The following is a 96,100-nucleotide window of genomic DNA, read 5'->3' as shown; positions in this document are numbered from 1 at the left end:
CAAGAAAATGTTTCCTAGAACAATACATGCAGTTACACTTGAAGGTTTTCTAATAAAGTTAACTCTGTTTGTGTTTGGACTCCAATTAAACAAATCAATTAACTAGCAACTTGAATTAATTAAGTCAAATTCTTCTCTATTATCGACAGATATTTATTTCGTATCGACGAATTAGTCCTTTTTCACAAAAACCAGACGAATCAATTCAAAAAATCAATTCCGGTTGCTATAAGATTTAAAATAGATAGTATAAATTTGCAACATCTTAAATAATTTGTTTTGAAGCTCTTTCATTCTATTAACGATTTCCACTCGACCAAGAAAACCATTTTAACTCTTGGCACTTTTGATGGCGTGCATATTGGTCATAAAAAAATTCTGGAAAGGATTACTCAAAACACTGAAAATGGAAAATATGAAAGTCTGGTACTTACTTTTTTTCCACATCCCAGAATGGTCCTTCAGGAAAAATCAGAAATAAAACTTTTAAACACTATTCCCGAAAAATCAAAACTTCTGGAAGCGACAGGGATTGAAAATCTTGTTATTCATCCGTTTAACGAAAGCTTTTCAAGACTGACCGCCGAAGAGTTTGTACACTCCATTTTAGTAGATCAGTTTCATATTCATAAAATAATTATTGGTCATGACCATCGTTTTGGAAGAAACAGAACTGCCAATATTGATAATTTAATCGCCTTTGGAGCAGAATACGGATTTGAAGTGGAACAAATTTCGGCTCAGGAAATCCAGGATGTTTCGGTAAGTTCAACCAAAATCAGGAAAGCACTGCAGGATGGCAATATGGCTTTGGCAAATGAATATTTGGGATATGCTTATTTTTTAAGCGGTGAAGTCGTAAAAGGAAAACAATTAGGAAGAACAATAGGTTTCCCTACGGCCAATATCCAGATTGAAGAAGACTACAAACTGATTCCAAAAAACGGTGTTTATGTTGTAAAAACTTTTGTCGGTCAAAAAGAAGTTTACGGAATGATGAATATCGGTTTCAATCCTACTGTAAACGGCGAAAAGCAAACCATCGAAGTAAATCTTTTTGACTTTGATGCAGATATTTATGGGCAAAAACTAGAGATTTCGCTGCTGAAATACCTTCGCGAAGAACAAAAATTTGGCTCGGTTGATTTACTTACAGCACAATTAAAACTGGACAAAAAAACAGCTTTAGAATTTGTGAATCAGTCATAAAAAACTCAAAACCAATACTTTTGGTTATTTTTAAATCATTGTATTTATTTTTTTAGTAAATTTAATATACTTTACTGAATACCAAATATTTACTATTAACTTCTTTAAAAATAACCATCATGAAATTACCAAAAGAAATTGTCAACGGATCTCTAATATTCCTTGGCATCGGCATTTATTTTTTATTGATGAATGTATTAGGTTTAGCCGATTTGTTTTATTTACGTACCCTGAACGTATTTTTTATCTTTTATGGCGTTAACAGAACCATGCACATGAACCTGCAGGAAGGCGAAAACAATTTTGTATCCAATGCCGTTTCGGCTATGGCAACCTCTGTAGTAGGAGTATCCATAAGCGTTTTCGGATTACTGGTTTACAGTTATGCCAGAGGCGGTGATGCTTACGTTCAGTCGTTATCAGAAACTTTTATGTTCGGAGGAAATCCTTCGGTACCAACTTATTGTATCTGTTTGTTGTTTGAAGGCCTGGCTTCTTCGGTAATTGTTACCTTAATGACAATGTTGTACTGGAATAACAAATATATCGCTGATTAAATTTTCAGACAAAAAACTATTATTTAAGCGCTTTAAAATCATAAAAAAATATAATTCTATGATTTTAAAGCGTTTCTTTTTGAAATTATCTGTAAAATATTCATTAAAGAAGTTCAACATTGGTTGATTAGAACAATTTAACTACTTTTGAAGCATCAAAAAAAATGTATCAATGAGCATTAAAAAACACAACTGGACCAAAGACGAAATAATCGCCATATATAACAAACCTATAATGGACCTGCTTTACGAAGCAGCCACCATTCACAGACAAAATCATGACCCAAATGTAGTTCAGGTATCTACATTATTATCAATCAAAACCGGCGGCTGTCCTGAAGATTGTGGTTATTGCCCACAAGCTGCACGTTACAATACAGGTGTTGAAGGAAATGATTTAATGAGTGTAAGTCAGGTAAAAGCTCAGGCTTTGCGTGCCAAATCAAGCGGATCATCCCGCGTTTGCATGGGAGCTGCCTGGAGAAACGTAAAAGATGGTGAAGAATTTGATCAGGTTTTAGAAATGGTTCGTACCATCAACAAACTGGATATGGAAGTTTGCTGTACACTGGGTATGATTACCGAAAATCAGGCACAGCGTTTGGCTGAAGCTGGATTATACGCTTACAACCACAACTTAGATACTTCTGAAGATTATTATAAAGATGTTATTTCGACACGTGCTTTTGAAGACCGTTTAAATACTATCGAAAATGTTCGTAAAACCAATGTTACGGTTTGCAGCGGTGGAATTATCGGAATGGGAGAAAGCATTGAAGACAGAGCCGGAATGCTTGTTGCACTTTCAACTTTAAACCCACAGCCTGAATCTGTGCCAATTAATGCTTTGGTTGCTGTAGAAGGAACTCCGATGGAAGATGAGAAACCGGTTGAAATCTGGGAGATGATTCGTATGGTAGCTACTACCCGAATCGTAATGCCGGACACGCAGGTACGTTTATCTGCAGGAAGAACCAATATGAGCCGTGAAGGTCAGGCAATGTGCTTTTTTGCCGGTGCAAATTCTATTTTTGCAGGAGATAAATTACTTACAACACCAAATCCTGATGTACACGAAGACATGAAAATGTTCGAAATGTTAGGATTGATTCCGCAAAAACCTTTTACAAAAGTATCTCAGCCTAAAACTGTCGAAGCTGAAGATTCTCAATTTGCTCCTCTAGGCGAAAAACCAAAATGGTCAAGACCCGGACATACTATTGAAAGAAACGTTGAAGCTTCTGGAAAACTAAAAGTTTAAGTTTTTTCTCAACACATAAATAAAAAATGCTTTTGATTCTTGTCAAAAGCATTTTTTTATTTTAATCATTTGAAATCGTTTCTCTTAATCTATCTCCGAGCTTTTCAAATTCTCTAACTGTATTTCCGGAACTTAATTCTTTGTCAACATTCATTTTTAAACTGCCTTTTTTAAAAGTGACGCTATAGACAATTTCATCTGCATCCATTTTTTTCCAAATCAAAACTTCTCCTTTAGCTATCAGGTATTTTTCATCAAGATAATCCATTAACATTCTTTTTACATTATCATTTTTATCAGAATCAAAGGAAGCTTTTAAACTGTAAGATGAATCTGAATTCTGAACCGAAACAGATGAACTGGAACTCGTAGTTTTTGTTTCTGATTTTTTAACTTTTGGAGGATTTGGCACTGCCGGTTTGCTTTGGCAATTCGCTAAAAAACTAATAGCCATAAAAATAAGTACTATAATAATTTTCATAATCTTTGATTTAATTGTTAATCTTAAACTCAAAACCCAATCCTCTCACACTCGAAATACTTATAGTTGAATCTTCTTTAAAATATTTCCGTAACCGGCTGATAAAAACATCCATGCTTCTGCCCGAAAAAAAATCTTCGTTTCCCCAGATTTCCCTTAAAATTTCTTCTCTTTTAATGAGTTTATTTCTGTTTGTGTGCAAAAAAACAATCAATTGTGCTTCTTTTTCAGTAATCCGGTGTGTGATTGTCTGGTGTTTGAGTAAGTAGTTTTCATAATCAAAAATGTAGCTCCCAATTGTAAAGTTCTGTTCTAAAACGACTTTTTCGTCACTTTTTTGGGAACGCTTTAAAATGTTACCAATTCTTAAAATTAATTCTTCTACTTCAAAAGGTTTTACGATATAATCATCTGCTCCCAATTTCAACCCTTTGATTTTGTCTTGCTGCAATGATTTTGCCGTTAAAAAAACAAACGGAATATCCGGAAATTGATCCACTATCTTTTCGGCTAAAGTAAAACCATCCATTTGCGGCATCATTACGTCCAAAATACAAATATCAGGTTTCGTAACGTGAAGAGATTCTAAAGCTTCTTTACCGTTCTTTTTCCAGGATACTTTAAAGCCTGAAAACTCCAGATATTGTTTTAAAACTGAAGCGTAATCAAAATCATCTTCTACTAATAAAATATGTTTCATCATAACGGAATTGATATTAAAAACAGAGCACCTTTATTTTCTTCACTGGTTACTTTTATGTCTCCATGATATGCTTCAACCAATTGTTTTACATAAAACAATCCCAAACCGAGACCTTTGGTATCATGAAGATTTCCTTTTTCTATTCTGTAAAACTTATCAAAAATAGCTATGTGTTCTTTTGGAGAAATCCCTTTTCCGTTGTCTTTTATACTGAGTAAAAATTTATTGTCAATACTGTTTAATTCAATATTTATTTCCGTAGCACCATATTTTACGGCATTATCCAAAAGATTGATTAAAATTGTATTGAGATGAAAACGATCTATTTTTAAAGTGATCATTTCTTTGATTTGCTGACAGGAAATTAAAATATCAGGTTTAGAAAGCCTGAAATCATCTATTATTTCTTTAATTTCCTTACAACTTATTTCGATGGAAGAACTTCTGTCAGCGACTGGATTAACTGAAACATTCGCAACCTGCTGAAACAATTTCTGAAGCCTGTTGTTCTGTCTTTCCAATAATGATAAAGTAGTTTTATATTCTTCTTTCGACATTTGATCTTCCTTTCGCTGTAATGTCTTGATTGCAATATCCATTGTTGCCAAAGGAGTCTGAAATTCATGTGTAATGTTGTTTACAAAATCTGTTTTTATATCGGCAATTCGTTTTTGGTTAATTAAATTTTTAATAGAGAGATAATAAAGATAGACTACAAAAAACATTAAGACCACAGAAAATAATAATAACCCTGCCATTTGACCCAAAATCGTTTTTTGCCAGCTTGCAAAACTGTAATATTGTTCTGTTTTTAACGATAGCACATATTTACTTTTTACAGAACCTGGGTTATCAGATTCTGATTCATTAGTGTTTTGCCACTTTCCGGTTGAAGAAGAAATTTCATTGTTACTTTTTACTTTGTTATCAAAAATCAACAATTTGCCATTGTAAACCGAATCCGTTTTATTGTTGTTTATAATGACCAGAGACGTTAAATAATCGCTGTAACCAATTTCAAAATCTCCCGGTTTTTTAGACTTTTCCATATATCGTTTCATAGCATCGGAAAGGGAATCCTGATTCTTCTGAATAAGTCTTAAATATTCTTTTTTTACTATTTTTTTATAAACATATCCTTCGGATAATTTCCCGGTTTGCTCCATCCAGCTGTCTTTTATGGCATCGAATTCAGGATGGTCTTCCAACTCGGTAATTTGCTTTCTGATTTTGGTGTTTACTTCCCTTTCGGTTAGTTTATAAGTATTGTATATAAAATAACCCTGAATAGCCGCCAATGCGATTACCGTAAAAATACATGCCCCGATTAAATACACAATTTTCTTTTTGTTTTGCATGATGTAACAATTAACAAAAACAAATTTACCTTAATAATTCTTTACGGCTTTTAATAAACAACCGATTAACCCTTTATTAACCGAATGCTGAAATGAATTTCTTAAAAATCTGGAGTTCAGCTTATTTCAGTTTTTTCGAAACTAAACTACACAAAACCCTTTAACCCATCATTAACCGTACATTAACCCAATACTCCAGAGAGGTTTCAGAGATTTGCTCCTAACAAATCATCACACCATGAAACATTATATTTTTTTAATCGTATTACTTCCACTCATCGGAATTGGACAGCACAAAATTTCAGGAACTATTTTGGACTCTAAGAATAATACGGTAGAATTTACCTCTGTTTCCTTATTAAAACAAAAAGATTCTGTATTTTATAAAAGTACTCAAACAGATGAAAAAGGTTTTTTTGAAATAATAAATGTTGAAAAAGAAAAATACATTTTGAAAATCAGCTCTTATGGATATTCTGAAAAATATCTCAATATTGATGTACAATCAGATCTCCAGCTATCACCTATTCTACTGGAACAAAATGCAGAAATACTAAATGATGTTACCATTACGACATCAAAACCAATTCTAAAAAGAAAAATTGATCGAATAGAATTTACTGTAGAAAACTCTTCACTTTCTACTAATAATGCCTGGGAAATTCTGGGCAAAACACCAGGCGTGACTACCATGAGCAGCGGTAATCTGACTGTTCGCGGAAGCAACAGTATTCTGGTCACTATTAATGACAAAAAAGTCTATTTAACAGGTGATGAATTAAAGCAATTTTTAGAAAACACAAACGGTGAAGATGTCAAATCAATTGAAGTGATTACAAATCCCCCTGCTAAATATGAAGCACAAGGAGCAGTCGTTTTAAATATCAAGTTGAAAAAAAATGTAAAATTAGGTTATAAAGGAACGGTGAGCGGTTCTTACACACAATCTATTTATGCAAAAGGAAATATTTCTACAAGCCATATTTACAAAGGAGAAAAACTTTCACTGTCGGGGCGTTATACTTTTGGATCGGGTACTTATGTGAGAGAAGGAGAAGATTTCATTCATTATTTGGACAATTCAGGCGAAACCAACTCGATTTGGGAAAGCATCATGAGAAGAAAAAACAAATCGGCATCACAAAATTCATATCGTCTGGATTCAGAATATGAAATAGACAATTCAAATACAATATCTTTTGGCGTCACTGGTTCTATGACTCCAAATGTTCATGGTTTTTATAATGTGCCCACTTATATTTATGATCGTAACAGAAATCTGGATTCCCTGTATGTCACACAAAACAACAGAAAAAAAACATCCCGAAATAATGATTACAATTTCTCTTATGATCATAAATTTAAGGAGAAAGAGAAACTTTCTTTATCTTCAGATTATACACATTACTATTACAATGAAAATCAGGATATTTTTTCTTCATTTTCATTACCAGACAATGCTCCTTACCGACAAACTCGATTTGTAAGCGACAACACGCAAAAAATTCAGCTTTTTTCAGCACAATCTGATTATGCGAATGAAAATAACGGAATTGAGATGGGAATGAAATTTGGAAAAGTAAAAGCAGACAGCCAGCTTATTTTTAAAGATGAAATTAATGGCGAATTAATTGAAAACACAGCCAGAACTAACCAGTTTTTATATGATGAATCTATTTTTGCAGGTTATGCAAGTTATAATAAAGAGATACAAAAATGGACACTGAAAGTCGGATTAAGAGGAGAATATACTCAGCTGAAAGGCAATTCGGTTACGGTAACTGAAATAAACCAACAAAAATACTTTAAACTTTTTCCAACTTTTTATACGCTTTACAAAGCAAATGAAAATCATCAAATTGGATTTTCGTACGGAAAACGAATCAGCCGCCCGCAATACAGCTGGCTCAATCCATTTAGATCTTACTACAATTCCTATTCGTATTTTGTTGGTGATCCAAAACTGCAGCCCACCATCATTCATAACCTGGATTTGACTTATACTTTAAAAGACAAATACAATTTTGATTTGTATTACAGACACGAAAAAAATCCTTCGATGGAAATCTCATATCAGGATTATGAAACGACTACGGTTGTCTATCATCTTACCAACATTGAAAAAAATACTGCTTTGGGATTAGAATTCAATGCCAATCTGGTTTTATTTGACTGGTGGGAATCTGGAATTCAAACCGGGGTCAATTATACTCAGGATACTTTTTTGGGAGTTGATGAAAAATTGTACCAAAACAAACGTTTGCAGTATAACGGAAGTACTAATAACCGATTTACATTCAACAAGAAAAAAGATTTTACTGCCGAAGCCAATTTTTATTACAACTCCCGATCTGTTCAGGGCACTTTTACGATTAGCCAATCTACGAGTTTAGACTTTGCATTTCGAAAAAAGGTATTTCATGACAAATGGGAGCTTTTTGCGATTTTTTCAGATGTTTATCGCGGAGAAAAACAAACGGTTACCACTAAATATGCAAATCAATATAATTATTTCACAGATTACAGCGATACCCAGAATTTTAAAATTGGTTTTAAATACAACTTTGGAAATCAAAAATTGAAGGAAAAAAACAGGATACAAACTGAAGAACAAAAAAGAATTTAGAGTAGAATTATTTATTCGATTATTCAAACATGTTGCTTCAATCGAATCAAAAGTTTAGTTAAAAGAGTTCATTTATTTCATCAAATATTTTTAAATTGCTTATAACACAGAGTTATAAGCAATTTTTTTATTTTAAAAGATGAAGTTAAAACAAATCAAAAGGGTAAAAAAAATCTCAAAATCTGATTTTATTTCCCAATATGTAAAAAATCAAATTCCATTAGTCATTGAAGAATTAACCGAAGACTGGCCCGCTTACCATAAATGGAAATTATCCTATATTAATGAGATTGCCGGTGACCTAATCGTTCCTTTATATGATGACAGACCTGTAAATCATGAAGATGGCTTTAATGAAGCCCATACTAAAATGAAAATGAGTGATTACATTGCGCTATTAGAATCCAAACCAACCAATTACCGCATCTTTCTTTATAATCTAATGAAAGAAGTTCCTGTTTTGAAAGATGATTTTTTATGGCCTGATATTGGTTTAAAGCTGGTCAAACAAATGCCCATGCTGTTTTTTGGAGGCGAAAATTCAAAAGTCTTCATGCATTTTGATATCGATTATTCGAATATCCTGCATTTTCATTTTCATGGAGAAAAACAGTGTATGATTTTTCCTCCTGACCAGTCAAAATACATGTATAAAGTACCGCACGCTTTGATTTCAAGAGAAGACATTGATTTTGACAATCCAGATTATGAAAAATTTCCTGCGCTTAAAAATGCCGAAGGTTATATCACCAATTTAAAACATGGCGAAATGCTGTATATGCCTGAAGGCTACTGGCATTACATGAAGTATCTGACTCCGGGTTTTTCTATGAGTTTGCGCTCTTTTCCTAAAAGCATTACCCATTTATCTAAAGCTGCTTATAATGTTTTTATCATGCGTCATTTTGATATTATGATGCGAAAATTCAAAGGGCAAAAATGGATTGATTATAAAAACGAAAAGGCCATTGAGAATACGCATCAAAATTTAATGCTTTAATTTTTAATAACCATTCGATAGACAAACATCATTTACAGTTTAAGGAATTCATGTCATCCTGAGCTGAGTCGAAGAATTATTTTCGAAAAAGCTTCGACTCCGCTCAGCCTGACACTTATTTTAATTTTACACAGGGTTTAAAAGATTATTTTTTTGATGTCCAGTGAATTTTCTGTTTTGACTTTAAATACCAGAACCTGATTCTTTGGCTTCAAACTAGAGATTACTATTGTATTTTGATTGTTATTTTGTTCTAAAACCAATTTACCGGCAAGATCATAAATTTGTAATTTTTGAATTCCCGATTTTTCAGATTCGATGACAATTTGCTCTTTCTTTTTGTAGATCAGAATTCCTTTTCTATCTGTCTCAATTTGGGCAAGATTCAGTTTTTCATTGGTAAATTTTAAAACAAAACGGTTGTTAAAAATTCCTTTTTGGGTTGAAAATTCATAAGGTTCTTTTTTTAAATCATGCTGTATTTTTAGTTCAGTATCTTCAAGGTAAACTTCTTGCTGGCGACTAAAAATTCCATCCAGATGATCAATACTTATACTAAAATTTCCATTAATCTGAGTTTTGTATCCCAGCGCCACTTCCTCTGAGTCCTGGAAAGGAAATTCCCTTCCCTGAATAACCCAATTCTTACCCTCATTAAAAGTATAAAAATCAACATACTTATTTCCGTCAAAAGATTCGCCATCAAAAGCTGTATCATAACCATTTGTTGCTCCTTCAACGTAACCCAGTAGAATTTGTTTAAATACATTTTCTTCATTGGTTAAATTAAGCCAGATTCGGTTTTTTTCTAAAACCTTCTTCTTTTCTGTAATTTTAGCCGGTTTAAAAAATAATGTGTTTTGTTCTAAAATCCTCATAGTATTTTCAAATTTAACTTCCCCTGCAGAAAGACTTTGTACAAAAAAAGACTGACAGGAAGCAATTGTACCATCGGGTTGAGTATTATTTTCACCTGATGCAAGTGCAGACCTTGTACCTACACCGCCTAATAAATTATAAACGGCATAATCATCAGAAACATATTTACCATCAGCAATGGGTGTGTTATGTGTCCAGAAATAAAGTGTCCCTTTTATATTCAATGAATTAGCTGTTAAAAAGGCATCTCCATCAAGAGCTGAAGGATATGGATTTCCAATTAAATTATAGGAATCTGCATTACCAATTGGGGTTTTTATTTTTCCGTTTACCGGAATTCCTTTAAAAACTGCTTCGTATTTTTCAGGAGTTGTAGCCGAAAAACCCTGAGGTCCCCTAATAATATATCCTTTTCCTGTTGCCATAGCATTTAAGGGCTCTTCATTCTTCCAATAATTCGCATCCGGATCAAAAGAAAAAAACTTATCTGATAATGTTGTTGGAGAAACATCAACCAATTTTTGATTTTCAACGGGAGAAGACCAATACGTATAATCAAATTTACGTACAGGTGCTGTTTTGCGTTTAAGATGAACGATTCCGGTATTCATCATTTCATCATCTGACTGATATAAAGATGCAGTGTCTTCTAAAACCAAAGTTCCCGAACCTGAATAATTGAAACTTAGCCCCAATGTTCTACCACTTGAAATGGTTACAATTTTACCTGAATCTATGCTGCAACAACAAGCATTTACAGAACCGGTAAACAAATAATCTTCTTTAAAAAACAATTCTTTTCCTACTGAAGGAAATCCATTAGACCAATTTGTACCATCCCATTTTGAACTATTGTAACACAATTTCAAACGTGCAACCCTATGTTTTGCAACTCCTGAAACCGAATTAAAATTACCTCCTATTATCAGTTTCGAGTCAGCGGTAAATCCCATGGTGAATAAAGTACTGTTCAGATTTGCGCTGAATGACGTATCTATACTTCCGCCTGATGCCAAACGTACTAATCGCAAAACTGCCGTACCGTTATAATTTCCCGAGAAACCTCCTCCAATTAAAATCCTGTCATCGGGCTGAATTAAAATACTTCGAACATCACTATTACTGAAACCGGTTCCTGAATCAAAAGTTGTATCTAAAGCTCCGTTAGGATGCAATCTTAAAATTCGTTTTTTGGAAATTCCATTATAATTTAAAAAAGAGCCGCCCACTATAATTTTGCCATCAGACTGTAATCCCAGAGCATATACATTTTTATCAAATCCTGTTCCTACAGAAAAACCAGTATCTATACTTCCGTCTGAGTTTAATCGGACTAACCGGGAATGTGCCATACCATTAAACGTATCAAATCTTCCTCCTAAAATCATTTTACCGTCTGGCTGGAGCATAATTACATCGATTGTTCCGTCTGCACCTAAAACGGTGTTAAAACTGCTATCAATTGTTCCGTCCTGCAATAGTCTTACCACATGACCTACGGTAACGCCATTATATTTTGTAAAACTTCCGGCGACTACTATTTTTTGATCTGTTTGAACGGCTACTGAATACACCTGACCATTACAGCCACTTCCAGAAAGAAAACTGCTGTCTAAACTGCCATCCGGAAGGATTCGGGCTATACGATTGCAGATTGTATTATTATAAGTCGTAAAACTTCCTCCAATAATCATTTTGCCGTCTAACTGCAGCGCAGCCGTTTTTATAGTATTATTGGCTCCTGCCTGAGAAGTATTAAACGTAACATCTAAATCTCCATTTTCTAAAAGCCGGGCGATTCATGAAGAAGGCGCTCCATTGAATTTAGAAAAATTACCAAAAACCATTGTTTTATTATCAACTAAAGGCAGCACTTTTAAAACCGAATTATCAAAACCAACTCCGGCTGACAGGTATCCAATATCATGAATTCCGTTCGAATCAATTTTTGCCAGTCTACCCTGATTTTGTGAATCAAAAACCGAGAAAGAACCTCCGACAAACCAGGAACCATCTGATGAATTACTTAACCCTAAAACTGAAGCTGAAGCCGGACCAGAACCAATATCAAAATCATTTTTTATAGTACCATCTGCATTTAAAAATAGTAATCGGTTTACGTCTGAACCGTTGTATAAATCTGTAAACGAACCGCCCAACATGATATTTCCTGCTGAATCCGTTTTTATAACATGAACAGCTCCGTTACTCAAACCTGTTCCTGACAAAAATCCTGAATCCGGTGTTCCGTCTGAATTCAACCGGATAATTCGGTTTGATGCTGTTCCGTTATAAGCTGTAAATTCACCTCCCAAAATAATTTTACCGTCTGGCTGCAAAACCATTGCGTTGATATCATTATCAAAACCAATTCCGCTACCAAATCCGGAATCGATACTTCCATCGGAATTAAGTCTTACAATTTTATTGGCATCGGCACCATTAAATTTGATAAAATTTCCAGCCAGAATAATTTTACCATCGGGCTGAATCTGTACTGCATTAATATTGGCAGGAGCACCAGATCCGGTAATAAAAGAAGTGTCTAAATTCCCGTCTGGTAAAATTCTGGCAATCCGGTTTACGGTGATTCCGTTATACTTTGTAAAACTACCGACAATTATAATTTTTCCGTCGGGCTGCAATACAATCTGATTTACAATTCCTGTGGTGGCTGCTACTAATGTATTGAATGCAATATCCTGCGAACCATCATTATTTAGACGAATTAAACGGCCGGCACTTACTCCATTAAAACTGGTAAAATTACCCCCCAGAATAATTTTACCGTCAGGCTGAATACATGAAGCATAAATTTTTCCGTTGAAACCTGATCCGTTGTCAAAATCTGTATCTACGGTTCCATCAGTTTTCAATCGGGTTAAGTAAGAAAGTGGTTTTCCGTTAAAACTCAAAAAATCGCCACCAACAATTAAATCTCCATCAGTTTGCATGCTTAATGTCCTGACTGTATTGTTAAAACCATCTCCGTTAAGACCATCGTCATAAGTATTAAAAGTGGTATCTAATTTTCCCTGCTGGGCATGATTATTTATGGATAAAAAACAAAAAAGAATAGCAGGCAGATATTGTAGTTTTGATTTCAAAATTAACAGATTTAGGTTAGTAATATCAATTAGTAAGAATTTACATGCAATATATATTTACAACCTGCTTCTAACAATACCAACATTTAGTGATTTTCAACCGACTATAAAACATCTTAAAACAAAAAATCCGACAACAAAAGTTATCGGATTCCTTATCATTAATGTTTTAGATAAAATTATTTAAAAATCACTTTCTTGGTGGTTTCATATCCATTTTCCAAAACTATTTTAATCAATAAAACCTGTTGGGCAAATGGTAAGTTTTGCAGAGTCAACTGAAGATTATTTACTTTTTCCTTCTTTGACAATTGTCTTCCGGAAAGATCAAAAATAAATATCTTATCAATATTTTCTTTAAGAGAATTAATTGTAATAGTTTTATTTTGGGCGATTACAGAAATCTGGTTTTCCTCCGTTTGAAATTCTCCTGTTCCTAACGTTTTGTTGCTATATTTCAAAACAAAACGATTATTAAAAGTCCCTGGTTTTGTGCTAAAAGTATAATTTCCTGCTGTTAACTCACTGATTGAACCAGTTTGCTTATCTTCCAGATAAACAGTCTGAGTAGCAAGCTTACCGTCTGCCTGATCTATAGCAATCGTAAAATCACCAGCAATTGTCGAACGATAGCCTAAAGAAACTGCATCAGTATCTGCAAATGGCAAGGCACGCCCCTGAATTACAAAATTATCTGCTGCATTAACACTGTAGAAATCAATAAAACTATTCCCGTCAAAACTCAAACCGTCAAAATCATTATCATAATAATTGGTTGCCCCTTCTACATAACCAACTAAAATTTGTTTAAAAGCCCCCCCAGAATTAGTCATATTCAGCCATAAACGATGTCTCTCTAAGTCTCCAGACGGTGATGTTTCAGATTGTTTAAAAAATTGTGCATTATTGTTTCCGCCAATACGCATTGAATTATTAAACTCCACATTTCCATTACTTTTTGCACTGGCAAAAAACGACTGCCCTGCGGCTATATTTCCAGATGGAATGGCACTATTGCCCCCATTTGTTGTTGCTGTTCCTCCTGTTCCGTTAAAAGAAGCATAATCATCAGAAACATATATAAATTTTGAACCACTTTGTGCTATAGCCGTATTATGAGTCCACAAATAAATAGTTCCGTTTAAAACATTATGATTATTAACATTTGTAAATAAAAAATCATTTGCCTTAAGTGCCGATGGATAGGGATTACCAATCAGGTAAAAATTTCCGACTGTCATGGACTGACTACTTGCAATATTGCCGTTATTTGGCACTCCTATAAACTGAACATTTTGTGAATAAGGAAAAACAACTGTTTCAGAATGTGGGGCGGGCCAGACTCCTGCTTTGGGTGTTCTGATAATATAACCAATTCCGGCAATCATTGTTCCTGCTCCGTTAGTTATTTGTTGCCAGCCAGTACCTGAATAAGAAAAATATTTATCCCAGAGTGTATTTGGCGACAAATTAAACAAGGTCTGTCCTGCGACAGGTGATGACCAATAGCTAAAATCGAAATTCTTCATGGGCTGAGAAATTCGTTTGTAAATAATTTTACCCGTATTGACAGCATTTGTGGTTTGCATCAGACTGGCATTATTTTCGAAAATTAAATTTCCATCTGTTGCTACATTTACCCAGTTCGTTACAGTCAAAGTTCTTCCTGACTTTATCGTTACTTTTGTAGTAGTTCCCGAAACCAGACAAGTACAGCCATTCAAATCAACATTAGGATCTACGGCAGGAGGATAATTTCCGGTAAAAACTATATTTTGATCTATAGTTGGTACAGAACCTGTTGACCAGGCACTTCCGTCCCATGTATTTGTAGTCTGACTTGTTATAGAAACATTTGGCGTCGAAGGAGATTTGCAACCTATACTGTTTGTTACCCTAAAACTGTAAGTACCGACCGGCAAACCTGATACCGTGGTCGTAGATCCCGTACCAGTTGAAGTGATTCCTCCCGGATTTCTCTCTAAAGTCCAGGTTCCTGTAGAAGGCAAATCACTCAAGTTAATTGTTCCTAATGAATTACAAGTAATATTTTTTACTGTTCCGACTGCAGGAGGTGTCAGTAAATTAGTAACTGTCTGGATATCATCTGCCACAGAATTACCTGAAATATCTTCGACAGTGTTTGATGAAGGATCAAGAGCTGTAACTTTAGCCGAATTGATAACTCTCCCTAAAGCTACATCAGAAGCAGTAATAGTATAATTTGCAGTTAAAGTCGTCGTAGCCCCAGCTGCTAAGGAAGCAATAGGAGAACCCGGTATTGCGCCAATCATAGGATCCGTCACCACAATATTTGTTAACGGAACCTCTCCTGTATTAGTAACTTCAAAAGTGTACTGTATTTGACTTCCTACGCCGCATCCCAGTAATGTTGCTTTTTTAACCAAAGCTAATTCGGCAGTTTTTAAGGAATTGGTATTAAAAGCAATAAAAGCACAATCAGAACTCCCTGAAAAATTAACTACAAACCGATCTACCTGTGAGGCAGTAGCATCTGTAAGCCCAAATGCACTCAAATCAAAGGCCAGCAAACGAATATCACGGGTGTCATTTGCACTGAAACCAGAGGCCGGAGCTCCATTATTAGTATTAAATAAATCCAGCCTGTAAGTCCCGACAGCCGGAATAGAATTAGAAGTAAAATCTACATTCACACTATTACCTATAACAACTCCTGCTGCATTAACAAAACTGAATTTGTCGACTATTGAATTAGGCTGAGCAACCTGACTGACTATAATATCAGGAATCCCATCTCCGATTATTCCCAATTGTATATTATTTGTTCCCACTTTAAACTCAGCTAGAGTATTTGCTTTTATATTTGCAATTCCCGTCCCCAAAGCCAGTCCATTAATACCATCTGTAAGCCTGAAAGCTAACTCTGCAGGAGTTGACAAAGCCCCTCCCAGAGCAGGGGTTAAAACCCTGTTAGTCAATGAACCGTCAATATTAGAACCTTGCAAATAGTAGCTGCCTGAATCATATGGCAAAGATTGAATTTTTAAAGCTCTAAAACGAGAATTTTCAAAAGCAACAGAATGTGCAGTTAATGCTGCATTATTAGCACCTGTTGCATACGTTTTGCCGCCCCAGTCAAAAGCAAGCAAATTATTTTCGGTGTTTGGCTGATTTGCCACAACAGAGGTCGCCGAATTTGATGTAAAATAGCCATTCCAATCGGTATAGATTCTCGTAACTGAAGTTTGACCGAAGGTTTTAGAAACGCTAAACAAAAAAAATAAAACAGCAGTCTTTAAAAAAAAGAGGGAGTCCTTCAAAAGTAATTTTTGAATCATGTAGCAGGTTATTTTAAATTGGTTTTTTGGGATAGTTTGTACCATTTTGCTTAAACGAAAAATAGTACTACTAAAACACCTCTTATAATCTTAAAAAGAAGCATTTAACGGGCGCAAAAATAACAGTAATGGTTTCGTAATAACAATAAAAAAGAGTAAACTCGATTAAAGACATATTTAATCGATATATAGCATTTCTCTGTTGTTTTTTTATCAAAGAAAAGAGAAAATAAAGCCCTTTTAATGGATTTCAGATCTCTTCAAACCAATCATTTTATACTATTTCAAAAAAAAATCCGATAACTTTCGCTATCAGATTTTCGGTTTATTGCTCTATTTTTTTTATTTAAAAACTATTTTTTTAGTTGTAACTGTACCATTATCAAAAATTATCTTTACTAATAAAACCTGTTGTGCAAATGGCAGGTTGTGCATTATAAGCTGAAGATTATTTATATTATCTTTTGAATATAATTGTTTACCGGCAAGATCATAAATCAAAACTTTTTCAAGATTATCTTTCGCAGAATTTATGGTAATCGTTTTGTTTTGTGCTACTACAGAAACCGAATTATCAACTGATTCGAAATCTCCGGCACCAAGTGTTCTGTTAGCATATTTTAATACAAAACGGTCATTGAAAGTCCCGGCTTTTGTGTTAAAAGTATAATTCCCTGCCGTCAACTCATTAAGCATCCCGGTTTGTTTGTCTTCCAGATAAACCCTTTGAGTCGCCAGATTACCATCGGCATGATCGATTGCAATGGTAAAATCACCTGCTACAGTAGATCGATAGCCCAAAGGCACAAGATCTGTATCTGTAAAAGGCAGCGCACGACCCTGAATAACGTAATTATCAGCTGCATTGACACTATAAAAATCAATATAACTGTTTCCGTCAAAACTTAATCCGTCAAAACTTAAGTCAAAACTGTTAGTTGCTCCTTCAACATAACCTATCAAAGCTTGTTTATAGGCCCCTCCCGCATTAATCATGTTAAGCCATAAACGATGTTTTTCTAATTTTGTTGATTTTGATGTTTTACCAGGTTTAAAAAAAGTATTATTATAGGCTCCAGCTCTCATCGAATTATTAAACTCTACATTTCCTGCTCCTTTTGCTGTTGCAAAAAACGACTGCCCCGCAGCAATATAACCGTCCGGTATTGTTTTATTCCCTGCACTGCCTGCAGATGTACCTGTCCCTCCGGTCAAATTATAACTTGCGTAATCATCTGAAGCATATTTGTACTGTGTTCCTGTTGGAGTAATAGCTGTATTATGCGTCCAAAAATAGATTGTCCCCTCTAAAATAGCCCTGTTATGCAAGTTTGTATACAAAAATTCATCAGCATCCATTGCGCATGGATATGGATTACCTATCAAATATAAATTCCCGGCTACCATTGTCTGACTACTGGTGATATTTCCATTATTAGGCACGCCAATAAATTCTACCGGCTGAACATAGTTGCTGGTCGTCCAGTAATCTTTTCCATTTGTGTATGTCGAATTTGGTTTAGGAACACGAATAATGTATCCTATTCCTGGTTGCATCGTTCCTGCTCCATTTGTAATCTGCACCCAGGCTGTACCTGAAAATGAAAAATACTTGTCCCAAAGAGTGTTTGGCGATAAATTGTATAATGTTTGCCCCGCAACAGGTGATGCCCAATAAGTAAAATCAAAATTTTTCATTGGGGCTGAATTACGTTTGTACACAATTGCCCCCGAATTCGAAATGTTATTAATTTGAACCAGACTGGCTGTATTTTCAAAAGTTAAGGAACCACTGCCACTAACTGTTACAGCATTTGTAATCGTTAATGTTACTCCAGACGGCACTGATGCAGTTATTCCATTATTAACAGTCAAGGCACAACCGGCTAAATCAGATGCAAAAGGAGCTCCTGAAGAGGAAGCGATAATAAGATTTTTAGTCGCATCCGGCAATCCATGGCTCCATCCTGAACCATTCCATGTAGTTGATGAAAAATCTGAGATTATAACCAAAGCTGATGCTGGTGAAGGGCATCCACTTGCATTAGTTACCGTAAAAGTATAACTACCTGATGTTAAACCTGAAATAGTTGTTGTGTTCCCTGAACCAGTCGTTGTAACTGTTACTGGTGTACTGGTTATCGACCAATTTCCAGAAGACGGTAAATCATTCAAAACAACGCTTCCGGTATTTGTTGTACAACTGATGTTTGTTATGGTTCCTACTGTTGGGGTTGTTGGAGTTGAGTTTATAGTAACAACTGCTGAGCCTGTTAAACTCGCTGAGCAAGTTGGTGCTGTCTGATACACTGCACTCACTAAATTATAAGTAAATGTTCCTGAAGTACCTGTAGGCGCAGCTACTGTAGCCGTAGTATTTGCAGCTACGTTTACTGTTGTATTTGTTCCTCCATTAATATTATAAGTAACAGTTATTGGCAAACTACGTGGATTGGTAAAAGTAACATTCGGTGCTGTTACACCCTGACAAACTGTGGTTGCACCACTAATCGTTGCTGTTGGTGTAGCACGAACTATTACCGTATAAGTTGCAGTAGCCGGTGTTACACAAGGTCCATTGGATACCGTCATCGTTAAAGTAACAGTATTGCCTGCATCTCCAGCTGCAGGTGTATAAGTTGGGGTTGATGTTGTTTCGTTACTTAGTGAACCCGCACCATTATGAGTCCATGCTATTGTTCCGTTTGATGCACTTATACCACTTACTGTTGCTGTTCCTGTTTGACATATTGTTTGACTGCCAGTTCCTGTTGCTGTTGGAGCAGCAATTGTAATTATTACTCTACCTGCTCCTCCTGCTCCTCCTGCTCTATTGGCACTTCCACCTCCAGATGTTCTACGTCCTCCAGCACCTCCTCCTCCGGGAGGGTTTCCAAATGCTCCAACACCTTCAGCAGCAACACCAATACCTCCAGTACCGCCATTCGCTCCTGTTCCTCCATTACCTGCAGCACGACTAGTAGCCGTCCCTGTTGCAGAAATACCAGGGGCTCCATATAAACTAGAAGTAGTACCTCCAGCGTTTCCTGTTGAAACAGCTGCTCCACCTGTACCATTACTATTATTACCAGAAGCTAATCCTCCTCCATTACCTCCTACGGCCAAAATTGTTCCTGTTGAACCAAACCAGGATGAACCTCCAGAACCTCCTGCACCAGTTGTAGAGACTGTACCTCCTGCACCAACTGTAACTGTATATGTATTATTAGCCAATACAGAAATCGATGTATTTCTAACATACGCTCCACCAGCTCCACCACCACCAGCTGAATTGGTCCCGTTAGTACCGCCGCCGCCGCCGCCACCACCCCAGCATTCAACTTGCAGACTGGTAACACCAGTAGGCACAGTAAAAGTATTTGATGCATTATAAGTAATGGATAAACCTGACGAAACATTTACTACTACTGAAGATTTGCAATTAGGTGCAGTACTACTCTCAAAAGTAAGTGTAGCACTTCCAATTGCAACTCCGGTAACAACTCCTGCAGGTGTTACGGTAGCAACAGAAGTATTACCGCTTGTCCATGTACCTCCTGTTGTGGGAGATAATGTAGTTGTAGATTGTGCACAAATATAGCTACTGCCCGTAATGCTTACAGCCGGGCTTTGATTAAAAGTGATTATTACATCATCTGATGAAGTTACACAAGGCGAATTAGAAACTGTCCATCTCAACGTATAGCTTATTCCAGCTGTTCCTGTAAATGTACTTGTTGGGCTTGAAGGATCTGAAACTGTACCTCCAGTACCACTAACAATAGACCACGTACCTGTTCCTACTGTAGGGGCAGTAGCCGCTAAGGTTGTTGTAGTCACACCACAGGTTAGTGCACCCGTTTGGTCTGCACCTGCTGATGGCTGTGCATTTATCGCCACACTACCATTCATGAGTTTACAATTCCGACCTCCAATTATAGATACTATCGTATAAATACCCGGTAAAGTTTGACCTCCTCCGAAAGCAGCGCTCGTGATAAGACTTCCTGTTCCCGCAACAATAGATCCTATATTTACACCATTACGCTGTAATTGATAACTAACTCCTAATTGAGAACCACTAAGCCCAATTGTAGCTGTTGTTCCCACACAGACATTAGACCCTGTTACATTATAGGTCGTGGGATCACTAGCTGTAAGACTAACATCATCTATTAACCAGTCATCACCACCCCATGTAGCAACACACGTGCCTGTCCCACTCCCATTAAGAAGACTAGATGCTGATGCAACAAACTCAATATCTGCTGTTACTCCTCCTGTCCATGATGGAATTGTTAGTATTATTGTTCCTTGAGTCAAAGCGTTTTCAGCTATACCTGGTTTAGTTCCTAATGGACCTGTACCATTACCTCCTACAGTTATAGGAAAGTTTGTTGGTGTGAACGTAGCTCCGTTATAAAGAGTAATATCACTTACATCAATAACATTATTAAATGTTGGATTTGTAATCCTCATATAAGTTGTTCCTCCAATTTTTATATCAAGAGTAGCACTTGTACCACAATTCATTCTATCGGCATTCTGCCCTTTAATTTTAAAAGTAAGTGTTAATGAATTACCTAATAAACCTGTCACATTTTGTCTTAATGATACATTATTTGCACCATCACGATCTATATAAGCTTCATCTCCATACCGAGACCAATATGTCGACAATGTCCAGTTAGCAAGGTCAGTATCACTATTAAATTGGCCACCTTTTACAACATTACAACCTGTCTGCCCATACCCAATTTGAAACATCAAAAAGGACAGACAAAACCATTTTGCTGTACTTGAAAATTTATTTTGAATTAATGTGGTAAACAGAGAAACAGAAAACAAAAGTAGTTTTTGTATCATATCAGTAGGTTTTTATGTTTTAGATTTGGGTGTGGGCTTGGGCTAGCCTAATTAACAGTTTTTAATTTTTTAAAATGACATTAAAAAACGCCATTTTATAATCAAAATCAAAGTGTTAATTAATCTTCAAAAATAACTTTTCTGTAATTTCTTTTTAACAAAATAAAAAGAAAATCGACAAAATGCATATTTTTTCGATATTTTGCTATTTTTGAAAGCAAAAATATATTTTAAAAAGTAAATTCTTTCAATTAATTTGATTTTAAAAAATTTATTCTAAAACAATACCTACATTAAAACATAATATACTCAAAATCAAAGCTGTAATTTCATAAAAAAAGCCCGAAAGTATGAACTAACGGACTTTTTAACTAAACTAAAACTAACTAACTATCTTAATATTTCTTCATAATCATTTTCAAAAATGACTTTACAGGTAAAAAATGCTTTTCAAAAGGCAACAATAGTATGGAAAAACAACTATTTTATTTTGTCTTTTATAAAACAGAACTAATATTATACCAAGAATTGATTATGATTAAACCTAATTTTCTTTTTTAAAATGAGATCGTTTAATAAAACTCTTTGATCTGCTTATTATTTTAATTTTATTTAAACAATGCCTTTTTAGTAGTTGAATGTCCATTTTCTAAAAATACTTTTACTAATAAAATCTCTCTGGGAGAAGATAAATCCTGAATTCTTAACTGTGTATCCCTAATATTTTCATTCTTTAATAATTGTTTACCCGAAATATCATAAATAAAAATCTTATCAATATTTCCCACAGTTGAATTTATATTAATTATTTCATTCTTAATACCAACTGAAACCTCATTATTTGAAGTTACAAAGTCATTAGTTGTCAATACTGTATCATTATATCTCAACTCGAACCTATTGTTGAAAATTCCGATTGCAGTATCAAACACATACCCTCCTTGCTTTAAATCATGGATCTTATTAGTGAGTTTGTCTACAATAAAAATGGACTGGTTGGCCAATACTCCGTCTACCTGACCAATCGAAATGGTGAATTCACCCGCTATGACGGTACGGAATCCTAAAGGCACTACGTCTGATCCCGAAAAAGGCAATGCACGCCCCTGAATAACGAGATTCCTTCCTGAATTAATACTGTAAAAATCAATAAATGCATTTGCATTCAGAGAGATTCCATCAAAATCACTGTCGTATCCATTGGTTGCACCTTCAATGTATCCGACCAATAATTGTTTAAAAGCGCCACCAGTATTGGTAAGGTTAAGCCATACTCGATGTCTTTCCAGTAAACTTGGTTTAGCCGAATTAATCAGCTCACTATTCTTTCCTGAAACGCTGACTGCATTATTTGCCAATTGCCCAAAAGAGGACATAAAAAGCATAAGCATGCCTAATGTAATAAATCTCTTTTTCATCGCTGTATGGTTTTAATTAGGTAAAAAAATTCCGTTTGAAAAAAAGGGGCAAATTGTAAGTCTTAATATTTTTTAACCTATTAAAAACTTCACAATTAAATTAGTATTTTTTTTTCAAAAAATCGATTAAAAACATAAAAAATCGATGAAATGCATAATCAGGTCTGTTTCAAAGCAAAACAATATTTTTAACTTTTTGAATAATAATGGATTAAATTCAAAGCTGACATCATTAGACAAAAATTTTAAATTCAATCAAAAGACTTATGAATGTTTATTTAAAACCAGTAACTATTTTTTTTGTCAGAATGTTATTATTGGCTAATACAACTTTGACCAATAAAACTTCATTTTTAAATTTGAGGTTACTGATTGTAACTTCTGAAGTCAAAATTCCTGTATCATTATAAACAAGTTTTCCGGAAAGATCATAGACAAATACCTTGTTAATATTTTCTTTTTCTGAACGAAGTTTTATGCTTTTATTTTCAACCCATACAGCAACATCGTTATCAGACTTCTCAAAATTGGCAGTATTTAATGTTTTATTAGTATATCTCAGTACAAATCTATTATTGAAAACTCCAGTTGTGGTATTAAAAGTATAATTGCCCTGTGTCAAATCATGGAGCGTATTAGTTAGTTTATCTTCTAAAAAAACAGACTGAAGACCAAGTAATCCATCTGCATGGTCTATCGAAATCGTAAAATCACCCGCTATAACTGTACGATAGCCTATAGACACAACATCAGAATCGTTAAAAGGCAGTGCCCGGCCCTGAATAACAAGATTACTCTGTGTCCCAATACTGTAAAAATCAATAAATGCATTGCCATCAAAAGACAATCCGTCAAAATCCCTGTCAAAACCGTTGGTTGCTCCTTCAACATAACCAATTAAAAGCTGTTTAAAAGCTCCGCCTGTATTGGTCATATTAAGCCATACACGATGCTTCTCTAATGACTGTATTTTTGATGTTTTGCCAGATTTAAAAAACTGATCATTGTTTCGTGAAACTCTCATTCCATTGTTGAAAACAATTGGTCCATTACCAATAGCTAAAGCAAAAAAAGACTGCCCTGAAGCAATTTTACCATTGGGCAATGCTCCACCTGTAGCTGAAGGTAAAGTTGCTATTCCTCCAACACCATTATAAGAGGCATAATCATTGGAATTATAGATATATTTTGATCCGCTTTGCGAAATAGCTGTATTATGAGTCCAGAAATAAATAGTTCCATCTAAAATAGCACTGTTATTTGGGTTTGGATTTGCAAATAAAAATTTATCCGCATCCAAAGCAGAAGGATATGGATTGCCTACCAAATAATAATTTCCTGCTGTAACTGTCTCGCCCGGAATGTTACCATTATTTGGTAAACCAATAAACTGGACTTTTTGTGAATACGGAAACTCTACATCTTCTCCATTTGGCCATTCCCCTTCTTTTGGAGTTCTTATTATATATCCTGTTCCGGGCTTCATAATAGTCGATACCGGATTCTCTATTTTCCATGCTGTCCCTGTATAGGAAAGATATTTATCGGCCAAGGTATTGGGTGATAAATTATAAAGTGTCTGCCCTGACACAGGCGATGCCCAGTAGGTAAAATCAAAATTCTTCATGGGACTTGAAATTCGTTTAAATATAATATTACCGCTATTCGTAGCATTCGCTATTTGCAGCAGACTGGCATGGTTTTCAAAAATCAGGGTTCCTCCATTATTTGTAACTGAATTATTAATAGTTAAAGTATCAAAACTGCTTATCACGACATTAATCCCTGAATTTATTGTACAGTTACATCCACTTAAATCCCCTAATCCTCCACCTGCTGAAATATGAGCTGATGCAAAAACTAAATTTTGATTAATAGTAGGAGTCCCATTAGACCATCCTCCACTATTATATGTATTTGTCACTAATGGATTTACGACCACATTAGAAGATAAAGCTGAAGTACAGCTACCCGTATATTCGACTGTAAATTGGTAAGTACCTACATCTAGACCAGAAATAGGATAAGTAGTTCCTGTCCCTGTATATGTTGTTGATGCGGTACCAATTTGCCTGATTGTCCAGGTAACTGCTGCCGGTAATCCTCCTAAAGTGACTCCCCCTGTCGCTAAAACACATGTGGGTTCTGTAACAGTTCCGGGCACTGGTGCAGTAGGCATTGGCTTGATGGTAAGTTGTATTGAATAAGCTGAAATACAGTTATTAGCATTTCTCAAAGTAAGTGTACCAGTGTACGTCCCTGCTGTCACTCCGGCTGGTATAACAATTGTATTTAAACTTCCTCCTCCTGAAGAAAAAGTAAATGACGTAACACCTTGGTTTGTTAATCCGGCATTATTTGCAGCGGTATCCCACACAATACTATAATTTATTGGGGTATTTGTAGTTGCTGAATAAGGTAAAACAGCCGTCTGAGCATTTGCACTAAAACAAATATCCGTAAGTGTTCCGCTCATTGTAATCGTAGGCAGAGGATTTACAGTAACAATACTGGAGGTAGAATACGTCTCATTACAAACACCATTTTTCACAACCGCTCTAAAATGAGTAGTTTGTGTTAATACACCTGATGTGTAAGTAGCTGTAGTAGCCGTTGGTATATCGGTCCATGTAGAAAAAGGACTTACAGCATATTGCCATTTCACGATAGATCCCGTATGCCCTGATAGTGTCAATAAACCACTTGTACTTCCACTACAAATGGCTGCTGGTGTATCAACTGTTCCTCCTGTATTCGCTGAGTAGACGTTAATAGTTACTGCATTCCCAGTTGAAATATTATTAAAACAAGCTTCTGAGGTAAGCCTTGTAACTGTAATAATACATTGCCCCGGTGAATTCAATCCGGTTGCTGTAAACTCCAAAGTACCTGCTATACTCACAGTAGCATTTGCGGTTAAGGTTGCACTTGGATTATTAGTATTATAGTTTACTACATAATCACCCACGGGTAAGTTTACGCCTGTTAACTTTACCAAAGAAGTAGTACCTGATCCAATACAAACATCTGGTGCAGAAATACCCGTAAAGCCATAAGTGGGACAAGTATAATTAACTTTTATCTGACCGTTTCCTCCGTTTCCACCCGGATAGCTGTTAGAGGCTAATAGTGCTAATGCGCCTCCGCCACCCCCTCCTGGTGCGTTGCCAGCATTTACAGTCCCACCTAAGGATAAGGTCATTCCATCTCCTCCTTTGCCTCCACCTGTTACTGCAGCCCCTCCGGCTATAACTAAAAGAGTTACAGAAGCGTTATTTCCACTTACTCCATTACCCGAAGGACCTGGTCCGGCACTACCACCACCACCACCCGAAGCCAACACTGGCACTAATGCTCCTACGGTACCTCCTGCAAGTCCATTCCCTCCGGCAAAACTCCCAACACCAGATACTGTTCCACCAGCTCCCCCTAAACCATTTGCTAAAGCACCACTTTTACCTCCGGTTCCTCCATTTGCAGTTACTGTAGAAAAGAATGTTGCTTCACCATTTTGCCCGTCCAATCCGCTAACTCCAGCACCACCAGCACCTACTTTATAATTTAATGTTGTTGCCGGTGTTACTCCAAATGTCGCTGCTCTGCTATACGCTCCTCCTCCTCCTCCTCCGCCACCATAAAGAAGGTTAGAAATTCCGCCACCAGCACCTCCAGCTCCCCAACATTCGACATTTAATGAAGTTACGCCAGCAGGTACTTTGAAAGTACCATTACCTAAGGTTGTAAACGTATGAGGTGGCTGAGCCCAAATAGAAGAATAGACAAAAAATGACAGAAAAAATAATTTTAGTCTCATAATAAAAAGAGTTTAAAAATTAAAAAATCAATTAATTCTTCGTAATATTTATGAGTGGTATTGAAAAAGTCGGTTTACAGAAGTAATTTTAATCTGAAAAAAGCAGCTTTTTCTCAAAAAAATTATGCTTTGTTAAACATTTGAAGTTAAGATGTTTAAATAAGCGTTATTCGAATATACAAAAATTAAATAGTGTTTTATGTTAAATTTATTAAACTTAACAGTATTTAATATGCATTTCGTAAAAATATTAATTTACAATGATTATTTTGAAATTAAAAATCGCCTTTAACCTCTTGTAAACATTAAACAAAATCCAATTATGACTATAAAAGAAGCCTTACAAAAGTTAGAACACTTTTGTGCTTATCAAGACAGATGTCATCAAGAAGTAGTAACAAAACTATATTCTTTAAAAATGTCACCAGATGAAGCTGACATCATTATTGTCAAACTCATTGCTGATAATTTTTTAAATGAAACACGCTTTGCCTGCAGTTTTGCTCGAGGCAAACATCGTATGAAAAGCTGGGGGAAAACCCGAATTATAAACGAACTTAAAATGAGACATATCTCTACTGTCAATATTAACCTAGCCTTAAAAGAAATCACCCCGGAAGAATATGAAACAACTTTTAACGAACTTTCCCAAAAATGCTGGGGAAGCCTGAATGAAACCAACTCATTAAAAAAACGAAAAAAATTTTGCGATTATATGCTGAGAAGAGGCTATGAGAGCAATCTGATTTATGATAAAGCAAAAGAGTTTGAACAGATTTAACCATTGTTTTTATCTGTAATCATAAAAAAATCCGATAACTTTCGCGATCGGATTTTTCAGTTTATTCTCTGTTTTTCTTATTTAAAAATTACCTTTTTAGTTGTAACTGTGCCATTTTCTAAAAAAATTTTTACCAATAATACCTGTTGAGCAAATGGCAGATTCTGCATGGCCAACTGAAGATTATTTACTTTCTCTTTTGTATACAATTGTTTTCCTGTAATATCATAAATAAATACTTTATCAATATTTTCTGTACTAGAGTCTATTGTAACCGTTTTATTCTGTACTAAAACTGATACAGCATCTTCTGCCACTTCAAAATCTCCAGTACCTAATGTTTTATTGGTATATCGCAATACAAAACGATTATTGAAAGTACCTGCTTTTGTGTTAAAAGTATAATTACCGGCAGTTAACTCAGTAATAACACCTGTCTGTTTATCCTCCAGATAAATTCTTTGACTTGCCAGATTACCATCGGCGTAATCAATTGCAATAGTAAAATCTCCCGCAATTGTTGAACGATATCCCAAAGGCACAACATCTGAATCTGTAAAAGGCAACGCACGGCCCTGAATTACATAGTTCTCAGATCCATTAACACTATAGAGATCAATATAACTGTTTCCGTCAAAACTCAATCCATCATAATTTTTGTCAAAATTATTAGTTGCCCCTTCCACATAACCAATCAAAGTTTGTTTATAAGCCCCTCCTGAATTAACCATTTTAAGCCACACACGGTGTCTCTCTAAAACCTCTGATTTTGATGTACGTGTAGATTTAAAAAACTTATTATTATTACCATCTACACGCATTGAATTGTTAAACATAACATTTCCGGCAGATTTTGCTGTGGCGAAAAAAGACTGGCCTGCAGCAATGTTACCATCTGGCGCAGTATTGTTTCCGGGACTATAAGTAGTCGCTGTGCCTCCTGTTTTGTTATAAGTTGCATAGTCATCTGAAACATAGATGTATTGTGACCCACTTTGAGCTATAGCAGTATTGTGTGTCCAAAAATATATTGTCCCTTCCAAAACACTTTCGTTATTACCTCCATCATATAGCAATTTATTGGCATCAAGAGCAGAAGGGTACGGATTTCCTACCAAATAGAAATTCCCTGCTACCATTGTCTGACTGCTTGTAAAACTTCCGTTATTAGGTACTCCTATAAATTCAACTGGCTGCGCATAGCTACTGCCCGTCCAATTATCCTGATTATTAGGATATATTGAATTTGGTTTAGGAACACGAATGATATAACCAATACCTCTGGCCATAGTACTGGAAGGAGATTCTGACTTCCAGCCTGTCCCTGTAAAAGACATATATTTATCATACAAAGTATTTGGTGATAAAGCAACAAAAGTTTGTCCTGCTACAGGTGATGACCAATAGGTGAAATCGAAATTTTTCATGGGCTGCGAAATACGTTTGTAGCTAATCGCCCCAACATTCGCAATATCATTAATCTGAACCAGACTAGCATTATTTTCGAAAATTAAACGACCGTTAGTAGTTACGGCATTTGTAACTGTTAAAGTTACACCTGATGGTACTGTAGCCACAACACCCGTATTTATTGTTAAAGCGCAAGCTGTAAAACCTGCCGGGAAGGTATAAGGAGTAGATGCAATTATAACGTTTTTAGTTGCATCCGGTAATCCATTGCTCCATCCCGAACCGTTCCAGGTTGTAGATGAATTATCCGAAATAGTTACAAGAGCCGTAGCTGACGAAGGACAACCACTGGCATTCCTAACTGTAAAAGTATAATTTCCTGCTCCAAGCCCAGAGATTATTGTATTACTGCCTGAACCCGATGTTGAAACTGTTGCTGGTGTTGTGGTTATAGTCCAGTTACCACTTGGCAAACCACTCAAAGCTACACTACCCGTACTGGTTGTACAACTAATATTTGTTATGGTGCCTATTGTTGGAGTAGATGGAACAACGCTTACAGTTACAACTACCGCATTTGATGTTGCCGGGCTACCAGTTAAACAAGGACTTGCATTTGATATCATTTCGACAGTCACAACATCATTATTTGCTAAAGTAGTCGTTGTAAAAGTTGAAGAATTTGTTCCTGCATTAGTTCCGTTTACTTTCCATTGGTAAACCGGTGTCGTTCCCGGATTTGTAGGTGTAGCGGTAAAAGTCACTGAAGTTCCTGAACATATTGCTCCTGTTGGAGAAGCTGCAATTGAAACACTTGCTGGTAAATTAGGGTTTACTGTAACCATTACTGCAGAAATTGCAAAACATCCTGAAGCATTAGTTCCTTTTATATAATATGTTCCTGCTGTTGCAGCAGTAGGAGTACCATAAGCAGTAGTCGCTGCAGGATCTGTCCAATACGTATAATTCAAACCAGCTGTTGAACCAGCTGTGATTGCTGCCGCAGTTAAATCAACAGTACTTGGTGAACAGACAGCTGCTGGATTGGTTATCGTTAGTGTTGGTCTTTGATTTACATTAATAATTCTATTTGAAGTAACTGCTGAACATCCCGTTCCTGCATTAGAAGTAAGAACTAAAGTTACTGTTCCCGTGTAATTCGCTGCCGGAGTATATGTTACAGTCCCTGGTGTAGTTGTCTGTAAAGTACTACTTAAAGTACCTCCCGCTCCACCTGATATTGACCAGGCACCTGTTGTAGCGCTTCCTCCAACACTCGCACCAGTTAAAGTGATAGCAGTCGGTGAAGCCGATTGACATACATTATCTGGACCTCCAGCAGTTGCCGTAGGTACTGCATTAACTATAATTCGTCCTGAAACTGCACTAGTAACTGTTGGCGAACAAGCCCCGCCAACAACACAATAATAATAGAATGTCCCAGCCGTAGTGGTTGATGGCGTATAACTTTGTGATGTTGCTCCAGCTATAAGGGTTCCGCCAGAATTACTTGCCGTTGTATTCCTATACCATTGATAAGTATAACTACTAGAACCAGAAGCCGTTACCGACAAAGCACTTGCAGTTCCATTCAGACAAGTTGTCTGGTTTGCAGTTGAAGGCTGACTTATTATAGTTGGTGCAGTATTTGACGGACCACTCAAAGTAATATAAATATATGACTGTCTTCCAAAGTCAGTACATCCATTTTTAGCATATACTTCAATATTGTTTTGATTTGCATTTGCTGGAAAAGTAACTACTGCCGACAATCCATCCGCTGAAGGCGTAATAATCCATGAAGAATCTCCTCTCCAAACGTAACCTGAAACATTTGGGATTCCAGTTATGCTAAAAGTTAAACTTGTAGATCCTTTACATAAAACCAAAGGAGGGCTAGGAGAATTTGGATAAGGAGTACCATTATATGATATTTGTCCTAAACTTGCTGCTTGTCCATTTGCAACATAAACAGTTCTAGTTGCAGTGTATTGTGTACAACCTCCTAAACCTCCTACAGTATAAGTTATCGTTACTGTTCCTGAACTATTATCAACACTTGTTATTAAACCTGTAGAAGCATTTACAGTCGCTACAGCTGTGTTACTACTTGACCAAGTTCCTCCAGAAACTGTAGAAGAAAAAGTTGTAGTTTTTGAATTATATGCACAAATATATTGATTACCTGATAATGTTCCCGCAGAAGTTGGACAATTTGCACCATAAATTACTTCATTCATTAAAGCTACTAATGTAGGATCTGTTGGTTTAGTCCCTGCCGGCTGAGCATTACTGGTTCCTGTTACTGAAACAGTGGCACCAGGATTTACCGGATAAACATATCCATTTCCTCCTCCACTAATGGTCGCTGTAACATTTCCTCCAACAATGATATCTCCATTATTTTGCAAAATTGTACTAGTTGTACTCAAATTACCTTTAATAACAACAATACTTTTCCAAAAATTAGCAGTTCCCTGATTCGTAAAATTTCCATAAACCTTAATTATAGCAGAATCACTGTTGCCTGTTCCTCCATTAAATTGCCCACCACTATTAACATTTACGCTTCCATAAACTGTAAACACTATATTATTGAGTATCGTTAATGTACCCCCGCTTTGAACAGTTACATTATTTACAAAAGAATTCGCAACTACAGTAACGGTTGCTCCGTTTACAATAACTACATCATCATATGCAGTTGGCACAACACCCCCAACCCATGAACTTCCTGAGTTCCAGTTTCCACCAGTTCCAGTACTGGTAATTGTGGCTCCAAAAATAAAATTTTGAAACAAACCCACTAACAGAATAAGTAAAATTTTCTTCATAAAAAAAACTTTAAATTGTTATAAAAGAAGTCTTTAATGACTATTTGTTGATTATTTTTCTAATATTACTCCTTTAAATTTCAAGAAGTATCAAAATCAGTTTTCTAAGATTTTGTGCTCTATTTTACCTACGTAAAAACCCCTGTTCAGTATTTCGGTTTTAAATGATTTTCGGCTTTGAATATGAGACAAAATTAGCTTGTAAAATCAGGTTTTTTATGGAATTTCTGACCTTTTAGATGAAAGACATGATTAGTCGATGAGCGACCTTTTTTGAACAAAAAAAACATACAATCAGTAGCTTTTTCTTACAATAAAAAACAATGTATTTCTTATTTTTTATAGGTATTTAACTATTAAAAAAAACACAAAACATCTGATTTTCAATAATCAGGAAATATCTGTAAAAAAAAGGCCTCAAAAAGCTAAACTTGGTAATTCTCTTTGTGAACATTTTTAAAACAAATCTTATACGTTTTTTAACTTTTGTAACTTTTTCAATTAACAAATACGATTGTATCTTTGAGAAAATTGAATACCACAAAATATATGAAATACACTACCCTGCCTAAAACTGACATACAAGTGAGTAAAATCTGTCTTGGTACCATGACTTTTGGACAACAGAATACAGAAGCAGAAGGACACCAGCAAATGGATTATGCCCTTGAGAGAGGAGTAAACTTTTTTGATACCGCCGAAATGTATTCTGTTCCGGCAAATGAAGCTACTTACGGAAGTACTGAAAAAATTATCGGAACCTGGTTTAAGAAATCAGGCAATAGAGATAAAGTTGTTTTAGCATCTAAAATTGCCGGACCAAACCCTAATTTTGGCTACATGCGTGAGAAACTGGATTTTTCTCCGGGGAGCATTAAATATGCTGTAGAAAACAGTTTAAAAAGACTTCAAACGGATTACATCGATTTGTACCAAATGCACTGGCCGGAAAGAAAAACAAATAATTTTGGACAACGCGCTTTTCACGGATACGATGATGCCTGGAAAGATAATTTCAGGGAAATCCTTGAAACTTTCGATGGATTAATTAAAGAAGGTAAAATCAGACATATCGGGGTTTCTAATGAAAATGCCTGGGGAATGATGCGTCTTCTGGAAGAAAGCAAATACAATAACCTGCCGGCAATTAAAACTGTTCAGAATCCATATTCTTTACTGAATCGTTTGTTTGAAGTGAATTCTGCCGAAGTTTCGAAATACGAAAACGTAGGCTTGCTAGGTTATTCTCCTTTAGCCTTTGGTGTTTTGACCGGCAAATTTTTGACTGGAGAAAGCCATCCAAAAGCAAGAATTAACCTTTTTCCGCAATACAAACGTTACAATAGCGAACAATGTACGCAAGCAACAAAATTATATCTGGAAATCGCTAAAAAACACGGTTTAACATTAACTCAATTGGCAATGGGATTTGTGTTGCAGCAGCCATTCTTAACTAGTGCGATTATTGGCGCAACAACTTTAGAGCAATTAAAAGAAAATATCGATACGATTGATGTTACACTTTCTAAACAAATCCTGGCTGAAATTGATGCGGTTCAGGCTATTATTCCAGATCCGGCACCTTAATCAAATATTTAATAAAAAACAAAATCCCGATAACTTAAAAACTGCTATCGGGATTTTGTTTATAAATCAAACTCATCATCCAAAGACAACGAATCATTTTTAACCGCAGTAGAATCAGGAACTTTGATGCGTATTAAAGAACGTGCGTTTCCAGAAATATAAACAGGCAATTGCCCAATGGTATCTTCCGGAACTAAAAGTCCTCGACGGAACATCAGGTTCTTTAAAAACTTCTGATTTTTTAACGCATAATCTTTCAGGTTTCCTTCATCATTAAACTGATACATGAATTTCCTCGGTTTCGGAATAATGGTCGCCAAATACAAACATTCGTCTACATTTAAGGCAGAAGGATTTTTTTGGAAATAAAACTGGCTCGCTTCTCCAATTCCGTACACATTAGGCCCCCATTCGATAATGTTGAAATACACTTCCAACATTCTTTCTTTGCTTACAATTCGGTTGTTTTCCAGAATATAAACCAGTAAAATTTCTTCCAGCTTTCGCGAAAGCGTTTTTTCACGGGTCAAAAAGACATTTTTAATCAACTGCATACTAATCGTACTTGCACCACGAGAGAACTTCTTGGTTCGAATGTTTTTCAGAATCGATTGTTTGAAAGCCTCATTTATAAATCCGCGATGCGAAAAGAAAGACGGGTCTTCGGTTGTCAATACACATTTTCTCAAATACGGCGAAATCTGATCCAAAGGTGTAAAATTCGGATTCCCAACTCCAACCAAAACAGGACGCTGCAACACATTCTGAATAATGGCACGATACACAAACTCTCCGTTTAGCTTATTAAGATTTGCTTCTCCGTACTTCGTAATTACAAGATTTTCTTTATTTAACTTACTGTCAAAAACTAAAGTATTCGGTTTGTTTTTATTGAATTTAAAATCCAGTTTATAATCAAAATTCCCTGTCGCTTCCATTCCCTGAAAATGAGTAAACAGCCCATCCGGCAATGAAACGATAAAATCCTGAGCTTTCATTTTCGGGATATCGACTTTCAAAGTATAAACTGTATCTGATTCTGTATTATAAGAAACATACGGTTTGACTTTTATTTTGTTCAGCTGCATTGTGGATGTACTGTCAATCGAAATAAAATCAGAACCCAATAAAAAGCGATAATCAAATCGGGCGTTTTTAATCACCACATCTTTGTTGGCTATTTTAGGATGGTTTATCTTCAGATTAGTAATCGAAGTATAACCGTCTATATGCAACTCGCTTCCGTCTTTATCAATATTGGCTACATTCAGACGTATCGAATCAAAACTTGCTTTTAAGTTATACCGTTCATCCAGATAAGGAACTCTGATTGCGCCTGTATCCAGATTAAAAAAACGAATATCAGCTTTTTTATTTCTAGGATCGGCAAAACCTTTAATATTCCATCTCTGGTCAAAGTTTTTACTCTGAACATGCAGATTGGTTGTGAGCTGCTTATTATCCAAAACCAGTTTATTAATGGCTATAGTTGCTTTTTTACCATTATCATCAATTTTGAAATCCAGATTTTCCAGCTTCATATCTGTCGGAACCAGATTCAGCAATTTTGAAATAATACGATAAGCATAATCTGCATATTTTCTTTTTTCCTCTGATTTTTCTTCGGAGTTATTTCTTTTCAAAAAAGCATCAAAATTTCTGATTTTTCCTTTTTTGACTAATTGAATATAGCCTTTATCTATTTTTAAAGTTCCAATCTGAACATCTCCAATTAACAAATTAGAAAGACTTACACTGGTTTCTATATTTTTTATACTGAAAAGAGTATCAGCATTTTTTGGGACCAGCACTACATCTGTCAGTTTAATACTCGACAATCCCTCAAAAGAAGCTTCTTTTATAGAAAAATCACTGTTGTAATCCACAGCCATTTTGTGCGTTACTTTGGCAACAGCCTGCTTCAAAAGTGAATTTCGAAAAGAATACAAACCAATGCAAAGCAAAATAAATAGCACTACCAGTACTTTTAAAACTTTGAATATTTTTTGTTTTGGAAATTTCATACGTAAGTTTTAACCCGTTGGGTAAAATTAAAAATAAGTGTCAGGCTGAGCGGAGTCGAAGCACTCTCCTATCCAAAATTCTTCGACTCCGCTCAGGATGACATCAATTCCTTAAATTATTAATGATGTATTCTCCCAATTTTATTTTATTTTTCAATCTCATACAGCAGTTAAATTTTATAAAAATTAACCAAACAGAAAACTCGCCACATCTTCAATTTTAGCCACGAGTTCGATTTTGATTCCTGTATTTTTTAAGGCAATTTTATTATATTTTGATACAAAGATAGTATTGAAACCTAACTTTTCTGCTTCCTGAATGCGCTGATCTACACGATTGACAGGGCGAATTTCACCGGAAAGGCCAACTTCACCGGCAAAACAGAATCCTTTTGTTACCGGAATATCTTCATTGGAGGATAAAATAGCAGCAACAACTGCCAAATCGATTGCAGGATCGTCAACAGAAATTCCTCCTGTTACGTTCAAAAAAACATCTTTTGCTCCAAGACGGAATCCGGCTCTTTTTTCTAAAACTGCCAAAATCATATTGAGCCTTTTGGCATTATATCCTGTCGTGCTTCTTTGTGGCGTTCCATAAACAGCTGTGCTTACCAGCGACTGAATCTCAATCATCAACGGTCGCATACCTTCCATAGTGGTGGCAATCGCTGTTCCTGACATTTCTTCGTCTTTATGTGAAATTAATATTTCTGAAGGGTTGCTTACTTCGCGCAGACCGCTTCCTAACATTTCATAAATACCCAGTTCGGCAGTTGATCCAAAACGGTTTTTTAGAGAACGTAAAATTCGGTAGACATGATTTCTGTCGCCTTCAAACTGCAAAACAGTATCCACCATGTGCTCCAGAATTTTTGGCCCTGCTATATTTCCGTCTTTCGTAATATGTCCAATTAAGATAACCGGAATACTGGTTTCTTTTGCAAATTTGATTAATTCTGCAGTCGTCTCCCTAATCTGCGAAATACTTCCTGCAGTAGATTCGATATAATCGGTATGCAGTGTCTGAATCGAATCAATAATCACAATTTCAGGCTGAATTGCTTCAATCTGTTTGAATATATTTTGCGTTTTGGTCTCCGTCAGAATATAACAATTGTCACTATCCGGCGTGATTCTTTCGGCACGCATTTTTATTTGTTTCTGACTTTCTTCACCAGAAACATATAAGGTTTTATAAGGTAATTTTAATGAAATTTGCAGCAAAAGGGTACTTTTTCCAATTCCAGGCTCACCTCCCAAAAGCGTTAAAGATCCCGGAACGATTCCGCCTCCCAAAACACGATTCAACTCTCCGTCGGTCGTATCCATCCGGACTTCCTGAGCCGAATCAATTTCGGTTATTTTTAAAGGTCTTGGTGCCCGGTTTGCTGGAGTGGGTTCGCTTTTCCACGCTACTTTTTCCTGCTTCTGAATAATTTCTTCGGCAATAGTATTCCATTCTTTACAGGCATTACATTGTCCTTGCCATTTGGCATATTGAGTTCCGCAGTTTTGGCAAAAGAAGGAAGTTTTAACTTTTGACATTATTTTGTTTTTTTGGCAAGCGTATTCATTTCATCAATCTTCTCGTACATCATATCTCTGGTCAGCTCACCAATTGGCTCCATTTGTGAAGCATTTTGGTATTTTTTTGATGCTCTTTTCGGCTCACCCATTTTCTCATACATCAAACCTAGCTCATACTCACCCAACATGGCACGTGGATAATCAACATTAGCAATTTCGGCCATTTTACCCAATTCGTCATAAGCATTATTTTTTAGAATAAGATTTTCAATAACCTTAAAATCATTCATTCTAACCGGAATATCTACTCCTAAAACCTCAGACATGGTATTGTATTTCGCATCAAGGTAATCAGCATAACCCGATTTTAACACCGCAATTTTGTCTTTAAATTCAGTAGAGTTGATTGGCTTATAAACTTCAAAAATATGATATAATGCACTCGGAATCGAATGTAACACTTCTGTATAATGCGTTGAATTTTTAAATAAATCGTATTTGTAATTTACAAGAGGATTATTTGCAATTTTGATATTACTGTCCAGTTTTTCTATTGGCTCTTTGATTTTTTTGATATCTCCATCTCCTGCAGACAGGTAGTAAAAAAACGGTTGTTTTACTTTTGCAAATTTCTCCGGAATACGTATTTCCATTTTTGGTGCAAGTTCAGGACTCAAACAAATATATCCGTTAAAAAGAGGAATATCTTTATACAAGTAAAAATTTATAAAACTCGCTGTTATATCATGTCCTGCTATAATTTTGAACGGGGATGTTCTGTAATTCTTTTCAATGTAAGGAACTAATTCTGCACCAATAAATTCAAAAAACTCAGCTCCTTTTTCAAATGGCAATCCCTGATTCTGATCGATAGTAGAATCATCATAACGCTCACCATCATTATTTTGATGAATACCAATAATAATCATTTCAGGCAAATCATCCCAATAAACACCATAACTTACAGCTCCTGAAAAAGGGTCAAATAAATAATCGCCATCGAGCAGATATAAAACAGGGTATTTTTTTGAAGGGCTTGTTTCGTAAGAAGCCGGAAGACCAATGGTGATTCTTCTTTCGCTTCCTAGTTTTTCAGATTTAATATTATCGAATTTCTTTTGTGAAAAAACCGAAATAGAGATTAAGGTAATTAATAAGCAAACTTTTTTCATGATTTGGGAAAATTAAAAAGTATTAAAATTATGGTGCCAATATAATACTTTTATTTGCTTTTTGTGAAAATGTGATTTTAAAATCAAAGAAATTTAAGACAAAAGAAATCAGCTTTGTCCAAAAATATTTTGACAAATCATAAAGAAAGGCAATTTTAAAAACTTAAGAGAGTTTTAGGTCAGCGAATTATCATTTTCATTAGGAAAAACAATCCATGGTTTGAAGGTTTTTGCTTCTTCAAATTCCAGGGTTGCATACGAAATAATGATAATAATATCGTCTTTTTGAACTTTTCTGGCAGCCGGTCCGTTCAGCGTTATCTCACCCGAATTTCGCTCACCTTTAATAGCGTAAGTTTCAAAGCGTTCTCCGTTATTGATATTTACAATAGATACTTTTTCGCCTTCAATAATATTTGAGGCATCCATTAAGGCTTCATCAATAGTAATACTGCCAATATAGTTAAGATCGGCCCCGGTTACTTTAACACGATGAATTTTTGATTTTATAACTTGAATTTGCATTTTGCAAAGGTAATTTAATTTAATGATATGGTGTCTATCAGCCTGATAGAATTAACAAATACTGCTATAAATGCGCGGTATTTTTTGTCTATAATTTTATTTTCAACAGGTAATAATGTCGATTCGTCAGCAATTACAAAATACTCTAAATCAAATCTTTCATTGTCCTTAAAAGAATTTTCTACAAATTCAATTGTTTCCTGTGGGCTTTTTGTCTGAAATACTTCTTTTGCTTCAGTCAGGGTTTTATAGATAATTGCTGCTTCCTTTCGTTCTTCAGCAGTTAACCGTTCATTTCGTGAACTCATTGCCAACTGGTTTTCTTCCCTAAAAATCGGACAGCCTACAACATTAACAGGTAAATTATACTTTTCGGCAAGTTTTTTTACAATCTGTAATTGCTGAAAATCTTTCTCACCAAAATAAGCATTAGTCGGTTCTACAATTTCAAACAGCCGTTTCACTATCGTTCCGACACCATTAAAGTGTCCGGGTCTGAATTTCCCCTCCATCTGGTTTTCCAGTCCGTCAAAATCAAATGAACCTGATATGGTGTTTCCTTCATAAATATCATCTACAGAAGGAGCGTATAAAATCATTTTATCGCTCAGTCCTCTCATTTTCCTGACATCTTCCTCGAGTGTTCTTGGATATTTTTCGAGATCCTCAGGATTATTAAACTGGGTAGGATTTACAAAAATACTCACAACAGTATCATCATTTTCTTTTAGAGAACGTTGCATTAAAGCCAGATGTCCCTGATGTAAAGCACCCATAGTTGGCACAAAACCTATCGTTGAATTTGCAGTTTTGATAGTTTTTAAATATCCTTTCAGGGCTGCTTTGCCGTAGAAAATATGCATGGCGGTATTATTAAAATTTGTGCAAACATAATATATTAGTTATAAACTGCATAAAATTTTGTAATTTTGCAACGTTTTTATTACCAAAAATTAAGTAAAATACTATTATGAAAGAGAAGAGGATATTATATGTATCATCTGAAGTCGTGCCTTATTTGGCTGAAAATGAGGTTTCATTAATGTCTTACGATGTGCCGAAAATGATAAATGACCAAGGTGGTCAGATAAGAATTTTCATGCCAAGATATGGAAACATTAATGAAAGAAGACACCAACTACACGAAGTAATCAGACTTTCAGGGATGAATTTGGTAGTGAACGATTTAGATATGCCGCTGATTATCAAAGTAGCCTCTATCCCGAAAGAAAGGATACAGGTCTATTTTATTGATAATGATGAGTATTTTAAACGCAAAGCAACTTTTGCTGATGAAGAAGGCGTTTTATATCCTGACAATGATGAAAGAGCGATTTTTTTCGCAAAAGGAGTTGTTGAAACTGTAAAAAAATTAAATTGGGTTCCGGATATAATTCATGTTCATGGATGGCTTGCTGCTATGCTGCCTATTTATATGAAACATTATTATAAAAATGAAGCTCTGTTTTCTGAGACCAAAATCGTGACATCCGTTTATGGACAATCTTTTGATGAAAACCTTGATTTGGAAATGATCAATAAGGTAAAATTTGACGGCGTACCACATGAATCAGTTGCAGATTTAGAAACCCCTAATTACGAAAACATATTAAAAGCAAGCGTATTACATTCTGATGCGGTAATTATTGCATCTGAAAATGTATCACCAAGTTTAACAAAATTTATAGAATCTTCAGGAAAACCTTTTTTACCTTTCGTCGCGAAAGATGCATTTGCAGAGGCTTATACAAATTTCTATAAAACAATGGGACTTTAAATTTTAACTTTATTACTAACATGCACAATACTTCTTTTTTAAAGAAAATTCTATTAATAGTAACAATCGCCTTTTTTTATTCATGTGATAAAGAATTCAATGCTATAGGCGATGACTTGATTGGAGAAAATCATTTTGATCTCGAAGCAGAAAATTACAGCGTAACTACCTACAATCAAAAAGTAACTCCTACAGCATCAAACAATTTAGCTGTAAACGCATTAGGAATATATGAAAACCCTGTATTTGGAACATCTTCTGCAGATTTCAATACACAGGTTGCATTAGACTCTTATGCCCCTTCATTGGGAGTAGAAGCGGTTATTGACAGTGTCACCTTAAATATTCCTTATTTTATAGATCAAACTAAAACAACCGTTAACACTGACGGCAGCTCTAATTATGTTCTTGACTCTATCTATGGTCCTGAAAATGGAAAAATCAATTTAAGCGTTTACGAATCTGGTATTTTCTTAAATAATTACAATGCAAACAATTACAATATCAGCCAGTTCTACAATACCGACAAAAGTGATGACTTCCTAACTCAAGCCCAAATATTAGGAACAAGATTGAACAACTCGACAAATCCTGCTGAAAACAACGAATTCTTTTTTAGTTCAAAGGAAATAAAAGAAATAACTCCTAAGACAGAAACAACGGCTGAAGTTATTAAAAGAATCAAACCTGAAATGCGTCTGCATTTGAATAAAGACTTTTTCAAAACTAAGATATTTGATGCTACTGCAAGCAAATTGGCTTCTGATGATGTGTTTAAAAATTATTTTAAAGGACTTTATTTCAAAGTAGAAAAATCAGGAAATGAAGCAGGCAGAATGGCGATGATAAATTTTAGAGGCGGAAAAATAACCATATTTTACAAATCTAAAGCCACAAAAGACGCAACAACCATTGATTCGAAAACATTGGTTATAAATTTAGGAACTTCTAGCGCCCCTGTAAACACAGTTAGCCTTTTAAAAGAAACCAACCCAAATCCTAATTATATAAATGCAACCCAAAATGATGAGACCCCAGATGAAAAGCTGTACCTAAAAGGCAGCCAGGGATCTATGGCGGTGATCGAACTTTTTGACAAAACCGATTTGGGCAGATACAATGAAAATGGTGTTTGGGAAGCCACACCTAACAGTGTATCAGATGAATTAGACGGAATAAGAAACAATGTTAAGTTTAAAAACTGGATGGCTAATGAAGCTAATTTAGTATTTACCATTGATTCTCAAAAAATGGCAAGTATAACTGGAACAGACCCCAAAACAGTTACACCAGAACCTGGCAGAATCTATTTGTATGATTTGGACAACAATACCGTACTGACTGATTATACCGCAGATCTAACTACCGCCATTAATGGTGATCCTAAAAGAATTAAAACTGTTTTCAGTGGCATTATTAATATAGACCAAACAAGCAAAAGAGGTGCTACTTACAAAATAAGAATAACAAATCATATCCGAAATCTTATTAAAAATACGGATGTTAAAAACGTAAAATTAGGCGTTGTTGTAACAGAAGATATCAACACCGTAACATCTAGTAAATTAGATCAAACAAAAATTGAGGCAGGAAGTAAAATTATGATATCTCAGTTACCTATAGCATCGGTAATGAATCCATTAGGAACGGTGTTATATGGAAGTAATATTCCCGAAAGCGATGTGGATAACTATGCTAAAAGAGTAAAGCTTCAAATTTACTACACGAAACCAAATTAAAAAATAATATATGTGTGGAATTGTTGGATATATAGGACACAGAGAGGCTTATCCTATTGTTATCAAAGGATTGAAGCGTCTGGAATACAGAGGTTATGATAGTGCCGGCGTAATGTTATACGACCAGAAAAACATCAAACTTTGTAAAACAAAAGGAAAAGTTTCGGATCTTGAAGAAAAAGCAAAAACAAACTTCACAAATAACGGAACTATCGGGATTGGACATACGCGCTGGGCAACTCATGGAGTCCCTAATGATGTTAACTCGCACCCGCACCTTTCTAATTCAGAAGAATTAGTTATTATTCACAACGGAATAATTGAAAACTATGCTCCTCTTAAAGAAGAATTAATCAAGAGAGGTTACACTTTTAAATCAGATACAGATACTGAAGTTTTAGTAAATCTTATTGAAGAAGTTCAAAAAAAAGAAAAAATAAAACTTGGAAAAGCAGTTCAAATAGCTTTAAACCAAGTAATTGGAGCTTATGCAATTGCTGTTTTTGACAAAAAAAACCCTGATGAAATTGTAGCTGCAAGACTAGGAAGCCCACTGGCTATTGGTGTAGGAGAAAATGAATTTTTTATTGCCTCTGATGCCTCTCCGTTTATTGAATACACTTCAAATGCAGTGTATCTTGAAGATGGAGAAATGGCTAATATAAGATTACACAAACCTCTTAAAGTCAGAAAAATAAAAGACGATTCGTTAGTTGACCCTTACATTCAGGAGCTTCAGATGAATTTGGAACAGATTGAAAAAGGAGGCTACGATCATTTCATGCTAAAAGAAATATATGAGCAGCCAAGTGTGATCAAAGATACGTACAGAGGAAGACTTCATGCAAATGAAGGAATTGTTCAGATGGCAGGCGTTGAAGATAATATTGAAAAATTTTTAAATGCTAAACGTATCTTAATTGTAGCTTGCGGAACTTCATGGCATGCAGGTTTGGTAGCGGAGTATATTTTTGAAGAGTTTACCCGTATACCTGTTGAAGTGGAATATGCTTCTGAATTTAGATACCGAAACCCTATTATAAACAAAGATGATATTGTTATCGCTATTTCTCAATCGGGCGAAACAGCTGATACCATGGCCGCTATTAAACTGGCAAAAGAAAACGGCGCTTTTGTATTTGGAGTTTGTAATGTGGTTGGATCATCTATTTCAAGAGAAAGTCATGCAGGCGCCTATACACATGCCGGACCTGAAATTGGAGTAGCTTCGACTAAAGCTTTTACCACTCAAATTACCGTTTTGACAATGATTGCCTTGAGATTAGGAAAAGCAAAAGGAACGTTGTCAAACACAGATTTCCATACCTTTTTACAAGAATTAGAAATAATCCCGGAAAAAGTAGCAGAAGCGTTAGAAACAAACGAGAGATCCAAAGAAATTGCTGCAGCTTTTAAAGATGCGCCTAACTGTTTATATCTGGGACGTGGTTATAATTTCCCGGTAGCCCTTGAAGGAGCATTAAAACTAAAAGAAATATCATACATACACGCAGAAGGATATCCTGCTGCAGAAATGAAACACGGACCGATTGCATTAATTGACGAACAAATGCCAGTTATTGTTATCGCTCCTAAACAAGGTCATTATGACAAAATTGTAAGTAACATTCAGGAAATAAAATCAAGAAGTGGTAAAATCATAGCAGTAGTTACTAAAGGCGATACTCAAGTTCGCGAATTAGCCGATTATGTTATCGAAATTCCGGAAACTTCTGATGCATTATCACCACTTATTACCACAATTCCTTTACAGCTTTTATCTTATCATATTGCTGTAATGAGAGGCTGCAATGTCGATCAGCCACGTAACCTTGCAAAGTCAGTAACTGTAGAATAATTTTAAAATTTATATAATTATTTAAAGCGGGATTTATATCCCGCTTTTTTTATTGCCAAACTTTTTTATTATCAATCGAATTTTTAAGATAAATTCAGTTTTTTTCTTAAAATTATTATGTATGCATACTATTTATTAGATTTAACAATTCTTTCTTGATTTAAATTTAATAAAACCACATAATAAATACTCACAATAAGAGCTGAATTTATGATAAATATTAATTTTTTTTAACGTTTTTTTATTAATATTAAAATTATTTGTATTTTGGCTATACGAACTAACAAAAAACTAACCCATGAGAGCATACTTATTAATTATGTTGTTTATCAGCGGATTATCCTTTTCGCAGAGTACTGTTACAGGTTCAGTCACAGACAGCAACAAACAATCAATTCCTGGAGCCAATATTAACATAGTTGGAAGTTCAACCGGGGCTTCTACCGACTTTGATGGCACTTTCAAATTGAACACAACTTCAAAACCACCTTTTACGATTAAAGCATCGGCAATTGGGTTCGAAACTAAAACTATCAACATCACATCTGCAAATCAAAATGTCAGCGTGATTTTAAAAGAAGAAGAGACCAAACTTGATGAAATAGTTGTTTCAGCATCCCGAACTCCTGAACGCATTTTAGAATCACCTGTAACTATCGAAAGAATGGGGATTCAGGACATTAAAAAAACAGCCTCTCCTTCTTTTTATGATGGATTAGAAAATTTAAAAGAGGTACAGATGAATACCAGCAGTATGACTTTTAAATCTGTTAATACAAGAGGGTTTGCCACTGTAGCAAACACACGTTTTCTTCAATTAGTTGATGGAATTGACAATTCATCACCATTATTAAATTTCGTTTTAGGAAATATGATTGGAGTATCAGAAATTGATACTCAAAGCGTCGAATTACTTCCTGGTGCCTCATCAGCTCTATATGGCGCAAATGCTTTTAACGGAATTTTGTTTATGAATAGTAAAAATCCTTTTACTAATCAGGGAGTTTCTGCTTATTTTAAATACGGAATGACTTCCCAGGAGGCAGCAGGAACAAATAACTACTATGACTTGGGTGTAAGATTTGCACATGCCTTTAATAAATATTTTGCAGCCAAAGCCAACTTTACTTATATGGAAGCTACAGATTGGTATGCAACAAATTATAACGACAAAACAATTGCCGGCACAGACAGAACAGACCCAAATTATGATGGTATAAATGTTTATGGCGATGAGGCAACTACCAATATAAAAGGGGTTGGTCAAAAATTAGCCGCAATGGGAATAATACCTTCTGGAGCAGTTAATTTACTACCTAACAGCAATGTAAGCAGAACTGGATACAACGAAACAGACCTTACCAACAACAAAGCAGGCAATACGAAAATTGATTTTTCTTTCCACGGAAGACCATTTGGCGATGAAAGATTAGAAATCATCTGGCAAAGCAAGTTTGGTTTTGGGAATGCCGTCTATCAGGGAGCCAACAGATATTATTTAAATGATTTTTTTATGCAGCAGCATAAATTAGAATTTAAAGGAAAGAATTTTTTCTTAAGAGGATACATGACCACAGAAGATGGTGGACATTCATACGACATGGTTTTTACCGGGATTAATGTAAACAGAAAATGGAAAGATGACAATACCTGGTTTGGACAATATGCCGGAGCATACATTCAGGGGACTTTAGCAGGTATGACACCTCAACAAGCTCATGCAACTGCAAGAACAACTGCTGATACCGGACGTTTTCTACCTGGAACACCAGAATTTCAAAATGCCTTTAACCAAGTGATTAATGACGAAAGCGTGCTGTCTGGATCTAAATTGGTAGATAATTCAAAAATTTATCATTCAGATGCAAATTACAACTTTAAAGATCTTATCAAATTTGCTGAAATTCAGGTTGGCGGCTCATATAGATTATACGAGTTAAATTCCCACGGAAGAATTTACACAGATGCAGACGGACCAATTAACTATAATGAATATGGTATTTATACACAGTTAACAAAAAGATTCCTTGACGAAAGATTAAAATTTACAGGATCAATTCGTTACGACAAATCTAAAAACTTTGATGGAAACTATTCCCCTAGGTTGTCTCTTGTATATTCAGCAGGAGAAAAGAAAAATCACAACTTTAGAGGATCATTTCAGACAGGTTTCAGAAACCCTACCACACAGGATCAATATATAGGCTTCAATATTGGTAGAGCAGTATTAATAGGTTCTGCCCCTGATAACCTGACAAGATTTAGCGAAACTTTTACTCTTAGCGCAGAAGGACAAAGCTATGCAAACAGTACAACAAAAAACATGACAGGAGTTGATGCTTATAACAACTCGTATCTTGCAAGTTCAGTTGAAGCGTTTAGCGCAATGGCAGGAACAAACCCAACAGCAGCCGCAGCATTGTTAAAGAAAACAAGAGCCAATTATGTAAAACCGGAACAGGTAAAAGCTTTTGAGTTAGGATACCGCTCAATTTTTAAAGATTTTTCAATAGATCTTAACGGATATTATAACATTTACAATGACTTTATCGGCAACCTTAATGTTGTTTCCACTTATTATGGAACAGCTCAAGACAACCCAAACTTACCAGTTCCAAATGCTCCTGTTACAGACCCAGGTGCTCAATCAATACGAGCTCTTCAAAATAGTGAATACAGAGCTTATCAGATATATACAAACTCTGACGTAGAAATTCATTCCCTTGGATTCGGTGTAGGCCTTTCAAGAAAAATAATTGCTGACTTTGAATTAGGATTAAATTATAACTATGCCCAATTTGATTTTGACCAATCTAAAGACCCAAGCTTTGAAGCCGGTTTTAACACTCCAAAACACAGGTTCAAAGCTTCTATTGGAAATGAGAAATTATTTGAAAATTTTGGTTTTAATGTCAGTGCAAGATGGAACAGTGAGTACGAGTGGGAATCAACTTTTGCAGACGGCACAATTGAATCAGCAACTGTAATTGATGCGCAGATTAATTATAGTTTACCAAAATTAAAATCGACATTCAAGTTAGGCGCTTCAAATATTGGAGGAAAAGAATATACCCAGGTAATAGGAGCAGGATTAATTGGACAACAATATTTTGCTTCCTGGACCATTAATCCATAATTAAAAATTACTAAACCAACACATTATTTTTCTTGTCAAACTTTGGCAAGCAATAATTTAAAATATATAAATTATGATAAAAAATTTCAAATGGCTGTTAGTGGTTTCTTTAGCCTTTGCAGCCTGTAACAGTGATGATGATACCGTTAAAGACAACAACTCATCTGATGGATTACCCTTAACTTCTGGTTCAGCAGACTTTTCAAAATATGTTGCTTTGGGAGATTCTTTTGCTGCGGGATTCTCAGATGGAGCATTATTCAAAGCAGCTCAGGAAAATGCATATCCTAATATTTTAGCCCAACAATTTAAACTGGCAGGCGGCGGAGATTTTTCAACTCCATTTATGACTGATAACATAGGAGGGTTTTCTTCAGGCGGTGTTCAGATACCCGGCCTTGGTGTTAGATTATACCTTGATGTAGCAACAAGCACTCCCGTTCCTGTACAAGGTGTTTCAGCAACAGATATAAGTACACATTTATCCGGAACATTCAACAACATGGGTATTCCTGGCGCAAAAGCAACACATTTGGCCTTTGCTGGTTATGCCGCTGCTAATCCATATTTTGGAAGGATTGCATCATCAGCTTCAGCGACTGTTTTGACTGATGCAGTAGCCCAAAACCCTACATTCTTCTCCTTATGGATAGGCGGTAACGATGTTTTAGGATATGCAACTTCGGGCGGTGACGGAACAAACCCAATTACCCCTACAGCAACTTTTGATGCTGTTTATAAAAATCTAGCTGCAGAATTATCTAAAAATGGCCGAAAGGGAGTTATTGCAAACTTGCCTTACATCAACACATTACCACATTTTACGACAGTTCCCTACAACCCCTTAACAGTTAGCATTCTTGGAGGCGGAAATGCAACAGTGGGAGCCGCTACAATAAATGCACTTAACACACAATTATATGGCCCGCTAAAACTTGCATTAGCTAATTTTGGTGCTGGAGACAGAATAAATTTATTATCTGCAACTTCAGCAAACCCGTTATTAATAAAAGACGAATCACTCACTAATTTATCAACTCAGCTTACAGCCGCATTTACACCTAGTTTAGGAGCACAGACAGCAGCAATCTACGGCGCAATTTTTGGTCAGGCTCGTCAGGCTACATCCGCAGATTTAGTTCTTTTGACCACAAGATCCGCAATCGGAACAGCACCAACACCTTCAAATTCAGGAATTGGCGTAGCACCAACAGCACCGCTCGATAAATTTGGAATAACATATCCACTTCAAGACAAATACATTTTGATACCAACTGAAATAGCAGAAATTAAAACGGCTACAGACGCCTATAATATTACTATTGAAGCTGCTAAAGAAACACACGGATTAGCTTTTGTAAACACAAAAGAAATCATGGATAAATTAAACACAAAAGATGGAATTTCGGTTAATGGATATACCATGACCTCAACTTTTGTTACAGGAGGAAGCTTTTCATTAGATGGAATTCATCCCTCTCCAAGAGGATATGCTTTTATTGCAAATAAATTTATCGAAGCAATTAATTTAAAATACGGTTCAAATTTAAAAGGCGTAGATGTAGGCAACTACCAAATACTATTTCCAAAAACATTACAATAAAGCCAATTTTTTTAGTAGAAAAGACCACTCGTTTTTACAACGCAGTGGTTTTTTTATTATTAGTAATTTTTATATTATTAGACATTTGGGTTGCGTGTTTTAATAGTATAACAAAAAACTAAGTATTTTTTATAAAAAAAATATTGATTTTATATTTTAAAAAATTATCTTTGCGCTCTGAAAAAAGAGGTATTTTCGATAAACCTAAATAGCTATTTAATAAACACATAAGTAATGTCAAAAGTAATAGGAAAAGTTGCTCAAATCATTGGACCAGTAGTTGACGTAGTTTTCAACGGTAAAGATGTTGAACTTCCAAAAATTTATGATTCACTAGAAGTCACTAAAAAAGATGGAACGTTATTAGTTCTAGAAGTACAATCTCACATTGGAGAAAACACTGTTCGTACAATCTCTATGGACTCTACAGACGGTTTGTCTAGAGGATATGAAGTAGTTGGAACTGGTAATCCAATCCAAATGCCAATCGGTCCAGACGTATATGGCCGTTTATTTAATGTTGTTGGAGACGCAATTGATGGTTTAGGTGAATTGCCTAAAAACGGAGAAAACGGTCTGCCTATCCACAGACCAGCTCCAAAATTTGAAGATTTATCAACTTCATCTGAAGTTTTATTTACAGGTATCAAAGTAATCGATTTGATTGAGCCTTACGCAAAAGGAGGTAAAATTGGATTGTTCGGTGGTGCTGGTGTTGGTAAAACAGTATTGATTCAGGAGTTGATCAATAATATTGCAAAAGGTCACGGTGGACTTTCAGTATTCGCTGGAGTAGGTGAAAGAACACGTGAAGGAAATGACTTGCTTCGTGAGATGCTTGAGTCAGGAATTATTAAATACGGTGATGATTTCATGCACTCTATGGAAAATGGAGGATGGGATTTATCTAAAGTAGATATGCCAGGAATGAGAGAGTCTAAAGCTACTTTCGTTTTCGGACAAATGAATGAGCCACCTGGAGCTCGTGCACGTGTGGCACTTTCAGGATTATCTATCGCTGAGTATTTCCGTGATGGAGCTGGATCTGACCAAGGTAAAGATGTATTATTCTTCGTTGATAATATCTTCCGTTTTACACAAGCAGGTTCTGAGGTATCAGCACTTTTAGGACGTATGCCATCTGCGGTAGGTTACCAGCCAACATTGGCAACTGAGATGGGTGCTATGCAAGAGCGTATTACATCTACAAACAAAGGATCTATCACATCTGTACAGGCGGTTTACGTTCCTGCGGATGACTTAACTGACCCGGCGCCGGCTACAACTTTCGCCCACTTAGATGCTACAACAGTATTGTCTCGTAAAATTGCTGAGCTAGGTATTTATCCAGCGGTTGACCCGTTAGATTCTACTTCAAGAATTTTGACTCCACATATCTTAGGAGATGAGCACTACAACTGTGCACAAAGAGTAAAAGAAATTCTTCAAAAATACAAACAATTACAAGATATCATCGCGATTCTTGGTATGGAAGAGTTATCTGAAGAAGATAAACTTTCTGTATCCAGAGCACGTCGTGTACAACGTTTCTTGTCTCAGCCATTCCACGTAGCGGAGCAGTTTACAGGTATCCCAGGTGTATTAGTTGATATTAAAGATACTATCAAAGGTTTCAACATGATTATCGATGGTGAATTAGATCACCTTCCTGAAGCAGCTTTCAACTTGAAAGGTTCTATTCAGGATGCAATCGAAGCTGGAGAAAAAATGTTAGCTGAAGCATAATCTAGTTTTCAGTATTCTGTCACAGTATTCAGTACTGAGACTGTTAACTGAGACTGTAAACTAAAAAAAATATGATTTTAGAAATAGTATCACCAGAAGCAAAATTATTTTCAGGAGAAGTAACATCAGTTACATTACCTGGAGTTGATGGTAGCTTTCAAATTTTGAATAATCACGCTCCTATTGTTTCTATTTTGGAAAAAGGAACTATTAAAATTGCAGCAGCAAGCTTTAATTTCCCTAAAGAAGTAGCGGATAAATTCACGAAAGTAAACGACCAGACCTACACATTGGACATCACGTCAGGTACTATCGAAATGAAAGACAATAAAATAATTGTTTTAGCAGATTAAGACAATTAATTTCAGAATAAGTAAAAAAGCCAAACGAAAATGTTTGGCTTTTTTTTATTTTTACAATTATGGAAAATCAAAATTCAGAACAATTAATTTACACCTCAAAAAGATCTTTTTGGCATTTTCTATTAGCTGCTCCACTTTATTTCTTTACCCTTGTTACAACACTTAAAATGATAAAACTTTTTTTGTTGGGAGAAATATTGAATGCTTTAAAGTTTAGTACTGCTGTTCTTTTTATGTTTATATGTGCTGCCGGATTGACATTTACTAAAAAAATATATTCAAACAGTACCTCGAAAAACATCCGTTTTAATTTTACTTTATTTCAAATGCGATTATGCAAGGATATTATTTTCAAAAACATCCTTTACGTTTCTGTATATAAAAATCATTCCGACAGGGATTTCGAAGTACAACTATGGTTTACAGAAACTAAGAAAAAATCTGTTTCTATTCATTTTAGATATCAATCTGCTTTCAGTATTGCCTCTAAAATTGCCCGTGGTTTGCAAATTGATTTATTAGACGCAACAGAAAAAGGAAACTTCAAATGGATTAAAAAAGAAGATTTACAAATAGCCAGAGATGTTTGATAACGAATTCTTTTTACACTAAATCACTCATCTTTTACAAACTCCATAATGTCTCCAGGCTGACATTCCAGTATTTCACATATCAACTCTAAAGTCGAAAACCGAATAGCCTTAGCTTTTCCTGTTTTCAAAATAGAAAGGTTGGCTGTCGTAATGCCAATTCGTTCTGCCAGTTCGTTTGAACGCATTTTTCTTTTAGCAAGCATTACATCTAAATTTACAATTATTGGCATAATTATATTGTTAAGTCGTTTTCATTTTGAAGATCATAGCCGTAATTTAATAATTTGGCCAAAACAAGACAGCATAACCCAAAGAAAAGCACTTCAAAATTGTATTCAGGAATAGTAGTAAGATTCATAAAATTAAATTTTGATTCCTCAATCGAAGATATTGAATGGGTATAAATAATGCCGGATATATATTGCATTGTAATTACACTTGCAACTAGATTCACAAGCTGATATGCTATTAATGAATAACCAATGTTTTTGATTCTTTTATTCAACAAATCGTTAAAAACAAAGTCTTCTCTTAATTGCTTAAAAAAACGCATAAACTGAAAAACAACAAACAATATCAAAATTAGCGACAAATAGTTTTTTAATATCAAAACCGATTTAAAAAAGAAATCTTTAGGATTAAGAGTAAGCTTAATTTCAGCGTTATAATCCTTAACCGTTGGGTTAATGGTTTCTTTTTTAATTTCAAATTCCTTGTCGTTATATATCTCAAAACTGTTTATCTGATACGTTTTCACATATTGAGTATCTTTTTTAACTTCATTGAACAGTTCATTTGCTTCCTCATTTTTAGATTTCAGAACTATTCCCTTATTAAATTTACCTTTATAATTAATTAAAGTATCCGGAATATTCAATTGAATTTGAGCCTTTACCGGATATCCTTTCGAATGATGCGTAGAGGAATCAAAATTTTTGAAACTGCCATTTGGTATAAATTCAAAGCAAAGGGTAAACAGCAAAACAAGCTGACAGAGACGAAAACTTAATCTCGATATAATGTAAAGAACTGTTAGTAATCTGGAATTATTTTTCATAATTAATGCGTTTTTGTTTGATACAAATATATAAAAATTATCGAAAAACAATAATTTTTAATCATTAAACAATACTATTAAATCCTTTTTAAAGATTTTCATTTCACCAAAACCCAATCCCTTCCTTTGATTTACAGAAATCAGCTTCAGATTCCTCTCAATTTTCTAACTTTGCTTTTATGAAATTACCTGAAAACCTCAATCAGAAACTTGAAAATCGAAAGCTGAACAATTCGCTTAGAAAACTTCCTGCGTTTAATAATCTGGTCGATTTTTCGTCTAATGATTACATTGGTTTTTCAAAATCAGAGTCTATTTTCAAACACACTCATGCTTATTTGCTGGAAAATGAAATTTTTCAGAATGGAGCAACAGGCTCCCGCTTAATTTCGGGCAACCATACTTTGTACCAGATTGCAGAGGCTTTTATTGCCGAATTTCACGAAGCAGAATCCGCTTTAATTTTTAATTCGGGCTACGATGCCAATCTTGGCTTTTTTAGCGCTCTGCCGCAGCGAAATGACGTTATTTTATACGATGAACTCAGTCATGCTTCTATTCGCGATGGAATTTTAATGTCTAACGCTAAATCGTATAAATTTAATCATAATGATTTTGAAGATTTAGAACGGTTAATTCGAAAATTTCCCGACACTAATATTTATGTTGTTACTGAAACCGTTTTTTCTATGGACGGTGATAGTCCAAATCTGGAAGAATTAGTACAACTGACCGAAAAATACAATTGTTATCTGGTAGTTGACGAAGCGCACACATTAGGCGTTTTTGGCGAAAAAGGCGAAGGACTTATTCAATACCAAAAATTACATCACAGAATCTTTGCCCGAATTATGACTTTCGGAAAAGGATTAGGTTGTCATGGTGCAGCTGTTCTGGGAAATACCGAACTAAAAGAATATCTTGTAAACTTTGCCCGAAGTTTTATTTACACTACAGGATTATCACCTCATTCTGTTGCAACAATTCTGGTTGCTTACCAACAACTAGAAATTGAAGACAAAACAATTGACCAGCTACGTCAAAATATTATTTTCTTTAATCAGAAAAAAAACCTTTTAGGCTTAAAACCCATGTTTGTAAGGAGTAAATCGGCAATTCAGTCGGCAATTATTCCGGGTAACGAAAATGTAAAACGCATTGCACAACATTTACAGGATAAAGGTTTTGATGTAAAACCGATACTTTCTCCAACTGTTCCGGAAGGCCAGGAACGTTTGCGTTTTTGTATTCACAGCTATAATACTGAAGAAGAAATTATTCAGGTTTTAGAACTTCTTCGAGATTTGATTTTTTAATTATTCTGCAGAGATACGCAAAGATTTTTATAAAGAATCACAAAAAACTTCGCTAATCTTTGTATTTTTCTATGCAATTATATTTTTTTTTCACCTCTAAGCTATTGAATTTCCTCACTTTTTTAAAAAAATTATATTTTTTTGTAACGTTTTGAATCTTTGGTCACTTACGAGTCGTAATCAAATAAATCAAAACTATTATGAAATCACGATCCTCTTTCTCAAAACAAAATATTCATAAATATATCTTATTTGCATTGGCAGGATTTTTATTTGCTTTGCTATTCAAGATTTTATTAAAAGTTATTAGTGTCGTCTTCTTAGTTATCATGGCATGTTTAGTTCTAGGAACAGTTGCTTCATGGCAGAGTAATAAATTCAGTAAATAATCCAAAAGAGTTTCAATCATCAAATCAACAAATCAAATCATCATCAATCAATTATAAACTTAAACCAGTCAAAACATGAAAAATTTAATTAAATCAACAATAGCAGTAGTATTATTTATTTTTAGCGGAACAATTGAAGCGCAAAAAAAATCTCCTCAATTAGAAAACTCACTGTTATGGGAAGTTTCAGGTAACGGATTAACAAAGCCTTCTTATCTGTACGGGACCATTCATATGATTTGCGGATCTGATTATTTTCTTTCCGATAAAACAAAAAAAGCATTTGAAACTTCAAGTAAATTAGTTCTCGAAATTAACATGTCTGATCCAAAAGAAATGACAGATATGCAACAAATGGCAATGGGAAAAGAACCTCTTAGCAAAACACTAAGCCCGGAATACTTATCAAAATTAGAAACTATTTTAAAAAACAACGGATTAACCGTTCAGCAGGTAGATAATTTTAAATTATTTACGATTATGAGCCTGATTTCTATGAAATCTTTCGGATGCAATGATTTGAAATTTTATGAAATGAATTTTATAGAAACCGCAAAACAACGAAAACTACCAATCATCGGACTGGAAACAGTAAAATTACAAATGGAGGCATTCGCAAAAAGCTATACCGATACGGAAATGATCGATGCTTTAAAAGAGTCCAGTGCAGAAGAAACTACTAAACTTGTATCTCAATACAAACAGGAAAATATAACGGCTATATACGATTCATTTAGCGAAAATAAATATATGAGCAAAAAAACAAAAGAAATTATCCTTGACAACAGAAATGAAAACTGGATAAAACAACTACCGGGTTTAATGCAAAACGAAAGTTTATTTATCGCAGTCGGATCGGCACATTTAGCAGGAGAATCGGGAGTTATTAATTTATTAAGAAAAGCGGGATATAAAGTAAAACCAGTAATGAACTAGTATTATTTTGAAAGAGAAAGAACAAGAATTTTTAAAACGGATAGAAAATCATAAAGGAATTCTGTACAAAGTCTCCAAAATGTACATGGATAATTATGATGATCAGCAAGACTTATTTCAGGAAATTGTGTGCCAGCTTTGGAAATCGTACGACACCTTTCGAAATGAAAGCCAGTTTTCGACCTGGATGTATCGGGTAGCGGTAAATACAGCGATCGTTTTCCTTAGAAAAGAAAAACGGAAAGTGGACAAATATGAAATTGCTTCAGAAAACATAAAAGATGATGAAGGCGATTCGCATATCAAAGAAAGTCAACTGGATCATTTTTACAAAGCGGTTCAAAAACTCGAAAAAATAGATAAAGCGATTATCTTTTATCAGCTGGAAGGATTCTCTCATAAAGAAATAGGTGAAAATCTCGGAATATCTGAAGGAAATGCCAGAGTAAAATTAAACCGGGCAAAAGAAAAATTAAAAGAAATTATAAAAAATCAGGGTTATGGATTTTAACGATATACAAAACGCATGGAATAACGAAAAGACAGAAAATGTCGTTCTTCCGGATAATTTAGAAAAAATAAAATCAGCTAACACGCCTTTGGACAAGATTAGAAAGAATCTAAGAAATGAACTTATAGGACAGACTATTGCTGTATTAGTAATTGGGTTAACCCCCTATCTCTATCATTTTCCTGAAAAATGGATTTTGCCTTTTTACTTGTTTTACAGTATAGCTTTTGCTGTGTCGGTTTATTATTTGCTTAAACTTTATTTCTTTTATAAGAGACTCAATAAGATTGCTTTAAAAACAAAAGACAGTTTATATGAAACCTACTTTGACATAAGGCTTAATATGGAGTTGTATAAAACTTTTGGATTTGCTTTAACTCCATTTATGGTGCTGTTTATAATTGGTATTTGGTACAATAAAATTTCGCACCATCCAGGTTTTGATGTTGCTAACTTTACTAATAGACAGCTCATAAGTGTTTTTGCAGGTATTGCAATTTCTATCTTATTTATGGGATTGGCAATGGAATGGACGGTTCACTATTCTTATGGAAGATATGCTAAAGAAATCAAAAAAGTAATCGACGAATTAAAAGAAGAATAAACAACAAGCCCATCGTAATTGATGGGCTTGTTGTTTTTATTGGTATTTTTGTAGAGAATAGTACACAGAGATTCACAAAGGAAACACAAAGATTCGCAGAATATTTTTTTGAGTTGCTTTGAGTCTTCTTTGTGGATCTTTGCGAAACAACAATTTATGAAAATATTTATAACAGGAATTTCAACCGATGTTGGCAAAACAATAACTTCTTCCATTGTAGTTGAAGCTTTAGAGGCAGATTACTGGAAACCAGTTCAGGCGGGAGATTTAGAGAATTCAGATAGTCATAAAATAAAAACCCGAATTTCTAATTCAAAAACAAAAATCTTCGAAAATAGCTACAAACTAAATACACCGGCAAGCCCACATTTGGCAGCTGAAATTGACGGAATTACAATTGACCTCAAAGAAATCAAGGAACCAAAAACCGAGAACCATCTTGTTATTGAAGGTGCTGGCGGCATTTTTGTTCCGTTAAACGAAAAAGACACAATCGCAGATTTAATTCAGTCCGATTATAAAATCATTATAGTTTCCAGACATTATCTCGGAAGCATCAACCACACGCTACTGACGATTGAAGCGATTCAAAACAGAGGTTTTCGGGTTTCCGGAATTATCTTTAGCGGAAGCGAAAATAAATCGACCGAAAGCCTGATTCTGAATAAAACCGGAATAAAATGTATTGGAAGAATTGAAGAAGAACCCTATTTCGACCAAAATGTAATTAAAGAATACGCAGACTTGTTTCGGGAGAATCTTCTTGGCTTGTAGTTTATAGAAGCAAGAGAATTGAAGCGAGAGAATAGAAACAAGAATTGAGAGTTACAAAATAGACTTTCTTATCTTTGCGCAAACTATAGCGTCTTTCTTCTTGCATCTTGACTCTATAATCTATTCTCTAAAAAATGACATTAACAGAAAAAGACAACCAATACCTTTGGCATCCTTATACACAGCACAAAACTTCGCAAACCCCAATAGCAATTTCAAGAGGCGAAGGCGCTTTGCTTTGGGACGAAAACAACAAAGAATACATTGATGCCATCGCTTCCTGGTGGGTCAATCCGTTTGGACACAGCAATAAATTTATTGCCGATGCAATTTACAAACAGCTCACAACACTGGAACACGTATTATTTGGCGGTTTTACTCACGAACCAGCCATAAAAGTTGCTGAAAAACTCATGGAAATTTTGCCAAAGAATCAGCAAAAGATTTTCTTTTCTGACAATGGTTCAACCGCAGTCGAAGTAGCCATAAAAGTAGCTTTACAATATTTTTTCAATAAAGGAGAAAAACGAACCACCATAATCGCTTTCGAAAATGCTTTTCACGGTGATACTTTTGCGGCAATGGCAGCAAGCGGAATCTCCTTTTACACTCAGGCTTTTCAGGGAATGTTTATAGATGTTGTTCGAATTCCAGTTCCTGTGAAAGGTCAGGAACAAGTGAGTTTTGAGGCGCTGGAAAATGTAATTCAGCAAAATAATTGTGCGGGATTTATTTTTGAACCTCTAGTTCAGGGAGCAGCCGGAATGGTAATGTACGAACCCGAAGCTCTTGCAAAACTGATAACTATTTGCAAAGAAAACAACATTTTGACCATTGCTGATGAAGTTATGACAGGTTTTGGCAAAACCGGAAAAACCTTTGCGATGGATTATGTTTCTGAAGTTGCGGATATGATGTGCCTCTCAAAAGCTTTAACGGGCGGAACAATTCCGATGGCGATTACCACTTTTACCCAAAACATTTTTGAAGCCTTTTATGACGATGATATTAACAAAGCATTATTTCACGGACATACTTTTACCGCAAATCCAACGGGTTGTGCGGCGGCTTTGGCAAGTATAGATTTACTTCAAACTGATGTAATGCAGGCTAATATTGAACGAATCAACAAAAGCCATTTAGAGTTTCAGAAAAAAATTGAAAACCATCCAAAAGTAATTACGGTCCGAACATTGGGTGTTATTTTCGCAGTTGAAATCAAATCAGATTCAGAGGAAAGCTATTATGGCTCAATGCGTACCAAATTGTACAATTTCTTTATAGAAAATGGTGTTGTTTTACGTCCGGTTGGAAACATTGTTTATATTTTACCTCCATATATCATGACAGACGAACAGCTTCAAAAAGTGTATGCTACAATTGAAGAAGCTATTGAAATGGTCTAACGAGTAAAAACCATATAAGTGATATAAGTTCATTTAACTTTACATTGCATATTAAGTAAAGTAAAACACTAAAACTTAAATCACTTATATACTTTAATTTTTATTTAAAACCCTGCGAACTTTGCGTAAACTTTTGCGAACTTTGCCGTTAAATAAAAAAAGTTGAATACTAAAATCTCCATAACAGCATTTTCGTCTATTTCTCCATTAGGAAATAATCCTGAAGAAGTCTGGAAAAAATACCTTAACGATCAACATTGCTTTTCGCAGCAATTCTTAGATCAGCAGGAAACTTCTGTCGCAGCACTTGAAGCTGAATCCAAACAAATTATAGCTGAAGTTCGTGAATCAGATCCTAAATATAAATTTCTGGACGATTCTGTTTTGTTTGCTTTGGCGGCTTCCCGAAAAGCTGTTAAACAGGCAGGCTGGAAATCAGGAGATACATTCGGAATCAACATTGGCTCATCGCGTGGGGCAACCGATTTATTCGAAAAACATTATAAAGAATATATTGAGACCGGAAAAGCGCAAACTCTCGCCTCGCCTACCACTACTTTAGGAAACATTTCTTCCTGGATTGCCCACGATTTACAAAGTACAGGCCCTGAAATTTCGCATTCTATTACCTGTTCAACAGCACTTCATGCAATATTAAATGGTGTTGCATGGCTAAAATCAGGAATGGCCGATAAGTTTTTAGTCGGCGGAAGTGAAGCTCCGTTAACCGATTTTACAATTGCACAGATGCGGGCTTTAAAAATATATTCGCGAATTAATCAAACAGAGGAAGCATGGCCAAATCTCGCTTTTGACTTTGATAAAACGCAAAACACCATGATTTTAGGCGAAGCTGGCGGTGTATGTTGTATTGAAGCTGGCGACTCACCCAATGCAATAGCCTATATAACCGGTGTTGGATATGCAACTGAAATTCTGGAACATAATATTTCGATTTCTGCAGAAGCAGACTGCTTTCAGAAATCGATGAAAATGGCTTTAAAAGAAACCGATTTAAAAGAGGTAGACGTAATCGTCATGCACGCACCCGGCACCATAAAAGGCGATCTGACCGAACTACGTGCAATTGAAAAAGTTTTCGGAACAAATATACCATTGCTCACTACCAATAAATGGAAGATCGGCCACACTTTTGGTGCTTCAGGAATTTTGAGTTTAGAACTGGCTCTTTTGATGATCCAGCATGATAAATTTATCAATGTTCCCTTTGCAAAAACTCAAAATCAAACTAAAATCATAAAAAAGGTATTAATCAATGCCGTTGGTTTTGGAGGAAATGCCGTTAGTATTTTAATTGAAAAAGCCTGATTTATAGCGACCTGCTAAATACTAAATAATTAAGGGCAGACACAAAATTTGGCCTTCTTTTCTGACTCCTGTTTTGCATTTTTAGACATTTGTCACCTGGTTTGAATTCTTAAAAACATCTCCTTTTTAACTTTTTTTTACTTTTCTTGATAAAAAAACAAACTTTTTTTTTAAAAATAAAAAATAAAAAACATTAAATAATGTCGTCATATTAAATATTACAATTAAAAAAGATTCATAAGTATTTTTTTTTTACTTTTAGTAAACCCCAAAACTATTGTATTCAACTTCAGTAAGTTATTGTTCTATTATTAAAACAAAATCAAAACATAGACTTATGAAAAAGAGATTACGCAATATTTTTTTTATGCTGCTCATTATTCAAAATGCAGGGTATGCCCAGTTAAGCGGAAATTACATTATTAGTACCTCTTCTCCAGACGGACCAAATTTTAATACATTATTTTCTGCAATTGCTTATGTAACCGCTGTTGGGGTAAATGGTCCTGTTACTTTTTTAATAGATGAAAATCAAACCGGAATTGCAAGTTCTATAACTATTGGACCAATCTCAGGATCCAGCGCAACAAACACCTTAACGATAAAACCAAACGATGGTAAAAATATCACTATTGAAGGAGCTATTGGTGGTTCTATAGGATCGACAAAAGGACTTATTGAACTGGACAATGCCTCCTATATCATTTTGGAAGGCAACAATACAGTTAGTGATAACAATTTGACAATTTACAATTCTTACAACATAAATGACTGGGCACACAGCGGGGCTATTTGGATAAAAAACGGCACTAATCATTGCACTATACAAAATTTAACATTAAGAACAACAAACCGCACCATAGGCACAGGAGATTATTTTTTTGCTGCAGGAATTTATGCAGGTGCAGAAATAACCTCAACTCCTCCTGCCTATACTGATCCTACACATACCGACAATATAAATGTACATAATGTCTCCTTTTGGGATACCAAAAACCCTCTGTATGTTAATGGTGATAGTACAACCAGTAACTGGAATATAACAAATTGTACCATATCTAATTTGGGGCCAATTGGCCTGCAGCCTGTTTTTGGAATAGTTTTATTTAATATAAATAATTATACTATTTCAAAAAACACTATCGCTAATGTTGAAAAAACAACAAACAATACTATTGCTGCCTGCGGAATTTCTATTAGAGGTACTTCTTCTAACGGAATAATATCAGATAATACTATTTACAATATCAGGAATGATGTAGAAAACAACAGTAGTTATTCCGCTGGAATTAATATTTTCCCTGCCGGAGGAGGAAGTGGTGGTGTTAGTATTTACAATAATATGATTAGCGAAATTACGAATGCAGCAAATTTAGACAACAACGACTTTAACTATCATAATAAAGGGCATGGAATCATTATTAGAGGTTCAAATTCAAGTCCGATTGCGAATGGCGGCAATATAAACATCTGGCACAATAGCATTTCTATTAATACTATCTTAAATGGAGGAAGAGATGCATGTTTATACGTAGAAGAATACAGCAACAGCACGCTAGATATCCGGAATAATATTTTTATCAATAACTCTCCGAATGGCACACAATACTCTATACTTATTCCCGGGACAAACTTACCTACAATAAGCCGGATGAATTACAACACACATTACGTCAACTCCTTTTCTCCGGGTTATTTTAGAGCCAGATTTGGCGGAAGTGAAAGCAATGATAGTACTAATCCTGTCAGTTGGCATACTGCAACAGGAGATCCGGAAACTAATGCGGAAAATGTTTTAAACCCGAACTTTGTTTCTAATATCGATTTACATTTACAAAATATAGCAACTAATGGAGATTTATCTCTTGGAAATTCTCTGATCCCTCCAGTAAACACTGATATAGATGGAGACACAAGAACAAAACCCTATCGGGGTGCTGACGAAGCTAATATATGCTTTCAAAACGCAATCTGGAATGGTACTGCATGGAGTATTACACCACAAAGCGATTCAAATTTAATTTTCGAAGGAGATTACAGTGAAAACACTGATATTTCTGGCTGTAACTGTACCGTAAACTCTCCCGCTAATGTTATAATTCCTGATAACAAAACGATGACCATTCAGGATAAGGTTACTGTAAATGCAGGTGGTACATTGACATTTGAAAACAACGCAAGTTTGTTGCAAATAAATGATATTGCCAACACAGGTGATATTATTTACAAACGCATTACTAAACCAATGGAAAATTTTGATTACACCTATTGGTCATCACCGGTTGAAGGACAAACCACTTTTGATTTATCGCCAAATACACTCTGGGACAAATATCACGCATGGCAAAATCAAGACTGGATATTGCACACCGGTGTCATGGAAAAAGGTGTTGGATATATAATCCGAACCCCAAAAGAAGGTGTATGGCCCGCTCCTTATCCTGAAACCGTTGTTTTCCCTTATTCGCAACAGGTTCAGTTTATTGGAACACCTAATAACGGAAATGTTTTTGCAGAAACTACAGAAACCGATAAGTATTATTTGGTTGGAAATCCTTATCCTTCAGCAATTGATGCAGATCTTTTTATAGATGCCAACACTAATCTTGAAGGTGTTTTATATTTCTGGACTCATTATACCCCCATTGCTCCCAGTGGAAATAAATATGTGTATACTTCTAATGACTATGCTGTCTATAGTTTGGTAGGCGGAACGGCAACACGCGGAAACTTTGTAGACGCTAACAATAACGGTATTGCAGATCCTGGTGAAATTGTATCGGTTAATGAGCCTCTTGGAAAAATAGCTGCAGGTCAGTCTTTCTTTGCAAAAGGATCAGGAACAGGTATAATAACTTTTAGCAACAGCATGCGAATCAAAGGCGAAAATAGTCAGTTTTTTAAATTTGCCAAAAAAACCGAATCTGCAGAAAAAAGCAGGATATGGCTAAATTTAACAAACACAGAAGGAGCCTTTAAACAAATTTTACTTGGTTATGTGGAACATGCAACCAATGATTACGATCCGAAATATGATGGAACAAGTTTTAACGGAAATCAATTTATTGACTTTTACAGTATCAATCAAGGTAAAAAATATGCAATTCAGGGACGTGCTGTTCCTTTTAATGAAAATGATGAAATTCCATTAGGATACTCTGCCAATAGCGCCGGTGAATTCACGATTTCGATTGATCGGGTTGACGGAATTTTAAATACTAAAAATGTGTATTTAGAAGATAAAACAACCGGAACTCTTTTTGATTTGAAAAACCGGGTTTATACTTTTAACACTACTGTGGGGACATTTGATGATCGTTTTGTATTAAAATATATAAACCAGACATTAGGAAACGAAAATCCAGAAAAAGAAAACAACGTTGTGACCGTTTCTGTAAAAAACAGCATTATTACTGTAGCAGCACCAGATGAAACTATAGACACTATAATAATTTATAATCTGGAGGGTAAAAAAATATTCAGTAAAAAGAATATAAATCTTACTCATTTTGAAATTAAAAACTTTAGCAATCAAAACCAGGTATTATTCGTTAAAATAGAAACCAAAAACAAACAACAGTTTACCAAAAAAATACTCTTTTAACTCAATAAAAAAACCCGGAGCTTAATAGTTCCGGGCTTTATTTGAATTTGATTTCTTTAGCTTAGTTGATACTGTTCAGCATGTCGGCTATTTCATCTAATCTTGGTGTTAAGATGATCTCGATTCTACGGTTTTTAGCTTTTCCTTCTGGAGTTGCATTGCTTGCCAAAGGAGAAAATTCGCTACGCCCTGCAGCCGTTAATTTTTGTTTATTGATTTTAGCATTTTCGCTCAAAATAGCCACAATTGCAGTTGCTCTTTTGGTAGACAAATCCCAGTTGTTGGCGATTGGTCCTGAACCTGCATAAGGATCATCATCTGTATGTCCTTCGATTAAAACAGAAAGATCCGGATTGTCTCCCAATACTTTTCCTAACTCTACAACTGCTTTTCTACCCTCAGAACCCACTGCCCAGCTTCCTGAATTGAAAAGTAATTTGTTTTCCATAGAAACATATACTTTTCCGTTTTTCTGTTCTACTGTCAGTCCTTTTCCTTCAAAACCATTCAAAGCTTTAGACAACGTTTCTTTCAGCTTTCTCATCGCCTCTTCTTTCGCGGCAATCATAGCTTCTAATTCATTCAGACGGCTTGCGGTTTTATCCAGACGAGCCTGCTCTTCTGCCAGTTTTTTTGATTTTGCTTCTAATTCTGCCAGCAAATCACGGTTTTTATTCATATTTTTCTCTAAGGCATCGTTACTGTTTTTCTCCAGTGCATTATAGGAATCCTGTAAAACTTTGAATTTATTTTGTGCTGTGGCCAGATCTGCTTTTTGTTTGTCAAGTTCTGCTTTTGTACTATTTAAATCTTTGGTTAATTTGTCACGGTCTAATTCTAACTGATTTTTGGCTTTTTTTAGTTCACTGTTTTCATCAGCAATAGAACGATTTTCTTTTTTTAAATCTGAATATTTTGTTTCCAGATCGTTGTATATTTTTTTGGAAACGCAAGATGTTGAAAGTGCTAAAACCAGCAATCCCAGTGAGGCTTTTTTAATCATTTTTATGGTATTTATAATTAGGTTATTATTCTTTAAATATTCTTTTTACCGTGAAGCCCTAGCCCTGATTGAAACGGAAATCCTTTGTGTTTTTTCTTTAAAAACACAAAGATTGCAGTGGAAAGCAGGAAACAGCTCCTTATTTTTAGCATTAAAGCCTTCGACTCCGCTCAGGATGACAATTATTTTGACTTAGAACTGGGCTTTGTGTAACAATAACAATACCAAAATTATTCGATTTCGACTAAAACCGGGCAATGGTCTGAATGTATGGCATCCGGAAGAATAACGGCACGTCTGAGTCTGTGTTCAAGAGGTTGGCTTACCAGATTGTAATCGATACGCCAGCCTTTATTATTTCCTCTAGCTCCTGCACGGTAACTCCACCATGTGTAATGATGCGGATCTTTGTTGAAATGACGGAAACTGTCAATAAACCCCGTTTTCATAAAAGCATCTAACCAGGCGCGTTCAGCAGGCAAAAATCCGGAAACGGTTTTGTTGCGAACCGGGTCGTGAATATCAATCGCTTCGTGACAAATATTATAATCACCGCAAATGATGATGTTAGGAATCGTTAACCTTAATTCATTGATGTAGGTCTGAAAATCATCCATATACATGAATTTATGATCTAATCTTTCAATATTGGTTCCCGATGGAAGATACAGACTCATTACAGAAACGTCTTCAAAATCGGCGCGAAGGTTTCGTCCCTCGAAATCCATGTGATGAATTCCGGTCCCGTAAACTACTTTTTGAGGTTCAATTTTAGATAAAATGGCTACTCCGCTATATCCTTTTTTGGTTGCCGGATAATAATATTGATACGGATAGCCCGCTGCCGTAATATCCTCTGTCGGAATCTGATCCTGACTAGCCTTAATTTCCTGAAGACAAATAACATCCGGATTAGCCTGCTGAAGCCAATTTATAAATCCTTTTGAAATAGCAGCGCGTATTCCGTTTACATTATAAGAAATAATTTTCATGCGATTTTTTTAGATATCCAAAAGTAATAAAAATGCGGAAAGTTTGCATAACAAACGCTAAAAGTAGAGTTTTTTGTTATCTTTGTTCGCTGTTCTAATAAATTAAAAAAGTACATGGGTTTAGTTACCGCGAAAGAAGTTGCAAAGGCAATAAATGTTGATAAGTACGGAGTTTTTGGTACTTTTTCAGGGTGGATTCTCATGAAGGTTCTTAAAATCTCTACCCTTAATAAAATTTACGATCACAATAAACATTTAGAGGATGTTGCGTTTCTAAACGGAATTTTGGATGAGATGGAAATCAAATTTGAAATCCCTGAAGAAGATTTAAAACGTCTGCCTAAAGATGGCGCTTACATTACCATTTCAAATCACCCTCTTGGAGGAATTGATGGTATTTTATTATTGAAATTAATGCTTGAAAGAGAGCCGAATTTCAAGATTATTGCCAACTTTTTATTGCACAGAATTGTTCCGCTTAAGAAATACATTATGCCTGTAAATCCTTTCGAAAATCATAAGGATGCTAAATCAAGCGTGGTTGGAATTAAGGAAACACTGCGTCATTTAAGTGACGGAAAGCCTTTGGGAATTTTCCCTGCCGGGGAAGTTTCGACTTACAAAGACGGAAAATTAGTTGTAGATAAACCTTGGGAAGAAGGTGCTTTGAAACTGATCAGAAAAGCAAAAGTTCCGGTTGTACCGATTTATTTTCATGCCAAAAACAGTAAATTATTTTATTGGCTTTCTAAAATTGATGACACTTTACGTACTGCCAAATTACCATCTGAACTGCTTACCCAAAAAGACCGTGTGATTAAAGTTCGTATTGGAAAACCAATTTCGGTAAACGAACAAAACGAAATAGAATCTTTTGAAGAATACTCAGAGTTTTTAAGAAAGAAAACCTATATGCTCGCCAATCCTTTTGAAAAGGACAGCAAATTACTGGATCCTGCCAATTTAAAAATTCCGAAAGCACCCAAAAAAATCGTTACGCCTGCCAACGAATCCAAAATGATTGATGAAGTGCAGGAACTAAGAAACAGTGACTGCCGCTTGTTACAAAGCAAAAACTATGAAGTCTTTTTTGCAAGGGCAAAATCAATTCCGAATATTCTGCATGAAATTGGACGTTTACGTGAGATTACTTTCCGTGAAGTTGGTGAAGGAACTAACGAATCTATTGACTTAGACCAGTTTGACCAGTATTATCACCACATGTTTTTATGGGATGAGGATACTAAAAAAATTGCCGGTGCCTACCGAATGGGATTAGGCTCTGAAATTTATCCAAAATACGGAATTGAAGGATTTTACCTGAATGATCTTTTTAGGTTTGAACCTGAATTGCACGATATGATGCACAAATCAATCGAAATGGGCCGCGCCTTTATCGTTAAAGAATACCAGCAAAAACCAATGCCGCTATTCTTACTATGGAAAGGAATTATTCATACAACTTTGCGTTATCCTGAACATAAATATTTGCTGGGTGGTGTAAGTATCAGCAATCAGTTCTCTGACTTCTCCAAATCGTTAATGATAGAGTTTATGAAGTCAAATTATTATGACCCTTATATCGCACAATATATTCACCCGAAAAAGGCTTACAAAGTAAAACTGAAAGACGCTGATAAAGATTTTATCTTCGATGAAGCCGAATCAGACCTGAACAAATTTGATAAAATCATTGATGAACTGGAACCCGGAAATTTGCGTTTGCCTGTTCTGATTAAAAAATACATCAAACAAAACGCACGTGTAGTAGCTTTTAATGTGGATCCTTTGTTTAACAATGCTATTGACGGTTTAATGTATATCAGGATTGCAGATATCCCTGAAAGCACTATGAAACCGGTTATTGAAGAGTTTCAGATAGAATTGGAACGTAAATTATCTGAAAAGGAAGATATTAGTTAAGAAACTATAAAAAGAAAACCCATTTCGTTTGAAATGGGTTTTTTTATGTTTTAGAACCAGCCTTTTTTACCTACCTGATAAGTTTGATAAAAGTCTTCGTCTGTTTTGACAAGATAGATAATTCCTTCTATAAGCCCTATTAATCCTCCTAGTCCACATGCAAGATTAAGCAATATCTGAATTATTCCTTCTTTGGTATAACCTAAATAGAATTTATGAATTCCCAGATACCCTACTAAAATACCTAAAATACCTGCGACAATCTTCTTGTTTTCTTCTCTTCGAACCGGAGGATTATTCCAGTGTTCGGTTGGTCTAGTAGTTTCCATTTTTATATGTTTTAGTTACGCATCAACTTTTCCAATTTCACTAATTTCGTCAAAATCATTTTTAGGATCTGGTCCGTAAGCATTTGTTCCCTGGTCACCATCTGTACAAGCTAAAACTAATAACCAAATAGCGCCTATAATAGGAATCAATATAATCAACATAAACCAGCCACTTTTACCTACATCATGTAAACGTCTTACCCCTACACTGATACTTGGCAATATAACCAACAAACTATATAAACCACTTATTATTCCTGTTTCAGCAATTCCAAATGTTGTTCCAAGGATTTTATCTATAATCGTCAAAATGATTGATATTATTCCACTTGCTAATGCAAAATACCAATATTCGCTTCTTCTTGCACGCCCATTAAAATTTACATAATTTTCAAAAACTACTTTTTTGTACCATTCAATCATAATAATATTTTTTAGTTAATTAAAGCCTACTCTTTTGAGGATTTTCGGTTTCTCCCTTTTTAAAATTTTGTTAAATTTAACAACAATATTAAAAAAAAATAACTTTAAAAACTAATTTTCTCGCGAGGGTTTACAGAAAAACCCTGTTATTAAATTGTGAATTAGAATTGTTATTTTGAGTAAAGGGCTTTAATCTTATCCACTATAACCTGAGCCAGTCTCTCGTGGCTTTCAAATGTCCAGCCGGCAATATGAGGTGTCAGTATTACTTTTCTACCATCCAGTAAATATTGAAAGGCTTCTGGAGTATTTTTTTCTTTAAAAAGTGTTTCAAAAGATAATTTCTCATATTCCAGAACATCCAGACCTGCCCCTAAAACCTTCCCAGACTTTATTGCTTCGACCAAATCTGCCGTGACAATGTTTTTTCCACGGGAAGTATTTATGATCCAAATTGGTTTTGCAAATGCATTAATGAAATTCAAGTCGATCATTTTGTCGGTTTCAGGTGTCCACGGAATATGCAGGCTCAGAACATCTGTTTTTTGTTGTAAATCCTGCAATGAAACCTGTTTTGCGTTTTCATCTCCCATATTATCCACAATGTCGTAGCACAAAACTTCAACATCAAATCCGCGGAGTTTTTTAGCAAAGGCTTTCCCCATATTACCATAACCTATGATACCTACCGTTTTTCCGTCAAGTTCATACCCACGGTTGCTTTCCCGGTTCCATTCTCCTAAACGAATTTCACTATCTGCCTGGTTCAGTTTATTAAAAAGGGACAAAATCATTCCCAAAGTATGTTCTGCAACAGCGTTGCAATTCCCTTCCGGAGCCGCAATCAGATTGATATCCTTGTCCAGAGCATAGTCACAATCAATACTTTCAAGTCCAGCTCCTACTCTGGCAATAAACTGAAGATTGACTGCTTTATCTAAAAATGTTTTGTCAATTTTAAAACGGCTTCGAATTACAATTCCGTTATAATCCTGAATTTTTGCTTCGATTTCCTCTTTTGAAGAAGTAAAATCGGCATGATTTTCAAAACCCGCTTCTTCTAATTGTTGCCAAAGAATTGGATGATTACTGTCAATATGTAGAATTTTTATGCTCATTATTTTAAATTTAGATAAACAAAAATACAGTTTATTCTTTTATTTCTGAATCCAGTTTATATCAAACAAACACTACGGCTTTTTATTGGGCTATTTTTTTTAACTTTGAAAATATCACTGCTGAAAACTTCAAAGACATTAAATTGGTATCAGCATAACTTCTCTCAAATGAAATTAACCAAAACTTTTAAAGCCTTTTTAGAAAACAAAAAATCGGGAGGTTTGTTATTGCTTTTTGTTACAATATTATCACTTACCCTCGCCAACTCCTCATTTCAGGTACCCTATATCGCAATATGGGAAAAAGATCTTGGAGGACATTCCATTACCCACTGGATTAATGATGGTTTAATGACAATTTTCTTCTTACTTATCGGATTAGAACTGGAACGCGAAATTTATCATGGTGAATTGTCCAACATCAAAAATGCCGCCTTGCCTATCATGGGAGCGCTTGGGGGTATGTTTGTTCCGGCTGCATTGTTTTTGGCCTTAAATTTCGGAACAATCACCCAGAGTGGCGCCGGAATACCAATGGCTACAGATATTGCTTTCGCTATCGGAATCTTATCGCTTTTAGGAAATAAGGTGCCTGCATCTTTAAAAGTATTCCTAACGGCACTCGCTGTTATTGACGATCTTGGCGCCATTATTGTAATTGCCGTTTTTTATACTTCCTCTATTGTTTTTGTAAACCTTGCCATTGCCCTGGGAATTTGGGGAATATTATTTGTTTTAAACAGAATGAAAATTCACAACCTCATTCCGTATCTGATTGGTGGTATTTTAATGTGGTATTTTATGCTAAATTCTGGCGTTCATGCTACTATTACAGGGGTTATACTGGCATTTGTAATTCCGTTTGGTGATGGTAGCGAAACATCCTTATCCTATAAATTACAGCACTTTTTACATAAACCTGTTTCTTTCCTAATTTTGCCTCTATTCGCCATTGCAAATACATGTCTGGTTATTGGATCTGACTGGCATGAAGGTTTGAATCATCCTAATACATTGGGAATTATTTTAGGACTGGTTGTTGGTAAGCCTTTAGGTATTTTGCTTTTTTCTTATATTGGAGTAAATGCCGGTTTTTCTTCTTTACCAAAAAAAATAAAATGGAATCATATTTTAGGTGCCGGAATGTTGGGTGGAATTGGTTTTACGATGTCTATTTTCATCACTCTTTTAGCATTTAAAGATTCTGAAATAATAATTTTTTCTAAAATAGCCATTCTGATTGCTTCGGCTCTGTCAGGAATCTTTGGATTTGTTTATTTAAAGTATATTTTAGAGAAGAAGAACATTTAAATTCTAATATAGAAATTCCAAATTCCAATTATTCCAGAATATTGCCATTCTTGGCGTAAGAAGAAATGACATATAGGTATAAAAACAAAAAATTCCAAATCCCATTGAAAAATGGAATTTGGAATTTGGAATTTCAAAAATTTGATATTTTTATTTTAAAAGCCCTTTGATCTGTTTCAAAGAAGTTTTGATTCCTTTGATTAAAGACGAACTGAAACCATTGTGCTCCATTTCGTTCAAACCGACAATAGTACAACCCTGAGGCGTTGTAACACGGTCAATTAATTGTTCCGGATGCACTTTTTCATCCAGCAACATTTTTGCAGCCCCTTTTACAGTTTGTGCTGCAATGGCCAAAGCTGTCTCAGAGTCAAACCCTATTTCGATTCCGGCCTGCATCGAAGCGCGAATATATCTTAAAGCATAAGCTGTTCCGCAAGCACCCAAAACCGTTGCCGCATCCATTAGTTTTTCGTCAATAACCGGAGCAGTTCCTAAGTCCTGAAACAAATCTACGATTGGCAAGGCTTTCTCTCTGTCTTTTTCAGGAAACGAAATACAAGTAGCTGATTCGCCAAATTGTGCTGCAATATTAGGCATAATTCTCACCACGGGATATTCATTATTCGTTTTTGCCTGAAGCATTTCCAAAGACAAACCACTCACAGCAGACGCAATAGTTTTTCCTGATATCACTGGCAAAATCTCCCCCAGAACAGTATCTACCTGATACGGTTTAACAGTCAGAATTACCACATCAGCTTCCTGAATATTATGTTTGTTATCAGATGAAACCGTAATTCCTAACTCTGTTAAATACTGAATACTCGCAGTGTTTCTTCTGGTAACGGTAACCTGATTGTTTTTAGAAAATTTTGCAATTCCAACGGCAACAGAAACCCCCAGATTTCCTCCTCCAATAATATGTACTTTCATGCTTATTTATTGCTGATTAATAGCGTATTTTTTAAGCCACAAATTACACAGATTTTTATAACCTTAAATCACTGCAATCTGCTAATTTGTTGGAAAAATTAAAAACCAAGAATCAATTTGGCAACTCCAAAATAGAGCATAATTCCAAAAACATCATTGGTCGTAGTGATAAATGGCCCTGTAGCGATAGCCGGATCAATTTTGTTTTTATGTAAAAAAAGCGGTACCAGAGTTCCTAAGGTTGCGGCAAATAATATCACTACAATCATCGAAATTGAAATGGCAAGTCCAACTAAATATTGTTGGTACATAATTGAATGGTACCCCAGAAGAAGCAATGAAATAATACTTCCGGATATCATAGAAACAGTAATTTCTTTACTAAAGTATCCTCTGCTAAAATCTTTCAAAGTACCATTTGCCAAACCCTGAACCACAATTGCTGATGCCTGAACACCAATATTTCCAGCCGTTGCCGAAAGCAGAGGTACAAAAATGATTAAAGTTGAATATTTTTGGAATGTCTGTTCATTTCCCTTCAAAACAAAAGAAGCCACGATTTCGATCACCATACCGATTAAAAGCCATGGCAAACGTGCTTTAGTCAATTCTAAAACACTGTCATTGGATTCTACGTCCTGCGTAATACCCGCAGCCAGCTGGTAATCTTTATCGGCTTCGTCTTTAATTACGTCTACAATATCATCAATTGTAATTCTTCCCACTAAACGTCCCAACTCATCCACAACCGGAATCGCTTCCAAATCGTATTTTTGCATGATACGGGCTACCTCAACATCTTCGGTATCAACGTTTACAAAATTCAGTTTTCGGATATAAACATCGCCAATTTGGGTTTTGGTTGAAGAAGTCAGTAAATCTTTAAGGGATAATCTTCCTTTTAAACGGTTTTCATCATCGACCACATAAATCGAATGTACTCTGGATACGTTTTCGGCCTGAATACGCATTTCTTTCACACAAGTGAGTACGTTCCAGTTTTCGTTTACTTTTACGAGCTCTTTCCCCATCAGACCACCTGCAGAATTTTCGTCGTAGCGCAACAAATCGACAATGTCTTTTGCATGTTCGACGTCAATTAATTCCGAGATTACCTCTGCTTTAATCTCCTGTGAAAGTTCGGCAATAATATCTGCCGCATCATTGGTTTCAAGCTCGTCAAGCTCTTCGGCGATTTCTTTTGGTGAAAGGCGGCTTAAGATATTCTCACGCAGGTCATCTTCTAATTCAAGAAGAATCTCAGCGGTTTTGTCACTGTCGAGAACCTTAAAAATATAGGTTGCGTCGTCAAAATCCAGTTCATCAAGGATTTCGGCGATATCAGCGTGGTGCAGATCGTTAAGTAAAACTTCAAGTTCTTTGTCGTTTTTCTGAACAATATGCTCTTCTAATTGCTGGATTAATTCTTTGCTAACTTTGAACTCCATCGGCTTCTATTTTTTGAGTCAGTTCAATAAATTCATCTACACTAAGTTGCTCAGGACGTTTATCAAAGATAACATCTTCCCGCAACTTATCGGTTAAATTTAATGTTTTCAAACTGTTACGTAATGTTTTTCGTCTTTGCTGAAAAGCCGTTTTTACCACCGTAAAAAATAACTTTTCACCGCACGGAAGGCTATAATCTTCCTTTCGGGTCATTTTCATCACACCCGATTTCACCTTGGGCGGAGGAATAAAAACATTTTCGTCTACAGTAAACAAATACTCAGTGTCATAGAAAGCCTGTGCCAGAACGGACAGTATCCCGTAAGTTTTTGATCCTTTTTTCTCGCAGATTCGCTCTGCAACTTCCTTTTGAAACATTCCTGAAAATTCCGGAATCTGATCTCTGAATTCTAATGTTCTGAAAACAATCTGAGAAGAGATATTATAAGGAAAGTTACCAATTATGGCGAACTGCTTGTTTTCGTAAACCTGGTTTATATTGTATTTCAGAAAGTCTTCTGAAATGATTCTATCTTTTAATTTTGGATAGTTAGCATCCAGATACGCTACAGATTCAGTATCAATCTCGATTACCCGGGTCGTAACTGGTTTGTCAAGTAAATATTTAGTAAGCACACCCATCCCCGGTCCTATTTCTAAAACCTCATCGTAACCCTTTAAGCTTAGAGTATCGGCAATTGCTTTTGCTATACTTTCATCTTTAAGGAAGTGCTGTCCTAAATGTTTTTTGGCTTTTACTTTTTCCATTTTCTTTCTTGTTTTGCCACGAGGGCGCAAAAGTATTCTTTTTGCAGCGAAGACTCAAAGGCTCAAAGCTTTATTTTTCAAACTTTTTGCTACAAGGCTCAAGTCAAAATCCTAATGTTCCGAAATAACCTCCAATTCAGTTCTGAAAGAAAGCATTTTATCAGCAAACAATTCAAGTGCTTCTCTGTCAAATTTCGGCTGATCTTCAAGATAATATTTTTCTAAAGTCGCTTTGCTGTCTGTAGTATACTGAACTGAATAGGTAATTCCGCCCATTTCTTCTTCTACCAAAACTTTTACAATTCGTGCTGAAGAAAATTTATCTGTAGCCAGAATTTCCGGAATATGTTTTTCCTGCATCCACTCTAACCATTGGTCATGAACGCTTTCGTGTATATTGGTGGTAACGTTGTAAATAATCATTTTTTCTTAGATTGTTAGATTGTTAGACTTCTAGATTGTTAGACATCTAATGATCTAACCTTCTAATAATCTAAAAAATCTATTTTTATAAATTCTTATCTCCTCTCAACTCGCGGTATTTTTTCCTCGCATCAACAAAATAAATACTATCCTGATGGTTAAAAATTACCTTTTCATACAAAGGTTTTGCCTTTTCTGTATCTTTCAGTTCGTCATTGTAAATTTCTGCCGAAAAGAACAGCGCTTCGTCTACGTAAATACCGTCGCTATGATGGTCAATCACTTGCTGATATTGGCTTAACGCCGAATTATAATCTTTCAGGCTTTCATATATTTTCCCTAAACGCAACATTGTTACAGCTTCGATTTCCTGCCCTTTGAAGGATTTTAGAATGTTCTGAAACTGCACGATTGCTTCCTGCTTTTTATTCTGATAAATTAAAAAATCACCTTTTGCAAATTGTTTCAAAGCAGTTTGTGTCGAATCGGCAACGGTGTTGTCATTGATCAGTAAAAAATATTCCAGAGCATCATTGGCTATCAGTTGTGTATTAGCCGACTTTAATTCTTTGAATTGTTTCAAAGCCCATTCAAAATCGGTTTTAAAATAACTTGTTTTGGCCGCTTTTAAACTCGCTTCGTGCGACATCATATCATTCTTTAAATCCAGCTGAATCTGCGAATAATAAATTAGCGCCTGATTGAATTTTTCTTCCAAAAGCAAAATATCACCGAGTTCCATTTTGGCATCTGCTTTCTGATACTCGTTTAAATTAAGTTCTAAAGCCTTTTTTATAACTGCCTTACCTTCCTCTGTCTTTTTTAAATTAAAAGCCAGAAAATGTGCCTGAATTATTTGCAAAGATAAGGTAAAAGGATTTATTCCATAGGTCGCAAGCAACTGTTGAAGTTCAGCAGTGATTATTGGATACTCTTTTTCCTGTGATTTATCGATTTTAATCTGCATCAAACTGGCATTAGTTGCAATCAGCAAGTCCTGGTCTTTGGTATTTTGCAAAATAAAATTTAAAATTTCAGAAGCGGTTTCAGTATCATCTTCATTGAGTGCAAACTGACTTAAATTTACAATACTGATTAAAGATTCAGGTTCACGTTTGTAAATCGCCTTTTCCTGAATAAAAGCCTTTCCAAATTCTCTTTGTTGTACATAAAACCAGCTCAGATAATGATTCCAGAATACATCCTGATTTTGTTGAGTTTTCAGGATTAAAGCTTTCCGCATCGCATCTTTAAAAGCGGTATTATCTGTTTCACCATTCATGAAACGTGATAATTGTGTCTGAATCAGATTTGTATTCTGTGGATTTGTAAAAGATTCAGTCAGCAACAGATCAATCATCAGATCTGTTTTTCCTAACTGCCCGTACAACATTCCGATCTGGAAATTAAAATTGTAATTCGGCTGAATCTGCATTGCAGTTTGATACGCTTTTAAAGCATATTCCAGCAATACTTTTTTCTCAAAAGAATTGGCAATTCCATAAACATCATTCGGATTGATTTTAATTTTTTCAATTGCCTGATCGTAATAATTTTTAGCTTTCGTTTCGTTTTTCTGCAATTGAAAGTTGTATCCCAATTCTACTAAAAAGACACCTTGCTTGTAGCGATTGTAACGTTCCTGAATAGCTTTTTCAGCATTAGTAAACTGCTGCAGCTGCTGGTAACAATCAATGGTTCTTAAAAAATATTGCGTATTTGAGGGTACACTTTTTAAAAGTTCTTCGTAACTGATTTTTGCTTTTTCAAAATCACCTTTATCATAATAATATTGAGCAAGCTGCTCATTTTGGCCAAACGCAAAACCAGAACAGAATAAAACGATATAAAGGAATATTTTTTTCATGTTTCCGTTTTAAAATTGAAGTTTCAATCGCAGTTTAAAAACCGAAATCGTTATGAAAATTTGATATTTTCTTTTTGTTTTGACTTCCAGAATATCAAACCCAAACCAATTAAAATAAACGGAATGCTTAAAATCTGTCCCATATTAATTAGCATATTGTTCTCAAAGGTTTCTTGGTTTTCTTTAAAAAACTCAATAATAAAACGAGCTGAGAATAATAAAGTTAAGAAACTTCCAAAGATTAATCCCTGTACATCCCTGATTTTTTCGATTTTGTACATATAAAACAAGATTCCAAAAATTAATAAATACGAAAAAGCCTCATATAACTGTGTTGGATGCCTCGGAATCAAATCATCAATTTGAAAAACGACGCCCCAATTTCCATTAGTTGGTTTGCCATAGATTTCCGAATTCATAAAATTACCCATTCTGATAAAAGCACCTGTTACAGGAACTGCAACTGCCATTTTATCTAAAAGTCCTAAAAATTGTACTTTGTATTTTCGGCAATATAAAATCATCGCAGTAATGACCCCAATCGAACCTCCGTGACTTGCAAGGCCTTGATAGCCCACAAATTGATACACGCCTTTTATTTTTTGAATCGGTAAAAGAATTTCTATAGGATGTTTGAAGAAATAGGCAGGTTCATAAAAGAAACAATGCCCAAGCCTTGCCCCTAAAACGGTTCCAACAATAACATAAATAAGTAAACTGTCGAGATTGTCTAACGAAAGATTTTCTTTTTTATAGATATTTCTAACGATATAAAACCCTAAAAGAAGCCCGCAGGCAAAAAGAGCTCCGTAATATTTTAAAGGAAAACTATCTGTTATCATGACAATAACAGGATCCACATTCCAATTTAATATTCCGTTTTTCATTGTTATGAGTTTTTAGTTTTCAGTCGCAGTCGCAGTTTTCAGTCCAGTATTTAACTGAGACCGAAAACTGCGACTGAAAACTAAAAAACTAGTTTATAATATCAAACCCGCAGTAAGGACGTAACACCTCAGGGATTACGATTCCTTCCGGCGTTTGGTAATTTTCTAAAATTCCGGCCAAAACACGTGGAAGCGCCAATGAACTTCCATTAAGTGTATGAGCCAGTTGATTTTTTCCGTCTTTGTCTTTGAAACGCAATTTCAAACGGTTTGCCTGAAATGTTTCGAAGTTAGAAACAGAACTAATCTCTAACCAGCGATCCTGAGCTGTAGAAAATACTTCAAAGTCATACGTCAATGCTGAAGTGAAACCCATATCGCCTCCGCAAAGACGTAAAATTCTGTATGGCAATTTCAATTCCTGCAAAATGCTTTTTACATGCTCTACCATTCCGTCAAGGGCTTCGTAAGATTTATCAGGATGTTCAACACGTACAATTTCTACTTTATCAAATTGGTGCAAACGGTTTAATCCTCGAACGTGAGCACCGTAAGACCCTGCTTCACGACGGAAACATGGCGTGTACGCTGTATGCAAAACCGGAAGGTCACTTTCGTTTAAGATAACATCACGGAACAAATTCGTAACTGGTACCTCAGCAGTCGGAATCAAATATAAATCGTCAATAGTCGAGTGGTACATTTGTCCTTCTTTATCCGGCAATTGTCCCGTTCCGAAACCCGAAGCTTCGTTTACCAAATGCGGCACCTGAACTTCATTGTACCCCGCAGCAGTATTTTTATCTAAAAAATAATTGATTAAAGCGCGCTGTAAACGGGCCCCTTTTCCTTTGTAAACCGGGAATCCTGCTCCTGTAATTTTTACACCCAGTTCAAAATCGATGATGTCGTATTTTTTTACCAGTTCCCAGTGAGGCTGTGCGCCTTCGTGTAAAACCGGAATATCTCCTTCTTCAAAAACATTCAGATTTTCTTCAGGTGTTTTTCCTTCAGGAACGATATCAGCAGGAAGATTGGGTAATGTGTATAATTTATTGGTCAGCTCAGCAGCTAAAGCTTCTGCTTTTTCACCTAATTCTTTACTTTTTTCTTTTAATGAAACCGTTTTTTCTTTTAAGATTGCCGCTTTGGCTTTCTCACCAGCCTTCATTAACTCGCCTATGTCTTTGGACAATTTATTAGATTCAGATAAAGTGTTGTCTAATTCTACCTGAGCTGCACGACGGTTTTCGTCTAATTGCACCACTTCTTCTACAACGCTTTTAGCATCGATATTTCGTTTTGCTAAAGCCTTGATTACTTTCTCCTGATTTTCTCTAATAAATGCGATTTGTAACATAGCTTGGTTTTTATAACTATTGTATTTTTTATAACGGAAGCAAATTTAAGGAAATGTTTCCTAAGATTACGACAAAGTTTTAGGGGAAAGAATGTATTTTAAAGGATGTTTGCGAAGTTGCACGAAGGTCACACAGAGATTCGCAAAGTTTTTTGTTAAGAAACTAAAATTTATAAATTCAAATCTTTAATTATAATCCAGAAACCTGTATCGGTCATCTTTCTTAAAAAAGTAAATCTGACCGTTATATTTTAGTCTTTCGCATTCCTTTTTCACCTTAAAAGTGGACTTTTCCGCAGTTCCGGTTTCCTCATCTGCCTCTACAGCCACTTCATACGAGAAATTTTTTGAAACAATTAAATCCAGAAAACCATTTCTTTCTTCATTAGACACTATTAAACCTGTTTCTAAGGTTTCCAATTCAAAAGAAGCTCTGCCATTTGAATCTCCCTGTGTTTTTCTGATTGGATATTCGTACAAAAGCTTTTTGATTTTATTATTTACTAATGCAATTATCGTAAATTTTTGCTGTGAATATAAACTGACACGGCTGCCAGAAGCTTCCTCGGTGTAAAAAGCAACTCCCTTTGTATTCTCGTTTAACGGAATTAAATCTTTAAGAATATAGGTTTTCGAAAAATGCATTCCTTCATTTTCATTATAGCTGAGATTAAAATCTGTTTCATGATCAATGATTTTTCCATCTGCTTTATTGACAAAAAGGTATTTTCTTTCGAAATAATCCCCCAAATCATACTCTTCTGCTTCTTGTCCGTGTTCCTCAGTATCAACTAAATAAGTGATGACAAAAAAGGTAATTTTATCATTATAAGTAACAGAAGTTGTTTCGTTGACTCTTACATCAGAATACCTGATATTTAGATTTTTAACTGCTTTTTTTAAGAGAGACAAATCCAGTTCTTCCGACAGTACAATGTTTTCGTTGTCTTTAAAAACAAGTTTTTCGGCTGGTTTTGGTTTTACATTTTCAGATCGCACATCTGCCACCAAAGCAGCCTTTTCATCAATGGCTTGTTTTTTATTTTTTTCGCAGGAGTTTAAAAATAAAAAAGTGCCGATGAGAATCAAGTAGGTTTTAATTTTCATTGCTTTTTGATTTTATTGTTAGGGGCTTTCAAATATAAAATATTCTTACTAAGCTTTTTAAACAAAACCTGTTAAATTGCTTTCTAAACTATTTATGCTCTGCTAACAAATCTTTTAATCCTTTGGCTTTTAAAAAAGCAGCAAAACGTCCGGACAACAATAACATTTCTCTTTCTTCGGGGGTTATTTTTAGTTTGGTTTCAACGTGCGAAGCAAATTCATATAAAATCAGGATGTTGGCAGCGGTTAATTCGCTAAACTTATCACGGGTCAAAGTGGCCAGAATTATTTCGCCGTCTTTATTGCGTGTAAAACTGAGTTCGCCAAACTGCTCTATTAAATCGTGCTTAAATTTGTCGTAAAATTTTAACCAATTATCATAATCATCATCTGTGTTTTTGAGTTCGGCGACTATTTTTTCATACGATTCATCCTTTTTTAAGGTCAGTAAATGATCGCGTAAAGTAGTAAAACCAATTATCTGATAATTTGAAGCGGGAATCTTATATCTTTCAAATGCATTTTCAATATCCCTTTCAAAAGTCATATATCGCGTCTGAACCGTGTACAAAGAAGTAGTTTCGAGCAATGAAATCAATTTAATTTTTTCATCAGTTATATAAGGTTCCTTTTTTCCCTGTCCCAGACAATCAATAAAAAGTGCTTTTTTATTTTTATCATTTACTTTAGAATCATTATGAAGCAGCTCTAGTAAAGTTTTATAACCCGTATTATCTGAGGCACCACCATCAACAATACACAATATTTTATCCTGGCCTTTAATTCCGAATTTAGTTTTTGGAAGTACACCCGGAAAGGCAGAACTCGCTGTTATACCGTATGTCAGCCGAAAATCATAACCGTCATTTACCTGATTTTCGTCTAAACAAATCGAAGCCTTATTGGGAGCCAGAGATGAATTTATATTCAAACCCCGGATAACATGAGGCATAAATGCAATTCGTTCTCCGTTATTATAAGCTGTTCCATTGGCCACCATCATAGGTAAATACGGAATTTGAGCGCTTCCCTTCGGAATAAAAAAATCAGACAAAAGCATTTGCGTTTTGCATTTATCGGGATTATCAGGATTGGCGCTGTCATATTGCAAAACTTCCAGATCCAATTGCTGGGTCATCGATATTTTATCACCTTTTTCGTTTTTGCTATTGTTCAGAAGTGATAAAATACTAGCCGATTTATTCACGTAATCTTTATAAGCATCAGCTTTGGAAAAATAAAAATCGTTAAAAGACTGATGATCCTGATAGAGTTTGTTTTTCAGAATTGTTAAATAATAACCCGCCGAATAACAGCCTCCTGAAACCGTCGAGAAATAATCGATTTCATTTAAAAAATTGCGCTGAGAATTGCCTTCTCTGATTTCTTCTAAGCCCAACAAAATGCCCATGCTAAAAAACTGAGCTCTGGAACCGCCACCGGAAATCGCAATTCCTAAGGCTATATTAGGATTTTGAAACTTTTTATCACGTTCCTGAACCGATTTATATTCATTTAAAGAAACAGGCGGAATCGAATTGTAGCTTATCTCAGAAAAAAGACTGATTTTATTTTGGGAAAATCCTAATTGACAAAATAAGATTAGGAATAATTGATAATATCTGTATTTCATTTGACTTTATTACTTAACTAAATCACTCACAGCGAAGTTACAGGAAACTGAAATAAGATAAAAATGAATCTTAAACCCAAAGTATTAATTAACAGTCACACTTTTTGAATGCGTTGATGTACAGCTTGAACCTCCGCTTTTGAGTGTAACATCGGCTTTTACCAAAAAAGTACCTGCTGCAGTATAAGTGTGAGAAACCGTTGTTCCATTTACAGTTTGGACAGATCCATCTCCAAAAGTCCATTTTACTGATTTTACGGTGTAGGATCCTGAATAATCTATTTCGTAATCAATTTTTTTAACATTTGAAGCATCTGCTGTACTTTCTAGTTGTACTAATAAATTTTCTCCGGTACAATCCAGGGCTTTCTCCAAATCATCACCGCAGGAAAAACTAAAAACTGACAGCACGACAACAAATAAAACTGTAATTTTTTTTCTCATAGCTACAATAATTTAAATTAGTTTTTAGAAACTTATTCTCTCAAATATAACGAATTTCAATTACAAATTTTAATTATTATCATCAAAATTAGCCTTCTACTTAATATTTAACAATTTCAAAATACAGAAACATCATAAATAATAAAAACTATGAACGTTTAATTTCATGCCCTACGAATTCTTCCAAAACCGAAAAAATATCATCTACAGGAAGCACTTCAAAATCGGGATGGTTTTTTAAGAAGCCCGCATTGAGTTCAACCAGGTTTTCTTCTAATTCAAAAAAGGCATTATTATTCAGTAAATCCCTTGTTGGATTAACGCCTTCAAATTTTCCGTTTAAGAATTTACCAATTTTTACACTGCTCAGTAACTTAACCCTTTTGGCCTGAGCCTGAAATAATTCTAAATGTTTTTCGGCTCCAATCAGGGTCAGTCCTTCTTCGATAAGTTCGTTCAGTTCTTTGTTCCAACGGGAATCATATACAAATTTTGCAAAATTCCCTTCTGTATATTTTGAAGTATAGTAATCCAGGTAATAACTCAACAACGCATCTTCATGAATAAATTCGTCATCAACACCTTCCTCACGCATTAAATTAATTACCGAAATATTCGAATTAATTACATCCTGCGGATTTTCACTCTTTATAGCCGTTTCTGAAACTATTATTCTTCCGAATTCTTCCATTTTGTTTTTTGTTTTTGGGATTGTTTATATGATCGTATCGTCATTATTCTTTTTTTCATTCATTTTTGCCACCAAAGCCTTCAAACGCATTGCACGTTCTTGTTTCTTCTCCTGAAGTTTAGCTTTTTTTCTATTTAACAATTTGGTATGCAACGCCTTGTTTTTAGTATTTTTTTCTGGTCCTTTTGCCATAATGCAATTTATTTCTGCAAATTTCGGGCAAATAACAATACGATTGATAATATTTTTTTGGGTGTTTCCCTCCGGGCCGGGCTTTCGGCTTTATCTTTTGTCTTGCTTCGCTGGCAAAAGGATACCGCCTCTATCCCTAACACAGCCTCGTTTTCAGTAGGAATATTATTTTTGTGAGATTATTTTGAAATAAAAAAGAGTATTTTTAGCATCTGAAAATCAAAAAACCATGAAAAAAACACTCTTACTACTAACCTGCCTATTCTTTTTAAACGCTTTTTCTCAACAAAAAAAACTTTGGGCAAAATCGGTTATCAATCAAAAAGCACCGAAACTGACTGTAGAAAAATGGCTTTCGGACAAACCTGAAACTAAAGGAAAATTTGTACTGATTGATTTTTGGGCAACCTGGTGCGGACCCTGCAAAAGAGCCATTCCGGAATTAAATCATTTTAAAACAGAATTTGAAAATGACTTAGTAGTTATCGGTATAAGTGACGAAACAAAAGAAGTCGTAAATGCGCTCGCAACTCCTAAAATTGAATACTTCAGCGCCATAGATACCGGAAGAACGATGTACAATACACTGGAAGTTCAGGGAATTCCTCACTGTCTTTTGATTGATCCGGATGGAATTGTCCGTTGGGAAGGCTTCCCGACACTAACCGGTTTTGAGTTAACCTCAGATGTAATCAAAGACATTATTACCAAATATAAAAAATAAGATTGTTTTAATCCCAATACCCGATCAGACCAATTTGCGATTAATTTGTATTTTTGTTTGTCCCTGTTTACTACACCTTTACAGATTATTAAATCAAGAAACCTTATGAACCCTAAAGTTGATTTTTATTTTAGTAAAAACGAAAAGTGGCAAAAAGAAACCGAAAAACTAAGAACTATTGTTCTGAGCTGCCAGCTGACCGAAGAATTAAAATGGGGTACTCCCTGCTATACTTTTCAAAACAGCAATATCGTTCTGATTCATGATTTCAAGGAATATTGCGCACTGTTGTTCTTTAAAGGTGCTTTATTAAAAGACACCGATAGTATTCTGGTACAGCAAACTGCCAATGTTCAGTCTGCACGACAAATCAGGTTTACCAATCTCCGGCAAATAAATGAACTGGAAACTACCTTGAAAGCATACATCTATGAAGCTGTAGAAGTAGAAAAAGCAGGCTTAAAATTTGAGTTCAAAAAAACGGAAGATTTTGCTGTTGCCGATGAATTTCAAGTCAGGTTGGATGACAACCCAGATTTAAAAACAGCTTTCGATGCATTGACTCCGGGAAGACAAAGAGCCTATATGCTTCATTTTTCTGCACCAAAACAATCCAAAACCAGAGAGTCACGAATTGAAAAAGCCATACCGCAGATTCTTGGCGGAAAAGGATTAAATGATTAACCCAAAATGAAAGCAACTTTCTTCCCAACCCAGGAAAAATTCAGAGCATGGCTGGAAAAAAATTATCAAACAGAAACGGAATTACTAGTAGGTTTCTATAAAGTAAGCAGCAAAAAGCCATCCATGTCATGGTCAGAATCTGTAGATCAGGCGCTTTGTTTCGGCTGGATTGATGGCATTCGAAAAACTATTGATGATGAAAGTTACACGATCAGATTTACACCAAGAAAAAAATCCAGTATCTGGAGCGCCATTAACATAAAAAAAATCGATCAACTCACCAAAGCCGGACTCATGAAAGAAGCCGGACTGAAGGCTTTCGAATTCAGATCTGAAGAAAGATCCAAAATTTATTCGCATGAAAAAGAAGCTTATGTTCTCGATTCCGAATTCGAGAAACAATTCAAAGCCAATGAAGTTGCCTGGGAATATTTTGATAAACAGGCACCGTCCTACAAGAAAGTTATGATTCACTGGATTATGTCGGCTAAACAGGAAAAAACAAGGCTTTCGAGACTTGAAAAAACAATTAAAATAAGTGCTGAGCAAAAGAGAATGTTATAATTATAAAACAAATTTTAACCCGTTGGGTGAAATTAAAAATAAGTGTCAGGCTGAATCCATTCGGCTTCGCTGAGAATAAACTTAGTCGAAGCCCTTTCGTGTTCAAAAGCCTTCGACTCCGCTCAGGATGGCATCAATTCTTTGAGTTCTAAATGATGTTTCACTACCGATTATTATATTTTTTATGATCAAATCATTTTTTTAACCAATTTCATCCACCCCAACGGGTAACAAATTTTAATCTTAAAGTAATACTAAAATAACCCCTGAAAGGTTAATCTTATAAGCTAATTACAAGAATAAACCGTAATTTTATTACTTCTAAAAAGGTTTCAGTTCAAAAAAAGGAAAATTATGACGGAAAGAAGAGTATTAGAATATTATGTTTTAGACGTATTCTCGAACGAAAGTTATAAAGGAAACCCGCTTTCTGTTGTTTTTACTTCCGGAAATTTACCTTTGGAAACCTATCAGGATATTTCTAAAGAATTTGGTTATTCTGAAACTTCTTTTGTTCACTATTCAAAAGAGCAAAAAGCATTAAATGTCCGTTCGTTTACGCCAACCGGAATCGAAATCGACGGTGCCGGACATAATTTACTGGGCGCAGTCTGTGGCGCTCTGCTCAAAAAAATGCCCATCTTTGAAGAACAATCTGAAAACAACCGGTTTGTAATTATGAAAAAATCACCGATTTTATTAACGGTAAATTTTGACCCGGTTACACAATATCCGGTGGTACAGATGCATCAGAAACCTGCTGTCTCCGAAAAAGAAATACCAACTTATAAACTGGCTGTGGCACTTGGTTTAAAAATTGAAGATCTGGACAGTAATGATTTTGTTCCGACAATTGTAAAAACCGAAGTCGCCCATACGATGGTTCCTATCAAAAATAGTCAGATTTTAAACAGCATCGTTCCTGACCACAAGCTTTTAATAGAGATTTCAAAAGAATATAAGTCAGAAGGATTTTATTGTTTTACGATTTCGAATCAGAATGAAGGTAATATCGCCGAAACCCGATTCTTCAATCCTGCAATCGGAATTTATGAAGACCCCGCCACAGGAACGGCTGCAGGACCTTTAATTGGTTTTTTGACTTCAAAAAAACAGGCAAAATTGAACACCGAATATAAAATTTTGCAGGGCGTAAAGTTAAATCAGCCTTCTGTTATTGAAGTTATGACTAGAGAAAATGATATTTTAGTTGGGGGTTCATCTGTGGTAACCATGCGTGGGGAACTTTATATATAGAGAATGATAAGGACACTTAAATTTAACCACAATAAAAAGAAAAACAAATACTTATAAAAAAATAAAACATTAAAAATAAGCAACCATTCATAAAAAATACATCTGTTAAATAACCGATTTGTAAAATATAATTTTACCATTTTCTAACCCTAAAACCAAAATCATGAAAAAAATTGTTTTAATACTGGGTATTTTATTTTTTTTAATCAGCTGTAATAACAATGATTTAGAAACTTCACCGGAATCTTCTTCACCGGAATCCTTACCAGGATCTCCGATAACCTTTTCAACAATTGGGCAGTATAACTTATACGGTAATGGAGACGAGAATATTTCTAAATCAAATTTGGTTATAAGTGATGCTATAAGCTGGAAAAATTTAATCGCCAAAATGAATACCCGCAATAATGTTAGCAATAATTTTACAGAAACAAACATTGACTTTACCAAATATCAAATTATTGCTATTTTCGACAAAATACAGCCTTCAGGTGGGCATTCAATAGATATAACCCTTATAACTGAAAATCAAAAAGACATAACCATTAAGATTGAAAAACTAAAAACAGGAGATGCTACATTAGTAATGACTCAACCTTTTCATATTGTAAAAATTGCAAAATCCGATAAAACAATTATTTTCTCCGAAAAGAAATAATTCAAAAAACACTTTGGATTAAAAAGGCCGCATTTTAAACGCAGCCTTTAATTCTTATTTCTTAATTTCTTGCTCAAATGTTTGTTTTTGCTGTGGAGGAATCCTTTTCTTTAAAAACAAAATCTGCCCCAAATGACTTGATTGATGCTCCATAACATGAAACCAGCAATATTGATTTGTCCAATCATAACTTTTCTGAACCTCGGCAAACCAGGCATCATCTCTTTTCTTTAATTCAGAAATTGTTTTTTCGCGTACTTCATTATAAATATTTAAATAATATTGAATATCATGTCCTTTAAATTCATCGCGCCCGCCTTGATCTAAATCTAAAGCTTTTTGCCATATTTTTTTCTCTTCTTCATTAAAACCCCTGTTTTCAAAAGTAAAAACCTGATAGTATTTTTCGGCAGCAGCCAAATGCATTACTAAAGCTCCAATTCTGTTTGCTTCCTGATCGTGCAGATAATCTATTTCATATTGATTCATGTTTTTAACTGCACGCTCTACACGGTCTTTTAAATCTTCTAGCATTGAAATCATATCTGCAATTTTTGGAGAAGCTCCTTCAACATTTCCAATCTTTCCAGTTTCTTTGGATTTTATGCCCGTTCCTTCCAAAAGTAATGCATAAGTACCATCAACAGCGGATTTATCAGAAGTAATCTTATATTCTTTAACCTTAACATCCGCATTTTTTTGAACCCCTAAACTCCACTTCGGAATATCACCATTTTTTACAACAGTTTCAAAGCTTGAATTCAAAATGGTATAAGGTTCAAAAACGCCTTTTTCGTTTTCAATTAATAATTCGTATTTATCAAAATAAAATTTTCCGTTAAACAAACACAAACCTCCAAAACTAAGCGATTTTGTATTTTGATCAATTGTACCTTCTACAGTGTATGACTGCCATTCTTTTGATTTTATAGGTCTGTCACCCATATTATCAAAAAAGCCATCTTCTTCATTTTTAGTATCGACTCTGGCCCATACCCCGGCCCAGGCCAGAGGATCATTAGTTTCTACTTTTACAGAAGCAATTACTTTAAATTTTTTCTTTACAGAACTTTGAATATCTATAGTCTGATTAAAAGCATTCCAATCGCTGGAAATTACTTTTGATGTTTGACCATAAGACGAAACAAGAATCAAAAACAGTAGTGACAGTAGCAGCTTTTTCATATTTTACAGAGTTTTTAAATCGTCGTAAATATACTGCAGATTTTCAGTTAATTATTCTTCATTAACTAAATATTTTACTACAAAAAAACACATCACGATTTCGCTTTTATCTATTTCGGTTGAAATATTTATACAACAGCAATTTTTTAGATCTGCAGCTTAATTAATTCATTATTAAACAATTAAGAATAATGAATTTAATTAGTAAAACAAACATTATTGAGTCAATAATCTGTTATGAATTAGTCATCCTTTTTTAACTTAAAAAAAACAATAAAAACCTTAATAATTTATATACTTTTGCGCCCTAATCAAACCAAAATTATCCATAATTTATGAAAAAAACATTACTTTTTTTATTTGCCTACGTTTGTACAATTACACTATCTGGCTGTTCAACAAACGAAGCAATTACATGCTATCTTCCTGCTAACACAATTAACAGTAACTCTCCATTGGTTCCAGGTGGGACATTAAAATTAAATGCAACAGATAGTAGTTTAGACACCAAATATAATTGGTCTGGTCCGAATAACTTTCAATCCAATTTGCAAAATCCTGTTATTAGTGATATTACACCATCTATGGCAGGAGAATATAAGCTAAAAACCACTAAAGGAATCTGTGAAAGTCCTGAAAGTTCTGTTATTGTGGAAATTAATGCTCCAAACATTCCATGTAATCCAGATACAAACACTCTTATCATTAATGGTAGTTCTATCGAACTTTTTTCTACCTATACCACAAATTATAACCAAAATTTCAAATTTATATCATCTAGTTTGGAAGCAAGTTTAACAATCGAATTTGCAAGTGAGGAAAGACCAACACCGGGTATATATACTATTTGCAGTGATTGTTGGCATTCATCTATGAAAAAAAATCAGGTTTGGGTAACTCTTAATTATGCAGATTACACTTCTGCTCAGGGAGGATCAGTCTATTTGTCGTCATCTAATGGTAAACTTACAGCTACTTTTTGTAATGTTGTTTTCAAACAATCAGTATTCACATTTAACACATCTGTAAAATTAACCGAACGTTAAAATGAAGAAATATCTAATAATCCTGATTCTTGTTTTTACGGGTTCATTTGCTCAGACAAGCTATATAGTAGATAAAAAAGGAACCAAAACCTTTGTGAGACCCGAACGAACTGATATTATAGTAATCGACAAACGAATATCATATACAGCTGTTGGGAAAAGCTGGGAAAAATATATCAAATTTGAAGACCTTGATCATGCTTTAATTGGTACAAGTTTATTAAAATCATTTCATTTGAACCAAAAGAAAAAATCTTCTGTTTATTTTGTCTATGGGGAAAAAGAAGACAAAAAACTTATTGGGTTAGCTACAACAGTAACAACAACCTACGGAAACTTTGTAAGTTCTAAAACTTATTATGAATTATATGCTATTGATAATAATGAAACAGTAATAGAGGAAGTAGGCGCAACCTCTGGTAATTCTAAAAATAAAATAGATGACCGGACAAAAATAGCATCAATGATTAGAAAACACTTTTCTGATTGCCCACAATTAATGGCAAAACTTGATAAATACGATATTGATGATGAAAAAAACACATCAATTTTAAACTTTTTTTCCGACACCGAATATCTTAATTGCAAATAACAACTTCAATAATGAAAAATCAAACACTTCTTTTTTTGAGTATCCTTTTTTGTACTCTTTCCATATATAGTCAAGCTCCAAGAGGTTTTTATGCTTTTGCTGGTTTTGACCAAACTGAACTAAAATCTTCTGACTTACTTACTGACCCCAATCTTGGTTTTTTGTTGGGATTAAACTTTCAGATGGGTTATCATGAAACCTATAATTATCAGCTGGAATTAACCTACAGAAGCAATAGCATGAATGTAAAATATGTCGAAAACGACTTTAATGAAGCAAAGGATTCAAAATTTAATGCTTCGAGTCTTAACTTAGGGCTTTACTTTAACTATTATATTTTAAAACCCGAAGAAGATGAATTCTTCATTGGCCCTCAAGTCGGAGTTTTTGCAGCATTCCATGATGCGTTTACTCCTGCCCGCGGTGCGGATGTTACTGGTCAATACTACCTGCCTCACTTGCTGGATGAAAGTGATTTAACAAATTCCTCGAAATTCAATTACGGTTTTGGCGCAGGTTTAACCGGTGGATATAATAATTTCAGATTTGACTTGCGATACTCTTTAGGGATGGCGAATTTATTAAGTGATATAGAAACAGACAGCTATGACGAAACACATACTTACACAGGCCCAGCCCTTGAAGGAAAAACTAATACTTTAATATTTGGAATTAGTTATAATATATTTCATCCCAAAAAGTAGATTCCTCTCAACATATTTTTGACAATACAAAAAAAGCTGCATTCCTAAGAAATGCAGCTTTTATATTTTCACCCGAATTTTAATTCGTTTTCATCGGAGGCAAATCAAACGCTACAGAATCATGTTCAAAATTATTTCTGTGTCCACCGTCACAAAAAGGCTTATTGGCAGATAATCCGCAACGGCAAAGACCTAAAGCTGATCTTCCTTGTAAACCATAAAGCGTTCCTTCGGGATCCATGATTTCAAAATCACCTTCAATTCTGATTGATCCGTTTTTTTGTATAATTAATTTTGTCTTGCTCATAAAAGTTGTTTTTTCAAGCGCAAAGATTGCGAAATATATTTTGAAGATTTTACTTGTTGTGTTAGTTTAAACTGGTTCTATTTTATGAAGTCTACCACAGAGGTTTTACATAGATTCACAAAGTTTTCACGGAGGTTCATAAAAAATTTGTTTTACTTAAATCTGCTCTGTCTGTGTAAAACAAAACTTTGCGGCTATCCGACTTTTCGAAATTCAAAAAAATAAAAAACCTTAGCGAATCTCTACTCTTTTTCTCTGTGAATCTCTGTGTAATAACAAAATCTCAATTCTATTGCTTATTTTTGCACCCAATAAAATAGAATCATGACACAGAATCCAAAAAGATATACGATTACAGCAGCATTGCCTTACACCAACGGACCAATACATATTGGGCATTTGGCGGGGGTTTACGTGCCTGCAGATATCTATTCGAGATACCTGCGTTTGCAGGGAAAAGATGTTGCATTTATCTGCGGAAGCGATGAACACGGCGTTGCTATTTCGATGAAAGCTAAAAAAGAAGGAATTACACCTCAGGAAGTTATTGATAAATATGACGGAATTATTCGTAAATCCTTTTCAGATTTCGGAATTTCATTCAATAATTATTCAAGAACTTCGGCAAAAATTCACCATGATACGGCTCAGGAATTCTTTAGGACATTGTATGATAAAGGCGATTTTATTGAAGAAGTAACAGAACAATTGTATGATGCAAAAGCAGATCAGTTTTTAGCAGACCGTTTTGTGGTAGGAACCTGCCCAAAATGTGATAATCCGGAAGCTTACGGAGATCAGTGCGAAAAATGCGGATCGACTTTGAATGCAACTGATTTAATTAATCCAAAATCGACCATTACTGGTGAAACTCCAATTTTGAAATCAACAAAACACTGGTTTTTACCTTTGGATCGTTATGATGCTTTCTTACGTGAATGGATTTTGGAAGGCCACAAAAATGACTGGAAAACAAACGTTTACGGACAAGTAAAATCATGGATTGATGCAGGATTAGAACCTCGTGCCGTAACACGTGACCTTGACTGGGGAATTGATGTTCCGGTTGAAGGTGCCGAAGGCAAAAAATTATATGTTTGGTTTGATGCACCAATTGGTTATATTTCTTCTACCAAAGAATGGGCAGCACGGGAAGGAAAAGACTGGGAACCGTATTGGAAGGATCAGGACACGAAACTGGTTCACTTTATCGGGAAAGACAATATTGTTTTTCACTGTATTATTTTCCCGGCAATGCTGAAAGCCGAAGGAAGCTATATTTTACCGGATAATGTTCCTGCAAATGAGTTTTTGAATCTGGAAGGAAATAAACTTTCGACTTCTAAAAACTGGGCGGTTTGGCTGCATGAATATTTAGAAGAATTTCCGGAAAAACAAGATGTTTTGCGTTATGCATTAACATCAAACGCTCCTGAGACAAAAGATAACGATTTTACCTGGAAAGATTTTCAGGCCAGAAATAACAATGAATTGGTTGCCATTTTCGGAAACTTCATTAATCGTGTTGTGGTTTTAACCAACAAATATTACGATGGTGTTATTCCAACACCAAACGAATTTTCAGAAGTTGACGAACAAACTTTAGCAGAATTAAAAGCATATCCTGCTGTGATTTCCAGTTCGGTGGAGCGTTACAGATTCCGTGAAGCTTTGGGTGAATTGATGAATGTGGCCCGTTTAGGAAACAAATATCTAGCAGACGAAGAGCCGTGGAAAGTTATGAAAGACAATCCGGAGCGTGTAAAAACTCAAATGTATGTGGCGTTACAGATTGCTGCTGCTTTGAGCGTTTTGGCTGAACCCTTTTTGCCTTTTACAGCAACTAAACTTTCGGGAATTCTAAAATTGAGTGATTTGAAAGAGCATTTTGAAGGTTTCAGTAAATTCCTAAAAGAAAATCATCCTGGTGCTACTGATGTTATTTTAGATAAAACATTAGGCTGGAATGATATCTCTGAAAACTCAGATTTAGTTCCCGCAGGTCATAAAATTGGAGAAGCGGAATTACTTTTCGCTAAAATAGAAGACGAAGAAATACAAAAACAAATAGATAAATTGGAAGCAACAAAAACCGCAAATCTTGCCGAAAACAAACAGCCTGAACCTCAAAAAGAGTTGATTCAGTTTGAGGATTTTGCCAAAATGGATATCCGTATCGGAACTATTCTTGAAGCGGAAAAAATGCCAAAAGCAAACAAACTTTTAGTGCTAAAAGTAGATACCGGAATCGATGTTCGTACGATTGTTTCCGGAATTGCTGAGAGTTTTTCTCCAGAAGAAATCATCGGGAAACGTGTTTCTGTATTAGCAAATCTAGCTCCAAGAGCATTGCGTGGTGTCGAAAGTCAGGGAATGATTTTGATGACAACAAATGCCGAAGGAAAACTGGTATTTGTAAACCCGGATGCTGATGCGCCAAACGGATCGACTGTAAACTAAAGTTTTATAAATAAAATGAAATTGCGTGAATCGGTTAGACATAATTGATTCACGCTTTTCATTTTAAAGATCTGAACTTATTATATTTTAAAAAATACAATATTCGCAAATTAACAAACTAAAAAAAACAAATCATGAAAAAAACAATTTGTTTAAGCTTTTTACTTCTCATAAATATATCCGCTTTCGCACAGGAAATTGTAAATTCGATACCCCTGGAACTAAAAAAAAGTAGTACTGTTTTTCAAATTGCTAACCCTGAAAAAAATACGGTTACATTGTTTGTCAGAGACTCACTAAAAATAAGAGCAATTAATCTGAATGAAAAGATGCAAATTGCAGACAGTGTCTCTGCTCAAAGACCAAATATTAAAACGTACACTAATATAATTGGTTATAATAAAAGCAATGGCAGCACAAGATTATTTTGGTCGTCTACTAATTATGAAGCCATATTTTCCCAATTGTTTAATACTAATAGTCGTGAAACCCTAACGAAAGAATATAAACTGGTTTTAAAAAACGAAAAAGTTATACAAAAATTCAGTCAGGACGAAAATTTTTACCTCCTGACGGTGGTAAAAAACAGTAACATCTTCAAACTATACGTTTTTGACAGCGAAGGCAATTATACAGAGAAAATGATTACCGCAGAAGGGTTTCATTTTTTTACATCAGACTATAAAAAATCAGATTTATATACAGCATTTGCCGAAAGTTTACTGCCATTTGAAGCGCCTTTCTCTTTACAAAATATCACGGTTGAAAATCAAACATCATTAATAGATGCTGCTAAAAAAAGAAAATGTTATTTCAATGGCAAACAACTTGTAATCACTCTTGACACCAACATCGATTTTACTCAGGTAATTTTAATTGATTTACAGAGTTTTACTGCTAGCGAGAAGATGATAAAAAAACAATATTTGGTTGGCGACAGAAAATTTTTAAATTCAAATTCGTTTTATTTTGATAATAAACTATATCAGCTAAAAACCTCATCAGGCATTATTTACTTCACTATAAAAGATTTAGAGGACAATATACTAAAAGAATATTTCGCCAATTCAACGAAACCAATTACATTTAAAAATTCCGAATTTCACGAACAAGGTGGCAGTTTAAGAGCTAAAAGAACTTTAGCAAGCAGTCCGCTGTTTATTCTTAAAGCAAACAGTTTGTTTTTAGGTCTTTCCTGCTATAAGACTGGTCCAAATACATTCATTACTTTTGGAGGCGTATCGGAGTTAAAACAATCTGCTGATCAGACTACAATAAATGAATTTGGGTATACTGAAGACATTGTATTTAGTACATCAATGGAAGATTTTACATCCAGTTCTAACAGAAGAGTAGTTAAAACCGAAGGCTTGTTTGATACTTCAGGAAATCGTATTAAAGGAAAATTAGTGCCATTGGCATCTGATAAAATCGGTACTTTTTTTGATAAAAATAATACTATTTCAGCACAGACCTTATTCAAACTAGATACCTACTACCTGGGCTATTACGACAATAAAACAAAAGAATACATTTTTAGAAAATTTGCCGATTAATACAAAAACTCCCGACATGTAATCGGGAGTTTTTGTATTATAAGAGTACTTTTCAAATACACATAAACCAGCTCGAAGAGCATTTGCGCAGTGTTAAAAATAAGGAAGTGCGTAAATTAATAAAGAGATTAATTGATTCACCGTTTTTATAAATTTTACCTAAACTAATTTTATTTCGTTAAAAAATTAGATATTCGAAAAAATATTAAATCAAACCAAATGCTTAAAAAACCATTTCTTTTTTCATTGTTTTTAATCAGTCTAATGACTTTTTCTCAGGAAATCGTAAGAGAATTTGATTTAAAATTAGAAAGTAAAAGAGATTTTTTCCAGATCGTAAATAAAAACAATAAAGAAGTCATATTGTTTTTGAATGACAAAGAAAAAGTTTCGTCTATACGGTTTGATGAAAAATTCAATATTAAAGATTCCTTATCGGCTCTAAGACCTGATAAAACTTATGCAGAGATTATTGGTTACAGCCAAAACAAGGACGATTATTTTATTTTTTGGGGATCAAAAGACAGAAAAGAAATTAATTCCCAATATTTTAATTTTGCTAAAAAAGAAACGAAGCAAACTCCAATTAATTTAGAATTAAAAAAAGAAAAAATAGTTAAAGAACTCACAATCGGCAATGTTTTCTATCTCATTACCATTGTGAAAAATACAAATATCTTAAAATTTTATATTTCAGATCCTAATGGAAATCTTATTGAAAAGACGATAGATTTATCCCAATTCGAATTTAAAAATATATTCAATCGTCCTGAAAACCTCTACCGGGTGATGACTGATGAGTCTTATGATCCGGTATTTCAGATTATATCCGGCGATAGTCCGCCTTCTCTTGCACTGAGTGCCAAAAAATACAAAATATACACCCATAATCCCGATGAGATTATTTTTTCTATTGACAATACTGCAAATGCAACGCAGCTGATAAGAATTAATCTTCATGATTTTACACCAGCCTTTAAATCCATTTTACAACCCAATACCGTTAAGGGTGAATATGGAGCTATAGATTTTCGATCCAATTCTTTTATAATCGACAATAAAATACTGCAGCTCAAAACGAATTCGTTTGTTTTCTTTTTTACTGTTAATGACTTTGATGGCAATAAAATAAAGGAATTCAAAGTTTTTCATGATAAAGAAATAGACTTTAAAAACTCGGATTTTTTTGAGGAAAATTTGAGCATTGAGAATAAAAAAGTGATTCTGAATACCGAAAAGTTTCTTCGCAAGATTCACAATTTCCCCAGTGTATCCTGTTATAATTTGAATGGAACATATTATACCGTAATAGGAAGCAGTACTGATAAATCCTATGAAAATATTTCGCCCGTAATGGCAATGCCTCATGCAGGAATTGGCATGGGCAATGGCGGATTGGTCCCGGTTTCATACGGAGCATGCGATACTATTGAAAATCTCATTTCTTATCGCGCTAAGTATGTAGTTTACACCAACTGCCTTTTTGATTCGAATTTTAATCATATTGATGAAAGATTGAAAACTTCTGCTTTTGAAAAGGTCAGGATTTTCCTTGAAGAAAATAAAGACATTCGTGAAAATCTTTTAACCTTTAAAAGTAACCTCTACAAAGATTTAATACTTTTCAAATTCAATAAGAATTTATATTTAGGAAACTATAATAAGGCAAATAAAAAATATCAGATTTTTTGTTTTACTGAATAACTTTTAAAAAAAAACAAGATATTCGCAAAATTAACAATCAACCTATTCCAATGATAAAAAAATTACTTCTATTCTCTTTATTAGCAAATAGCTTCCTTTCCTTTTCTCAGGAAATAGTGAAGGAATTTGACCTTAAATTGGAAAGAAAAAGAGACTATTTTCAAGTTATCAACGAAACCGATAAGGAAGTTATTTTGTTCGTAAATGATAAAGAAAGGGTTAGCTCGATTAGATTTGACGAAAAATTCAATGTAAAAGATTCTTTATCGGCGATTCGACCAGAAAAAAAATATAAGGAAATTGTCGGACACAGTCAAAATGAGCACAATTATTTTCTTTTTTGGGCATCCGAAGACCGAAAAGAAATAGAAGCTCAAAGTTTTGATTTTGAAAAAAAAGAGACCAATTCAATTCCAATTAATTTAGAATTAAAAAAAGAAAAAATCGTTAAAGAACTTACAATCAATAACACTTTTTATTTAATTAATTCAAGTTGCTAGTTTGCAAAGCATAAAAAACACAAAGCAGAGGTTAAGTAAATTTGTTTTGCGAACCAATAAACAGAACCAATGCTTTGTAAAGACAAAATTATATCAATTTT

The 96,100-nt window shown here is 34.9% G+C and carries 73 protein-coding genes and 1 pseudogene; 38 read left to right on the top strand and 36 right to left on the bottom strand.

What is annotated here, in order from left to right; genetic code table 11:
- The 4 genes and pseudogenes from AAEO57_RS20890 to bioB all read left to right on the top strand — a co-directional run.
- Positions 1-106 (top strand): annotated as a pseudogene (locus AAEO57_RS20890) (IS982 family transposase); the annotation flags it as partial.
- 173 nt (positions 107-279) lie between these two features.
- Complete coding sequence (locus tag AAEO57_RS18055) at positions 280-1,209, top strand: bifunctional riboflavin kinase/FAD synthetase (RefSeq protein ID WP_341694434.1); 930 nt, start codon at positions 280-282, stop codon at positions 1,207-1,209.
- Between the two features lie 119 nt (positions 1,210-1,328).
- Complete coding sequence (locus AAEO57_RS18050) at positions 1,329-1,766, top strand: hypothetical protein (RefSeq protein ID WP_341694433.1); 438 nt, start codon at positions 1,329-1,331, stop codon at positions 1,764-1,766.
- Between the two features lie 172 nt (positions 1,767-1,938).
- Entirely contained in the window at positions 1,939-3,027 is a 1,089-nt protein-coding gene (gene bioB, locus AAEO57_RS18045) for a biotin synthase BioB (RefSeq protein WP_341694432.1), read from the top strand.
- Positions 3,028-3,088: 61 nt separating this feature from the next.
- Here bioB and AAEO57_RS18040 read toward each other — a convergent pair whose 3' ends face one another.
- Genes AAEO57_RS18040 through AAEO57_RS18030 form a run of 3 tightly spaced genes read right to left on the bottom strand, consistent with a single transcriptional unit; the run spans position 3,089 to position 5,569 of the window.
- A complete protein-coding gene (locus tag AAEO57_RS18040) occupies positions 3,089-3,508 on the bottom strand; it encodes a hypothetical protein (protein WP_341694431.1) in 420 nt (139 codons plus the stop codon).
- 10 nt (positions 3,509-3,518) lie between these two features.
- Positions 3,519-4,208, bottom strand: a complete 690-nt coding sequence (locus AAEO57_RS18035; protein ID WP_341694436.1) for a response regulator transcription factor — start codon at positions 4,206-4,208, stop codon at positions 3,519-3,521.
- Positions 4,208-5,569: a sensor histidine kinase gene (locus tag AAEO57_RS18030; RefSeq protein WP_341694430.1), complete on the bottom strand. Its 1,362-nt coding sequence runs from the start codon at positions 5,567-5,569 to the stop codon at positions 4,208-4,210. Before AAEO57_RS18030 ends, AAEO57_RS18035 begins: the two co-directional genes overlap by 1 nt.
- A gap of 238 nt (positions 5,570-5,807) precedes the next feature.
- Here AAEO57_RS18030 and AAEO57_RS18025 point away from each other — a divergent pair, with 238 nt between their 5' ends.
- Together AAEO57_RS18025 and AAEO57_RS18020 are read left to right on the top strand one after the other, a co-directional pair.
- On the top strand, positions 5,808-8,195 hold the full coding sequence (locus tag AAEO57_RS18025) for a TonB-dependent receptor domain-containing protein (protein WP_341694429.1): 2,388 nt from the start codon (positions 5,808-5,810) through the stop codon (positions 8,193-8,195).
- A gap of 139 nt (positions 8,196-8,334) precedes the next feature.
- Positions 8,335-9,195 carry a cupin-like domain-containing protein gene (locus AAEO57_RS18020; protein ID WP_341694428.1) on the top strand — a complete coding sequence of 287 codons (861 nt, stop codon included), beginning with the start codon at positions 8,335-8,337 and terminating at the stop codon, positions 9,193-9,195.
- Positions 9,196-9,332: 137 nt separating this feature from the next.
- On the opposite strand, the gene AAEO57_RS18015 is transcribed toward AAEO57_RS18020, so the two are convergent.
- From AAEO57_RS18015 to AAEO57_RS17990, 6 genes are all read right to left on the bottom strand, one after another.
- Entirely contained in the window at positions 9,333-11,801 is a 2,469-nt protein-coding gene (locus AAEO57_RS18015; protein ID WP_341694435.1) for a hypothetical protein, read from the bottom strand.
- 72 nt (positions 11,802-11,873) lie between these two features.
- Positions 11,874-13,181, bottom strand: a complete 1,308-nt coding sequence (locus tag AAEO57_RS18010; protein WP_341694427.1) for a delta-60 repeat domain-containing protein — start codon at positions 13,179-13,181, stop codon at positions 11,874-11,876.
- Positions 13,182-13,360: 179 nt separating this feature from the next.
- Positions 13,361-16,501, bottom strand: a complete 3,141-nt coding sequence (locus AAEO57_RS18005; RefSeq protein WP_341694426.1) for a DUF7507 domain-containing protein — start codon at positions 16,499-16,501, stop codon at positions 13,361-13,363.
- Positions 16,502-16,843: 342 nt separating this feature from the next.
- Positions 16,844-21,367 carry a glycine-rich domain-containing protein gene (locus AAEO57_RS18000; RefSeq protein ID WP_341694425.1) on the bottom strand — a complete coding sequence of 1,508 codons (4,524 nt, stop codon included), beginning with the start codon at positions 21,365-21,367 and terminating at the stop codon, positions 16,844-16,846.
- 608 nt (positions 21,368-21,975) lie between these two features.
- Positions 21,976-22,785, bottom strand: a complete 810-nt coding sequence (locus AAEO57_RS17995; protein WP_341694424.1) for a T9SS sorting signal type C domain-containing protein — start codon at positions 22,783-22,785, stop codon at positions 21,976-21,978.
- Between the two features lie 274 nt (positions 22,786-23,059).
- On the bottom strand, positions 23,060-26,599 hold the full coding sequence (locus AAEO57_RS17990; protein ID WP_341694423.1) for a glycine-rich domain-containing protein: 3,540 nt from the start codon (positions 26,597-26,599) through the stop codon (positions 23,060-23,062).
- 322 nt (positions 26,600-26,921) lie between these two features.
- Here AAEO57_RS17990 and AAEO57_RS17985 point away from each other — a divergent pair, with 322 nt between their 5' ends.
- On the top strand, positions 26,922-27,380 hold the full coding sequence (locus AAEO57_RS17985; RefSeq protein WP_341694422.1) for a regulatory protein RecX: 459 nt from the start codon (positions 26,922-26,924) through the stop codon (positions 27,378-27,380).
- A gap of 77 nt (positions 27,381-27,457) precedes the next feature.
- Here the strand turns inward: AAEO57_RS17985 and AAEO57_RS17980 are convergent, their stop codons facing one another.
- Positions 27,458-31,624, bottom strand: a complete 4,167-nt coding sequence (locus AAEO57_RS17980; protein ID WP_341694421.1) for a T9SS sorting signal type C domain-containing protein — start codon at positions 31,622-31,624, stop codon at positions 27,458-27,460.
- A 549-nt stretch (positions 31,625-32,173) separates the two neighbouring features.
- On the opposite strand from AAEO57_RS17980, the gene AAEO57_RS17975 reads away from it, so the two are divergent.
- On the top strand, positions 32,174-33,211 hold the full coding sequence (locus tag AAEO57_RS17975; protein WP_341694420.1) for an aldo/keto reductase: 1,038 nt from the start codon (positions 32,174-32,176) through the stop codon (positions 33,209-33,211).
- Positions 33,212-33,270: 59 nt separating this feature from the next.
- Here the strand turns inward: AAEO57_RS17975 and AAEO57_RS17970 are convergent, their stop codons facing one another.
- The 5 genes from AAEO57_RS17970 to panC form a co-directional block, all read right to left on the bottom strand.
- Positions 33,271-35,235 carry a transglycosylase domain-containing protein gene (locus AAEO57_RS17970; protein ID WP_341694419.1) on the bottom strand — a complete coding sequence of 655 codons (1,965 nt, stop codon included), beginning with the start codon at positions 35,233-35,235 and terminating at the stop codon, positions 33,271-33,273.
- A gap of 186 nt (positions 35,236-35,421) precedes the next feature.
- Positions 35,422-36,783 (bottom strand): DNA repair protein RadA, encoded by a 1,362-nt coding sequence (radA, locus tag AAEO57_RS17965; protein ID WP_341694418.1) that lies wholly within the window; start codon positions 36,781-36,783, stop codon positions 35,422-35,424.
- Complete coding sequence (locus AAEO57_RS17960; RefSeq protein WP_341694417.1) at positions 36,783-37,937, bottom strand: alpha/beta hydrolase; 1,155 nt, start codon at positions 37,935-37,937, stop codon at positions 36,783-36,785. Before AAEO57_RS17960 ends, radA begins: the two co-directional genes overlap by 1 nt.
- 174 nt (positions 37,938-38,111) lie before the next feature.
- Positions 38,112-38,462: an aspartate 1-decarboxylase gene (gene panD, locus AAEO57_RS17955; RefSeq protein ID WP_163409273.1), complete on the bottom strand. Its 351-nt coding sequence runs from the start codon at positions 38,460-38,462 to the stop codon at positions 38,112-38,114.
- A 14-nt stretch (positions 38,463-38,476) separates the two neighbouring features.
- Complete coding sequence (gene panC, locus AAEO57_RS17950; protein WP_341694416.1) at positions 38,477-39,325, bottom strand: pantoate--beta-alanine ligase; 849 nt, start codon at positions 39,323-39,325, stop codon at positions 38,477-38,479.
- 107 nt (positions 39,326-39,432) lie between these two features.
- On the opposite strand from panC, the gene AAEO57_RS17945 reads away from it, so the two are divergent.
- The 8 genes from AAEO57_RS17945 to AAEO57_RS17910 all read left to right on the top strand — a co-directional run bounded on the left by AAEO57_RS17945 (position 39,433) and on the right by AAEO57_RS17910 (position 51,273).
- Positions 39,433-40,239 carry a glycogen/starch synthase gene (locus AAEO57_RS17945; RefSeq protein ID WP_341694415.1) on the top strand — a complete coding sequence of 269 codons (807 nt, stop codon included), beginning with the start codon at positions 39,433-39,435 and terminating at the stop codon, positions 40,237-40,239.
- Positions 40,240-40,259: 20 nt separating this feature from the next.
- Positions 40,260-41,978, top strand: a complete 1,719-nt coding sequence (bamH, locus tag AAEO57_RS17940; RefSeq protein ID WP_341694414.1) for a BamH family beta-barrel-assembly machinery protein — start codon at positions 40,260-40,262, stop codon at positions 41,976-41,978.
- A gap of 10 nt (positions 41,979-41,988) precedes the next feature.
- The gene (gene glmS, locus AAEO57_RS17935) at positions 41,989-43,836 is read left to right on the top strand and encodes a glutamine--fructose-6-phosphate transaminase (isomerizing) (protein ID WP_341694413.1); all 1,848 of its coding nucleotides are present in this window, start codon (positions 41,989-41,991) and stop codon (positions 43,834-43,836) included.
- A 298-nt stretch (positions 43,837-44,134) separates the two neighbouring features.
- Positions 44,135-46,972 (top strand): TonB-dependent receptor domain-containing protein, encoded by a 2,838-nt coding sequence (locus tag AAEO57_RS17930; protein ID WP_341694412.1) that lies wholly within the window; start codon positions 44,135-44,137, stop codon positions 46,970-46,972.
- 73 nt (positions 46,973-47,045) lie between these two features.
- A complete protein-coding gene (locus tag AAEO57_RS17925) occupies positions 47,046-48,575 on the top strand; it encodes an SGNH/GDSL hydrolase family protein (RefSeq protein WP_341694411.1) in 1,530 nt (509 codons plus the stop codon).
- 234 nt (positions 48,576-48,809) lie between these two features.
- Positions 48,810-50,321, top strand: a complete 1,512-nt coding sequence (atpD, locus tag AAEO57_RS17920) for a F0F1 ATP synthase subunit beta (RefSeq protein ID WP_341694410.1) — start codon at positions 48,810-48,812, stop codon at positions 50,319-50,321.
- Positions 50,322-50,392: 71 nt separating this feature from the next.
- The gene (locus tag AAEO57_RS17915; RefSeq protein WP_341694409.1) at positions 50,393-50,674 is read left to right on the top strand and encodes a F0F1 ATP synthase subunit delta/epsilon; all 282 of its coding nucleotides are present in this window, start codon (positions 50,393-50,395) and stop codon (positions 50,672-50,674) included.
- Positions 50,675-50,850: 176 nt separating this feature from the next.
- The gene (locus AAEO57_RS17910; protein WP_341694408.1) at positions 50,851-51,273 is read left to right on the top strand and encodes a hypothetical protein; all 423 of its coding nucleotides are present in this window, start codon (positions 50,851-50,853) and stop codon (positions 51,271-51,273) included.
- Positions 51,274-51,296: 23 nt separating this feature from the next.
- On the opposite strand, the gene AAEO57_RS17905 is transcribed toward AAEO57_RS17910, so the two are convergent.
- Positions 51,297-51,506: a helix-turn-helix domain-containing protein gene (locus tag AAEO57_RS17905; RefSeq protein WP_243232004.1), complete on the bottom strand. Its 210-nt coding sequence runs from the start codon at positions 51,504-51,506 to the stop codon at positions 51,297-51,299.
- Between the two features lie 2 nt (positions 51,507-51,508).
- Complete coding sequence (locus tag AAEO57_RS17900; RefSeq protein ID WP_341694407.1) at positions 51,509-52,333, bottom strand: DUF2975 domain-containing protein; 825 nt, start codon at positions 52,331-52,333, stop codon at positions 51,509-51,511.
- Positions 52,334-52,512: 179 nt separating this feature from the next.
- On the opposite strand from AAEO57_RS17900, the gene AAEO57_RS17895 reads away from it, so the two are divergent.
- From AAEO57_RS17895 to AAEO57_RS17860, 8 genes are all read left to right on the top strand, one after another.
- On the top strand, positions 52,513-53,649 hold the full coding sequence (locus AAEO57_RS17895; RefSeq protein ID WP_341694406.1) for an aminotransferase class I/II-fold pyridoxal phosphate-dependent enzyme: 1,137 nt from the start codon (positions 52,513-52,515) through the stop codon (positions 53,647-53,649).
- A gap of 464 nt (positions 53,650-54,113) precedes the next feature.
- Positions 54,114-54,974 (top strand): TraB/GumN family protein, encoded by an 861-nt coding sequence (locus AAEO57_RS17890; protein WP_341694405.1) that lies wholly within the window; start codon positions 54,114-54,116, stop codon positions 54,972-54,974.
- Between the two features lie 7 nt (positions 54,975-54,981).
- The gene (locus AAEO57_RS17885) at positions 54,982-55,485 is read left to right on the top strand and encodes an RNA polymerase sigma factor (protein ID WP_341694404.1); all 504 of its coding nucleotides are present in this window, start codon (positions 54,982-54,984) and stop codon (positions 55,483-55,485) included.
- Entirely contained in the window at positions 55,475-56,089 is a 615-nt protein-coding gene (locus AAEO57_RS17880) for a hypothetical protein (RefSeq protein ID WP_341694403.1), read from the top strand. Before AAEO57_RS17885 ends, AAEO57_RS17880 begins: the two co-directional genes overlap by 11 nt.
- Before the next feature lie 156 nt (positions 56,090-56,245).
- On the top strand, positions 56,246-56,863 hold the full coding sequence (gene bioD / locus AAEO57_RS17875; protein WP_341694402.1) for a dethiobiotin synthase: 618 nt from the start codon (positions 56,246-56,248) through the stop codon (positions 56,861-56,863).
- A gap of 134 nt (positions 56,864-56,997) precedes the next feature.
- Positions 56,998-58,269: an adenosylmethionine--8-amino-7-oxononanoate transaminase gene (gene bioA / locus AAEO57_RS17870; RefSeq protein ID WP_341694401.1), complete on the top strand. Its 1,272-nt coding sequence runs from the start codon at positions 56,998-57,000 to the stop codon at positions 58,267-58,269.
- A 162-nt stretch (positions 58,270-58,431) separates the two neighbouring features.
- Entirely contained in the window at positions 58,432-59,598 is a 1,167-nt protein-coding gene (locus AAEO57_RS17865; protein WP_341694400.1) for a beta-ketoacyl synthase N-terminal-like domain-containing protein, read from the top strand.
- 337 nt (positions 59,599-59,935) lie between these two features.
- Entirely contained in the window at positions 59,936-63,202 is a 3,267-nt protein-coding gene (locus AAEO57_RS17860; protein WP_341694399.1) for a T9SS sorting signal type C domain-containing protein, read from the top strand.
- Positions 63,203-63,263: 61 nt separating this feature from the next.
- Here AAEO57_RS17860 and AAEO57_RS17855 read toward each other — a convergent pair whose 3' ends face one another.
- A complete protein-coding gene (locus AAEO57_RS17855) occupies positions 63,264-64,205 on the bottom strand; it encodes an OmpA family protein (protein WP_341694398.1) in 942 nt (313 codons plus the stop codon).
- A 230-nt stretch (positions 64,206-64,435) separates the two neighbouring features.
- Complete coding sequence (locus AAEO57_RS17850) at positions 64,436-65,197, bottom strand: exodeoxyribonuclease III (RefSeq protein WP_341694397.1); 762 nt, start codon at positions 65,195-65,197, stop codon at positions 64,436-64,438.
- A gap of 114 nt (positions 65,198-65,311) precedes the next feature.
- Here AAEO57_RS17850 and AAEO57_RS17845 point away from each other — a divergent pair, with 114 nt between their 5' ends.
- Positions 65,312-67,120 (top strand): GNAT family N-acyltransferase, encoded by a 1,809-nt coding sequence (locus AAEO57_RS17845; protein WP_341694396.1) that lies wholly within the window; start codon positions 65,312-65,314, stop codon positions 67,118-67,120.
- A gap of 50 nt (positions 67,121-67,170) precedes the next feature.
- On the opposite strand, the gene AAEO57_RS17840 is transcribed toward AAEO57_RS17845, so the two are convergent.
- The 3 genes from AAEO57_RS17840 to AAEO57_RS17830 all read right to left on the bottom strand — a co-directional run bounded on the left by AAEO57_RS17840 (position 67,171) and on the right by AAEO57_RS17830 (position 68,990).
- Entirely contained in the window at positions 67,171-67,449 is a 279-nt protein-coding gene (locus AAEO57_RS17840; protein ID WP_341694395.1) for a TM2 domain-containing protein, read from the bottom strand.
- Positions 67,450-67,464: 15 nt separating this feature from the next.
- Complete coding sequence (locus AAEO57_RS17835; protein WP_341694394.1) at positions 67,465-67,872, bottom strand: DUF805 domain-containing protein; 408 nt, start codon at positions 67,870-67,872, stop codon at positions 67,465-67,467.
- Between the two features lie 170 nt (positions 67,873-68,042).
- Positions 68,043-68,990: a 2-hydroxyacid dehydrogenase gene (locus AAEO57_RS17830; RefSeq protein WP_341694393.1), complete on the bottom strand. Its 948-nt coding sequence runs from the start codon at positions 68,988-68,990 to the stop codon at positions 68,043-68,045.
- 168 nt (positions 68,991-69,158) lie between these two features.
- On the opposite strand from AAEO57_RS17830, the gene nhaA reads away from it, so the two are divergent.
- Complete coding sequence (nhaA, locus tag AAEO57_RS17825; RefSeq protein WP_341694392.1) at positions 69,159-70,301, top strand: Na+/H+ antiporter NhaA; 1,143 nt, start codon at positions 69,159-69,161, stop codon at positions 70,299-70,301.
- Positions 70,302-70,451: 150 nt separating this feature from the next.
- Here the strand turns inward: nhaA and proC are convergent, their stop codons facing one another.
- From proC to AAEO57_RS17765, 12 genes are all read right to left on the bottom strand, one after another.
- Complete coding sequence (gene proC / locus AAEO57_RS17820) at positions 70,452-71,237, bottom strand: pyrroline-5-carboxylate reductase (protein ID WP_341694391.1); 786 nt, start codon at positions 71,235-71,237, stop codon at positions 70,452-70,454.
- Between the two features lie 98 nt (positions 71,238-71,335).
- Entirely contained in the window at positions 71,336-72,685 is a 1,350-nt protein-coding gene (mgtE, locus tag AAEO57_RS17815; protein WP_341694390.1) for a magnesium transporter, read from the bottom strand.
- The gene (rsmA, locus tag AAEO57_RS17810; protein ID WP_341694389.1) at positions 72,669-73,454 is read right to left on the bottom strand and encodes a 16S rRNA (adenine(1518)-N(6)/adenine(1519)-N(6))-dimethyltransferase RsmA; all 786 of its coding nucleotides are present in this window, start codon (positions 73,452-73,454) and stop codon (positions 72,669-72,671) included. Before rsmA ends, mgtE begins: the two co-directional genes overlap by 17 nt.
- Before the next feature lie 111 nt (positions 73,455-73,565).
- A complete protein-coding gene (locus AAEO57_RS17805; protein ID WP_341694388.1) occupies positions 73,566-73,877 on the bottom strand; it encodes a DUF4286 family protein in 312 nt (103 codons plus the stop codon).
- Between the two features lie 85 nt (positions 73,878-73,962).
- Positions 73,963-75,744 carry a tetratricopeptide repeat protein gene (locus AAEO57_RS17800; RefSeq protein WP_341694387.1) on the bottom strand — a complete coding sequence of 594 codons (1,782 nt, stop codon included), beginning with the start codon at positions 75,742-75,744 and terminating at the stop codon, positions 73,963-73,965.
- Between the two features lie 50 nt (positions 75,745-75,794).
- Entirely contained in the window at positions 75,795-76,631 is an 837-nt protein-coding gene (gene lgt, locus AAEO57_RS17795) for a prolipoprotein diacylglyceryl transferase (RefSeq protein WP_341694386.1), read from the bottom strand.
- Positions 76,632-76,719: 88 nt separating this feature from the next.
- Positions 76,720-77,991 (bottom strand): serine--tRNA ligase, encoded by a 1,272-nt coding sequence (gene serS / locus AAEO57_RS17790; protein WP_341694385.1) that lies wholly within the window; start codon positions 77,989-77,991, stop codon positions 76,720-76,722.
- Between the two features lie 186 nt (positions 77,992-78,177).
- Positions 78,178-79,098: a hypothetical protein gene (locus tag AAEO57_RS17785; protein WP_341694384.1), complete on the bottom strand. Its 921-nt coding sequence runs from the start codon at positions 79,096-79,098 to the stop codon at positions 78,178-78,180.
- An 88-nt stretch (positions 79,099-79,186) separates the two neighbouring features.
- Positions 79,187-80,731 carry a patatin-like phospholipase family protein gene (locus AAEO57_RS17780; RefSeq protein WP_341694383.1) on the bottom strand — a complete coding sequence of 515 codons (1,545 nt, stop codon included), beginning with the start codon at positions 80,729-80,731 and terminating at the stop codon, positions 79,187-79,189.
- A gap of 84 nt (positions 80,732-80,815) precedes the next feature.
- Complete coding sequence (locus tag AAEO57_RS17775) at positions 80,816-81,175, bottom strand: PKD domain-containing protein (protein ID WP_341694382.1); 360 nt, start codon at positions 81,173-81,175, stop codon at positions 80,816-80,818.
- Positions 81,176-81,323: 148 nt separating this feature from the next.
- On the bottom strand, positions 81,324-81,866 hold the full coding sequence (locus AAEO57_RS17770) for a DMP19 family protein (RefSeq protein ID WP_341694381.1): 543 nt from the start codon (positions 81,864-81,866) through the stop codon (positions 81,324-81,326).
- Between the two features lie 24 nt (positions 81,867-81,890).
- Positions 81,891-82,058 carry a hypothetical protein gene (locus tag AAEO57_RS17765; RefSeq protein ID WP_341694380.1) on the bottom strand — a complete coding sequence of 56 codons (168 nt, stop codon included), beginning with the start codon at positions 82,056-82,058 and terminating at the stop codon, positions 81,891-81,893.
- A gap of 229 nt (positions 82,059-82,287) precedes the next feature.
- Here AAEO57_RS17765 and AAEO57_RS17760 point away from each other — a divergent pair, with 229 nt between their 5' ends.
- From AAEO57_RS17760 to AAEO57_RS17740, 5 genes are all read left to right on the top strand, one after another.
- Positions 82,288-82,782 carry a TlpA family protein disulfide reductase gene (locus AAEO57_RS17760; RefSeq protein WP_341694379.1) on the top strand — a complete coding sequence of 165 codons (495 nt, stop codon included), beginning with the start codon at positions 82,288-82,290 and terminating at the stop codon, positions 82,780-82,782.
- A 105-nt stretch (positions 82,783-82,887) separates the two neighbouring features.
- Positions 82,888-83,466 (top strand): YdeI/OmpD-associated family protein, encoded by a 579-nt coding sequence (locus tag AAEO57_RS17755; RefSeq protein ID WP_341694378.1) that lies wholly within the window; start codon positions 82,888-82,890, stop codon positions 83,464-83,466.
- A 6-nt stretch (positions 83,467-83,472) separates the two neighbouring features.
- A complete protein-coding gene (locus tag AAEO57_RS17750; protein WP_341694377.1) occupies positions 83,473-84,030 on the top strand; it encodes a YdeI/OmpD-associated family protein in 558 nt (185 codons plus the stop codon).
- Between the two features lie 354 nt (positions 84,031-84,384).
- Positions 84,385-85,287 (top strand): PhzF family phenazine biosynthesis protein, encoded by a 903-nt coding sequence (locus AAEO57_RS17745; RefSeq protein ID WP_341694376.1) that lies wholly within the window; start codon positions 84,385-84,387, stop codon positions 85,285-85,287.
- A 163-nt stretch (positions 85,288-85,450) separates the two neighbouring features.
- Positions 85,451-85,945, top strand: a complete 495-nt coding sequence (locus tag AAEO57_RS17740; protein ID WP_341694375.1) for a protease complex subunit PrcB family protein — start codon at positions 85,451-85,453, stop codon at positions 85,943-85,945.
- 54 nt (positions 85,946-85,999) lie between these two features.
- On the opposite strand, the gene AAEO57_RS17735 is transcribed toward AAEO57_RS17740, so the two are convergent.
- Positions 86,000-87,130: a DinB family protein gene (locus AAEO57_RS17735; RefSeq protein ID WP_341694374.1), complete on the bottom strand. Its 1,131-nt coding sequence runs from the start codon at positions 87,128-87,130 to the stop codon at positions 86,000-86,002.
- Positions 87,131-87,465: 335 nt separating this feature from the next.
- Here AAEO57_RS17735 and AAEO57_RS17730 point away from each other — a divergent pair, with 335 nt between their 5' ends.
- Genes AAEO57_RS17730 through AAEO57_RS17720 form a run of 3 tightly spaced genes read left to right on the top strand, consistent with a single transcriptional unit; the run spans position 87,466 to position 89,472 of the window.
- A complete protein-coding gene (locus AAEO57_RS17730) occupies positions 87,466-88,176 on the top strand; it encodes a hypothetical protein (RefSeq protein ID WP_341694373.1) in 711 nt (236 codons plus the stop codon).
- Position 88,177: 1 nt separating this feature from the next.
- Entirely contained in the window at positions 88,178-88,768 is a 591-nt protein-coding gene (locus AAEO57_RS17725; RefSeq protein WP_341694372.1) for a hypothetical protein, read from the top strand.
- Between the two features lie 11 nt (positions 88,769-88,779).
- Positions 88,780-89,472, top strand: a complete 693-nt coding sequence (locus AAEO57_RS17720; RefSeq protein WP_341694371.1) for an outer membrane beta-barrel protein — start codon at positions 88,780-88,782, stop codon at positions 89,470-89,472.
- Positions 89,473-89,551: 79 nt separating this feature from the next.
- Here AAEO57_RS17720 and AAEO57_RS17715 read toward each other — a convergent pair whose 3' ends face one another.
- Positions 89,552-89,779, bottom strand: a complete 228-nt coding sequence (locus AAEO57_RS17715) for a CDGSH iron-sulfur domain-containing protein (protein WP_341694370.1) — start codon at positions 89,777-89,779, stop codon at positions 89,552-89,554.
- Positions 89,780-90,103: 324 nt separating this feature from the next.
- Here AAEO57_RS17715 and metG point away from each other — a divergent pair, with 324 nt between their 5' ends.
- The 4 genes from metG (at position 90,104) to AAEO57_RS17695 (ending at position 95,999) form a co-directional block, all read left to right on the top strand.
- Positions 90,104-92,239: a methionine--tRNA ligase gene (metG, locus tag AAEO57_RS17710; RefSeq protein WP_341694369.1), complete on the top strand. Its 2,136-nt coding sequence runs from the start codon at positions 90,104-90,106 to the stop codon at positions 92,237-92,239.
- Between the two features lie 134 nt (positions 92,240-92,373).
- On the top strand, positions 92,374-93,795 hold the full coding sequence (locus AAEO57_RS17705; RefSeq protein ID WP_341694368.1) for a hypothetical protein: 1,422 nt from the start codon (positions 92,374-92,376) through the stop codon (positions 93,793-93,795).
- Positions 93,796-94,014: 219 nt separating this feature from the next.
- Positions 94,015-95,499 carry a hypothetical protein gene (locus AAEO57_RS17700; protein WP_341694367.1) on the top strand — a complete coding sequence of 495 codons (1,485 nt, stop codon included), beginning with the start codon at positions 94,015-94,017 and terminating at the stop codon, positions 95,497-95,499.
- A 50-nt stretch (positions 95,500-95,549) separates the two neighbouring features.
- Complete coding sequence (locus AAEO57_RS17695; RefSeq protein ID WP_341694366.1) at positions 95,550-95,999, top strand: hypothetical protein; 450 nt, start codon at positions 95,550-95,552, stop codon at positions 95,997-95,999.
- The last annotated feature ends 101 nt before the right edge of the window (positions 96,000-96,100 follow it).

It is taken from the genome of Flavobacterium calami, assembly GCF_038290035.1.
Classification (GTDB): domain Bacteria; phylum Bacteroidota; class Bacteroidia; order Flavobacteriales; family Flavobacteriaceae; genus Flavobacterium; species Flavobacterium calami.
Note: the sequence above shows the minus strand (reverse complement) of the source record. Positions and strands in the feature narration are given on the sequence as shown.

Excerpts from the sequence above, each read along its gene's own strand:
- AAEO57_RS18050 (WP_341694433.1), top strand. The coding sequence starts at position 1,329 with ATGAAATTACCAAAAGAAATTGTCAACGGATCTCTAATATTCCTTGGC.
- bioB (WP_341694432.1), top strand. The coding sequence starts at position 1,939 with ATGAGCATTAAAAAACACAACTGGACCAAAGACGAAATAATCGCCATA.
- AAEO57_RS18040 (WP_341694431.1), bottom strand. The coding sequence starts at position 3,508 with ATGAAAATTATTATAGTACTTATTTTTATGGCTATTAGTTTTTTAGCG.
- AAEO57_RS18035 (WP_341694436.1), bottom strand. The coding sequence starts at position 4,208 with ATGAAACATATTTTATTAGTAGAAGATGATTTTGATTACGCTTCAGTT.
- AAEO57_RS18030 (WP_341694430.1), bottom strand. The coding sequence starts at position 5,569 with ATGCAAAACAAAAAGAAAATTGTGTATTTAATCGGGGCATGTATTTTT.
- AAEO57_RS18025 (WP_341694429.1), top strand. The coding sequence starts at position 5,808 with ATGAAACATTATATTTTTTTAATCGTATTACTTCCACTCATCGGAATT.
- AAEO57_RS18020 (WP_341694428.1), top strand. The coding sequence starts at position 8,335 with ATGAAGTTAAAACAAATCAAAAGGGTAAAAAAAATCTCAAAATCTGAT.
- AAEO57_RS18005 (WP_341694426.1), bottom strand. The coding sequence starts at position 16,501 with ATGATTCAAAAATTACTTTTGAAGGACTCCCTCTTTTTTTTAAAGACT.
- AAEO57_RS18000 (WP_341694425.1), bottom strand. The coding sequence starts at position 21,367 with ATGATACAAAAACTACTTTTGTTTTCTGTTTCTCTGTTTACCACATTA.
- AAEO57_RS17995 (WP_341694424.1), bottom strand. The coding sequence starts at position 22,785 with ATGAAAAAGAGATTTATTACATTAGGCATGCTTATGCTTTTTATGTCC.
- AAEO57_RS17990 (WP_341694423.1), bottom strand. The coding sequence starts at position 26,599 with ATGAGACTAAAATTATTTTTTCTGTCATTTTTTGTCTATTCTTCTATT.
- AAEO57_RS17985 (WP_341694422.1), top strand. The coding sequence starts at position 26,922 with ATGACTATAAAAGAAGCCTTACAAAAGTTAGAACACTTTTGTGCTTAT.
- AAEO57_RS17980 (WP_341694421.1), bottom strand. The coding sequence starts at position 31,624 with ATGAAGAAAATTTTACTTATTCTGTTAGTGGGTTTGTTTCAAAATTTT.
- AAEO57_RS17975 (WP_341694420.1), top strand. The coding sequence starts at position 32,174 with ATGAAATACACTACCCTGCCTAAAACTGACATACAAGTGAGTAAAATC.
- AAEO57_RS17970 (WP_341694419.1), bottom strand. The coding sequence starts at position 35,235 with ATGAAATTTCCAAAACAAAAAATATTCAAAGTTTTAAAAGTACTGGTA.
- radA (WP_341694418.1), bottom strand. The coding sequence starts at position 36,783 with ATGTCAAAAGTTAAAACTTCCTTCTTTTGCCAAAACTGCGGAACTCAA.
- AAEO57_RS17960 (WP_341694417.1), bottom strand. The coding sequence starts at position 37,937 with ATGAAAAAAGTTTGCTTATTAATTACCTTAATCTCTATTTCGGTTTTT.
- panD (WP_163409273.1), bottom strand. The coding sequence starts at position 38,462 with ATGCAAATTCAAGTTATAAAATCAAAAATTCATCGTGTTAAAGTAACC.
- panC (WP_341694416.1), bottom strand. The coding sequence starts at position 39,325 with ATGCATATTTTCTACGGCAAAGCAGCCCTGAAAGGATATTTAAAAACT.
- AAEO57_RS17945 (WP_341694415.1), top strand. The coding sequence starts at position 39,433 with ATGAAAGAGAAGAGGATATTATATGTATCATCTGAAGTCGTGCCTTAT.
- bamH (WP_341694414.1), top strand. The coding sequence starts at position 40,260 with ATGCACAATACTTCTTTTTTAAAGAAAATTCTATTAATAGTAACAATC.
- glmS (WP_341694413.1), top strand. The coding sequence starts at position 41,989 with ATGTGTGGAATTGTTGGATATATAGGACACAGAGAGGCTTATCCTATT.
- AAEO57_RS17930 (WP_341694412.1), top strand. The coding sequence starts at position 44,135 with ATGAGAGCATACTTATTAATTATGTTGTTTATCAGCGGATTATCCTTT.
- AAEO57_RS17925 (WP_341694411.1), top strand. The coding sequence starts at position 47,046 with ATGATAAAAAATTTCAAATGGCTGTTAGTGGTTTCTTTAGCCTTTGCA.
- atpD (WP_341694410.1), top strand. The coding sequence starts at position 48,810 with ATGTCAAAAGTAATAGGAAAAGTTGCTCAAATCATTGGACCAGTAGTT.
- AAEO57_RS17915 (WP_341694409.1), top strand. The coding sequence starts at position 50,393 with ATGATTTTAGAAATAGTATCACCAGAAGCAAAATTATTTTCAGGAGAA.
- AAEO57_RS17910 (WP_341694408.1), top strand. The coding sequence starts at position 50,851 with ATGATAAAACTTTTTTTGTTGGGAGAAATATTGAATGCTTTAAAGTTT.
- AAEO57_RS17905 (WP_243232004.1), bottom strand. The coding sequence starts at position 51,506 with ATGCCAATAATTGTAAATTTAGATGTAATGCTTGCTAAAAGAAAAATG.
- AAEO57_RS17900 (WP_341694407.1), bottom strand. The coding sequence starts at position 52,333 with ATGAAAAATAATTCCAGATTACTAACAGTTCTTTACATTATATCGAGA.
- AAEO57_RS17895 (WP_341694406.1), top strand. The coding sequence starts at position 52,513 with ATGAAATTACCTGAAAACCTCAATCAGAAACTTGAAAATCGAAAGCTG.
- AAEO57_RS17890 (WP_341694405.1), top strand. The coding sequence starts at position 54,114 with ATGAAAAATTTAATTAAATCAACAATAGCAGTAGTATTATTTATTTTT.
- AAEO57_RS17880 (WP_341694403.1), top strand. The coding sequence starts at position 55,475 with ATGGATTTTAACGATATACAAAACGCATGGAATAACGAAAAGACAGAA.
- bioD (WP_341694402.1), top strand. The coding sequence starts at position 56,246 with ATGAAAATATTTATAACAGGAATTTCAACCGATGTTGGCAAAACAATA.
- bioA (WP_341694401.1), top strand. The coding sequence starts at position 56,998 with ATGACATTAACAGAAAAAGACAACCAATACCTTTGGCATCCTTATACA.
- AAEO57_RS17860 (WP_341694399.1), top strand. The coding sequence starts at position 59,936 with ATGAAAAAGAGATTACGCAATATTTTTTTTATGCTGCTCATTATTCAA.
- AAEO57_RS17855 (WP_341694398.1), bottom strand. The coding sequence starts at position 64,205 with ATGATTAAAAAAGCCTCACTGGGATTGCTGGTTTTAGCACTTTCAACA.
- AAEO57_RS17850 (WP_341694397.1), bottom strand. The coding sequence starts at position 65,197 with ATGAAAATTATTTCTTATAATGTAAACGGAATACGCGCTGCTATTTCA.
- AAEO57_RS17845 (WP_341694396.1), top strand. The coding sequence starts at position 65,312 with ATGGGTTTAGTTACCGCGAAAGAAGTTGCAAAGGCAATAAATGTTGAT.
- AAEO57_RS17840 (WP_341694395.1), bottom strand. The coding sequence starts at position 67,449 with ATGGAAACTACTAGACCAACCGAACACTGGAATAATCCTCCGGTTCGA.
- AAEO57_RS17835 (WP_341694394.1), bottom strand. The coding sequence starts at position 67,872 with ATGATTGAATGGTACAAAAAAGTAGTTTTTGAAAATTATGTAAATTTT.
- AAEO57_RS17830 (WP_341694393.1), bottom strand. The coding sequence starts at position 68,990 with ATGAGCATAAAAATTCTACATATTGACAGTAATCATCCAATTCTTTGG.
- nhaA (WP_341694392.1), top strand. The coding sequence starts at position 69,159 with ATGAAATTAACCAAAACTTTTAAAGCCTTTTTAGAAAACAAAAAATCG.
- proC (WP_341694391.1), bottom strand. The coding sequence starts at position 71,237 with ATGAAAGTACATATTATTGGAGGAGGAAATCTGGGGGTTTCTGTTGCC.
- mgtE (WP_341694390.1), bottom strand. The coding sequence starts at position 72,685 with ATGGAGTTCAAAGTTAGCAAAGAATTAATCCAGCAATTAGAAGAGCAT.
- rsmA (WP_341694389.1), bottom strand. The coding sequence starts at position 73,454 with ATGGAAAAAGTAAAAGCCAAAAAACATTTAGGACAGCACTTCCTTAAA.
- AAEO57_RS17805 (WP_341694388.1), bottom strand. The coding sequence starts at position 73,877 with ATGATTATTTACAACGTTACCACCAATATACACGAAAGCGTTCATGAC.
- AAEO57_RS17800 (WP_341694387.1), bottom strand. The coding sequence starts at position 75,744 with ATGAAAAAAATATTCCTTTATATCGTTTTATTCTGTTCTGGTTTTGCG.
- lgt (WP_341694386.1), bottom strand. The coding sequence starts at position 76,631 with ATGAAAAACGGAATATTAAATTGGAATGTGGATCCTGTTATTGTCATG.
- serS (WP_341694385.1), bottom strand. The coding sequence starts at position 77,991 with ATGTTACAAATCGCATTTATTAGAGAAAATCAGGAGAAAGTAATCAAG.
- AAEO57_RS17785 (WP_341694384.1), bottom strand. The coding sequence starts at position 79,098 with ATGAAAATTAAAACCTACTTGATTCTCATCGGCACTTTTTTATTTTTA.
- AAEO57_RS17780 (WP_341694383.1), bottom strand. The coding sequence starts at position 80,731 with ATGAAATACAGATATTATCAATTATTCCTAATCTTATTTTGTCAATTA.
- AAEO57_RS17775 (WP_341694382.1), bottom strand. The coding sequence starts at position 81,175 with ATGAGAAAAAAAATTACAGTTTTATTTGTTGTCGTGCTGTCAGTTTTT.
- AAEO57_RS17770 (WP_341694381.1), bottom strand. The coding sequence starts at position 81,866 with ATGGAAGAATTCGGAAGAATAATAGTTTCAGAAACGGCTATAAAGAGT.
- AAEO57_RS17765 (WP_341694380.1), bottom strand. The coding sequence starts at position 82,058 with ATGGCAAAAGGACCAGAAAAAAATACTAAAAACAAGGCGTTGCATACC.
- AAEO57_RS17760 (WP_341694379.1), top strand. The coding sequence starts at position 82,288 with ATGAAAAAAACACTCTTACTACTAACCTGCCTATTCTTTTTAAACGCT.
- AAEO57_RS17755 (WP_341694378.1), top strand. The coding sequence starts at position 82,888 with ATGAACCCTAAAGTTGATTTTTATTTTAGTAAAAACGAAAAGTGGCAA.
- AAEO57_RS17750 (WP_341694377.1), top strand. The coding sequence starts at position 83,473 with ATGAAAGCAACTTTCTTCCCAACCCAGGAAAAATTCAGAGCATGGCTG.
- AAEO57_RS17745 (WP_341694376.1), top strand. The coding sequence starts at position 84,385 with ATGACGGAAAGAAGAGTATTAGAATATTATGTTTTAGACGTATTCTCG.
- AAEO57_RS17740 (WP_341694375.1), top strand. The coding sequence starts at position 85,451 with ATGAAAAAAATTGTTTTAATACTGGGTATTTTATTTTTTTTAATCAGC.
- AAEO57_RS17735 (WP_341694374.1), bottom strand. The coding sequence starts at position 87,130 with ATGAAAAAGCTGCTACTGTCACTACTGTTTTTGATTCTTGTTTCGTCT.
- AAEO57_RS17730 (WP_341694373.1), top strand. The coding sequence starts at position 87,466 with ATGAAAAAAACATTACTTTTTTTATTTGCCTACGTTTGTACAATTACA.
- AAEO57_RS17725 (WP_341694372.1), top strand. The coding sequence starts at position 88,178 with ATGAAGAAATATCTAATAATCCTGATTCTTGTTTTTACGGGTTCATTT.
- AAEO57_RS17720 (WP_341694371.1), top strand. The coding sequence starts at position 88,780 with ATGAAAAATCAAACACTTCTTTTTTTGAGTATCCTTTTTTGTACTCTT.
- AAEO57_RS17715 (WP_341694370.1), bottom strand. The coding sequence starts at position 89,779 with ATGAGCAAGACAAAATTAATTATACAAAAAAACGGATCAATCAGAATT.
- metG (WP_341694369.1), top strand. The coding sequence starts at position 90,104 with ATGACACAGAATCCAAAAAGATATACGATTACAGCAGCATTGCCTTAC.
- AAEO57_RS17705 (WP_341694368.1), top strand. The coding sequence starts at position 92,374 with ATGAAAAAAACAATTTGTTTAAGCTTTTTACTTCTCATAAATATATCC.
- AAEO57_RS17700 (WP_341694367.1), top strand. The coding sequence starts at position 94,015 with ATGCTTAAAAAACCATTTCTTTTTTCATTGTTTTTAATCAGTCTAATG.
- AAEO57_RS17695 (WP_341694366.1), top strand. The coding sequence starts at position 95,550 with ATGATAAAAAAATTACTTCTATTCTCTTTATTAGCAAATAGCTTCCTT.